Origin of the sequence: Streptosporangium oxazolinicum, from assembly GCF_039537505.1 — a bacterium.
GTDB lineage: Bacteria > Actinomycetota > Actinomycetes > Streptosporangiales > Streptosporangiaceae > Streptosporangium > Streptosporangium oxazolinicum.
Map to the genome: position 1 here is coordinate 736,831 of NZ_BAABAQ010000001.1, position 113,428 is coordinate 850,258.

At 68.7% G+C, this 113,428-nt stretch carries 105 protein-coding genes and 1 tRNA gene (1 of these 106 cut by a window edge); 61 read left to right on the forward strand and 45 right to left on the reverse strand.

Annotation, left to right across the window (positions count from 1 at the left end; all coding sequences use genetic code 11):
* Positions 1 to 86: the start of a nucleotide sugar dehydrogenase gene (locus ABD817_RS03450; RefSeq protein WP_344914841.1), read on the reverse strand. It extends 1,180 nt beyond the left edge of the window; 86 of the gene's 1,266 nt are visible here — the first part of the coding sequence; its start codon is at positions 84 to 86; its stop codon lies off the left edge, out of view.
* Between the two features lie 129 nt (positions 87 to 215).
* The gene (locus ABD817_RS03455; RefSeq protein WP_344914843.1) at positions 216 to 2,147 is read right to left on the reverse strand and encodes a glycosyltransferase family 4 protein; all 1,932 of its coding nucleotides are present in this window, start codon (positions 2,145 to 2,147) and stop codon (positions 216 to 218) included.
* A 209-nt stretch (positions 2,148 to 2,356) separates the two neighbouring features.
* Here ABD817_RS03455 and wecB point away from each other — a divergent pair, with 209 nt between their 5' ends.
* The 5 genes from wecB to ABD817_RS03480 all read left to right on the forward strand — a co-directional run bounded on the left by wecB (position 2,357) and on the right by ABD817_RS03480 (position 9,893).
* Positions 2,357 to 3,526 carry a non-hydrolyzing UDP-N-acetylglucosamine 2-epimerase gene (wecB, locus tag ABD817_RS03460; protein WP_344914845.1) on the forward strand — a complete coding sequence of 390 codons (1,170 nt, stop codon included), beginning with the start codon at positions 2,357 to 2,359 and terminating at the stop codon, positions 3,524 to 3,526.
* A 64-nt stretch (positions 3,527 to 3,590) separates the two neighbouring features.
* Entirely contained in the window at positions 3,591 to 5,648 is a 2,058-nt protein-coding gene (locus tag ABD817_RS03465; protein WP_344914847.1) for a glycosyltransferase family protein, read from the forward strand.
* Between the two features lie 207 nt (positions 5,649 to 5,855).
* Positions 5,856 to 6,305 (forward strand): helix-turn-helix domain-containing protein, encoded by a 450-nt coding sequence (locus ABD817_RS03470; RefSeq protein WP_344914849.1) that lies wholly within the window; start codon positions 5,856 to 5,858, stop codon positions 6,303 to 6,305.
* Positions 6,286 to 6,861 carry a PIN domain-containing protein gene (locus ABD817_RS03475; protein ID WP_344914851.1) on the forward strand — a complete coding sequence of 192 codons (576 nt, stop codon included), beginning with the start codon at positions 6,286 to 6,288 and terminating at the stop codon, positions 6,859 to 6,861. The genes ABD817_RS03470 and ABD817_RS03475 overlap by 20 nt, the downstream gene beginning before the upstream one ends.
* 602 nt (positions 6,862 to 7,463) lie before the next feature.
* Positions 7,464 to 9,893 (forward strand): DUF4132 domain-containing protein, encoded by a 2,430-nt coding sequence (locus tag ABD817_RS03480; RefSeq protein ID WP_344914853.1) that lies wholly within the window; start codon positions 7,464 to 7,466, stop codon positions 9,891 to 9,893.
* A gap of 65 nt (positions 9,894 to 9,958) precedes the next feature.
* Here the strand turns inward: ABD817_RS03480 and ABD817_RS03485 are convergent, their stop codons facing one another.
* From ABD817_RS03485 to ABD817_RS03495, 3 genes are read right to left on the reverse strand one after another with little or no spacing between them, the layout of a single operon-like run.
* Positions 9,959 to 10,138, reverse strand: a complete 180-nt coding sequence (locus tag ABD817_RS03485) for a helix-turn-helix domain-containing protein (RefSeq protein WP_344914855.1) — start codon at positions 10,136 to 10,138, stop codon at positions 9,959 to 9,961.
* Entirely contained in the window at positions 10,135 to 10,653 is a 519-nt protein-coding gene (locus ABD817_RS03490; RefSeq protein ID WP_344914857.1) for a DUF6879 family protein, read from the reverse strand. Before ABD817_RS03490 ends, ABD817_RS03485 begins: the two co-directional genes overlap by 4 nt.
* On the reverse strand, positions 10,637 to 10,891 hold the full coding sequence (locus ABD817_RS03495) for a hypothetical protein (RefSeq protein WP_344914859.1): 255 nt from the start codon (positions 10,889 to 10,891) through the stop codon (positions 10,637 to 10,639). Before ABD817_RS03495 ends, ABD817_RS03490 begins: the two co-directional genes overlap by 17 nt.
* 353 nt (positions 10,892 to 11,244) lie before the next feature.
* On the opposite strand from ABD817_RS03495, the gene ABD817_RS03500 reads away from it, so the two are divergent.
* On the forward strand, positions 11,245 to 12,438 hold the full coding sequence (locus ABD817_RS03500) for a serine hydrolase domain-containing protein (protein ID WP_344914861.1): 1,194 nt from the start codon (positions 11,245 to 11,247) through the stop codon (positions 12,436 to 12,438).
* Between the two features lie 59 nt (positions 12,439 to 12,497).
* Positions 12,498 to 13,391 carry an aldo/keto reductase gene (locus ABD817_RS03505; protein WP_344914863.1) on the forward strand — a complete coding sequence of 298 codons (894 nt, stop codon included), beginning with the start codon at positions 12,498 to 12,500 and terminating at the stop codon, positions 13,389 to 13,391.
* Between the two features lie 4 nt (positions 13,392 to 13,395).
* Here ABD817_RS03505 and ABD817_RS03510 read toward each other — a convergent pair whose 3' ends face one another.
* Both ABD817_RS03510 and ABD817_RS03515 read right to left on the reverse strand, forming a co-directional pair.
* Complete coding sequence (locus ABD817_RS03510) at positions 13,396 to 13,992, reverse strand: dihydrofolate reductase family protein (protein ID WP_344914865.1); 597 nt, start codon at positions 13,990 to 13,992, stop codon at positions 13,396 to 13,398.
* Positions 13,993 to 14,098: 106 nt separating this feature from the next.
* The gene (locus ABD817_RS03515; RefSeq protein WP_344914867.1) at positions 14,099 to 14,686 is read right to left on the reverse strand and encodes an ArsR/SmtB family transcription factor; all 588 of its coding nucleotides are present in this window, start codon (positions 14,684 to 14,686) and stop codon (positions 14,099 to 14,101) included.
* Positions 14,687 to 14,841: 155 nt separating this feature from the next.
* Between ABD817_RS03515 and ABD817_RS03520 the strand changes: the two genes are divergently transcribed.
* Positions 14,842 to 15,498, forward strand: coding sequence for an RNA polymerase sigma factor (locus ABD817_RS03520; protein WP_344914869.1), 657 nt, complete (start codon positions 14,842 to 14,844; stop codon positions 15,496 to 15,498).
* Positions 15,495 to 16,154 carry a hypothetical protein gene (locus ABD817_RS03525; RefSeq protein WP_344914870.1) on the forward strand — a complete coding sequence of 220 codons (660 nt, stop codon included), beginning with the start codon at positions 15,495 to 15,497 and terminating at the stop codon, positions 16,152 to 16,154. Before ABD817_RS03520 ends, ABD817_RS03525 begins: the two co-directional genes overlap by 4 nt.
* Before the next feature lie 271 nt (positions 16,155 to 16,425).
* On the opposite strand, the gene ABD817_RS03530 is transcribed toward ABD817_RS03525, so the two are convergent.
* On the reverse strand, positions 16,426 to 16,698 hold the full coding sequence (locus tag ABD817_RS03530; RefSeq protein WP_344914872.1) for a GlsB/YeaQ/YmgE family stress response membrane protein: 273 nt from the start codon (positions 16,696 to 16,698) through the stop codon (positions 16,426 to 16,428).
* A gap of 880 nt (positions 16,699 to 17,578) precedes the next feature.
* On the opposite strand from ABD817_RS03530, the gene ABD817_RS03535 reads away from it, so the two are divergent.
* A complete protein-coding gene (locus ABD817_RS03535; RefSeq protein WP_344914874.1) occupies positions 17,579 to 19,588 on the forward strand; it encodes a flavin monoamine oxidase family protein in 2,010 nt (669 codons plus the stop codon).
* A 36-nt stretch (positions 19,589 to 19,624) separates the two neighbouring features.
* On the opposite strand, the gene ABD817_RS03540 is transcribed toward ABD817_RS03535, so the two are convergent.
* Together ABD817_RS03540 and ABD817_RS03545 are read right to left on the reverse strand one after the other, a co-directional pair.
* A complete protein-coding gene (locus tag ABD817_RS03540) occupies positions 19,625 to 20,653 on the reverse strand; it encodes an acyltransferase family protein (RefSeq protein ID WP_344914876.1) in 1,029 nt (342 codons plus the stop codon).
* A gap of 266 nt (positions 20,654 to 20,919) precedes the next feature.
* Positions 20,920 to 21,726, reverse strand: a complete 807-nt coding sequence (locus ABD817_RS03545; protein ID WP_344914878.1) for an SDR family NAD(P)-dependent oxidoreductase — start codon at positions 21,724 to 21,726, stop codon at positions 20,920 to 20,922.
* A 159-nt stretch (positions 21,727 to 21,885) separates the two neighbouring features.
* Here ABD817_RS03545 and ABD817_RS03550 point away from each other — a divergent pair, with 159 nt between their 5' ends.
* From ABD817_RS03550 to ABD817_RS03565, 4 genes are all read left to right on the forward strand, one after another.
* Positions 21,886 to 24,417, forward strand: a complete 2,532-nt coding sequence (locus ABD817_RS03550) for a nitrate- and nitrite sensing domain-containing protein (RefSeq protein WP_344914880.1) — start codon at positions 21,886 to 21,888, stop codon at positions 24,415 to 24,417.
* A complete protein-coding gene (locus tag ABD817_RS03555) occupies positions 24,414 to 24,821 on the forward strand; it encodes a roadblock/LC7 domain-containing protein (protein ID WP_344914882.1) in 408 nt (135 codons plus the stop codon). The genes ABD817_RS03550 and ABD817_RS03555 overlap by 4 nt, the downstream gene beginning before the upstream one ends.
* Positions 24,822 to 24,888: 67 nt before the next feature.
* Positions 24,889 to 25,236, forward strand: a complete 348-nt coding sequence (locus ABD817_RS03560; protein WP_344914884.1) for a DUF742 domain-containing protein — start codon at positions 24,889 to 24,891, stop codon at positions 25,234 to 25,236.
* Positions 25,217 to 25,792 (forward strand): GTP-binding protein, encoded by a 576-nt coding sequence (locus ABD817_RS03565; protein WP_344914886.1) that lies wholly within the window; start codon positions 25,217 to 25,219, stop codon positions 25,790 to 25,792. Before ABD817_RS03560 ends, ABD817_RS03565 begins: the two co-directional genes overlap by 20 nt.
* Positions 25,793 to 25,895: 103 nt before the next feature.
* Here ABD817_RS03565 and ABD817_RS03570 read toward each other — a convergent pair whose 3' ends face one another.
* From ABD817_RS03570 to xylA, 6 genes are all read right to left on the reverse strand, one after another.
* Positions 25,896 to 26,267, reverse strand: coding sequence for a DUF742 domain-containing protein (locus tag ABD817_RS03570; protein WP_344914888.1), 372 nt, complete (start codon positions 26,265 to 26,267; stop codon positions 25,896 to 25,898).
* Positions 26,264 to 26,653 (reverse strand): roadblock/LC7 domain-containing protein, encoded by a 390-nt coding sequence (locus tag ABD817_RS03575; protein ID WP_329088682.1) that lies wholly within the window; start codon positions 26,651 to 26,653, stop codon positions 26,264 to 26,266. The genes ABD817_RS03570 and ABD817_RS03575 overlap by 4 nt, the downstream gene beginning before the upstream one ends.
* A gap of 294 nt (positions 26,654 to 26,947) precedes the next feature.
* Entirely contained in the window at positions 26,948 to 29,188 is a 2,241-nt protein-coding gene (locus tag ABD817_RS03580; RefSeq protein WP_344914890.1) for a sensor histidine kinase, read from the reverse strand.
* Positions 29,189 to 29,330: 142 nt separating this feature from the next.
* A complete protein-coding gene (locus tag ABD817_RS03585; RefSeq protein ID WP_344914892.1) occupies positions 29,331 to 29,981 on the reverse strand; it encodes a DUF998 domain-containing protein in 651 nt (216 codons plus the stop codon).
* 313 nt (positions 29,982 to 30,294) lie between these two features.
* The gene (xylB, locus tag ABD817_RS03590; RefSeq protein ID WP_344914894.1) at positions 30,295 to 31,677 is read right to left on the reverse strand and encodes a xylulokinase; all 1,383 of its coding nucleotides are present in this window, start codon (positions 31,675 to 31,677) and stop codon (positions 30,295 to 30,297) included.
* Positions 31,674 to 32,825, reverse strand: coding sequence for a xylose isomerase (gene xylA, locus ABD817_RS03595; RefSeq protein ID WP_344914896.1), 1,152 nt, complete (start codon positions 32,823 to 32,825; stop codon positions 31,674 to 31,676). Before xylA ends, xylB begins: the two co-directional genes overlap by 4 nt.
* A 79-nt stretch (positions 32,826 to 32,904) precedes the next feature.
* Here xylA and ABD817_RS03600 point away from each other — a divergent pair, with 79 nt between their 5' ends.
* On the forward strand, positions 32,905 to 34,059 hold the full coding sequence (locus ABD817_RS03600) for an ROK family protein (RefSeq protein WP_344914898.1): 1,155 nt from the start codon (positions 32,905 to 32,907) through the stop codon (positions 34,057 to 34,059).
* Between the two features lie 777 nt (positions 34,060 to 34,836).
* On the opposite strand, the gene ABD817_RS03605 is transcribed toward ABD817_RS03600, so the two are convergent.
* The 3 genes from ABD817_RS03605 to ABD817_RS03615 form a co-directional block, all read right to left on the reverse strand.
* Positions 34,837 to 35,166 carry a hypothetical protein gene (locus ABD817_RS03605; protein ID WP_344914900.1) on the reverse strand — a complete coding sequence of 110 codons (330 nt, stop codon included), beginning with the start codon at positions 35,164 to 35,166 and terminating at the stop codon, positions 34,837 to 34,839.
* Positions 35,167 to 35,514: 348 nt separating this feature from the next.
* Entirely contained in the window at positions 35,515 to 35,970 is a 456-nt protein-coding gene (locus tag ABD817_RS03610) for a hypothetical protein (protein WP_344914902.1), read from the reverse strand.
* On the reverse strand, positions 35,967 to 36,638 hold the full coding sequence (locus ABD817_RS03615) for a hypothetical protein (protein ID WP_344914904.1): 672 nt from the start codon (positions 36,636 to 36,638) through the stop codon (positions 35,967 to 35,969). The genes ABD817_RS03610 and ABD817_RS03615 overlap by 4 nt, the downstream gene beginning before the upstream one ends.
* 172 nt (positions 36,639 to 36,810) lie before the next feature.
* On the opposite strand from ABD817_RS03615, the gene ABD817_RS03620 reads away from it, so the two are divergent.
* The 5 genes from ABD817_RS03620 to ABD817_RS03640 all read left to right on the forward strand — a co-directional run bounded on the left by ABD817_RS03620 (position 36,811) and on the right by ABD817_RS03640 (position 41,490).
* Complete coding sequence (locus ABD817_RS03620) at positions 36,811 to 38,112, forward strand: helix-turn-helix transcriptional regulator (RefSeq protein WP_344914906.1); 1,302 nt, start codon at positions 36,811 to 36,813, stop codon at positions 38,110 to 38,112.
* A 284-nt stretch (positions 38,113 to 38,396) separates the two neighbouring features.
* Positions 38,397 to 38,960: a UTRA domain-containing protein gene (locus ABD817_RS03625; RefSeq protein ID WP_344914908.1), complete on the forward strand. Its 564-nt coding sequence runs from the start codon at positions 38,397 to 38,399 to the stop codon at positions 38,958 to 38,960.
* Positions 38,961 to 38,964: 4 nt separating this feature from the next.
* Positions 38,965 to 39,696 (forward strand): PP2C family protein-serine/threonine phosphatase, encoded by a 732-nt coding sequence (locus tag ABD817_RS03630; RefSeq protein ID WP_344914910.1) that lies wholly within the window; start codon positions 38,965 to 38,967, stop codon positions 39,694 to 39,696.
* A 28-nt stretch (positions 39,697 to 39,724) separates the two neighbouring features.
* The gene (locus tag ABD817_RS03635) at positions 39,725 to 40,018 is read left to right on the forward strand and encodes a 4a-hydroxytetrahydrobiopterin dehydratase (protein ID WP_344914912.1); all 294 of its coding nucleotides are present in this window, start codon (positions 39,725 to 39,727) and stop codon (positions 40,016 to 40,018) included.
* Positions 40,019 to 40,317: 299 nt separating this feature from the next.
* Complete coding sequence (locus tag ABD817_RS03640) at positions 40,318 to 41,490, forward strand: serine hydrolase domain-containing protein (RefSeq protein WP_344914914.1); 1,173 nt, start codon at positions 40,318 to 40,320, stop codon at positions 41,488 to 41,490.
* 26 nt (positions 41,491 to 41,516) lie between these two features.
* Here ABD817_RS03640 and ABD817_RS03645 read toward each other — a convergent pair whose 3' ends face one another.
* Positions 41,517 to 42,002: a MarR family winged helix-turn-helix transcriptional regulator gene (locus ABD817_RS03645; protein ID WP_344914916.1), complete on the reverse strand. Its 486-nt coding sequence runs from the start codon at positions 42,000 to 42,002 to the stop codon at positions 41,517 to 41,519.
* A gap of 66 nt (positions 42,003 to 42,068) precedes the next feature.
* Here ABD817_RS03645 and ABD817_RS03650 point away from each other — a divergent pair, with 66 nt between their 5' ends.
* Positions 42,069 to 42,578, forward strand: coding sequence for a VOC family protein (locus tag ABD817_RS03650; protein ID WP_344914918.1), 510 nt, complete (start codon positions 42,069 to 42,071; stop codon positions 42,576 to 42,578).
* Positions 42,579 to 42,773: 195 nt separating this feature from the next.
* On the opposite strand, the gene ABD817_RS03655 is transcribed toward ABD817_RS03650, so the two are convergent.
* Positions 42,774 to 43,736, reverse strand: coding sequence for an asparaginase (locus ABD817_RS03655; RefSeq protein WP_344915602.1), 963 nt, complete (start codon positions 43,734 to 43,736; stop codon positions 42,774 to 42,776).
* A 291-nt stretch (positions 43,737 to 44,027) separates the two neighbouring features.
* Positions 44,028 to 44,879, reverse strand: coding sequence for a hypothetical protein (locus ABD817_RS03660; RefSeq protein ID WP_344914920.1), 852 nt, complete (start codon positions 44,877 to 44,879; stop codon positions 44,028 to 44,030).
* Between the two features lie 243 nt (positions 44,880 to 45,122).
* Between ABD817_RS03660 and ABD817_RS03665 the strand changes: the two genes are divergently transcribed.
* From ABD817_RS03665 to ABD817_RS03685, 5 genes are all read left to right on the forward strand, one after another.
* Positions 45,123 to 46,361 carry a sensor histidine kinase gene (locus ABD817_RS03665; RefSeq protein ID WP_344914922.1) on the forward strand — a complete coding sequence of 413 codons (1,239 nt, stop codon included), beginning with the start codon at positions 45,123 to 45,125 and terminating at the stop codon, positions 46,359 to 46,361.
* Positions 46,352 to 46,993, forward strand: a complete 642-nt coding sequence (locus ABD817_RS03670) for a response regulator transcription factor (protein ID WP_344914924.1) — start codon at positions 46,352 to 46,354, stop codon at positions 46,991 to 46,993. Before ABD817_RS03665 ends, ABD817_RS03670 begins: the two co-directional genes overlap by 10 nt.
* Before the next feature lie 4 nt (positions 46,994 to 46,997).
* Positions 46,998 to 48,023 (forward strand): DUF4097 family beta strand repeat-containing protein, encoded by a 1,026-nt coding sequence (locus tag ABD817_RS03675; RefSeq protein ID WP_344914926.1) that lies wholly within the window; start codon positions 46,998 to 47,000, stop codon positions 48,021 to 48,023.
* A gap of 137 nt (positions 48,024 to 48,160) precedes the next feature.
* A complete protein-coding gene (locus ABD817_RS03680; protein ID WP_344914928.1) occupies positions 48,161 to 48,790 on the forward strand; it encodes a TetR/AcrR family transcriptional regulator in 630 nt (209 codons plus the stop codon).
* Between the two features lie 292 nt (positions 48,791 to 49,082).
* Positions 49,083 to 51,494, forward strand: coding sequence for a GH1 family beta-glucosidase (locus ABD817_RS03685; protein ID WP_344914930.1), 2,412 nt, complete (start codon positions 49,083 to 49,085; stop codon positions 51,492 to 51,494).
* Positions 51,495 to 51,576: 82 nt separating this feature from the next.
* Here ABD817_RS03685 and ABD817_RS03690 read toward each other — a convergent pair whose 3' ends face one another.
* Both ABD817_RS03690 and ABD817_RS03695 read right to left on the reverse strand, forming a co-directional pair.
* On the reverse strand, positions 51,577 to 52,113 hold the full coding sequence (locus ABD817_RS03690; protein WP_344914932.1) for a COG4315 family predicted lipoprotein: 537 nt from the start codon (positions 52,111 to 52,113) through the stop codon (positions 51,577 to 51,579).
* Between the two features lie 244 nt (positions 52,114 to 52,357).
* Positions 52,358 to 53,182 (reverse strand): winged helix-turn-helix transcriptional regulator, encoded by an 825-nt coding sequence (locus ABD817_RS03695; RefSeq protein ID WP_344914934.1) that lies wholly within the window; start codon positions 53,180 to 53,182, stop codon positions 52,358 to 52,360.
* A gap of 134 nt (positions 53,183 to 53,316) precedes the next feature.
* Between ABD817_RS03695 and ABD817_RS03700 the strand changes: the two genes are divergently transcribed.
* The gene (locus tag ABD817_RS03700) at positions 53,317 to 54,741 is read left to right on the forward strand and encodes an MFS transporter (protein WP_344914936.1); all 1,425 of its coding nucleotides are present in this window, start codon (positions 53,317 to 53,319) and stop codon (positions 54,739 to 54,741) included.
* 83 nt (positions 54,742 to 54,824) lie between these two features.
* Here the strand turns inward: ABD817_RS03700 and ABD817_RS03705 are convergent, their stop codons facing one another.
* A complete protein-coding gene (locus tag ABD817_RS03705) occupies positions 54,825 to 55,421 on the reverse strand; it encodes an NADPH-dependent FMN reductase (RefSeq protein WP_344914938.1) in 597 nt (198 codons plus the stop codon).
* Between the two features lie 281 nt (positions 55,422 to 55,702).
* On the opposite strand from ABD817_RS03705, the gene ABD817_RS03710 reads away from it, so the two are divergent.
* On the forward strand, positions 55,703 to 59,041 hold the full coding sequence (locus ABD817_RS03710; protein WP_344914940.1) for an AfsR/SARP family transcriptional regulator: 3,339 nt from the start codon (positions 55,703 to 55,705) through the stop codon (positions 59,039 to 59,041).
* Positions 59,042 to 59,208: 167 nt separating this feature from the next.
* On the opposite strand, the gene ABD817_RS03715 is transcribed toward ABD817_RS03710, so the two are convergent.
* The 4 genes from ABD817_RS03715 to ABD817_RS03730 all read right to left on the reverse strand — a co-directional run bounded on the left by ABD817_RS03715 (position 59,209) and on the right by ABD817_RS03730 (position 63,959).
* Positions 59,209 to 59,691, reverse strand: coding sequence for a hypothetical protein (locus ABD817_RS03715; RefSeq protein WP_344914942.1), 483 nt, complete (start codon positions 59,689 to 59,691; stop codon positions 59,209 to 59,211).
* Between the two features lie 145 nt (positions 59,692 to 59,836).
* Positions 59,837 to 60,376 (reverse strand): GNAT family N-acetyltransferase, encoded by a 540-nt coding sequence (locus tag ABD817_RS03720; RefSeq protein ID WP_344914943.1) that lies wholly within the window; start codon positions 60,374 to 60,376, stop codon positions 59,837 to 59,839.
* 85 nt (positions 60,377 to 60,461) lie between these two features.
* Complete coding sequence (locus ABD817_RS03725) at positions 60,462 to 63,059, reverse strand: winged helix-turn-helix domain-containing protein (RefSeq protein WP_344914945.1); 2,598 nt, start codon at positions 63,057 to 63,059, stop codon at positions 60,462 to 60,464.
* A 246-nt stretch (positions 63,060 to 63,305) separates the two neighbouring features.
* Positions 63,306 to 63,959, reverse strand: a complete 654-nt coding sequence (locus ABD817_RS03730; protein WP_344914946.1) for an SDR family NAD(P)-dependent oxidoreductase — start codon at positions 63,957 to 63,959, stop codon at positions 63,306 to 63,308.
* A 451-nt stretch (positions 63,960 to 64,410) separates the two neighbouring features.
* Here ABD817_RS03730 and ABD817_RS03735 point away from each other — a divergent pair, with 451 nt between their 5' ends.
* A complete protein-coding gene (locus ABD817_RS03735) occupies positions 64,411 to 66,651 on the forward strand; it encodes a DEAD/DEAH box helicase (RefSeq protein WP_344914947.1) in 2,241 nt (746 codons plus the stop codon).
* A 103-nt stretch (positions 66,652 to 66,754) separates the two neighbouring features.
* Here ABD817_RS03735 and ABD817_RS03740 read toward each other — a convergent pair whose 3' ends face one another.
* Both ABD817_RS03740 and ABD817_RS03745 read right to left on the reverse strand, forming a co-directional pair.
* A complete protein-coding gene (locus ABD817_RS03740) occupies positions 66,755 to 67,576 on the reverse strand; it encodes an alpha/beta fold hydrolase (RefSeq protein ID WP_344914949.1) in 822 nt (273 codons plus the stop codon).
* Between the two features lie 197 nt (positions 67,577 to 67,773).
* A complete protein-coding gene (locus ABD817_RS03745) occupies positions 67,774 to 68,358 on the reverse strand; it encodes a TetR/AcrR family transcriptional regulator (protein WP_344914951.1) in 585 nt (194 codons plus the stop codon).
* A gap of 80 nt (positions 68,359 to 68,438) precedes the next feature.
* Between ABD817_RS03745 and ABD817_RS03750 the strand changes: the two genes are divergently transcribed.
* Positions 68,439 to 68,855 (forward strand): VOC family protein, encoded by a 417-nt coding sequence (locus tag ABD817_RS03750; RefSeq protein ID WP_344914953.1) that lies wholly within the window; start codon positions 68,439 to 68,441, stop codon positions 68,853 to 68,855.
* A gap of 20 nt (positions 68,856 to 68,875) precedes the next feature.
* On the opposite strand, the gene ABD817_RS03755 is transcribed toward ABD817_RS03750, so the two are convergent.
* The 4 genes from ABD817_RS03755 to ABD817_RS03770 form a co-directional block, all read right to left on the reverse strand.
* Complete coding sequence (locus ABD817_RS03755) at positions 68,876 to 70,015, reverse strand: acyltransferase family protein (RefSeq protein WP_344914954.1); 1,140 nt, start codon at positions 70,013 to 70,015, stop codon at positions 68,876 to 68,878.
* Positions 70,016 to 70,336: 321 nt separating this feature from the next.
* Entirely contained in the window at positions 70,337 to 70,675 is a 339-nt protein-coding gene (locus ABD817_RS03760) for a hypothetical protein (RefSeq protein ID WP_344914956.1), read from the reverse strand.
* Between the two features lie 463 nt (positions 70,676 to 71,138).
* Positions 71,139 to 72,179 (reverse strand): cupin domain-containing protein, encoded by a 1,041-nt coding sequence (locus ABD817_RS03765; RefSeq protein ID WP_344914957.1) that lies wholly within the window; start codon positions 72,177 to 72,179, stop codon positions 71,139 to 71,141.
* A 212-nt stretch (positions 72,180 to 72,391) separates the two neighbouring features.
* Positions 72,392 to 73,450, reverse strand: a complete 1,059-nt coding sequence (locus ABD817_RS03770) for a helix-turn-helix transcriptional regulator (protein ID WP_344914959.1) — start codon at positions 73,448 to 73,450, stop codon at positions 72,392 to 72,394.
* Positions 73,451 to 73,512: 62 nt separating this feature from the next.
* Between ABD817_RS03770 and ABD817_RS03775 the strand changes: the two genes are divergently transcribed.
* Together ABD817_RS03775 and ABD817_RS03780 are read left to right on the forward strand one after the other, a co-directional pair.
* Positions 73,513 to 74,718 carry an epoxide hydrolase family protein gene (locus ABD817_RS03775; RefSeq protein ID WP_344914961.1) on the forward strand — a complete coding sequence of 402 codons (1,206 nt, stop codon included), beginning with the start codon at positions 73,513 to 73,515 and terminating at the stop codon, positions 74,716 to 74,718.
* Between the two features lie 41 nt (positions 74,719 to 74,759).
* Positions 74,760 to 75,341, forward strand: a complete 582-nt coding sequence (locus ABD817_RS03780) for a putative glycolipid-binding domain-containing protein (protein WP_344914962.1) — start codon at positions 74,760 to 74,762, stop codon at positions 75,339 to 75,341.
* Between the two features lie 159 nt (positions 75,342 to 75,500).
* Here the strand turns inward: ABD817_RS03780 and ABD817_RS03785 are convergent, their stop codons facing one another.
* Positions 75,501 to 76,151 carry a TetR/AcrR family transcriptional regulator gene (locus ABD817_RS03785; RefSeq protein ID WP_344914964.1) on the reverse strand — a complete coding sequence of 217 codons (651 nt, stop codon included), beginning with the start codon at positions 76,149 to 76,151 and terminating at the stop codon, positions 75,501 to 75,503.
* Between the two features lie 66 nt (positions 76,152 to 76,217).
* On the opposite strand from ABD817_RS03785, the gene ABD817_RS03790 reads away from it, so the two are divergent.
* The gene (locus tag ABD817_RS03790) at positions 76,218 to 76,982 is read left to right on the forward strand and encodes an SDR family oxidoreductase (RefSeq protein WP_344914966.1); all 765 of its coding nucleotides are present in this window, start codon (positions 76,218 to 76,220) and stop codon (positions 76,980 to 76,982) included.
* Positions 76,983 to 77,015: 33 nt separating this feature from the next.
* On the forward strand, positions 77,016 to 77,594 hold the full coding sequence (locus ABD817_RS03795; RefSeq protein ID WP_344914968.1) for a YdeI/OmpD-associated family protein: 579 nt from the start codon (positions 77,016 to 77,018) through the stop codon (positions 77,592 to 77,594).
* Between the two features lie 258 nt (positions 77,595 to 77,852).
* On the opposite strand, the gene ABD817_RS03800 is transcribed toward ABD817_RS03795, so the two are convergent.
* On the reverse strand, positions 77,853 to 78,818 hold the full coding sequence (locus ABD817_RS03800) for an alpha/beta fold hydrolase (protein WP_344914970.1): 966 nt from the start codon (positions 78,816 to 78,818) through the stop codon (positions 77,853 to 77,855).
* A gap of 574 nt (positions 78,819 to 79,392) precedes the next feature.
* On the opposite strand from ABD817_RS03800, the gene abc-f reads away from it, so the two are divergent.
* Positions 79,393 to 81,027, forward strand: coding sequence for a ribosomal protection-like ABC-F family protein (gene abc-f, locus ABD817_RS03805; RefSeq protein WP_344914972.1), 1,635 nt, complete (start codon positions 79,393 to 79,395; stop codon positions 81,025 to 81,027).
* Positions 81,028 to 81,135: 108 nt separating this feature from the next.
* Here abc-f and ABD817_RS03810 read toward each other — a convergent pair whose 3' ends face one another.
* Positions 81,136 to 82,653, reverse strand: a complete 1,518-nt coding sequence (locus ABD817_RS03810) for an MDR family MFS transporter (protein WP_344914974.1) — start codon at positions 82,651 to 82,653, stop codon at positions 81,136 to 81,138.
* 901 nt (positions 82,654 to 83,554) lie between these two features.
* On the opposite strand from ABD817_RS03810, the gene ABD817_RS03815 reads away from it, so the two are divergent.
* The gene (locus tag ABD817_RS03815) at positions 83,555 to 83,932 is read left to right on the forward strand and encodes a hypothetical protein (RefSeq protein ID WP_344914976.1); all 378 of its coding nucleotides are present in this window, start codon (positions 83,555 to 83,557) and stop codon (positions 83,930 to 83,932) included.
* Between the two features lie 273 nt (positions 83,933 to 84,205).
* On the opposite strand, the gene ABD817_RS03820 is transcribed toward ABD817_RS03815, so the two are convergent.
* The gene (locus ABD817_RS03820; protein ID WP_344914978.1) at positions 84,206 to 84,442 is read right to left on the reverse strand and encodes a hypothetical protein; all 237 of its coding nucleotides are present in this window, start codon (positions 84,440 to 84,442) and stop codon (positions 84,206 to 84,208) included.
* Positions 84,443 to 84,639: 197 nt separating this feature from the next.
* Here ABD817_RS03820 and ABD817_RS03825 point away from each other — a divergent pair, with 197 nt between their 5' ends.
* A complete protein-coding gene (locus tag ABD817_RS03825; protein WP_344914980.1) occupies positions 84,640 to 85,074 on the forward strand; it encodes a hypothetical protein in 435 nt (144 codons plus the stop codon).
* Positions 85,075 to 85,656: 582 nt separating this feature from the next.
* Here ABD817_RS03825 and ABD817_RS03830 read toward each other — a convergent pair.
* Genes ABD817_RS03830 through ABD817_RS03840 form a run of 3 tightly spaced genes read right to left on the reverse strand, consistent with a single transcriptional unit; the run spans position 85,657 to position 86,799 of the window.
* Positions 85,657 to 85,797, reverse strand: coding sequence for a hypothetical protein (locus tag ABD817_RS03830; RefSeq protein WP_344914982.1), 141 nt, complete (start codon positions 85,795 to 85,797; stop codon positions 85,657 to 85,659).
* Positions 85,794 to 86,234 carry a hypothetical protein gene (locus ABD817_RS03835; protein ID WP_344914984.1) on the reverse strand — a complete coding sequence of 147 codons (441 nt, stop codon included), beginning with the start codon at positions 86,232 to 86,234 and terminating at the stop codon, positions 85,794 to 85,796. The genes ABD817_RS03830 and ABD817_RS03835 overlap by 4 nt, the downstream gene beginning before the upstream one ends.
* Positions 86,227 to 86,799 (reverse strand): RNA polymerase sigma factor, encoded by a 573-nt coding sequence (locus tag ABD817_RS03840; RefSeq protein ID WP_344914986.1) that lies wholly within the window; start codon positions 86,797 to 86,799, stop codon positions 86,227 to 86,229. Before ABD817_RS03840 ends, ABD817_RS03835 begins: the two co-directional genes overlap by 8 nt.
* Before the next feature lie 454 nt (positions 86,800 to 87,253).
* On the opposite strand from ABD817_RS03840, the gene ABD817_RS03845 reads away from it, so the two are divergent.
* The 11 genes from ABD817_RS03845 (at position 87,254) to ABD817_RS03890 (ending at position 102,196) form a co-directional block, all read left to right on the forward strand.
* Positions 87,254 to 87,439 carry a hypothetical protein gene (locus ABD817_RS03845; RefSeq protein WP_344914988.1) on the forward strand — a complete coding sequence of 62 codons (186 nt, stop codon included), beginning with the start codon at positions 87,254 to 87,256 and terminating at the stop codon, positions 87,437 to 87,439.
* 1,312 nt (positions 87,440 to 88,751) lie between these two features.
* A complete protein-coding gene (locus ABD817_RS03850; RefSeq protein ID WP_344914990.1) occupies positions 88,752 to 89,990 on the forward strand; it encodes an iron-containing redox enzyme family protein in 1,239 nt (412 codons plus the stop codon).
* A complete protein-coding gene (locus tag ABD817_RS03855; protein WP_344914992.1) occupies positions 89,987 to 90,307 on the forward strand; it encodes a Rieske (2Fe-2S) protein in 321 nt (106 codons plus the stop codon). The genes ABD817_RS03850 and ABD817_RS03855 overlap by 4 nt, the downstream gene beginning before the upstream one ends.
* Positions 90,308 to 90,316: 9 nt before the next feature.
* A complete protein-coding gene (locus tag ABD817_RS03860) occupies positions 90,317 to 91,450 on the forward strand; it encodes a class I SAM-dependent methyltransferase (RefSeq protein WP_344914994.1) in 1,134 nt (377 codons plus the stop codon).
* A gap of 71 nt (positions 91,451 to 91,521) precedes the next feature.
* Positions 91,522 to 92,820, forward strand: a complete 1,299-nt coding sequence (locus tag ABD817_RS03865) for an APC family permease (RefSeq protein ID WP_344914996.1) — start codon at positions 91,522 to 91,524, stop codon at positions 92,818 to 92,820.
* A gap of 778 nt (positions 92,821 to 93,598) precedes the next feature.
* Positions 93,599 to 94,603, forward strand: a complete 1,005-nt coding sequence (locus ABD817_RS03870; RefSeq protein ID WP_344914998.1) for a hypothetical protein — start codon at positions 93,599 to 93,601, stop codon at positions 94,601 to 94,603.
* 680 nt (positions 94,604 to 95,283) lie between these two features.
* Positions 95,284 to 97,230: an ATP-dependent nuclease gene (locus ABD817_RS03875; RefSeq protein WP_344915000.1), complete on the forward strand. Its 1,947-nt coding sequence runs from the start codon at positions 95,284 to 95,286 to the stop codon at positions 97,228 to 97,230.
* A 1,683-nt stretch (positions 97,231 to 98,913) separates the two neighbouring features.
* Positions 98,914 to 99,492 (forward strand): hypothetical protein, encoded by a 579-nt coding sequence (locus ABD817_RS03880; RefSeq protein ID WP_425583241.1) that lies wholly within the window; start codon positions 98,914 to 98,916, stop codon positions 99,490 to 99,492.
* Positions 99,489 to 99,710 (forward strand): ABC-three component system middle component 6, encoded by a 222-nt coding sequence (locus tag ABD817_RS39535; RefSeq protein ID WP_425583242.1) that lies wholly within the window; start codon positions 99,489 to 99,491, stop codon positions 99,708 to 99,710. The genes ABD817_RS03880 and ABD817_RS39535 overlap by 4 nt, the downstream gene beginning before the upstream one ends.
* Complete coding sequence (locus ABD817_RS03885) at positions 99,707 to 101,452, forward strand: DUF2326 domain-containing protein (protein WP_344915606.1); 1,746 nt, start codon at positions 99,707 to 99,709, stop codon at positions 101,450 to 101,452. The genes ABD817_RS39535 and ABD817_RS03885 overlap by 4 nt, the downstream gene beginning before the upstream one ends.
* Positions 101,453 to 101,635: 183 nt before the next feature.
* Positions 101,636 to 102,196 (forward strand): NUDIX hydrolase, encoded by a 561-nt coding sequence (locus ABD817_RS03890; RefSeq protein WP_344915002.1) that lies wholly within the window; start codon positions 101,636 to 101,638, stop codon positions 102,194 to 102,196.
* On the opposite strand, the gene ABD817_RS03895 is transcribed toward ABD817_RS03890, so the two are convergent.
* Positions 102,177 to 103,394 (reverse strand): NsdA family TPR-like regulatory protein, encoded by a 1,218-nt coding sequence (locus ABD817_RS03895; RefSeq protein ID WP_344915004.1) that lies wholly within the window; start codon positions 103,392 to 103,394, stop codon positions 102,177 to 102,179. The two genes, ABD817_RS03890 and ABD817_RS03895, sit on opposite strands and share 20 nt — an antisense overlap.
* Positions 103,395 to 103,514: 120 nt before the next feature.
* On the opposite strand from ABD817_RS03895, the gene ABD817_RS03900 reads away from it, so the two are divergent.
* The 11 genes from ABD817_RS03900 (at position 103,515) to ABD817_RS03950 (ending at position 110,827) form a co-directional block, all read left to right on the forward strand.
* The gene (locus tag ABD817_RS03900) at positions 103,515 to 103,922 is read left to right on the forward strand and encodes a hypothetical protein (RefSeq protein WP_344915006.1); all 408 of its coding nucleotides are present in this window, start codon (positions 103,515 to 103,517) and stop codon (positions 103,920 to 103,922) included.
* A 68-nt stretch (positions 103,923 to 103,990) separates the two neighbouring features.
* Positions 103,991 to 104,221: a hypothetical protein gene (locus ABD817_RS03905; RefSeq protein ID WP_344915008.1), complete on the forward strand. Its 231-nt coding sequence runs from the start codon at positions 103,991 to 103,993 to the stop codon at positions 104,219 to 104,221.
* Positions 104,222 to 104,311: 90 nt separating this feature from the next.
* Positions 104,312 to 105,028, forward strand: coding sequence for a GntR family transcriptional regulator (locus ABD817_RS03910; protein ID WP_344915010.1), 717 nt, complete (start codon positions 104,312 to 104,314; stop codon positions 105,026 to 105,028).
* A gap of 121 nt (positions 105,029 to 105,149) precedes the next feature.
* Entirely contained in the window at positions 105,150 to 105,599 is a 450-nt protein-coding gene (locus ABD817_RS03915; RefSeq protein WP_344915012.1) for a plasmid replication, integration and excision activator, read from the forward strand.
* Positions 105,596 to 105,922 carry a hypothetical protein gene (locus ABD817_RS03920; RefSeq protein WP_344915014.1) on the forward strand — a complete coding sequence of 109 codons (327 nt, stop codon included), beginning with the start codon at positions 105,596 to 105,598 and terminating at the stop codon, positions 105,920 to 105,922. Before ABD817_RS03915 ends, ABD817_RS03920 begins: the two co-directional genes overlap by 4 nt.
* Before the next feature lie 87 nt (positions 105,923 to 106,009).
* Positions 106,010 to 107,422: an FtsK/SpoIIIE domain-containing protein gene (locus ABD817_RS03925; RefSeq protein WP_344915016.1), complete on the forward strand. Its 1,413-nt coding sequence runs from the start codon at positions 106,010 to 106,012 to the stop codon at positions 107,420 to 107,422.
* Positions 107,419 to 107,622, forward strand: coding sequence for a hypothetical protein (locus ABD817_RS03930; RefSeq protein ID WP_344915018.1), 204 nt, complete (start codon positions 107,419 to 107,421; stop codon positions 107,620 to 107,622). The genes ABD817_RS03925 and ABD817_RS03930 overlap by 4 nt, the downstream gene beginning before the upstream one ends.
* Complete coding sequence (locus ABD817_RS03935; RefSeq protein WP_344915020.1) at positions 107,615 to 107,767, forward strand: hypothetical protein; 153 nt, start codon at positions 107,615 to 107,617, stop codon at positions 107,765 to 107,767. Before ABD817_RS03930 ends, ABD817_RS03935 begins: the two co-directional genes overlap by 8 nt.
* Positions 107,764 to 109,428 carry a replication initiator gene (locus tag ABD817_RS03940; protein ID WP_344915022.1) on the forward strand — a complete coding sequence of 555 codons (1,665 nt, stop codon included), beginning with the start codon at positions 107,764 to 107,766 and terminating at the stop codon, positions 109,426 to 109,428. The genes ABD817_RS03935 and ABD817_RS03940 overlap by 4 nt, the downstream gene beginning before the upstream one ends.
* Positions 109,425 to 109,619: a helix-turn-helix domain-containing protein gene (locus ABD817_RS03945; protein WP_344915024.1), complete on the forward strand. Its 195-nt coding sequence runs from the start codon at positions 109,425 to 109,427 to the stop codon at positions 109,617 to 109,619. The genes ABD817_RS03940 and ABD817_RS03945 overlap by 4 nt, the downstream gene beginning before the upstream one ends.
* Positions 109,616 to 110,827 (forward strand): tyrosine-type recombinase/integrase, encoded by a 1,212-nt coding sequence (locus tag ABD817_RS03950; protein ID WP_344915026.1) that lies wholly within the window; start codon positions 109,616 to 109,618, stop codon positions 110,825 to 110,827. Before ABD817_RS03945 ends, ABD817_RS03950 begins: the two co-directional genes overlap by 4 nt.
* A gap of 61 nt (positions 110,828 to 110,888) precedes the next feature.
* Here ABD817_RS03950 and ABD817_RS03955 read toward each other — a convergent pair.
* Positions 110,889 to 110,961 (reverse strand) — tRNA-Arg (locus ABD817_RS03955).
* A 155-nt stretch (positions 110,962 to 111,116) separates the two neighbouring features.
* Complete coding sequence (locus tag ABD817_RS03960) at positions 111,117 to 111,416, reverse strand: ArsR/SmtB family transcription factor (protein ID WP_329426880.1); 300 nt, start codon at positions 111,414 to 111,416, stop codon at positions 111,117 to 111,119.
* A 91-nt stretch (positions 111,417 to 111,507) separates the two neighbouring features.
* Here ABD817_RS03960 and ABD817_RS03965 point away from each other — a divergent pair, with 91 nt between their 5' ends.
* A complete protein-coding gene (locus ABD817_RS03965; RefSeq protein ID WP_344915030.1) occupies positions 111,508 to 112,137 on the forward strand; it encodes a nitroreductase family protein in 630 nt (209 codons plus the stop codon).
* A 152-nt stretch (positions 112,138 to 112,289) separates the two neighbouring features.
* Positions 112,290 to 113,420, forward strand: coding sequence for a sensor histidine kinase (locus tag ABD817_RS03970; RefSeq protein WP_344915031.1), 1,131 nt, complete (start codon positions 112,290 to 112,292; stop codon positions 113,418 to 113,420).
* Positions 113,421 to 113,428: the final 8 nt, after the last annotated feature.

Here is a 113,428-nt window from a genome sequence, read left to right on the forward strand (position 1 = left end):
ACCCGCAGACCGGCCGCCGTGGCCTCCTTGGCCAGGGGCATGCCGACGTAGCCCAGACCGATGATGGCCAGGTCGTAGGCAGTCACTGGATGACCTTGGAACGCCGGAAACAACACTTCATGGTCGCAAAGGCTATCTCAAGTCCGAACGAGCTACGCCTAATGCGATTGAACGCATCACAAACGGCTGGGATCCCCGTTACCAACACGAGACCATCAACCAGCAATCGATCGGTAAATATCACGGTACGTCTCCGCGACGCGGCTCCACGTACGCTTCGCCGCCACCTCCGCCCGTCCGGCCTCCCCCATCGCGGCCCTGCGCACCGGATCGTCACGCAACCCCGCGATCGCCTTGGCCAGCGCCTCCGGGTCCCCCGCGGGCACCAGAAGCCCGGCCCCGTCGGAGCCCACGAGCTCGGAGAGGGCCGGCAGGTCGCTCAGCACGACCGGCTTGCCGAGAGCCATCGCCTCGACGGGTTTCAATGGCGTAACAAGTCGGCAGACGCGCAGGTCCTCGCGGGGGCAGACGAAGATGTCGATGGCCGCCTGCGCCTGCAGGGCCTCGTCGGGGCCGACCCGTCCCGGCAGGATCGCGATGTCGCCCAGCCCGAGCTCCTCGACCTGTTCGAGCAGCGCCGCCCGCTCCACGCCGTCGCCGACGAGCAGCACCCTGACCGGCGCGCCCTCGTCCCGCAGGAGCGCGGCCGCGTTGATCATGGTGGCGAAGCCCTCGTAGGCCACGATGCTCGACACCGAGCCCATCACGATCTCGCCGGGCTCGATACCGTACGCGGCGCGGAACGCCGCACCGTCGTACTCGGCGCTGAGCAGCGCGTCGTCCACCGCGTTCGGCGCGAGATAGATCTTCTCCCTCGGCACCCCGCGTTCGACGATCTCGGTGGCCATGGTCTCCGCGAGGGTGACCACGGCGTCGGCGGAGCGCATGATGAACGCCTCGCGGTCGCGCTGGAGCACGTGCCGCTGGCTGCCGATGCGCTTGGGGTCGCGGGAGGCCCAGGTCTCCTCCAGGAAGCCCCGCACCTCGTAGACCACCGGCGTGCCGGTACGCTCGCGCACCGCCAGCGCCACCGACCCGTTGCGGTGGTCGGTCGCGGCGTGCAGCACCTGCGGGCGCAGCGTCCTGACCAGCTCGGTCACCTCTCCGGCGCCGCGGATCATCCGCCCCTGGCTCTCGAAGGGCACCTCGCCGCTCGGGATCAGCCGGTGGTAGGGGATCCCGTCGATCTCCTCGTACGGCGTCGCGTCGGCGTGCCCCTGCATCATCGGCCAGCCCCAGCTGGTCACGACGTGCGGATCGAGCCCGGCGGCCTTCTGCGAGGTGACGATGCGGTGCGTGCGGACGGTGTACCCGGCCTGCGTGTACGGCAGCGCGTTGGTCACGCAGTGCAGCACCCGGCCCTGGAACCGCTCACCCACGATCACCTTCGCCTTGGGCGGGATCGGGTTCGGCTGGATCGCGGCCAGCTCTCCGGCGTAGTAGGCGTGCCGGCGCTTGATGAAGGGGTAGCGCGTGTGGGCCTGCAGCACCGCGGCGGCCTCGCTCATCCGGCCGGAGTCGAAGTGCTCCTTCGCCTCGCTCCACGGGCCCTTCACCAGGCGCATGCCGAGTTTGCGTACGACGATCTTGGCGCGGCGCGCGACGGGCCAGGCGAACCGGCCCACGACGGGGCGGACACTCGGCGGGAGCGTCTCGGCCGCCGCCTGCGCCACGCGTACCGGGTCGGACTTCACCTTGGTCGCCACGACCCGGGAGACGATCACCGGGTGCTGGACGAACCCCTTGATGAGCCCGCGCAGTCCCGCCCTGGCCGACTTCGCCGACACCAGGGAGGCGGGCGAGCCCGGGGAGGTCGAGTCCGGGGAGCTTGGGGCGACCGAGGACGCGGGGAGAGACGCGGGGACCTTCTCCTCGTCCTCGTCCGAGGGCCTCGCCGTGACGACGGGCATGTCGGAGACCGGGGCCGCGTTCGCGTCCGGTTCCGTGGCGCTGTCTGGGGTGCCGTCCGGGGTGGGGTCCGTGTCGTGGTTCGCGACGGGGTCCGGGGTCACGTCCGCGAGGGGAGGCGTCTCCGCGCTCGGTGGGGGTGGCGGCTCGGTGGGCGTGTCCACCGCGGGTGCCTCCACGACCGGAATCGTCTCCCCGGAGGAAGGGGATTCCGGCTCCGAGGATGTTTCCGGCGTGAGGGGTTTCCTCTCGGAACCCTCGGGGCCCGGGGGCTTCGCCGGAACTTTCGCTGGAACCGAGGGGGAGTCTGGCCTGTTGGCATCGGATACCACGCCGTGACCGTACCATAGGCAACGTTTGCCCCACTGCCGCATGAAAGGCGAGGTCAATGAGGGACTTTGCCCGTCCGGGCGCTGCTCAGGGCCCCGATAATCCCCTCGTCCTGCACGTGCTCGGCGCGCGTCCCAACTTCGTGAAGGCCGCCCCGGTGGTGCGCGCCCTCACCGAGCTCGGGGTGCGGCAGGGCATCGTCCACACCGGTCAGCACTACGACGCGCTCATGTCGGACGTGTTCTTCGCCGACCTCGGTCTCCCCGAGCCGATCGCCAACCTCGGCGTCGGTTCCGGCTCGCACGCCCGCCAGACGGCTGCCCTGCTGGTCGGCCTGGAGGACGTGGTGCTCGAACACCGTCCCACCCTGGTCGTCGTCTACGGCGACGTGAACTCGACGCTCGCCGCGATCCTCGTCTGCGCCAAGCTCAACGTGCCGACCGCGCACGTGGAGGCGGGCCTGCGCTCCTTCGACCGGGAGATGCCCGAGGAGGTCAACCGGATCGTCACCGACGGCCTGTCCGACATCCTCTTCGCCACCTCGCCGGACGCGCTCTCCCACCTGGCCGCCGAGGGCGTCGACCCGGCCCGGGTGCACCTCGTCGGCAACCCGATGATCGACAGCCTGTTCTCCGCGCTCGACCGCCTCGACCCGGCTCCGGTCCGCTCCCGGCTCGGCCTTCCCGGGCGGTACGCGGTGGCCACCCTGCACCGTCCCGGCAACGTCGACGACCCGGCCTCCGCCAAGGAGCTGGTCGAGGCCGTGCTGTCGGTGAGCGGGCGCCTCCCGGTCGTGGTGCCGCTGCACCCGCGCGGCCGGACCCGCCTGGCGGAGGCGGGGCTGGTGAACGGGGAGAACCTTCTCATCGTCGACCCGCTGGGTTACGTGGACTTCCTGTCGCTGGTGCGGGGCGCGACGCTGGTCGTCACCGACTCCGGCGGCGTGCAGGAGGAGACGACCATGCTGGGCGTCCCCTGCCTCACGGTGCGGCCCAACACCGAGCGGCCGATCACCATCACGCACGGCACCAACCGGCTCGTCACCCCCGCGCAGCTGCCCGCCGCCGCCGACCGGGCGCTGGCGGAGGGCGCGGCGACGCCGTCGGGCGAGCTGCCCCCGCTCTGGGACGGCAAGGCCGGTCCCCGGATCGCCCGGGTGATCGAGAGCTGGCTGCGCGGCGGCAACCTCTCACCGGCCGGCCAATCCGTATCGCCCAAATCCCTTTAAAACGACTATTTCGGTACGGCTATGGTCGTACGCTGGCACGACCCCTGACAAAGGCGATGTCCCCATGAGCGATGAGACCCCAGAAGAGCCGAAGTTCCAGCGTCTCGGGCCGATCAACTGGCTGCCCGAGGAGCGCAAGGTCGTCGAGCGCCTGGAGGAACGCGTCCACGACCTGGAACGGCGGCTCGCCATCGCCGAGGCGCGGGCCGACTACGCGCAGTGGAAGCTGGAGTCCACCAAGGTGCAGCGCCCCTACCGGGTGGCCGAGGCACTGACGGCGGCCAAGGGGCCGGGGGTCACCGCGCTGCCGGGCAGGCTGCGCTCGGCGATGCAGGCCCGCAAGGGGCCCAAGCCGCCCCGTCCGGTGGCCGAGGTGGTCGAGGAGCTCGACCAGCGGGGGCCCGTGGTCGACGTCCCGCAGGTCAAGTGGCCCGCCGGTCCGATCGTCCGCCCCGACATGAAGGTCGCGGTCATCCTGGACGACTTCTCCCGGATGGCGTTCAAGTACGAGTGGGACCAGATCGAGTTCGGGCTCCGCGACTGGCCGCAGATCTTCGCCGAGCGCCGTCCCGAGATGCTGTTCGTGGAGTCGGCCTGGCACGGCAACCAGGGCCGCTGGCGCTACCAGATGACCGGCACGAACGCTCCCAAGCCGGAGCTGCTCGCCCTGATCGACTGGTGCCGCGCCGAGGGGATCCCCACGGTCTTCTGGAACAAGGAGGACCCGCCGAACTTCGACTTCTTCATCGACACGGCCAAGCTGTTCGACTACGTCTTCACCTGCGACGGCGACATGGTCCCCCGCTACCGCGAGGTGCTGGGCCACGACCGGGTCGACGTCCTGCAGTTCGCCGCGCAGCCCCGGGTGCACAACCCCATCCAGGACAGGCAGGGCCGCGTGAACGACGTGGTCTTCGCGGGCATGTACTTCCGGGACAAGCACCCCGAGCGCCGCGAGCAGATGGAAACCGTCATCGCCCCGATCCGCGAGCTCGGGCTGCACATCTTCGCCCGCAACGGCACCGTGGACCCCAAGTACGCCTGGCCGAAGGAGTACGTCCCGCACATCGTGGGCGAGCTCCCGTACGACCGGATGCTGGCCGCGTACAAGATGTACAAGGTCTTCCTCAACGTGAACTCGGTGCTCGACTCGCCGACCATGTGCGCCCGCCGCGTCTTCGAGCTGTCTGCCTGCTCGACGTCGGTGGTCTCCGGCTGGTCGCGGGCCATCGAGGAGACCTTCGGGTCGCTGATCCCGATCGCCCGTGACGAGCTGGAGTCGTACAACCAGGTCCTGCACCTGATCAACAGCCCCGAGCTGCGCGCCCGGCAGGGGCACCTGGCCATGCGCGAGGTCTTCGACAAGCACCTGTTCTCGCACCGCGTGGACCAGATCCTGGGAATTCTCGGCAGGCCGGTGCAGCGGCGGACCCGGTCGATCTCCGTGGTCCTGCCCACCAACCGCGCCGCCCAGATCGAGCACGCGATCTCCTCGGTGGCCCGGCAGATCCACCGGCCCGTCCAGCTCGTCATGGTCCTGCACGGCCTCGACATCGACCCCGTCGTCGTCGCCGACAAGGCCAGGATGGCCGGGATCACCGACGTGGTGGTCCTGCCCGCCGACGAGTCGCTGTCGCTGGGCGCCTGCCTCAACATGGGCATCGCCGCCGCCGAGGGCGAACTGATCGCCAAGATGGACGACGACAACCTGTACGGCGAGCACTACCTGTCGGACCTGGCCCGCGCCTTCGACTACTCCGACGCCGAACTGGTCGGCAAGGGCGCCCACTACGCCTACTTCGAGGGCGGCAACACCACCATGCTGCGCCTGCCCGGCCTGGAGCACCGCTACGCCTTCCTCGTCCAGGGCGGCACCTTCCTCGGCAAGGCCGACATGTTCCGCCACTACGGCTTCGAGGACGTCACCCGAGGCGAGGACACCCGCCTGGTCCGCCGCCTCAAGGAAGACCGCGTCAAGATCTACTCCGCCGACCGCTTCAACTTCGTCTACTGGCGCAGCGGCGACAAGACCATGCACACCTGGCAGGCCGACGACATCAAGCTCACCCGCAACGCCCAGTTCTCCTTCGCCGGCCACCCGGAAGCGCACGTGATGATCTGACCTCTTCGGAGACAACTCAGGAGGCGCGGCCGGGCCGGCGGGAAGCAGGATCCCGCCAGGAGCGGCAGCCCACGTCGACATGCCTCCGGTGCGAATCGATGCCTCTCACCTTTCACCTCAAGAGCACCTAAAGCGATCATCCGACCACGGACATCCGTTGCGTTTATTGCGTTTGTGTCGGATACTGCGTTTGAGGAGGTGGGGAAGATGACCGTTGCCCCGATCCAGCCGAACTCGTCGGACGCCCTCGCGGCCCGTGACGCGCTTCGCCGAGTTCGCGGCTACCTTCGACGTCATCCGGATAGTCCCGCGCGAATCCCCGTCGTGGTGGAGGAGACGCGCGAGGAGCTGGTGATGCCGCGCGCGGCTGTGGAACTGCTCGCGGCGATACTCGCTCACATGGCGGCGGGCCGTGGAGTGTCTGTGGTGCCGGCCCACGCGGAGCTGACGACCCAGGAAGCCGCCGACCTTCTCAACGTGTCACGGCCTTACCTCATAGGTCTGCTCGAAGCGGGCGAGATCGAATACCGTCTGGTCGGCACCCATCGAAGGGTGCGGGTGGAATCACTGTTGGACTATCGCCGAAAGGATGATCAGCGACGCCGAGAGGCGGCGGACGAGTTGTCGGCCGCGACGCGTGAGCTGGGACTCGACTGAGATGGCCTTCACGGTTCTCTACGACGCGTGTGTTCTGTACCCGAGTACGCTTCGTGATCTTTTGATCCGGATCGCACAGGCGGGCCTGGTACAGGCGAAGTGGACTCAGCAGATCTTGGATGAGATGTTTGAGGCGATCAGAGAGAACCGGCCGGACATCGCTGCGGAAAAGCTTGATCGTACTCGTGCTTTGATGATCAGAGCTGTGCGGGACTGTCTGATCACCGGCCACGAGCCGCTGATCGAGGGAATCAAACTCCCCGACCTCGATGATCGCCATGTTCTCGCCGCAGCGATCCGGGCACGGGCTCAAGTGATCGTCACCAACAATCTGAAGGACTTCCCGACGGGCTCCTTGTCCGGGTGGGACATCGAGGCCAAGAGCGCGGACGACTTCGTTCTTGATCAGATATATCTGAATGAAAAGGTCGTCTGGGCCTGCGTTCAGCAGATCGCCGACTCCTGGAAGAATCCTCCCGGCGCGGTCGAGGACGTGCTGGCCAGTCTCGAAAGGAACGGCCTCCTCCAGTCGGTCGCCGAACTGAGGGCTGTCTGAGAAAGGCCGACTCCTCACGGACGGGCAACGGTTTTCGAAGCGCGGCGATCACCACGGCATCGGCGTTTCGTACTACGTGTTCGCGCTCCGGCGGGTGGGTGCTCCGGGCGGCCGTCGTTGGTGGCCGTCCGGTGTGTCAGGCCTCCGGCCTGGCGGGCGCGCCGGTCACGGATTTTTACAAGCCGCCCGGAACACCCACCCACCTCCGCACACGGCTCGTCCCGCCGTACGCCGTGCGGACCGTAGTCGCTTCCTTGCGGGCCGCCCATTGGGCTCTGGGACGCTGAAGCGATCCGTACGGGATCGTCGGCGGCCGGGCGTCGTAGCTGAAGCGTCCGTGCGGAAAGGAGCGCAGGGGCGCTCGCCGTAGTTCCCGGCGGGGGGTGCGTGCGATCCGGGATCCCCGTCCGGTGTCCACGACCTCCACCGGAAGCGGGCCGCGCCTGCCGTCGCGGTGAAGTCGGCCGCGTCTTTGTCGGCCCGGGTTGCTATAGATGACGCTGTCACCCCCCGACGATCAAGGGATGTACCGATGGCGTTGCTCACCCACCACTTCGGCGACTCGGTCGTCGTCGAGTTCGTGGCCCGGCAGGGAGGCTGACGTGGCGATCCTGGATGAGATGCCTTCGGCCCAGCGGGCCTGGCTCGACTGCCTGGACGAGGTGACGTTCGACGTCTTCGAGCGGCTGGACGCGGTCTTCGACCCGGCGGAGCACGCGCCCTGGGACGTGAAATTCACCGAGACGCCGATGGGGAGGCCGGCGGAGGAGTTTGGTGGTGCCGAGTGGCGAGCCCTGGGACTGTGGGGCCAGCTCCGCCTGCACATCAGCATGGGAGAGGGCCATTACAACCGGGCGTTGACCAGTGTCTTCACCCCCGTGCTCCGGCGCGACCCCCGATGGACCCCGGCGGAGATCGAACTGCTGTGGCGCGTCGCCGTCACCCCGCTGGACAGGAACCAGCAGCCGGCAGACCTCTACCGGTTGCCTCTCGCCGCGACCAGACGGCTGCCGGTCGCCGAGCGCGAGCCCTACGTGGAGTTCTTACGGCAGGTCAAGGCCCATCTGGCCGAACGGCCGTGGGGAGCGACCGACTCGGTCAAACGCGTCATCGACAACCTGCTGGCCGACCACGCTGGCGATCCCGCGGCCGCCGCCCGCGACCTCGTCAACGAGCTGGACCCGTTCGCCGTGCTCCTGCGTGAGGAGTACGCCGCCCGGTTCGGCGCTCCCGAGGTGCTGCCGTTGCTGCGCCACTGGACCACGGCCACGAACACCCGGCCCAACGCCGCCTGGCTCGACCAGGCCGCGGCGCTGCTCACGCCCGCCGCCGTCGCCCTGGTCAAGGACGTACTGGGCCGCATTCCCGATTACCGCGAGCACGTCGAGTCGCGTTTTCACCGGACCATCGTCACCTACTTCCACGAGCACACGGCGGTCCTGGTGCGCGGCATGGTGTGGACGTGCGAGCTGGTCGACGAGCCGTGGGTGACGAAACTGCTCGGCGACGTGGCCGTGGCGACCGGCATCGGCGTCGGCGGCTCGGGGCCCAACTCGCGCAACGAGCGGACGACCAACGCCGCCCTCGGCGTACTGGCCCGGCGCGGCGGCCTGGAGGTGGTCACCCAGCTCGCCCGGGTGCAGGCGAAGGTCCGCAGGAAGAGCATCCTCGCCCTCGTGGCCAGGACCTTGAACGCGGTGGCCGAGCAGACCGGCCTGTCGCCCGAGCAGCTCCTGGACCGGACCGTCCCGTCCTTCGGACTCGAACCCGACGGCACCCGCACCGAGCACGGCCTGCGCCTCTCCGCCGACGGTGTGGTCACCTTCGTCGACGACGGCGGCAAGGTCCGCAAGACGATCCCCAAGGCCGTGCGCTCCGCCCACGGCGAGTTGCTGGCCGAGCTCAAGGCCACCGCCAAGGAGCTGAGGAAGACGCTCCCCGCCGAGCGCTTCCGGGTCGAACGCGCCCTGGTCACCGAGCGGATCTGGCACTGGCGCGACATCTGCGCCTACTACCTCGACCACCCGGTGACCGGCAGGTACGGCAGGGCGCTGATCTGGGAGATCTCACAGGGCTCCGCCGGCCTCCCCGTCCGGACCGCCGACGGCTGGGAGCTGACGGACCAGCGAGGACGGAGCATCCGGCCCCTCCCGGACACCCCGGTGAAACTGTGGCATCCCATTTCCGCCACCGTGGACGAGGTACGCGCCTGGCGCGACCACGTCCTCACGATCGGCCTGCGACAGCCGTTCAAGCAGGCGTTCCGCGAGATCTACCTGCTCACGCCCGCCGAGGAGGGCACCGGCGACCACTCGCGGCGCTTCGCCGACCACTTCCTCAGGTACGGCCAGGCCAAGGCGCTGCTCACCGAACGCGGCTGGACCGGCCTGTCGCTGGGCCACTGGTGGGCAGAGGGCGGGTACGACCAGGCCGAGGCCGTCAAGGAGCTCCCGGGGCTGACCGTCCATTGGGACTTCCACCTGGACGAGGCGTCGGGCGAGCGCGACGGGTACGGCACCGCCTCGGTCTGCGTCAGCGGGGACATCCATTTCACCGACGAACACGGACACCGGGTCCCGCTGGCAGAGGTGCCGCCGCGAGTGTTGTCAGAGGCGCTGCGCGACGCCGACCTGGCCGTCGGCGTCACCTCCACCGGCCTCGCCCCCGAAGGCCACGACGACTACTGGCACTCCTACAACGTCGGCGACCTCACCGAAACCGCTCAGGTCCGCCGCGACGCCCTGACCAGGCTGATCCCCCGTTTGACCATCGCCGACCGGCTCGAACTCACCGACCGTTTTCTCCGCGTCCGAGGCGACCTTCGCCCCTACAGGATCCACCTCGGCTCCGGCAACATCCTGATGGAGCCCAACGACGCCTACCTGTGCGTCGTTCCCGGTCGTTCCGCCGACCGTGTCTTCCTCCCGTTCGAGGAAGACGGCGGCATGCTGTCGGTCATCCTGTCCAAGGCGTTCCTGCTGGCCGCGGACACCACCATCACCGACCCGTCCATCACCCACCAGCTCCGCTGACCCACCCAGTCTATGGAGTGACCTGTCCGACCGCGCCGCCCCCATCGGTCTTTAAGCGGTGACGGTCACGAGTCCGTCAACGCGGGGGTGAGCTTTCCTGTCTCAATCTTGCTGATCTTACTTTGGGACATGCTGCAGAGCCGCGCGAGCCGATCTCCCGTGAGACCGGCTTGCTTGCGGAGTGTTTTTAGCTTCTCCGCCAGGTCTTGCTTTGATCGCCCCAGCTGTTCAGGATCTAACGTCACTCATGATCTTTCATGTACTGCGCGAATGAAACGGAGTTCTCCACAGCAATCTGTTTCCACCGCCGATATGGTCCGGAGCTTCCTTCGATCAGCTCTCGATTGATCTGGGTTCCGTCTGGCCGGAAGTTCAGATGGACCACGGACGAGTCATCGAACATCCACCAGTCTTGATCGGAGGGAATGTCAATGACTTGATCTGTGAGGTCGAGTATTCGGATGTCCTCCCCGGCCATGATGTTTCCAGGGATTCCCCACGCGAGCTGGTAGCGTTGGTAGTCGGTCAGCGGCCGACGAACGACACGCACTCGGCCGATGCCCTTACCCGCGTCCACGTAGCCGGTGACCCTCCTGTGCCATGCGGCGTTGTGGTTGTCGGGCTTGGGTTCTCCTCGCAGGAAGCGGGCAAGGCTTTCCGCCTCTGCCGGCATGGTGTACTTGGGCTGTGTTTCCAGCCGGAAGGCGTCGCGCTGAAAAGAGTCGAAGAAATCTTTCCATGACTCACCATCCAAGAGCAAGAACGGCCTCCCTGAGAACGCCTTCCGGGATCTCTACGGCGGATTCCCCGTCAGGCACCCTCAAGCCCTTGAACTCGTCGCCCTGGACAACGAACGTCCGCCTGTCGGTCAAATAGACATTGGGACAGTCGTTGTCGTCGCACTCACCGTCCCCATTGCCCGTTATCCGGGTTAGTTTGGGGCTTTGAGTCATTGCGTTTCCCTTCGGATCACCGTGCCGATCGGGTTTCGTGTCCATGACGGTAGAGGGGGGGATCCGGGGTGGTCAATCAATGTCACGGATATTCCTTTCTCGAATAACGGGAGGTGAGACGACCCGCCCGCGCGGGAGCGGCGCATCGTTCTCTCCCTGGAGGTGCCAGGACCCGCACGGAGTTCGGCTCTCCATGCGGAAGGAGGCTTCGAAGCCACAAGGACTGCGGGCGGATGTGCTGGTGGCGGCCCTCTCCTGGTGTGGTGGTAGTGCTGGCCGTACCCGCGTGGGCCGGTGGGCGGCACCTCGTACAGGCCGGTGGGCGGGATCGATCATGATCTGCTCGCACCGGCAGGCTTACTGGCACCGCACCGCGCCATCGAGCAGAGAGTCCCGTGATGCCCCCTTTCACCACCGTCACCTCCCCGTCGACCAGGCCCGCGTCCGCCGGGCGCCGTGGCCTGCTGGCCCTGGCCACCGCGGCCGCCGTCGCGCTGGGTGGCCTCAGCCTGTCCCCCGCCCCGGCCGCCGCCGACACCGCCCCGCGAACCGGTCCCGCCGACAACGTGCAGACGAGCCTGAACGACCTGGTCCGCGGCGGTGGCTTCCCCGCCGCCCTGGCGGCGGTGCGGGGCCGTGACGGGCGTACCCGCGACTACACCGCCGGTGTGGCGGACCTGAAGACGCGGGCGAAGGTTCCGGTCAACGGGCGGGTACGCGTCGGCAGCAACACCAAGATGTTCGTCGCCGTGGTCGTGCTGCAGCTGGCCGGGGAGGGAAAAATCGACCTGGACGCGTCGGTGGAGGAGTATCTTCCCGGCCTGATCCGCGGCAACGGCAACGACGGCCGGAACATCACGGTCCGCCAGCTGCTGCGGCACACCTCCGGCCTGCCGGACTACGCCAAGGACGCGTCGCTCTTCTTCGAGTTCCAGCACCGCTACCTTGAGCCTCGCGAACTGCTCGACAGGGGGCTGGCGCAGAAGCCGGTGGCGGCTCCGGGTGAGAAGTGGAGCTACAGCAACACCAACTATGTCGTGCTCGGCCTGCTCGTGCAGAAGGTCACCGGCCGCCCGATCGGCGAGGAGGTCACCGGCCGGATCATCAAGCCGCTCGGGCTGCGCGACACCTACTGGCCGGGCCTCGGCGAGCAGGGGATCCGGGGCGCCCACCCCCGCGGCTACGCGTCCACGGGACCCGCGTCCATGGTGGACGTCACGCGGATGGACCCGTCCATGGCGTGGGCGGCCGGGCAGCTCATCGCCGCCCCGCGTGACGTCAACGGCTTCCTCGTCGCGCTGCTGGGCGGCGAACTCCTCAAGCCGGCGCAGCTGGAGGAGATGAAGCAGACGGTCGAGATGCCCGCGTCCCCGGCCGGTTGGGGCTACGGGCTCGGCCTGATGAAGGTCAAGCTGAGCTGTGGCGGCCACGCGTGGGGCCACGGCGGCGATATCCCGGGGTACGAGACCCGTAACGCCGTCACCGAGGACGGCCGCTCGGCCACGGTCGCGGTGACCTCGCTGCCCGGCACGCCGGCCGCCGGTCAGCAGGTTGACGCCGCTCTCGACACCGCCCTGTGCCCCGGCAGGTAGCGCCGCGCCTGGATCGGTGTCGGCGTTCCCGGGCGGCTGGGTGATGGCAGACTTCGCCCATGGATTCAGGAAGCATCACGGCGGCGGTGGCGGGCACGTGGGAGCTCGGTGACCTGACGGTCAACCGGATCGGGTTCGGCGCGATGCGGCTGACGGCGAACGCCGACGGCACGCCGAGTGATCGTGACCGGGCGATCGCCGTGCTGCGCCGCGCGGTCGAGCTCGGGGTGAACCACATCGACACCGCCGCGTTCTACTTCTCACCGCTGCGTTCCGCCAACGAGCTGATCAACCGGGCGCTGGCCCCGTACCCCGACGATCTGGTCATCACCACGAAGGTCGGACCGGGCAAGGACCCCTCGGGCGCGTGGCTGCCACTGGCCAGGCCGGAGCAGCTACGCGGCCAGGTCGAGGAGAACCTCCGTCAGCTCGGCCGCGACCACCTCGACGTGGTGAACCTGCGGGTCCACGGACCCGACTCGATCGCCGAGCGCTTCGGCGCGCTGGCCGAACTGCGCGACGCCGGGCTCATCCGCCACCTGGGCATCTCCAACGTCAGGCCCAGGCATCTCGCCGAGGCCCTCGCCATCGCCCCGGTGGTCTGCGTGCAGAACAGGTACGGCCTCGGTGCGAACCCCGAGCGTCACGAGTTCCTGCGCGCCTGCGGCGAACAGGGCATCGCGTTCGTGCCGTTCTTCGCGATCGCCGGGGAGGGGCGCGAGGCGGGCGCGAGCGGCACCGACGACGAGGCGGTCCTCGCCGTCGCGCGCGCCCACGGGGCGACGGCCGCACAGGTCCGGCTGGCGTGGACGCTGCTGCAGGGGCCGCATGTGCTGGCCATCCCGGGCACCGGAAATCCGGACCACCTGGTCGCCAACGTGGCCGCCGGAGCACTGCGGCTCTCGGACGACGAACTCGCCCGCCTCGAAAGGGAGACCCCGGTCGCCTTCTGACCGATCACACCTCGCCGGCCACCCGGTAGGTGCACAGGGACACACCCGCGTCGCTGGTGGCCGTGGAGACCAGTTCGAACGTGCGCAGGGTGCCGTCGGCGGGGAAGATGGTCTTCCCGCCGCCGAGGATCACCGGCATGACCACGAGTCGGAGCTCGTCGACCAGGCCCTCGCCCAGGAGGGTGCGCGCGAGCGTGGAGCTCCCCATGACCAGCAGGTCGCCGCCGTCGGTCTCGCGCAGTTTCCTGATGTGGGCGACGGCCTCGCCACCGGGGATGCGCGTGGTGTTGTTCCACGTCAGCTCGTCGTCGCCCAGCGTCTGGGACACGACGTACTTCGGGAGGGAGTTCATCCGGTCGGCGAACGGGTCACCGGCCTGGTCGGGCCACGTCGCGGCCATGCCCTGCCACGTGCGGCGCCCGAACAGCAGCGCCTCGGTCCCGGTCAGCGCGCCGTCGAAGGCGCCGCCGACCACGTCCGGGTCGAAGAACGGGTGGGACCAGCCGCCGTGGGCGAAGCCGCCGTCGGTGTCCTCGTCGGCTCCGCCCGGCGCCTGCACGACGCCGTCCAGGCTCATGAACTCGATGATCACGATGCGCATGGGATTCGCTCCTATGAGGGGTGTGTGTTCTGAGGTGTGACGTCACCGGTCCGGACGAGCGCGTGCGCGCCCGGACCATCACGGACCGGTCGGGGCCCCGCGCCGCTCAGCCCGTTTCCTTCAGGCTCGGGTGGAGGGCGACGACGATCCGGTGGTCGCGGCCGTTCTCGGCGGACTCGTCGTGGTATTTGGACACCAGCGCCGTGACGGCCCCGGCGAGCTCCCCGGCGAACGCGGCCCGGTCGGCGGCCGAGGCGAAGCGCACCTCGCCGTCGATCGCGAAGGTCGCGACGCGCTTGCGCGCCTTGGTGGCGCCGGTGATGAGCGACCCGACATCGCGGACCAGCCGGGCCGCGACGGCCAGCAGCCAGCTCGCCGACAGCTGGTCGGGGGAACGGGCCGGGTCGGGCTCGACGGACGCCAGCGCGGTCGGGGAGATCACGTAGGAGGCCGCCGTCGCGCGCATGATGCGCTCGTTGACGTTGCCCTTGCGCCGCTCCTCGATCATCTCGACGAGCCCGTGCGCCTCAAGCGTCTTCAGGTGGTAGTTGACCTTCTGCCGGGGCAGGCCGACCTTGGCGGCCAGCATGGTCGCGGATCCGGGCTCGCTCAGCTCGGCCAGCAGCCGGGCCCGGATGGGGTCCAGCGAGACCTCGGCCGCGGCCGGGTCCTCGATCACGGCGATGTCCTGCATGCCCGCAGACTACTTCCGACAAATTATATTGTCAAGAAAGTCGTATTTTCCGGAAGGGCGGGTCACGGCTGACCGCCGCATGGCATATGGGCATGATGTCGGGAATCCAGGAACCGGCGGGTTCGGGCGGACAGTACATGTGTGTGGAAACGACTATGCGTGCCCGGATACGCGCCGGGGATCCGGACGCCTTCAGCCGGCTGTTCGACGACCACGCGCGCTCGGTCTACAACCACGCCTTCCGGCTGACCGGCGACTGGTCGGCCGCCGAGGACGTGGTCTCCCTCACCTTCCTTGAGGCGTGGCGGCTGCGGGGCAGGGTCGACGCGGACGGCGGCTCGCTGCGTCCCTGGCTGCTGGGCGTCGCGACCAACGTGGCCCGCAACGTCAACCGTGCCGCCCGGCGGCACGCGGACGCGCTGGCCAGGCTGCCTCCGGGCGAGGCGGTGCCCGACATCGCCGAGGAGATAGCGGGCCGCGTCGACGACGACGAGCTGCTGGTCTCCGTGCGGGCGGCCCTGGCCGCGCTGCGCAGGCCGGAGCGGGAGGTGCTCGCGCTGTGCGTGTGGGCCGGACTCGGGTACGCCGAGGCGGCGGAGGCCCTCGGCGTACCGGTGGGCACGATCCGCTCCCGGCTCTCACGGGCGCGGAAAAGACTAAGGAGGCTCGCCACGGACACGGCGACATCGACATCGACATCGACATCGGTGGTGGCGGCGGCGGGAGAGACGCGGGAACCTCGGGCGCGGTCCAGACAGGTAAATGGTGACCGCGACACCGCGGTCCGGCTCGTTCGGGAGAAGCACCGGTGAATGTCCCCAGGCCCCAGGCTGGTCACGATCAGATCGAGGAACTGGCCCGGCTGCTGCCGGTCCCGGTGGAGCGGGAGCTTCCGGCGAGCCGTCACCGATCGCTCAAGGAGTTCTTGATGACCGAGATCCACCAGGACGCCCAGCCCGCCGGGCCGAGGCGGCGGCTGCCGCGCCCGGCCCTCCTCGCCCCCCTGCTGGCCGTCGCCGCCGTGGCGGTCGCCGCCCCGCTGGCCCTCGGCGGCGGTGCGGCCTACGCCGTCTCCAAGAATGACGACGGCACCATCTTCATCACCATCAACGAGGCCAAGGACCCCAAGCGTCTCCAGGCGGACCTGCGGGACATGGGCCTCAACGCGGTCGTCGACTACATCCCCAGGGGCAAGAAGTGCAGCCCGCAGCCCCGCAGCCAGAGCTTCCTGTCCAAGGAGGAGGTCCCTCTCACCGTCTGGCCGGGACCGGAGACCCAGGAGTCCGGCTTCACGATCGACCCCAGGGCCGTCGGGGACGGCCAGGTCGCGGTGCTGGAGTTCAGCGTCTCCGAGCAACCGCATCTGGCGGTCGCCGGAATCTGGGCACGCGTTTCCGACGGCCCCGTAGCCGACTGCGTGCTGGTCGACAGCACCGAGGCCCCACTCGGCCCACCCGAGGGTGACTGACCGCGCTCTTCCCGGGGCCCGGGTGCGCGGACCCCGGTTTCCGCCGGTGGCCGCGTCGGCGAGGCGGGCGGGAGGTCCGTCACAGGCAGGTGAGGCGGGCCAAAGGTCCGTCACGGGCAGGTGAGGCGGCGTTTTCGGGGTGATGGTGACGCGCACGACGACGGCCCCGCCCCGGGAAGATCCGGGGCGGGGCCGTCGTGGGTGCCCGAGGGTGGTGGTCTCCGGGTTCTCCGGGATCTTCCCGTGGAATCCGGCCACCCCGGGTCACGGGCTAGCGGACGCCTCGCCTGCCGTACAGGCTCACCGCCAGGATGACGCCGACCGCGGCCAGGGCGACCTGAATGATCAGTTCGATCCAGTCGATGCCGGACGTGGCGGAGACCCCCAGGGCTCCGGCGATCGCGGTGCCGATGAGTGCGGCGACGATACCGATCACGATGGTCAGCCAGATCGGGATGCCCTGCTTGCCGGGCACGACGAGCCGACCCAGGGCACCAATGATGGCGCCGATGACGATGGCGGTAATGATGCCGGTGACTGTCATGTTCCACGCTCCCTATCTGCTCAGCTGCCAGGCGTATGCCCTGGGAAAGAGGAACAACACATAACGGGGTGACCCGAAATTGGTGGCCACTCGCCGGGACGCGCCCTGAGCTCGTACGGGACATGCCGTAAGGGGGTCGCGAATCGGTCCCGGGCGGGGGTCGAGGGCCGGGCGCACCGGTGCCTGGGGTGGGAGATCGGGGGCCGTCCCGGTGTTCCCGACGGCCTACCGGCGCGGGGCGCGACGCCGTCCGGGAGGGATCGGAGGAGCACAGGCCCGGTGGCGCCGGGGACGAGGGCTCCGGCGAGCGGCTCCTCGCCCTGCTGGGAGCCGCTTTACCCGGCTCCTTTTCCAATGCCGCCGCTTCACCCGTCGCTTTCCCCGGGCCTCGTTCCGCACGCCTCTTTCCCGTGTCGCGACCCCGGTTATCCTCCGCGCGACACTTTCCTTACCCGCCGTGAAAAGGGATGTGAATACGGGTCCCGATCCGGTGTGTCCCGCTTAACCACACGTCGTCCGGCGGTACGGGGCGGCCGGACTTCCGGTTCCCCTCACCCGGACGGTCATTGTCGCGGCACGCCTTTCACCAGGCGACCTTCGGGTCCGGGCGGACGGAAGGGGATGGAGCAGCAGGTAAAGGTGGTTGGGTGCGGAGTGGTGCGCATCCGGGCGCTCCCCGCGAGGCCCCCTTCCCCCGGACCGGACGGGTCAGCATATCGCCAATGCCATATCACCCCCTCACCATCGTTGATTCCTCGTGACCATGACATAACTCCTATAAGGGAAATATCATGACAGTGCGGTAATGGCGTGGGTAAAAACTTCCCGAAAACGCAGCGAGGCAGCCCCGCCGATCCATTCACATCGTGATGATCGCCCCATGACAGATCCTCACGAGATCAATCCACGTAAGGCCCTGGAACTCGGCATGGACCGGCCCATCTCCCGCCGGGACTTCTTCGATGGGGTGATCACGGCCACCGGGATCGCGGCGGCGTGCTCGCTGCCCGGGGCCGACAGGGAAGACGCCCCACCCACACTCCCGGAGGATCTGGAGCTTTCGCCGGACATGTCCTATCCGCCGTCCCGTACGGGGCTGCGCGGCGACACCGCGGAGACGCTGAGCGTGCCCCACGCCCTTCGCGACCACCGGTTCTGGCCGTACGCGGGCGCCCCGGAACCCACCGGCGAGCACTACGACCTGGTCGTGGTGGGTGCGGGGATCAGCGGTCTCAGCGCGGCCCACCGCTGGCTGGAGCGCGACCCCGCCGCGCGGATCCTGATCCTCGACAACCACGACGACATCGGCGGGCACGCCCTGCGCAACGAGTTCCGCCCGGCGGCCGGGAAGGGGCCGCTCGTCGCGTACGGCGGCTCGCGGTCGATGGAGCGCCCGTCGGCGTGGACCCCGGAGGGCAAGGACCTGCTCGCCAAGCTGGGCATCCACCCCGAGAGGCTCGCGGAGTCCTCCGGCCGGGGGCTGTACGCGAGCCTGGGGATGCACGACAGCGTCTTCTGCGACCGGGAGACCTTCCCCGAGGAGCGGCTGGTCGTGCTCACGCCCGGCAGGAGCGCCCCCCGGTGGATCGCCGAGCTGCCCGTCGCGGAGCGGGCCAGACGGGACCTGCTCATGCTGTACGGCGATCCGCCCGACTGGTTCCCCGGCCTGTCCGCCGAGGAGAAACAGGCGCGGCTGGCCCGGCTGACCTACTCGGGCTTCCTCGGGGACGTCTGCGGGGTCCACCCGGACGTGCTGGCGTTCGTCAGGACCATGCCGAGCGACGAGTGGGGCTACGGCTCCGACGCCTTCGGCGCGATCGACGCCTGGGCCGGTGCCGACGAGCACCGGTACGCGGGGTTCCAGGGGCTCGGGCTCGACAGGTCCAAGCCGTCCAGGTACAACTCCCCGACCGTGATCAAGGAGTGGGACGCGGGCGAACCGCGCGTCTGCCGCTTCCCCGAGGGCAACCAGGCGATCGTCCGGATGATGGCCGCCCGGATGATCCCCGGCTTCGCCACGAACGCCGACGCACGGGGCGTCACCACCGCGAGCTTCGACTACGGCGTGCTCGACCGGCCGGGCAACCGGGTCCGCGTACGCCTGTCCAGCCCGGTGGTCTCGGCCGCCAACGACGGCCTCCCCGGCACGGCCACCGGCGCCACGGTCGGCTACTTCGACGGCGAGCGGGTGAGGACCGTGCGGGCGAGCGGTGTGATCATGGCCTGCTGGAACTCGATGATCCCCTACCTGATCGACGACCTCCCGCCCGCGCAACATGCGGCCCTGCGGCGAGCGGTCAAGGTACCCCTGCTGTACGCGACCGTCCAGCTCCGCGACTGGCGGGCCTGGCGGAGGATGGGGATCAGGCGCGCCCGGTTCACCGGCGCCCGCTGGTGCGTGGCCGAGCTCGACGACCCCGCCGACACCGGCGGCTACCGGTGCCCGAGGAGGCCCGAGGAGCCGATCACCGCGCACCTGGTCGCCACCCCCGTCACCCCCGGCGTGTCACCCGCGGACGGCTCGATCGCCGGGCGGTACGCCCTGATCGAGACGCCGTACGAGCACCTGGAGTACGGCATCCGCGACCAGCTCACCCGGCTGCTCGGGCCGGGAGGCTTCGACGCGGCCCGCGACATCGAGGCGATCACGGTCAACCGGTGGGGACACGGCTACGCGCCGGAGTACGCCACCCCGTGGGACCTCGACTTCTACCCCGACGGGCGGCCCCCGGCTGCCGTCGCCCGCAGGACGCACGGCCGGATCGCGATCGCCAACTCCGACTCCGTTCCCGCCGCCCGCGCCGACGCGGCCGTCACCGCCGCCTACCGCGCGGTCGACGAGCTCCAGATCGGACCCGCGCGCCCCTCCCTCGGCCCGCTTCTGGCCTGACTCCCCTGGCCGGACGGACCGCCCACGAAGGTTTTCTCAGGCCGGTCTTCTCAGCCGGGTGAAGGCCCAGCTCATGCTGGGCTCGACCGCCCAGCGGGTGACGCGCCGCACCGGCGCCGTGCACAGCAGGGCGGCGAGCCCGACGCCGAAGAGCGCCACGGCCACCACCCCGGGCAGGGTCTGCGACCAGTCGCCGTAGAACCGCTCCGCGACCTTCACCACCAGGCCGTGGAGAAGGTAGGCGTACATGGTCGCCATGCCGAGCCCGGAGTACCAGGTGCGCCTGGACGGGGTGATCGCCAGGAACGCGGCGACGAGCAGCGCCCCCGCGGCCAGCATGCCCAGGCGGATCAGGCTGCCGGTGAGGTCGTCCACCCCGATCACGTCGTTGGCGTGCCGCCAGCGGATCCACTCGGTCTTCACGGAGGTGTGTATGGCGAAGGCGAGGACCGCGCCGGCGGCCAGGGTGACCGCGCCCGCGACCCGGACCCACCGCCTCCTGAGCCACTCGAAGTGCTCGGGCCGCAGCATGAGCCCGAGCACGTAGAACGGGAGCAGTCCGAGGGTGCGGTTCATCGACAGCTCGTCGGGGAGCCTGCTCATCCCCGACAGCAGTGACAGCCCGACCGCGATCACCAGCGGCCACCGCAGCTGTTGCCAGACCGGTGTGGACAGCCGCCACAGGAACAGCGACATCAGGAACCAGGTCAGGTAGTACGGGTCGAGGAGGCTGATGTCGAGCTTGCCGTACAGGATGAGGCGGGGAAGCGAGTAGATCAGCTCGAAGATCACGTACGGGACGGCGAGGGTGCTGATCAGCTTGCGCGCCTTGCCCGACGAGAAGGTGAAATTTCGTGACAGGTAGCCGCTGAGCACGATGAACAGCGGCATGTGGAACGTGTACACGAAGAAGTAGGCGGCGTGCGCGGCCGGAACGTCCCGCAGGTCCTCGATCAGGTGACCGGACACGACCAGGGTGATCGCGAGGAACTTGGCGTTGTCGAAGAACGGGTCCCTGGCCGAGGCGGGCGGCAGGACGGCCCGCAGCGGGGTTGCGACGCTCACAGCCCCGGACGGTAACCGGACCCGCCCAACGCCCGGCGAACGGCCGGTGACGCGCGGGGAAATCCCCCCTGCGAACCGTACGGCCGCCCGTCGCGGGTGAGACCCCCACCAACATGTCCGCGCGCCCGCGCGGACGCGGCCGGTTCGGGTGACGCGGCGTGGAGTACGGGTCGTGGAATGTCCACGCGCCCACGCGTGGGTACCCGCGTACCCGCGTGCCTACACGCGTACCCGCGCGGGAACGCCGCCGTACGGACCGCGAGCGGTTACGCGACGGCGGCGGCGCTGGCGTCCCAGAGGGCGCGGGCCAGCGCGGGGTCGGTCATCCTCCTGGGAACGACCGCGGGGGCGCCCTTGGCGAAGTAGCGGCCCGGGTGGGCGGCGCCGTCCGGATGGGTGGCGAGGTGGACCATGGTGCTCGCCCCCTCCTCGACGGTCTGGCCCATGCCGGGGACGTTCTTCACCATCCACATCATGAGCGTCGACGGGGCGAACTCGGTCCTGATCACGCCCGGATGGAAGCAGGTCGGGGTCACCCCGGTGCCCTGGAGGCGGCGGGCCAGCTCCACCGTGAACAGGGCGTTCGCCTGCTTGGAGTCCCCGTACTGGAGCCAGCCGCTCCAGCGCCGCCGCTCGCGGTCGAGGTCGGACGGGTCGAGGCCCCCGGTCTTGCCCGCCCGGGAGGTGGTGGTGATCACTCGCCCCGCGACCCGTTCGAGCAGCAGGTTCGTCAGCAGGAAGGGGGCCAGGTGGTTGACCTGGATCATCATCTCGTGGCCGTCGCGCGTGAGCGTGCGCCTGGTGGTCATGACGCCCGCGTTGTTGACGAGCACGTCGATCCGGTCGTAGCGGGACAGGAGTTCAGCCGCCAACCTACGCACATCATCCAAAAGGGTGTAATCGCAGGTAAACGTATCCGGAAGTGCCCCGGAGACCTCGCGCACCCTTTCCGCTACCCGAGCCGTCTTGTCGGGATTACGGCCAACCAGAACTACCGTCTGCCCGCGCCTCGCGAGCTCCACCGCCGCCGCTTCACCAATTCCGGCACTAGCCCCGGTAATCACACTAATCATCAGATCCTCCACTGCGCAAAAACCTTATTCGGTGCTAGTCTCCTGTGCGATCTTCCGGAGGCGTATCCATCCCTAAGCCGGCACGAGCCTCCACACGCTCAGAGGTTGGAACGAGTGGACATGGGCTCTAGAAACCGCTCGATTCGGTTCAAGATTTTCTTGCTGTTGCTCCTGCCGCTGCTGTCACTGAGCGCGCTCTGGGGCTTCGTACTCAACCTGACCGTTGGCGACGGCATCGCGCTGCTGAAGGCGAACGCCCTCTACCAGACGGTGGGCGTCACCTCCACGGAGCTGGGACTTCAGCTCCAGGCCGAGCGGACACAGTCGTCGGTGGCGATCAGTTCCAGGGTCCTCACGAGCGGGATGGGCGATCAGCGCGCCCGCACCGACCGCGCGGTCGCGGGGTTCAGGAAGGCCGCCACAACCGACAATTCCGGCAGCCCGGAACTGCGCAACTCGCTGGACGAGCTGCTCCGCCAGCTCGACAGGCTGCCGAGCGTCCGCTCGGGCGTCGACAGCGGGCAGCACACGCGGCTGGGCGTGCTGTCGAACTACAACCAGATCCTCGACGCGGTCTTCCTGGTGTACGACCAGATGGCCGCCGTGCCCGACCTCTCGATCTTCCAGCAGGCCACGGCCATGCAGGGCATGGGCAACGCCCACGACATGGTCGCCAGGGAGAACGCGCTGATCAGCGGGGCGCTGATCGACTACCGGCTGTCCGAGGAGGAGCGCAGGGCCTTCGGCGAGTACGTCGCCACCCGGCGCTTCCTGCACGCCAGGGGCGCGGCCTCGCTGGACCCCGAGCTGGGCGCGCAGTACCGCGACACCTTCGCCTCCGCCGCCTTCGAGAAGTTCACCGACCTGGAGAAGGCCATCATCGGGTCGACCGGCGGCCGGCTGACCCCCGAGGCGAGCAAGTGGAAGACGACCACGAACGCGATCTCGACCTGGCTCGACAAGGTCAATTTCTCCTCCTCCAAGATCCTGGCGGACCGGGCCCAGGAGGTCGCCACCGGCGTCCTGATCCGGATCGTGATAGCGGGTGGCGTCGGCCTGATCGCGGTGGTCGCGTCGATCATCATCTCGGTCCGCTTCGGCCGCCGCCTCGCCGCCGAACTGGCCGGGCTCCGCTCGGCCGCCCTGGATCTGGCGGACGTGCGGCTCCCCCGCGTCGTCGACCGCCTGCGGCGCGGCGAGGAGGTCGACGTACGGGCCGAGGCGCCGCCGATCCAGGCGGGCGGCTCGACCGAGGTGCACGACGTGGCCCACGCGTTCGGCTCGGTGCAGCGCACCGCCGTGGAGGCCGCCGTCGGCCAGGCCAACATGCGGCGCGGTGTCAGCCAGGTCTTCGTGAACCTGGCCCGGCGCAAGCAGAGCCTGCTGCACCGCCAGCTCACCCTGCTCGACAGCATGCAGCGCCGGGCGACCGACCCCGACAGCCTTGAGGACCTGTTCCGGCTGGATCACCTGACCACCCGCATGCGGCGGCACGCGGAGGGCCTGATCATCCTGTCCGGCTCGGCGCCCGGCCGGTCGTGGCGCAAGCCGGTGCCGGTGATCGACGTCCTGCGGGCCGCGATCGCCGAGGTCGAGGACTACACCCGGGTCAACGTGGTGCCGGTGCCCGACGTCTCGCTCGACGGGGCCGCGGTCGCCGACATCACCCACCTGGTGGCCGAACTGATCGAGAACGCCACGATCTTCTCGCCGCCGCAGACCTCGGTCACCGTGCGCGGCGACGTGGTGGCCAACGGGTTCGCCGTCGAGGTCGAGGACCGCGGCCTGGGCCTGAGCACCGAGGAGTACGCGGCGATCAACGAGCGGCTGGCCAGCCCGCCGGAGTTCGACCTGGCGGACAGCGACCGGCTCGGCCTGTTCGTGGTGGGCCAGCTCGCCTCCCGGCACGGCGTCCAGGTCATCCTGCGCGGCTCGCCGTTCGGCGGCACCACGGCCATCGTCCTCATCCCCCGCTCGGTGATCGCCCAGCAGGGCTCGCCGCTCGCCCTCACCGCGGAGCGGCCGTCCCCCGCCGCCGAACGCGTCACCGGGCGTCCGGGAGAGCTGTTCGAGTCCGCCCCGCCCGGCGCGCTCGCTCCCCCGGCCAACGGCACCAACCTCCCGCGCAGGACGAGGCAGGCCTCCTCGAACCAGCCCGCCCAGCCCGCACAGCCCGCCGCGGCCCCGTCCCTCAGCGTGGTGACGGACCTGCCCGCCCGCGCCCCGTTCCCGGATCGGGCCGCGCCCGCGGGCCGGGAGACGGGCTGGGACACGGGCTGGGACGCGGCCTCCCGCGAGGCGCCCCCCAACGCGCCGTTCCCGGCGGCGCCCTCGGAGCCCTCGGGGTCCCAGGGATCGCCTCAGGAGCCCCGTGAGCCCCACGAGACGCCCCCGGAGCCCCGGCCCCGGGAGAAGGGCGGCAACGGCGGTCCGACGCGTCAGAAGGCCACACAGCCCCCCACGGGGCCGGGCGGCCTGCCCCGCAGGGTCCGGCAGGCGAACCTGGCGCCTCAGCTCCGCCAGGAGGCGGAGCCCGCCGGGCCGGGACCGAGGGCGGAACCGAGCGAGGAGCGTTCGCCGGACGAGGTCCGCGCGCTGTTCTCCGCCTTCCAGGCGGGGGCGCGACGCGGGCGCGAGGAGCAGGACAATGACTTCGCGCACCATACGACAGGCGACAAGGGGGACAAGTGACCGGGAAATTGACCAACACCGGCGAGCTGAACTGGCTCCTCGACGACCTGACCACCAGGGTGGGCGCGGTACGCCAGGCGGTGATCCTCTCCACCGACGGGCTGGCCGTCGGATTCTCGAAGGGGCTCCTGCGCGAGGACGCCGAGCATCTGTCCGCGGTCGCCGCCGGTTTCCAGAGCCTGGCGCGCGGGGCGGGACGCCACTTCGGCGGCGGCGACGTGCGCCAGACCATCGTGGAGATGGAGTCGGCGTTCCTGTTCGTCACCGCCGCGGGACAGGGCACCTGCCTGGCCGTGCTGAGCAGTTCCGACGCCGACGTCGGCCACATCGCCTACGAGATGGCGATGCTGGTCAAGCGGGTCGGCCAGCACATCTCCACCAATCCACGTCAAGGTCTCTCGTGAGGAAGGGAGCGGGTGGCCGCGTCGTCGACGGACCGTCGGATCCCCGAGCCCGGTGCCGGAGGTCCGGATGACGCACTGGATGGACGAGGAGGCCGGGCCGGTCGTCCGGCCGTACGCGCTCATCGGGGGTCGTACCCGCTCCTCCGGTGACAAGCTGGACCTGGTCGCGATGGTCACTTCGACACGCGGCGCTCCGTCCGGGGGGTTCGTCCCAAGCCCCGAACAGGAACGCATCCTCGCCATGGTCACCACTCCGACCTCGGTCGCCGACGTCGCCTCGGACCTGAACCTGCCGCTCGGCGTGGTGCGGGTCCTGCTCGGCGACCTGCAGGACCACAAGCTCATCTCGATCGGGCGCGCCTCCGCGAGCGAGCGCATTCTCAAGGAAGTGATCAATGGACTTCGGGCCCTCTGACGAACCCGTCGCCCTCAAGATTCTCATCGCGGGTGGCTTCGGGGTGGGCAAGACCACGCTTGTGGGCGCCATCAGCGAGATCCGGCCGCTCCGCACCGAGGAGGTCCTCTCCGACCGCGGTATCGGCATCGACGACGTCGACGGCGTCGAGGGCAAGACCACCACCACGGTCGCGATGGACTTCGGCCGCATCACGATCAGGGAGGGCCTGGTCGTCTACCTGTTCGGCACGCCGGGCCAGGAGCGCTTCTGGTTCATGTGGGACGAGCTGTCCTACGGCGCGCTGGGCGCCGTGGTGCTCGCCGACACCCGGCGGCTGACCGACTGCTTCCCCTCCATCGACTACTTCGAGCAGCGCGGCACGCCGTTCATCGTGGCCGTCAACTGCTTCGACGGCGCCGACCGGCACGAGGCGGAGGACGTACGCGTCGCCCTGGACCTCGACGTGGACGTGCCGGTGCTGCTCTGCGACGTGCGACGCCGCGTCTCGGCGAAGACGGTGCTCGTGACGCTCGTGGAGCACTCCCTGAGGGTGCTGACGGCCAGCCAGAGCTGAGGAACGGGCCGGGGTGCTCCCCCCGGCCCCAGGCCCCCGGTGCCGGGGGCCGGACACCGGCTCGGGCGCTACCGCCGGAGGCCGGGCGCGCCCGCGAGAGGGATCACAGCGCCCGCAGGCCGCTGATCAGTTCCCTCAGGAGGTTCTCCGGGGGCATGGAGGCCGCGGGAAGCGGCGAGCGCACCAGGATCAGACCCTGGTCCAGCAGATCGCCCAGGAGAACCCTGATCACGCCGACCGGCAGGCCCGCGTCCGAGGCGATCTCTACGATCGGGCGGGCCCGCTTGACCAGGTTGAGCAGCCGCCGGTGCTCGGAGCCAAGGTTCGCCCCGGCGGCGACCGGCGTTCCCGTCGCCACCGCCATCGCGAGCATGTCGAACGAGGAGGACGACGCCCGGGTGCGCCCTCCCGTCATCGCGTAGGGACGGACGACGGGCCCCGCCTCCTCGTCGACCCACTCGACGTCGTCTTTCATTGGCCCGCCATCCGGGGACCGGTGGCCAGATGCTGGCCGACACGGGTGACCAGGCGGGCCATCTCGTAGGCGATCAGGCCCACGTCGGCGGCGCCGGTGGTCAGGACCGACAGGCAGCTTCCCTGGCCCGCGGAGGTGACGAAGAGGAACGCGGAGTCCATCTCCACCATCGTCTGGCGGACGGCACCGCCGCCGAACTGCAGGCTGGTGCCCTTGGCGAGACTCTGGAAGCCGGAGGCGACCGCGGACAGGTGCTCGGCGTCCTCCTTGCTCAGCCCTCGGGACGAGGCCATCATCAGCCCGTCGTTGGACAGGATCAGCGCGTGCGAGACGTCCGCCACACTCGTGACGAAGTCATCCAGAAGCCAATACAGCTCACCCGGCACGTGGTTAAACCCCTTCCCCTCTGACGATCTCGTTGGTCGCCGGCCCCCACCGGCTCGGTGAACCCGTTCTCGCTGCTTCGCTCCCACAGACGCTGCCGGACAGCACCCATCGGCTCGGTGAACCCGTCCCCGACAGTCCGCTCCCACAGACGCCGCCGGACCATACCCACGGGCTCGGTGAACCCGTCCCCGACAGTCCGCTCCCACAGACGCCGCCCGGCCGCGCCGGCGGCCTCCGGCCGAGGCTCGGCGAACCCCGTCCCACTGCTCCGCCCCCGCCCTCACGATCCCGGCTCATCGCTTGGCACCGCCGTCCTCGTCCTCGTCGCGGCCGCGCTGCCAGCCGGACTGCAGGGCGCTCATCAGCGCCCTCGCCTCCTCGGGCGAGCGTCCCTCGACCTCGGCCTCGGGCGGGCGGGACTCCTGGGCCTGGCGCGGCGGCAGGTTCGCCTGCCGCACCCGGCGCGGCAGGCCGTCGGCGGCACCGCGCCGCGTCGGCTTCCACAGGTCCGCGGGGATCGGCACCTCACCGGAGTCGGCAGGCCGCTCCACCCGTTCCACTCGCTCCACGACGGTCTCGGCGCCCTGCCCCGCGGACTCGGGCCGCACGCTGATGACGGTGAGCACCGGCGGCTCCAGCGGCTCCTCGACGGGCTCGGGGTCTCCGAGCAGTTGCTCGGGAAGGAGGACGACCACCCCGGTGCCGCCGTACGGCGAGGCGCGCAGCATCACCTCGACCCCGTACCTGGCGGCCAGCAACCCGACCACGGCGAAGCCCAGCCGGTCGGTGTCGGCCGGGTCGAACTCCGGCGGGCTGGTCAGGCGCTCGTTGATCGCGGCGCGCTTGTCGTCGGTCAGCCCGAGCCCCCTGTCCTCGATCTCGACCGCGAAGCCCCGCCCGACGAGCTCGCCCCTGACCGAGACCTGGCTGCCCGGCGGGGAGAAGACGGTGGCGTTCTCCAGGATCTCGGCGAACAGGTGCATCATGTCCGCGACGGCGTTGCCGACCAGGGTGGTGCCGCCCGTCGGGAAGATCCGTACCCGGGCGTAGTCCTCGACCTGGGCGGCGGCCCCGCGCAGCACGTCCTCCATCGGCACCGACGAGCGCCACTTGCGGCCCGCAGCGCCGCCGGACAGGATCACCAGGCCCTCGGCGTGGCGGCGCATGCGGGTGGTGAGGTGGTCGAGCCTGAAGAGGTTCTCCAGCGCGGCGGGGTCCTCCGCCTGCTTCTGCATGCCGTCGAGCAGCTTGAGCTGGCGCTGCAGCAGCGACTGGCTCCGGCGGGCGAGGTTGCGGAAGGCCTGGGAGACGCCCTCGCGCAGCCTGGCCTGCTCCACGGCGGCGTCCACGGCACTGCGCTGGACGCTGTCGAAGGCGGCGGCGACGTCGTGGATCTCGGTCGTGCTGCCCAGCGGCTCCAGCGGGGGCGCCTCGGTCGCCACGTCCACCCGCTCGCCCCGGCGCAGCTTCGACATGACCCTCGGGAGCCGCTCCTGCGCGAGGTCGGCGGCGGCCCGCCGCACCGCGGCGAGCTCCTTGGTGATCCCGCTGCCGACCCGGTACGAGATCAGCAGCGACGCGACGACCGCGATGAGGCCGAGCACGCCGACGACACCGGCACGGACGAAGACGCCGACGGCGGCGGGCGCGGCCTGCTCGACGAGCGCGGGGGTGGCCGCCGTCAGGGACCGCTGGTAGGCGGCGTCCAGCTCGTCCCCGGCGGCACGCCAGGCGGTGGACGGCACGCCACCGGCGCCGGACAGCAGACGGTTCTCCAGGCTGGTGAAGCGGGCGTACGTCGAGGAGGCGATCATCTCCGAGAAGGGGGCGCGCAGCGCGGGCTCCAGATCCGGGAGCGCCTGGTCCATGAGGAAGACCCGGTTGGCGGCGAGCCGGGTGAACAGCCGCATCTCGCTCGCCGTCATCGGGGTCTCGAGCGCCAGCGCGCCCGCGGCGAGTGCCCGCTCGCGGCTGAGCAGGTCCATGGCCTGGTTGATCATCGTGATGCCGCGCGACTGGCGGTAGAGCGGGAGGTCGTTGGTGAGGCTCAGGGTGTTGAAGAGCCGGCGCAGGGCGTCCGGCAGCCGGGAGAACTCCTCGGAGAGGCCCACCGGGCCGATCCGCCCGGTGTCGATCCTGGCGCGGATCGCGTCGAGCCCGTCCACCTGGCGCATCAGCTCGGCGTGGCGCGTCCGCATCTCGTCGGACATCTCCGCCTGCGCCGACTCCCCTGTCGTCTCGCGCAGCCGGGAACGGGCCTGGTCGGTGACCGAGCGCTGGCCCGCGAGGGTGTCGCGGTCCGCGTCGGAGCGGGTGGCCAGGTACTCGGCCGACAGGATGTGCTCACGCTGGACCGCGGTGCCCAGGTCTCCCGCGGGCTTGCCGACGGAGTCGTACAGCGTGCCGACGGAGAGCAGGCTCACCGAGTCGCCGACCGTGACGACCGTCGCGAAACCCCACAGCGCCACCAGCGAGGCGAGCGGGATGACCAGCAGCACCGAGACCTTGAAGCGGATAGACCTGCTCGCTGCCATGTCACCTCAACGGCTCGCTCTCGGAGCGCCGGGGGGAGGCCCCGGACGATCTCTAGATCGCCGACGAGAATAGCACTGGCGGCTCCTGCTATTTGTAGCCTATTTGTGACATGTCATGAAAGAGTTTTCGGAAGTGAGTGCGTCAGCCGAGAGCGGCGCGTGACGCGGGGGCGGCGCCCCGCGCCCAGGTCAGTCGGACGAGCCGGAAGGCCAGCACTCCGACCAGCGCGACCTCGGCGCCGAGCAGGGTCCACTCGACGAGTCCGACGAGCGCCCCGCCTCCGGGAAGCATCACGTAGGTGAGGGCCAGCAGTCCGAAACCCCCGGCCAGCGTGAGCCACTCCACCGGCCTGGCCACCGGCCGCCACCGCTCGTCCTCGCCGAACCGCGCCACCGTCAGGCCACCCGCCGCGGGCACCGCGGCCAGCACGGCGATCGACACGTAGCGGTACGCCTGGGCGACCAGGTCCGTCCCCGTACCGGGAATGGCCGAGGGCAGCACGGCGAGCACGATGAGTCCCGCGCCCCAGACCAGCATCAGCCGTTCGGCCAGGACACCCACCGGCGCCCCCACGGCCCGCAGCCCCGCGACCACCGCGAAGGCCGCGACCCCCAGCGCCGTCATCGCGAACCCGGTCGCCCCGGTGCGGTCCAGCGCGGCGTACTCGCTGATCGTCAGATCGAGGGGGTTCGGGGAGAGGACCGGGTCGGCCTGTCCCGCGACGGCGGCCACGGCGGCCACGACGATCCCGGCACATGCGATCAGGGGGTAGAGCCTCTTCGACGCGAGCATGCGCTAAGACTGTCCGCCGGAGGACGTTTCAGACATCCGGCGGCACCCCTGATCCAACCCTGAGGCGTCCCTGAGACGGCCCGTCCCCGGATGGTTCGGGGGAGGCGGCCGATCATCCCGGTGAAGCGGCCGGTCATCCCGGTGAAGAACGCGGGCCCCGGCCCGTCCCGCGCCCCGGCGGGAGCGCGTGACGGGCCGGGGCCCATGCCCGGCGAGGGCGTGCCGCGAGAGGGTTCACGCGACCGCGTGCCGGTGTCCCGGTCCCGATGTCTCAGGCCCGATGTCCCGGTGCCGCTTGCTCAGGCCCGGTGTCTCAGCCGAGGCCGCGGACCTCGGCGTAGCGCGCCCTGACCTCCGGCGCGGGATCGGCCTCGTAGTGCTCGGCCTTGCCCGCCTCCCAGGCCGGGGGCTCGTCGCCGCCGAGCAGCCAGGCGGCCTGCCTCGCCGCCCCGTCCGCGACGTACTCCCCCGGCTCGGGGACGACCACCGGCCGTCCGAAGACCGCGGGGGCGATCCGCCGTACGGCCTCCGACCTGGCGCCTCCGCCGATGAGCAGCACCCTGGCCGGGTCGAGCCCGAGGGCGTCGAAGGCGTCGGCGAGATGGCAGAGCAGGCCCTCCACCGCCGCCCTGGCCAGGTGCGCCGGGGTGGAGGTGGCCAGCGTCAGCCCGTGCAGCGAGCCCGTGGCGGTGGGCAGGTTCGGGGTGCGCTCGCCCTCCAGGTAGGGGACGTGCACGAGCCCCCCGGCCCCCGAGGGCGCCTCCAGGGCGAGCCTGCCGAGCTCGTCGAGCCCGACCCCGAGCATCCGCGCGGCGGCGTCGAGCACCCTGGCGGCGTTGAGCGTGGCCACCAGCGGGAGGAACCGCCCCGTGGCGTCCGCGAACCCGGCCACGGAACCGCTCGGGTCGGCGCTCGGGCTCGCGGCGACCGCGAAGGCCGTCCCCGACGTCCCGATCGACACCACCACGTCCCCGGGCAGGGCGCCGACCCCGAGGGCCGCCGCCATGTTGTCGCCCGTGCCCGGCGCGAGCCGCACCGCGCCCGCGCCGGAGACACCGGCTGCGGGCCGCACCTCACCCGCGGGGTCGCGGGGACCCAGAACCTCGGGAAGGCCGGGTACGGCGCCGAAGGCCGTCTGGAGGAGGTCCGTCCGGTAGGTCCCGGTCGCGGGCGACCAGTAGCCGGTGCCCGACGCGTCGCCCCTGTCGGTGACGAACTCCCCGCCCAGCCGCCAGGTGAGCCAGTCGTGCGGCAGGCACACCCTCGCCGTGCGGCGGGCGGAGTCGGGCTCGTGCTCGGCCAGCCAGCGGAGCTTGGTCACCGTGAACGACGCGACCGGCACGCTGCCGACCGCCTCGGCCCAGACCTCCGGGCCGCCCAGCTCCTTCACCAGGTCGGCGGCGGCTCCGGCGGAACGGGTGTCGTTCCACAGCAGCGCCTTCCTGACGACGTCGCCGGACTCGTCCAGGCAGACCATGCCGTGCTGCTGCGCGCCGACGCTCATCGCCTCGACGCCGTCCAGCCCACCGGCCCGCGCGATCGCCTCCTGGAGCGCGTCCCACCAGGCCCCGGGATCGACCTCGGTGCCCTCGGGGTGGGGCGCGCGCCCCTGGCGGACCAGGGCGCCCGTGCGGGCGTCCCTGATCACCACCTTGCAGCTCTGGGTCGACGAGTCGACCCCGGCCACCAGTGTCATCCGCGGACTCCGAAGAGGTGGTCCATGGCGAGCTGGTTGAGGCGGGTGAAGTGGAAGCCGCGCGCGGCCACCGCGTCGAGGTCGAAGTCGTCGCGGTTGAGGTCGGCGATCGTCTCGCCGGGGGCGAGCGTGGGCTCGGAGAGCTCGGCGACCTTGCTCGCGGCGAGCGCCTCGGCGACCTCGGGGTCGGCGCGGAACGCCGCGACCTTCTCCTTCAGGATCAGGTACGTGCGCATGTTGGCCGCGGCGGAGACCCAGACGTCCTCGGAGTCCTCGGTGCGCAGCGGCTTGTAGTCGAAGTGCCTGGGGCCGTCGTAGCCGCCGTTCTCCAGCAGGTCGACCAGGAAGAAGGCGTTCTTCACGTCGCCGTGGCCGAAGATCAGGTCCTGGTCGTAGCGGGGGCCGTGCTGGCCGTTCAGGTCGATGTGGAAGAGCTTGCCGTGCCAGAGCGCCTGCGCGATGCCGTGCGCGAAGTTGAGCCCGGCCATCTCCTCGTGGCCCACCTCGGGGTTGAGGCCGACGCGCTCGGAGTGCTCCAGCTCGTTGATGAACGCGAGCGCGTGGCCGATCGTCGGGAGCAGGATGTCGCCCCGCGGCTCGTTCGGCTTGGGCTCGATGGCGAACCTGATGTCGTAGCCCTGCTCGATCACGTACGAGGTGAGCACGTCCATGCTCTCCTTGTAGCGGCTGAGCGCGGCCCTGATGTCCTTGGCGGCCCCGGACTCGGCGCCCTCGCGCCCGCCCCAGCAGACGTAGGTGGTCGCGCCGAGCTCGGCGGCGAGGTCCACGTTGCGGATGACCTTGCGCAGCGCGTAGCGGCGGACGTCGCGGTCGTTGCTGGTGAAGCCGCCGTCCTTGAAGACGGGGTGGGTGAACAGGTTCGTGGTGGCCATCGGAACCTTGAGCCCGGTCTCGGCCAGTGCCTTCTTGAGGTTCGCGACGGCCCTGTCACGGTCGGGCTCGACGGCGAGCAGGTCGTCGTCGTGGAAGGTGACGCCGTACGCGCCGAGCTCGGCGAGCCGGTGGACGCTCTCAGCCGGGTCCAACGGGGCCCGGGAGGCGTCCCCGAAGGGGTCTCGGGCCTGCCAGCCGACGGTCCACAGCCCGAAGGTGAAGCGGTCTTCGGGCTTGGGGGTGTAGGCGTTCATCTTCGTTCCTCCGATTTAATCCACTTTATGGACTTAATATGGATCGAGGTGGTGGGATCGTCAAGGGGGTGGATGTCTCATGACACAGGCCGTACGCCACGACTCGATGCGCGCCCGCAACCTCGGCGTGGTCCTCGGCGAGGTACGCAGGAGCGGTCCGATCACCCGTGCGGCGCTGGCCGAGATCACCGGGCTGACCAAGACCACGGTGTCGAAGATGGTCGGCGACCTGATCGAGGCGGGCATGGTCGCCGAGTCGGGCGCGCTCAGGGACGGCGAGCGGGGACGGCCCGGCACGGCCGTCGCGCTCAGCGGGCGGCGGGTCGCCGCGCTCGGCCTGGAGATCAACGTCGACTACCTGTCCGCCTGCGTGGTCGACCTCACCCTCGCGGTGCGGCTCAGATATACACAGGCTGTGGACAACCGTAGGGCCTCGCCTGTGGAAACCCTGTCTCACCTGGAAGAACTTGCCCACAGGGCTGTGGAGGAAGCGCGCGGGGAGGGCCTCTCCATCGCCGGATCGACCCTCGCGGTGCCCGGCCCCGTGGACGGAGGACTCGTCCACGCGGCCCCCAACCTCGGCTGGCACGACGTCCGCGTCTCCGACCTGCTGGGCTTCCCCGTCGAGCTGGACAACGAGGCCAACCTCGCGGCCCTGGGCGAGCTCTGGTTCGGCTCCGTACCCGGCGACTTCCTGCACGTGTCGGGGGAGATCGGCGTCGGCGCGGGCCTGGTGGTCGGCGGGACCCTGTTCCGCGGCGCCCGCGGCCTCGCCGGGGAGCTGGGACACGTGGTCGTCTCCCCCGACGGCCCGGCCTGCCGCTGCGGCGGCCGGGGGTGCCTGGAGCAGTACGCCGGGCAGGACGCGCTGCTGAGGGCCGCCGGACTCGCCGGGGTTCCCGAGTTGCTGGCGCACCTCCAGGCGGGCGAGCGGGGCTCCCTGGAAGCCTGTCAGCGCGCCGGACAGGCACTCGGCGTCGCCCTCACCTCGGCGGTGCACCTGATGGACCCGGGGACCATCGTGCTGGGCGGGGTGTTCGCCCCGCTGTTCCCGTGGATCCGGGATCCGGCGCACGAGACGATGACCTCCCGGCTGGGCGTGATGCGCCGCGCCGTCCCCGAACTCACCGTCTCGCGCCTCGGCGGCGACGCCGCCACCCTGGGCGCCGCCGGACAGGTCATCCACCGCGTCATCGCCAACCCCTGGAGCCACCTGGCCACGACACGACCCTGACCGCGCCGCCGCACCTCACTTGTCGCGACGGGAACGCTCTCATCCGGCTCGTACCTCGCGGCCCCTCCCCAGATCTCCTCAGGCAAGTCGTCGGCGCGGCTGGAGGATCGGCGGCGACGGTGTCATTAAGCGCGTGCCCGAGTCGGCCACTACGCACGACAAGCCGACTACGAACAGTGAAGATCGCCATCCACGGCTGAAGCACCAACCGCCGTGATCCTCAAGGCTGGCGACCGTCCACCGATTCCTTCGCCTCAGAGTCGGGCGCGGATGGTCAAAGGCGGGGCACAGAGAGACAAGGATTCGGCACCGTTTCGGAGGATGCTTAATTCAGAATTACCAAAGCAGCCCCAGGACAACGGAGAAGAAAATGAGAAAGAGCATTGCGAGAGCTGCAATAATTGCAACGTTCGCAGGAGCTTCACTCGCCGTCGCGGTAGCACCCGCATCCGCGGGTGCGAAGCCGAGCTGCGTATCGGTCAACGTGAAAAGCTTCAACAACATCACGATGACCAATAACTGCTCGACGAGTCATCGCTTGAAGGTCGTTTGGAACAATGCCCGAGACTCCGGGTGCTTCACCGTCGCCGTCGGCGCCTCGAAAGACGTGAACGCATACAACCAGCCCCTCGCCTCGTACGACAAGGTTGTTACCTGTTAGGACTTTTGAGGAATTCGGATCCTCAGCGGGCCTCGTTGGCGGCGTGGTGAGCGCGACCTTTGGTCGCGCCCGGGGACGGCGGCACGGGAGGTGGGATCGCCGTGCCGCCGCGTCGTTCAGGGAGGGTCTGCCGGTTCGACGTAGTGCCTCCCGAGTCGTCCGGCGAGTTGGCGTGCGACCTGCGGTGCGTCGCTCGCCGGGGCGTGGTCGGCGGGTTCTTCCATGTGGACGGGCCCCCATGCGAAGAACTCGCCCTTGCGGTCGGTCCACACAGTCAGGTCGGCGCTGATCACCAGGCGGGGTTCGCCTTCGTCGTAGGAGATCTCCGGGTAGATCCGGTGGGTGTGTAGCTCGACGCGCAGAAGCTGCAGGGCGGTGACGGCGGCCGACCGCCAGGTGGCCGCGTTGAGCCGTCCGCTCACTGGCGTGCCGTGAGGCGGGAACATGGCTGAGTCCCTTCGTGGGAGAGGCGTGGCCCTGGGACTCCTCCCGGTCGGCCTGGCGGCAGGCCGAGGGCGGGGAGGAGTTCCGGGGCCGCCGGGAGTGGCGGGCCCAGGCGACCGGCCGCACCGGGTGCGGGCGGCTGGTCGCCTGGGGGCCGGGTCCGCCACAGGTCGAGGTCTACCTGTTGCATGTGGTCCCACAGTTCGGCGGCGCTACTGGCGTGGAGGGTGCGGCACTGGGCCGGGTCGGTGCACTCCCATGCCTCGAACCGTCGGAAGCGCAGGCTCCAGATGACCCACCAGGTGGGTGCGTGTTCCTGTACCTGTTTGGCGGCGCGGGCCGCGTCGGCGTCAGCGCGGGACGACATGGTCGGCCGTGAGGGTGTCGGCCAGCAGCGGCAGTTCGCTTTCCAGGATGCTGGCGGCGGGACGGGTACGCAGGATCCGGTAGTGCTCGGCGAGCTGCTCGGCGGCGGCGGGCAGTGTCAGCGCGGAGCTGAGCACGGGTGCGCCGGAGTCGCTGAGTTCGGGGCCGGTCCACCAGAACCTCTCGCCGTCGGTGTAGGCCAGCAGCCCGTAGTAGAGGGACACGATGGCGTTGCCGGAGCGAAGCTCGTGCACGTCAGCCTCGATGCCGTACACCTCGCTGAGCACGAGGGTCAGGTCTCTGGCCCGCGTGACGGCCTGCCCCTCGGGCGGCTGCTCGATGGTCGGCTCGGTGACGGGCTGCGCGGCGGCGTTCGCCTGAAAAGCGTGACTGTCGCCGCGCCTGCTCATGGGGTTGCCCTGCGGCGGGGGCGCGTTCATGCCGCCGCCACCTGCCAGTAGGGCTGGTGCCGTCGGGGCGGAGGGGTGTCCGGGGAGTGGCCCCGGTCGGGGGCGACGGCGGGCCCCGGCCGGAGAGTCTGGTGATTGAGGGGGTTCGGCAGGAGGGTGAGCGGCGGCCAGGCGGCCTGCTGGCTCGTGCTCGGAGGCGTGCCGCCGTGCGCGCGGGCCGTGGTGCGGGCCCGGCGACGGGAGAGCGAATCACGGGCGAGCGTCAGGCGGGCCGCGCGGTTCTCCCGCGGTTCGACCGGGCGGGGCGTCGGGCGTCGGCTGTCGTCACGTCGAGTCGGCGCGGCGGCGGGCCGTACAGCCGGGCGGGGCATCCGCTTGGGCAGCGACTCCGCGGGCGCGGCCGGGGCCGACGCGGGCGACTCGGGGCGGCGCTGTGCGGGCACCAGGGGGATGGCTTCGACGGGTGCCTCGTCGGCGGTCGGCAGGAAGATGCCGAGGCGGCGGGCCTCCAGGCGGACGGCCATCAGCTCGGCCGACGGCTGCGCGTACTCGTGGTCGGCGGCCAGGCCGGGGCAGCCGTGCGCGTAGGGGGCGTGCCCGCAGACGGCGCAACCCATCGGCAGGGGTGGGCTTTCAGCGAAGCAGCCGCAGCCGTTCGCCGTGATCCGGCCGAGAACCGGAGCATTAGGGTTGTTCACGGGTCAGGAGTCCCTTCCTGATCGAGGGACCCGTCCGGCGTTGCGATCGCCTGGCGGGTCCCGCCTTTTCATGGGGACTCCATGAGAACGCTGCGTGATCGCATCACAACAGTGGATACTTTGGATGAGGGCGGATATCCCTCTGCATCCCCTGTGCCCTTGAGGTGCGCGCATGAATGATCTTCCTGTGTGGGCTGTCAGGTTGCGCCATGAGCGGCGGTCGCGGAAATGGTCCCCGAAGTATGTGGCCCGGCAACTGATCGATGCGGCAAGTGGTCGCATCCGGGCACATATGCCGACTCACGAATCGTTGGCCCGCATGGTCCGCACATGGGAGGCCGGTAAGCATCGGCCGAGCGAACCTTACCCGCAGCTGCTTGCGCAGATCTTCGGGGTCACCGAGGAAGAATTGTTCGCCGATCCACCGAATGCCACCGACTCAGGAGAAGCGCCCGAGGGTACTCTCAGCTGGAAGGCGCCGGATGGAGACAACGACATGGAACGCCGACGACTTTTGCAGATTGCCGCAGCCAGTGCCGGGATTGGGATCCTCGGCGTTTCCGGTGAGCCGGTTCGCCAGCTTCTCGACCTGTCCCTCAGCCACGATTTCCGCAGCGGCGAAGAATGGGAGATGTCCTGCGACGATCACCTGCACGCGCTTCGGACCCGGCCTCCCGCGCAGGTGGTGGCCGATCTCGTCATTGATTTGCACCTCCTGCGGCGGCAGATGGAGACATCCTCTCCCGCTGAGGTGACAGGGTTGCAACGGGTCTTGGCCGCACTCTCCGCTGTTCACGGCAACGCACTGACCCGGATGGGCGACCACGGGGCCGCTGTCCGCTGGTGGCACACGGCCCGTCACGCGGCCGACGCCTCCGGGGATCGGGAGGTGCGCCTGCTGGTCCGGGGCGAGGAGGCAGGCACGGGCCTCTACGGACAGCGCACGCCCGAAACGGTCCTCCGTCTTGTCCGAAACGCCGAGCGGATCGCCGGTGGACCCTCCGTCGACCTGCTGACCACACAGGCGAAGGCCCTCTCCATGCTCGGCAAACACGAGGAGGCGCGCGAGACACTGAACGCTCTCGTCGACCTGGCGGCGAAGGGCGCCACCGGAGACTCGATCGGCTTTTGGAAAGAGAACCAGATCTACTTCGCCGAGAGCTGGGTTCACGCCAGCGCGGGTGACGAAGACAAGGCGGCCACAGCTCGGGAGAATGTGCTCAGGCTGACCGGCGACTACCAGTACGGAGCCAACATCATGCTCCATGAGGCGCTCTGCACGGTCGTCAGGGGAGGCATCGACGAGGGGGTACGACGCGCGGCAACGGTGATCGACGCTCTTTCACCCGCCTATCGCAGCCGCTACATCCTGGAAACCGGGCAGATGCTGCTGCGTGCCGTACCTCATGACCAGCAGAACCGCCCGACTATCGGAGAGTTTCGTGAAGTTCTGGCCATCGAGGCCGCGACGTAGTTCCCAGCGGACGACTTCCACCGTACGGGTTCGATGACAAAAGACCTCTGCTTCGAGGGGCTTTGATACGAGCTGTTCGGTTATGCGATGTGCTCGATTCTGATCACCAGGGAGATGCCAAGCGCCCGGCCGAGGCGGCTGACGAGCGAATGCCTGAGCACCTGCCGTCCAGAAGCGTTCGATCAAGGGATGGGAAGAGGGAGACAGAAATCCATGAATGACGTCTTTCCTGTCCAATCGTTCGGCACGGCATGATGCGGCTGCGCAGACCGCGCGGAAACCTGGTGAAACGAAACGTCGCCACCGACGGTCCCGGCTATTCCTTCCCGTCGGCCTCCGCCCAGGAGGTCTGGAAGCACCACATTCCGCCGACCGCGTCCGTCGAGCCTCTGACCGATCCACGGATCGCGAAACTGCTGGGTGTTCCTGCGGGCAGTCCGGTGATGCGCCGGTTCCGGGTCACCGGCCCCGAGTCGGAGCCCCCGTTCCAGATCAACATCTCGTGGATCCACCCGCGCGGTGTCACCGACGCTCCCGAGGTCGATGCCCAGGCTCCCAGCCCAGGTGACTGGCTGTACCGGCTGGAGAGGGCGGGCCACTGGCCCATCAGCTGGATGGAGATCCACAGGGCGCGGATGCCGACCAGGGACGAGGCCGGTCTGCTGGAGATCCCCACCAGCCTGCCCGTACTGGAGATCGTGCGTGTGGGCACCTCCGGAGGCGACGGCCAGCCGATAGAGGTGACCGAGTACATCGTGGCCGGGGATCGCGTCGAAACCGTGCACGTTCTCCACCGCGACGAATCCGCACAGGCCCCATGGCCCGACGACACCGAGACAGGCGGATGAACGAATGCCCCTCACCGTCGAAGCCGCCGCCCGCACCCACATCGGGCTCGTACGCCGACGCAACGAGGACGCCGTCTACGCGGGCCGCCACCTGTTCGCCGTCGCTGACGGTCTCGGCGGCCACACCTCCGGCGATCTCGCCAGCACCACCGTGATCGAAGCCCTGCGGCCCCATGACCGCCAAGTCGACCCGGCGGATCTGTCCGCCGTTTTGGGGCGAGCGGTCTATGAGGCCAATCAGGCCCTACGGCGTAGGACCGAGATCGAACCCGAGCTGGCGGGCATGGGCACCACACTGGTGGCGCTGCTGTGGTCCGGGACGAGGGCGGTCCTGGCGAACGTGGGCGACTCCCGCGCCTACCTGCGACACGACACCGACGGGCCCTCGGAGATCGTCCAGATCACCGAGGACCACACCTACGGGAACCTGGTAGCCGACGCCGACAACGTGCCGAACCTGCCCGGACGCATCTCCCGCTTCCTCGACGGCCGGGCCGACGGCCGCTCCCCAGACCTCACCATCCGGGCACTCCACTCCGGCGACCGGTTCCTGCTGTGCTCAGACGGGCTGAGCTCGGCCGTTCCCAATGAGCTCATCCGAGACACTCTGCGCTCGTCGAACGATCCGGAGGAAGCAGTCGATCGCCTCGTCACACTGGCCATCGACCACGGCGGCCCCGACAACATCAGCGCGATCGTCATCGATGTAGCGGGTATCCGCGACAGCGATTCCTGAAGCGGGGATACCGATGCCTCCTCAGCCGTTGTCCGAAGAGCAGGTCGTCGCCCGTCTGGCCGAGTTACCGGGATGGGAGCGTGAAGGGCAGGTCATAGCCCGGACGTTCAAGCACACCTACCACGAGTGCGTCCACCTGGCCGTGTACGTCGCGGCCAAGGCCCGCGAGGTCGGCCACCACCCTGATATCCACATCACCTGGCAGCGGATCCGGTTCGCGATCACCACTCACGACGCCGGAAACCGCCTCACGGCCAAGGACTTCGAACTCGCCCGCCACATCGACGCGATCGCCACCGGCCACGGCGCCGAAGCGATCTGAACGCACGTCCGGAGCAAGAAAGGTCAGCGCCCCTCCCACGTCCGTCCTGTGAGCGCGTCCCCCAAGGTCACAACGGGTTCGAGGTAGGGAGGAGCGCGGCGCAGATCTCGCGGGTCATCGCCGACCCTTGGAGCCACCTGGCCACGGCACAGGCCTGACCGCGATGGCCGAACGGCCGATGGATGGGGAGAGGCTCTCGTCCGCAGGCATCACACCGGTATCGCCATCGCGGACGATCTTCCTCGCGACCCGCGCTCCTACGCTTCTGAGTGACCTGGAGAACGACGTACGGAGCAGAGATGACCGCAGTACTCGCCGGTGCGATGATCGCCGTGGTGATCGGTTCGGGGGGCGTGCAGCCGGTGGTGGCCGACAGGGCCGGAGCCTCGTTGCAGGCCGGGGTGGACGCCGTCCACCAGGCCGGCGCGGTCGGGGTGCTCGCCGAGACACGGGACGGGCACGGCCGGGCGGCGGCCCGGAACGGGGTCGCCGAACTGGGGAGCCGGACGCCCGTCCCGTGGAGCGGCTACTTCCGCATCGGGAGCACCACCAAGACCTTCACCGCGGTGGTCCTGCTGCAACTGGTCGGCGAGGGCAGGCTCAAGCTGACCGACACGGTGGAGCGCTGGCTGCCCGGTGTGGTCGACGGCAACGGGAACGACGGCCGCGGGATCGCCGTCAAGAACCTGCTGCGCCACACCAGCGGCCTCAACGACTGGAACGGCGAGGTGCCGATCGCCAAGGAGCCCACGCCGCGGAAGTATCTCGAAGAACGGTTCCGTCTCTACCGGCCGGAGCAGCAGGTGAGACTCGCGATGCGCAAACCGCCCATGTGGACCCCCGACCCCGGTGACCCCGCCGGGGAGAGGCGGTGGGCCTACTCCAACACCAACTACACGCTGGCGGGCATGGTCGTCGAGAAGGTGACGGGCAACCCGCTGGAGCACGAGGTGCACGAGCGGATCATCGCGCCCCTGGGGCTGCGGCACACCATGACCGGCGCCACGGCCTACGTGCCGCACCCCCATGCCCACGCCTACCTGCAGTTTCCCGGTCGCACCGACCTGACCGACACCACGGTCATGGCCGACGGCGGCTCCGGGGACGGGGGCATGGTCAGCACGACGGGTGACGTGACGACGTTCTTCCGCGCCCTGCTCTCCGGACGGCTGCTGCGCCCGTCGGAGCTGAACGAGATGAAGGACACCGTCCCGGCCGAGGACTACGACGGGACGCCCGGTACGCGGTACGGGCTCGGGCTGGCCTGGCGCCCGGTCCCGGGCTGCGCGGGCGGTGTCTGGAGCCACCACGGCAACTCTCCCGGCATGGGCTCACGCAACGGCGTGACCGGCGACGGCCGTAGGGCGATCGCGATGTTCATCTCCACGCAGCGGACCGACGAACGACAGCTCCGGCAGGACACGGCCGCTCGCGAGCTGATCGACGGCACGCTGTGCGGTGCGGGCTCCTGACCCGCGGCTCGCCGGGGACCGCGACGTCACGAGGGGATCGAGGGGGTCGAGGGGGTCGAGGGGGTCGAGGCGGGGAGGATGGCGGCGCAGATCTCTCTTAGTTGGCCGAGTTGGTCAGGGGTCAGGCGGTCGAACAGCGTCTGACGTACGGCCTCGACATGGCCGGGGGCGGCGGCGGTGAGGACCGCGAAACCCTGGTCGGTGAGGACGGCCCAGCTCACGCGCCTGTCGACGGCGCACGGCTCGCGCCGCACCCAGCCGCGCTCCTCCAGCCGTTTCACCGCGTGCGACAGGCGGCTCTGCGAGGAGCCGACCTCCGCCGCCAGCTCGCTCATCCGCATCGTGCGACCGGGCGCCTCGGAGAGCTTCACCAGCACGGCGTAGTAGGCGTGCGGCATGCCGGAGTCTCGCTGCAGCTGCCGGTCCAGCTCCTCCTGGACGAGCTGCGAGGCGGCCAGGAACGCGCGCCAGGTGCGCTGCTCGTCGTCGTCCAGCCATCGCGTCACGGCCACAGCTTACTTGAACTCTCAAGAAAGCAGGGGTAATCTACTTGAGAGTTCAAGCTTTTGGGAGGAACCATGCCGGTTCAGCGACTCAACCACGCCGTTCTCTTCGTACGCGACGTGGAGCGCAGCGTCGCGTTCTACCGGGAGGCCCTCGGCTTCAGGATGGTCATGGGCATGCCGCGTGCCGCGTTTCTTCAGGCTTCGGGGTCCAGCAACGACCACGACCTCGGCCTTTTCGAGATCGGCGCGCAGGCGGGCCCCTCGGGGGCCGGGCGCTCGACCGTCGGCCTCTACCACCTGGCCTGGGAGGTCGACACCCTCGCGGAGCTGGAGCGGATCGCCCTCAAGCTCGGCGAGCTCGACGCCCTCGTCGGCGCCTCCGACCACTCCACCACCAAGGCCCTGTACGCCAAGGACCCCGACGGGCTGGAGTTCGAGGTCTCCTGGCTGGTCCCCGCCGACCTTCTCACCGAGGAGGTGCTGAGCGGGCGCTCCGGCATCAAGCCCCTTGACATCGCCAAGGAGAAGGAGCGGTACGGCGCCGAGACCCGCGGTGGCCTCGGGGTCTCGATCCCCGTCTGATCGTTCCAAACGGCGCGGGGACCCGGACGGGGAGGAGGGGGTGATCCGGCGAAGGCCTCCCCAGCCCTCCGCCGGATCACGGACTCCACCGACGTGCCCGCACAGCTCGGGGATACTCCCCTTTTCGCAGTTTTTACCTATCCGTAAATCGTTTCACGAAGCGTCGGAGCCTGACCTCCCGGAGCTCTCGGAGTGTCAGAGCCTGCGGAACCAGTCGCGTACGGCGTCGATCCCGCCGGTCCCCAGGGCGACCATCAGCGCGCACCGCGCCTTCGCGGGCGCCAGGCCACGGGCCCCGATCGCCCCGACGTGCGCGGCGAGCCCCGCGCCGAAGCGCATCTCGTCGAGCGGGACCGCGTGGGTACGGCACCTCGACGCGACGACCACCGGGATCCCCCACTCCGTCAGCTCGGCGATCGTCGTGAAGAGCTCGACCGGCACGTTGCCCAGGCCGGTCCCCTCCAGGACGACGCCCTGGGCCCCGGCGTCCACGACGGCGGTGAGCAGCGCGGGGGCGATCCCCGGATAGGTCTTGATCAGGGCGATGTCCGACGCCGGGTCCCCCACGAACGCGGGCGGCCGGGGCGGCGGGGCGGACAGCGTCTCGACCCGGCCACCGGTCACCCGGCCCAGCACGGGGAAGGGGGCCGACGAGAACGCCGCGACGCTCGTGGCGTCGACCTTGGCGACCCAGCGGGCCGCGTGGATCTCGTCGTTGACGCACACGACGGCCCCGGCACCGCGCGACGAGCCGTCGGCGGCGGCGACGATGGAGGAGACGAGGTTGCGCGGGCCGTCCGGAGACAGCTCGTCCAGGGGGCGTACGGCGCCGGTCAGCACGATGGCGCCGCGCTCCGCCGCCCGGCCCGCGAGCAGGTCCACGAGGTACGCGGTCTCCTCCAGCGTGTCGGTGCCGTGAGTGATCACGACGCCGTCGAATCCACGGTCCAGGATCGCCAAGCGCGCCCTGCGGGCCAGTTCCAGCATGGTCGAGGGCGACATGTCCCAGCTGGGCTCCGCCATCACGTCCTCGACCACCACGTCCGCCGTGATCGCGCCCGGCGGGAGCGCCCGCAGGAGTTCGGTGCCGGACAGGACGCCTGGGCGGCCGGGGGCGTACGAGTGGGCGATGGTGTCACCGGTCGCCAGCAGCAGCACACGCTTCAAGGGGACGATCCCTCCGATGGGCCGCGTTCAGGTCGTCTCCATTTATAACCCAGGACTACCCCCATTGGGGTTATCTTTGGTGTCGCAGGCTGGGTACGGCCCGGCCGATGGGGGCGAGCGTTCCAGAGGTGGCGAAACACGGGTCGTCGAGCGCGTCGTCCCACTGGTTTTTCCGGTGACGGCGAGGTGGTCCTCCATGGCCGCCGATCAGAGGTTTCGGCGCCGCTTCCGGCTCTTCGATCAAAAGCCCCAGCTCTTCGGTCAAAAGCCCTGGCGCTCCGTTCAGGAGTTCCGGTACCGCTCCCGGTCCGGGGAGCGTGTCAGTTCTCCGGCGAGCCCGGCTCCGGGGTCGGCGAGCCCGTCGCTCCGGAAGAGCGCGTGGGCCGCCTCCCGCGTCCCGTCGTCCTGCCTCGCCCTCGTCACGAACTCCTCCGGGGTCTGCCCGAACAGGCGCCGCAGTTTCGCGGAGCGCGCCAGCAGGCGTCCGATCAGCTCCGGCTGGGGAACGAGACGCAGCGGCTCGCCCTCCTCGTCCACCAGGCATCCGTGTCTGCCCGCGTAGACGTGGCACGACGGAAGCGCCTCCCCGGAGGAGAGGGTGACGGGGAAGGAGTGCGGGGGCAACGGGAGCCGGAGGTAGTTCGGCTCGGTCGCGTCCAGCGCGGCGAGCTGGGTGTCGTCCACCCACACCACGAACAGGCGTGACGACCCCGGCGCCCTGATGGGCGCGGCGGGCAGGTAGGCGTTCCTGCTGACGTGCGCCGACACCCCCGGGGCGACGCCGTGCACGGTGGCCGGGGTGAGCGGGACGACGGGCCGGATCCCGGCGGCGGTGAACTTGCGGCGCAGCTGGCCCGGCGCGGCGTTGGACCCCACCGCGACCACCGGGTGGCGCGCCTCCAGCGGCCTCGCGCCGAGGCCCGCCAGGTGGTCGGCGAGCCGCGCGTCCCGGCTCCCGGACCCGACCCGCCAGCCACCGAGGGGACCGGCCTCCTCGGACATCGGCAGGAAGCGGTCGTCGGCCAGCAGGCCCGCCCCCGAGGGGAGACGGCCGGGGTAGGTCAGGGGCTTGGACATCGGGTCGTCGGCGAGAAGCCGGGGAAGATCGACAGTGCCGGGGAAGCCGGGGAGCATGGCCCGACCGGGAGGCGGTCGGCCTGTCGCCCACCCCGCGCCATGCCGTCCGACATGTTCGAGGGGGACCATCCCTCAAGGTTATGTGAAGGGGGCAAATGTCCCCGTACATCGTAAAAAGTGAGGTCGGACAGCCGCGTGGTCACCGCGACGCGGCTCGCGCCGGGGGGTGGGGTTTTCCCCACCTTTTTCCGGGATACCTCGCCCCTGTGTCCGGGCCGCCACGGTCCCTACGGTGGTCCTATGACCGCGATCGAGATGACCACCCCCTGGGAGAGGATCAGTGCCCACTGGTCCGCACGGGCCTGGCTCCGCACCGCGCACCTGGTGACGGGCGTGCCGGTCGCCCTGCTGGGCGCGGGGGTGATCTCGGCGCTGGTGGCGGCGTCGGTGTTGCTGGTGTGGACCGTGGTGGTCCCGGTGATCGCGCTGCTGCTGTTCTTCTGGGTCGTCCGGCTGCTCACCCTGGTGCAGCGGTCCCGGTTCGCCGCCTTCCTCGACGTCGACATCCTCCCGGTCCCGCGCCGTCCCCTGAGCATGAACCCGTTCAGGCGGCTGCTCCAGGAGGCCAGGACGCGGAGCACCTGGCGCCGGCTCGGATACCACCTGCTGGCCCCGCTGGTCAGCGGCGTCGGCGCCCTCTCCGTCGTCGGGGCGTGGGCGGGCGGCCTGGTCACCGCCGGGCTCGCCGTGCGGTACTGGGCGATGGAGGAGAGCTGGCGGAGCGTGGCGTTCGTCCTCGTCTCGGGGGCCCTGCTCGTCGCGGCGCCGTGGGTGGCCCGCGGGTTCGCGGTGCTGGACGTGATCGCCGCCGAGGCCCTGCTCGGCCCCAGCCTGAGCGACCAGCTGGTCCAGCGGGTCGAGACGCTGCGGGAGAGCCGTGCCGAGGTGGTGGACGCCGCGGACGCCGAGCGCCGCCGCATCGAGCGGGATCTGCACGACGGCACCCAGCAGCGGCTGGTGTCATTGGCGATGAACCTGGGCATGGCCCGCGCCACCCTCACCGACCTGCCGGAACCCGCGCGCGAGGTGATCGTCCAGGCGCACGAGGAGGCCAAGCAGGCCCTGAAGGAGCTGCGCGACTTCGTCCGGGGGCTGCACCCGGCCGTACTCAACGACCAGGGCCTGGACGCGGCGCTGTCCGGCCTCGCCGCGTCGGCCCCGTTCCCCGTACGGCTGAGCGTCGACATCTCCGAGCGGGTCTCCCCCACGGTCGAGGCGGTGGCGTTCTTCGTCGTGTCCGAGGCGCTGACCAACATCACCAAGCACGCGGGGGCGTCCGGCGCCGAGGTCACCGTCACCCGTCTCGGCGACCGCCTCCACGTGGCCGTCGGCGACGACGGCCACGGCGGCGCGGACCCGGACCGGGGGACCGGCCTGCGCGGCCTGTCCCGCCGGGTCGGCTCCGTGGACGGCATCCTGTACGTCGACAGCCCGCTCGGCGGGCCGACGACGATCAGAGTGGAGCTACCGTGCGCGTAGTGCTCGCCGAGGACTCCGTACTGCTGAGAGAGGGCCTCGTCCGCCTGCTCGGCTCGGCGGGCATCGAGGTCGTGGCCGCCGTGTCCGACGCGGAGGGACTGCTGCGCGCCGTGGATGAGCACGTCCCCGACCTCGTCGTCACCGACGTGCGAATGCCGCCCTCGCACACCGACGAGGGCCTGCGCGCGGCGCTCGTCCTGCGCCGCCAACGGCCGACGCTCGCGATCCTCGTGCTCTCCCAGTACGTCGAGGAGCGCTACGCCACCCAGCTGCTGTCCACCGCGACCAGCGGGGTCGGCTACCTGCTCAAGGACCGGGTGGCCGACGTCGAGGAGTTTCTCGACGCGCTGCGCCGGGTCGCCGCCGGAGGCACCGCCCTGGATCCCGAGGTCGTCGCCCAGCTGCTGCTGCGCAGGCACAGCGACCCGCTGGACCGGCTGACCCGCAGGGAGCACGAGGTGCTCTCACTGATCGCGGAGGGCCGCTCCAACACCGGGATCGCCGAGGCCCTGGTGGTGTCCGAGAGCGCGGTCGGCAAGCACATCAACAACATCTTCACCAAGCTCGACCTCTCCGGCGCCGACAAGGACCACCGCCGGGTACTCGCCGTCCTGCGATTCCTAAAGGTTTGAGGACATGCCGATACGAAACAACGCCCGGATCGCCTGGTTGATCGCCGGAGGGACGCTCACCGCGCTCGTCGTGGCCTTCACCGCCCTGGCGGTGTGGGTCGAGATCATGACGGTCCGCCGGAGCATGGAGACCACGATGCAGTCCCGGGCGCTCACCGCGCCGGGGATCGTCGTGGAGACCACGGGCTACGTCAACGTCTCGGTGGTGCCGGGCGCTCCGAAGCGGCTGGATCTGGAGCGGACGCTCTTCTGGACCCTGGACCGGCCGGTGGTCACCGAGGAGTGGGACGGGCGGACGCTCAGGCTCGACGTCCGCTGCCTCGGCGGCGACGGTCCCGGCGGTCCCGCCTGCCAGACCGACTACATCCTGCGCGTGCCCGCCGCCACCGACGTCGAGGCGGTGTCCCGCCGCCTCGGGACCGTGTCGGTGAGCGGGATCCAGGGCGACCTGGATCTCTCCACCACCGCCGGTGACGTGATCGTGGACGGCACGGGGGGCGCGCTGCGGGTGCGGGCGCAGACGGGGAACGTGATCGGCACCGGCCTCGGCACCACCGGGGCCGACGTCGAGACCGGCACGGGAGACGTCGAGCTGGGGTTCACGGCCCCGCCGGGCAACGTCAACGCCGTGGTGAGGGCGGCCGGGAACGTGAGGGTGATGGTGCCGGACGGGGAGCAGTACCAGGATGGCTACGACGTGCGGACCGGCACCGGGAATCCGGAGGGTCGCGACGTGCGGACCGGCACCGGGAACGCGATCGTCGAGGTGCGGCGAGACCCGGCCGCCCCACGGCGGATCACCGCCCTGACCGGGATGGGCGAGCTGAGCATTCTCCCGTCCCGAACCGCCGCTTCCCACCCCGCGAGTCCTATGAGTCCCGCGACTCCCGAAAGCCCCGAAAGCCCCGAAAGCCCCGAGAATCCTGCGAGTCCCGCGACTCCCGAGAACCCCGCGAGTCCCGAAAGCCCCGCGAGTCCCGCGCGCCCTGCGAGCTCCGTGAACTCCACGAGTCCCGCGTGGGCCCCGTGAACGCGACGCGGCGAGGAGCGTCCCCCGCCTCCCCGGCAGGGTGGGGTCGGGCAAGCGGAGCATTGCGCACACAGGTTTGACCAGTTCAAAACCAATGCCGGGGCGTCTCCGTCCGCGCGGAGGACTTGAATCGAGTCATGATTCCCGCCGACGACCCACAGAGCCGAGCGGTCATCGACATCGCGACGCGGCTCTTCGCGGCGTTCGGTTACGACGGCACGTCACTGCAGGGGATAGCGGAGGCGGCCGGGGAGGACCCGGCGTGGGTGCAACGGCGGTTCGGGAACAAACACGATCTCTACCTCGCCGTCATCGACCACGCCAGCCGGACGGAACGGGCGGTCGTGGAGGACGCGCTCAGCGCGCTCCCCGCCACCGACCCCGAGGGGGTCGCCGCCGCCATGTACAACCTCTCCGAGCGCTACCTGGAGTTCTGCCTCACCCACCCGCAGATCCCCGCGCTGTGGATGCACCGCTGGCTCGGCGACGCCGCCGACATCCCCGACCTGGAGCGGACCTACTCGGTCCCCCTCATCAACTTCACCCGCGACGCGCTGCGCTCCGCCGCCAGGGCCGGGCTGATCGACGACCAGGTGGACCTGGGTCTGATGGTGCGTACGCTGATCTGGAGCGTGTACGGGTTCCTGCACGGCGAGACGATCGCCGAGGGGGACCGCTCCGTCTCCTCCGACCCGCAGGCGCGGCAGCGCTTCCTGGCCCATCACCGCCAGCTGGTCGACCGCATGCTGAGACTCCCGGGCGGCTGATCCCGGGCGCCTGAGAAAGATCCTCTTCAGTTCCGGAACGAGTCTTCACTGACGGATTTCCTCCGAAATACCGTGACATGTCAACACTGCCGATGACATCGGTTACTGTGTCGCCGATCGTGAATGCGGGCGAGGTGGGAGCGCGCCCACGTACGTGGGGAAATCCCCTCGACGCCGGGCCGTAACCGTCTCATGATGTCGGTGGGATGCTTCCATCGACCGGGACGACGGCGACCCCGCCACCGCCCCGCGTGTCCTGGCAGTCGCGAGAACCAACGGGGGTTGTCGAAGGATGACCGCAACGACCATCTCGGCCAAGGGCGAGACCCTGGCCTTTCCCCAGGACTTCGTCTGGGGGGCGGCCACCGCCGCGTACCAGATCGAGGGCGCCGCGCGAGACGGAGGGCGCGGCCCGTCGATCTGGGACACCTTCTCCCACACGCCGGGAAGGATCGCCGACGGCCACACCGGTGACGTGGCCTGCGATCATTACCACCGCTACGCCGACGACGTCCGGATGATGGCGGAGCTGGGCCTGGGGGCCTACCGGTTCTCGGTGGCGTGGCCCAGGATCCAGCCGTCGGGCGCCGGGCCCGCCGTCGCCGACGGGCTCGACTTCTACGACCGGCTGGTGGACGAGCTGCTCGCGGCCGACATCTCCCCCTACGTGACGCTCTACCACTGGGACCTCCCCCAGGCGCTGGAGGATCGGGGCGGGTGGACCAACCGCGACACGGCCTACCGCTTCGCCGACTTCACGCGCATCGTGCACGACCGGCTCGGCGACCGCGTCGGGACGTGGATGACGATCAACGAGCCGTGGGTGTCCTCGGTGCTGGGGTACGGCATCGGCATCCACGCGCCGGGCCGCGCGTCGGCGGCGGAGGCCTTCCGCGCCGCCCACCACCTCCTGCTGGCCCACGGGCTGAGTGCCCAGGTGCTGCGCGACGCGGGCGCCCGCGAGATCGCCCTCACCCTGAACCTCACGCCGGTGATGACGCCCGGCCAGGTGAGCGACCCCGACCTCGTCCCGTCCGCCGAGGACTCCGAGGCGGTGAACCGGATCGACTGCCTCATCAACCGGCAGTTCCTCGACCCCGCCCTGCGCGGGAAGTATCCCGATCCGGTGCTCGCCATCATGGAGCGCATGGGCGGGGTCGACCACATCCGCGACGGCGACCTCGAAACGATCAACCAGCCCATCGACCTGCTCGGGATCAACTACTACACCCCCTGCGTCGTACGGTCCGAGCCGGGCGAGCCTGCCAACGCCGCCTACCCCGGCAGCGAGGACATCCTGTTCAGCGGCACCCACGCCCCGACGACGGCGATGGGCTGGGCGATCGTGCCCACCGGGCTCTCCCAGCTGCTCACCCGGCTCTCGCGCGACTACCCCGAGGTCGGCCTGCTCGTCACCGAGAACGGCGCCGCGTTCAACGACGTGGTGGCGGGCGACCGCGTGCACGACGCCGACAGGACCGCCTTCTTCGAGGGCCACCTGAGGGCCGCGCACGCCGCGATCGAGGCCGGTGCCGACCTGCGCGGCTTCCTGGTCTGGTCGCTGATGGACAACTTCGAGTGGGCCGAGGGCTACAACAAGCGCTTCGGGATCGTGCACGTCGACTTCGAGACGCAACAGCGGCTGCCCAAGGACAGCGCGCTGTGGTACCGCGAGGTGATCCGGCACAACGGGCTGCACCGCGAGCGCGCCAGGCGCCCCACCCTGGAGGCGGTCGCCGCCCGCGCGGGCGTGTCGAGATCGACCGTCTCCCGGGTGATCAACGGTGAGGGCACGGTCAGCGACGAGTTCCGCGCCATCGTCATGCACGCCGTCAACGAGCTGGGGTACGTCCCCAACTCGGCGGCCCGCAGCCTGGTGACCCGGCGCACCGACTCGATCGCGCTCGTCGTCTCCGGCTCCCCCACCGAGGCGCGCGCCGACGACCCGCTGTTCTCGGTGACCGTCCGCTCGGCCACCCGGGAGCTGGAGGAGTCGGGCAAGCGCGTCACCCTCATGCTCGCCGACTCGGCGGCCGGACGGCTCCGGGTGGAGCAGTACGCCGCCTCGGGACACGTCGACGGAGTGGTGCTCGTGTCGGCGCACGGCACCGACCCGCTGCCCGCCGCGCTGGCCCGTACGGGCATCCCCGTCGTGTCACTGGGCAGGCCCGCGGTGGCGACGCAGACCCCGTACGCCGACGTCGACAACGTGGGCGGCGCCGCCTCGGCGGTCAGGCACCTGCTCGCCCGGGGACGGCGGCGGATCGCCGCGATCGCCGGGCCCCCGGAAGCGGTCACCGCGCAGGAACGGCTCAGGGGATACCGCGAGGCGCTGCGCGACACCGGGCACCGGTCGATCATCGCCGTCGGCGACCTCACCCTCGCCTCGGGCGCGGACGCGATGCGCCAGCTCCTGCACGACGACCCGGTGCTCGACGCGGTCTTCGCGGCGGGCGACCTGATGGCGATCGGCGCCCTGCGGGTGCTGAGCGAGTCGGGGCGGCGGGTGCCCGACGACGTCGCGATCGCGGGGTTCGACGACATCGAGGCCGCCTCCTACGCCGTGCCCGCGCTCACCACGGTACGCGCGCCCAGGGAGGAGCAGGCGCGGGCGGCGGTGCGCCTGCTCCTCCGCCAGATCGACGGCGGCCCCGTGTCGTCGACGATCCTGCCCACGGAGCTGGTCATCCGGGAGTCCAGCTGACGCGTTGACCGCGAGCCGCGCCCGGCGAGGGCGAGGTCGTCCCCGGGTGCCGGGCGCGCGGCGGTTCGCGGGCCGGATCGGCTCAGTCGTGCACCCTCTTCCCGTTGGCGCCGACCGCGTACCACTCGGCGCCGAAGCCCTCGACGTCATTCCCCTTGACATCGCCCGGCTCGGTGTCCTTGGCGAAGTAGTAGAGGGGGTGGTCGTTGTAGGTCACCTGCGTCGTGCCGTCGTCTCGCTCGATGGTGCCGAGCAGCTTCTCCTTGACGCCCTCGCCCGCCTCCGGTTTCCCGTCCGTGACGTACGGCGGCCACGCCTGCGCGCAGTCGTCGGAACACGACGACTTCCCGTCCTTGTCCTTCTTGAAGAGGTAGAGCGTGCGCCCCTCCTCTCCGACCAGAACCTTTCCGATCTTCGTCTCACCCAGTTCGACCTTGGCCCTGGTCGCCGGTGAGGACGAGTCAGAGGGTTCTGGCGAGGCGGGGGTTTCCGGCGAGGTGGGCGACGCTTTGACCTGGTCCGCGACCATCGGCTCGGTCGTGCCCCCGTCGTCGGCGCCGCCGCATCCGGCTGTGAGCACGCCGAGCGCGAGCACACCGGCATGGAGCAACTTCCTCATCTCCGACCCTCCAGGTAACAGGTAAGCAGTGCCATTACTGCTGGACAGCAGACACGTTGCGGCACCGGTTGGAGAGCACGACACGGACCCCTTGGCCATGCCTTTGCCCGTCCTTGCGAGACCCGTCTCACGACCGTCCGTGAGCCGGGGGCCGAGAGCCGGGAGGCCGAGGTCGCGAGTCGGGCCGGGGACGAGGACCGTGCCGGGAGGAGGTCCGGAGGGCGGTGCCTTTTCGGGGAGAAGATCAGTCAGAGGTCCGGAGGGTGGCGCGGGAGCGGCGACGGTGTGCCCTCTGGCGGCACGCCGTGCCGCAGAACCGGGCGGGACGGCCCGTACGCGCGGCACGGATCGGGTCGCCGCACACCTCGCACCGCGAGAGGTCCGCGCCGGGACGGCCCTCCTCCCGCGACGACGCCGCGACCCGAGTTTCGTTACGTAGCGGCACCGAAGGTGGTGTTTCGTTACGTAGCGGTGACGCGAGCGGAGTTTCGTGACCGCGAATCGCCGCCGCCTCGCGTTCCGTGGCGCCCCGTGCCACCGCCCGCGCGCCGTCCCTCGTCACGGCGCCGTCTCTCGTCACGGCGCCCTCCCTCGTCACGGTGGCGGACCCGCCCCTCGCCGAAGGGGCGATCCCCGTCGCGGCCCGCGCGGTCTCCGTACGGGCGTCGTAGCCCGCGCGGGCGGCGGCGATCTCGTTCTGGTGCCGCTCCGTCCAGGTGACGAGCGACTGGATGGTGTCGTGCAGGGTCACGCCGAGGGGGGTGAGCTCGTAGTCCACCCGGGGCGGCACGACGGGGTGCACGGTGCGGCGCACCAGGCCGTCCCGCTCCAGATGGCGCAGGGTGACGGTGAGCATGCGCTGGCTGACGCCGTCGATCTCGCGGCTCAGCTCGGTGAAGCGGAGGGTGCGGCTGTCGAGGAGCGCGATGACGAGCAGGGACCACTTGTCCGCGACCCGGTCGAGAATCTGGCGGACCTCACAGTCCTCCCGGGTGTCCCACTGACGGGCGTCGTAGGCGTCGTCGGTATCGGGGCAGCAACCCGGTGACTTCGAAGTGCCTTCTTCCACGGTCATTGATGGTGCCGCATGATGCGACTACTTACAAGAGGGAACCGTAACGGCGCGAAAGACCCGGCCACGGTTCCCGCCTTTCTCCAAGGAGTCGTCTCGTGTCCACACCACTGTCCCCACCATCGGATCGCATGAGCGGGCGCGCCTGGGGCATGCTGCTCGTGCTGTGCGGTGCGATCTTCCTGGAGGGGATCGACGTGGCGATGCTGAACGTGGCCCTGCCGTCGATCCGCTCCGACCTGGACCTGAGCACGGGCGCGCTGAGCTGGGTGATGAGTTCGTACGTGCTCGGCTACGGCGGTTTCATGCTGCTGGGCGGGCGGGCCGCCGACCTGCTCGGCCGACGGCGGATGTTCCTGGTGTGGCTCGGCGTGTTCATCGTCTTCTCGGGCCTGGGCGGGTTCGCGACCGAGGGATGGATCCTCGTCGTCGCCCGTTTCGTGACGGGGGTGGCCGCCGCGTTCATGGCGCCCGCCGGTCTGTCCATCATCACGACGAACTTCGCCGAGGGCCCGCAGCGCAACAGGGCCCTCCTGGTCTACGCGGGTACGGCGGCGGCCGGTTTCTCCCTCGGCCTCGTCGTCGGCGGCCTGCTGTCCGAGATCAACTGGCGCTGGGTGTTCTTCGCCCCGGTGATCATGGCCTCCGCGATCCTCGTCGCCGCACTCCTCCTCATCCCGAGGGGCGACGATTCGCCCCCTCGGGCACGAGGGGGCTTCGACCTGGCCGGGGCGATCACCGTGACCGGGGCGATGATGGTGCTGGTGTTCGCGGTCGTCCGGCTGGAGGACCCCGCCGCGGGATGGGTCTGGACGGCCGGAGCCCTCGCCGTCGGGCTCGTGCTGCTCGCCGTCTTCACGGCGATCGAGCGGCGGTCGGCCTCGCCGCTGGTGCGCCTGGGCATCCTCCGCTCAAGGCCGCTGGTGCGCGCCAACCTCGGCGCGCTGCTGTTCGCGGGCTCCTTCTTCGGGTTCCAGTTCCTCGTCGTGCTCTACCTTCAGGAACTGCGCGGCTGGTCGTCGTTACAGGCGGCCCTCGCCCTGCTGGTGGTCGGCATCGACGCCATCCTGGCGCCGACCCTCACCCCGCGCCTGGTGAACCGCTTCGGCAACACCCGGGTGATCTTCGGTGGGCTGGGCCTCGCCGCCGTGGCCTACGCGCTGTTCCTGCCGATCGGCCTCGACTGGACGTACGCGGCGATGTTCCCGACCATGATCATTCTCGGGCTCGCCTTCTCCCTGGCGTACGGGCCGCTCACCATCGCCGCGACCGACGGCGTGGCCGAGGAGGAGCAGGGGCTCGCCGGTGGCCTGCTGTACACCTCGTTCCAGTTCGGCGCGGCGCTCGGCCTGTCGGCGGTGACCGCCGTGAACGTCGCCGCCACCGGGGCCGATGCGTCTCTCCTCACCGAACTCGACGGCTTCCGCGCGGCCCTGGTCATCCCGGTCGCGATGGCCGTCGCCGGAGCGGTCGTCATCGCGTTCGGCCTGCGGGGACGCGGCGGGCCCGGCGCGGGACTCCACCGGGGGACTCCGGTGGCCGCCGAGTCGCGGTAAGGCCAATTCCGGGGCGTCCGGGCCGGGAGCGGGGGCTCTGACGGGCCTCGGGAGATGGGTCGCTCCCGGGGCCGTCCTCGCGTTCAGACGCCGTAGGGGTGCCTCGTCCTGGCCTCGCGCAGCGCGCGGGCCCACCACGTCAGCTGGTCCAAGGTGGTCTTGACGGTGGCGTCGCACTCCGCGTTCGCCCTGGGCCAGCTGCCGTCGGGGGCGAACCGCTCCCAGTAGCGGGGCAGCGCGACACCGTCGCGGATGGCCACCGCGTGCAGCTCGGCGAACACCTCGCGCAGCTGCGCGGCGGCGAGCAGGCCGCCCGAGTCGTTACCGTAGGAGACGACCGCGACCGGCTTGGCCTGCCACTCCCCGTGGTACCAGTCGATGGCGTTCTTGAGCGAGGCTGGAAAGCTCCGGTTGTACTCGGGAGTCACCACCACGAACGCGTCGGCGTCCGCCAGGCGCGGCGCCAGCGCCACCACCGGCGCGGGCAGCGCCTCGTCCTGATCCGTGAGCGTCTGCGGCAGGGCGGCGTCGGCGAGATCGATCAGGTCGATCTCCAGATCCGCGCGCCTGCGCGCCCGCGCCGCGAACCAGGCCGCCACCGTGGGACCGAACCGGCCGTTACGAGTGCTGCCGACGATGACCGCCACCCGCAACCGGTCGCTGTCTCGCGTCCTCGGCATCCTCGGCCTCCTTCGCTTCCACGTCCCGCTTGATGTGTTCCACCCTGCCCGAGGGTGTTTACGGCTTGTTTACGCCCGCTCCCACCACCGCCCGGACCCGCCACCAGCTCCCGCCACCGCCCGGACCCGCCACCACTCGGCCCTGGTCTCACCGGCCCGTACCGGGTGGTTCGACCGCTCCGTACGACTTCGTACGACGTGGTTCGGCCCTCGCGCACGGGGCGCCTCGGCTGTCGCGTATGGACCGGCCCCGCGCAGCCGTGCGCGTTATGGTGACGTCCATGCGATTTGGGGTGCTGGGGCCGTTAGCGGTGTGGACGACGGACGGCAGGCCCGTCGCCGTCCCCGGGCTGAAGGTCCGCGCCCTCCTGGCCGACCTGCTCATCCACGAGGGACGCCCGGTGCCCGCCGACCGGCTGGTCGACGACCTGTGGGGCGAGGACCTGCCGGGCAACCCCGCCGGGGCGCTGTCGGCCAAGGTCTCGCAGCTGCGCCGGGCACTGGAGGACGCCGAGCCCGGCGCCAGGAAGCTGGTGGTGTCGCCGCCTCCGGGATACGTGCTGCGCGTCGAGACCGACGCGGTCGACGCGCGGCGATTCCTCTCCCTGACCGCCGAGGCGGCGCGGACCGGTGACCCTCGGGCCAGGGCGACGCTGCTGGCCGACGCGCTCGCCCTGTGGCGCGGCCCCGCGCTGGCCGACTTCGGTGACGAACCCTTCACCCAACCGGTGATCACCCGCCTGCACGAGCAGCGGCTCACCGCCTACGAGGATCACGCCGAGGCCCGCCTCGCGCTCGGTGAGCACACCGGGCTCGCGGCGGAGCTGGGCGATCTACTGGCCCGGCACCCCCTTCGGGAAAGGCTGCGCGCCGCCCACATGCGCGCCCTCTACCGTTCCGGACGGCAGACCGAGGCGCTGCACAGCTACGAGGAGCTCCGCGCCCACCTCGCCGACGAACTCGGCCTCGACCCGGGTGCCGAGCTGATCGCCCTGCACCGGGCGATCCTCGCCCAGGATCCGGCACTCGAATCACCCGCCGTACCGGCCTCTCACCCGGCCAGGCCCGCCACGAACCTGCCCGCGCCCCTCACCGACCTGATCGGCAGGGACGACGCGACCGCCGAGATCGGCGCCCTGCTGCGCGGCGACCGCCTGGTGACCCTCACCGGTCCCGGCGGGGTGGGCAAGACCCGCCTCGCCGTCGAAACCGCGCGGCGGCTGACGGACGCCTTCCCCGACGGCGTGTGGCTGGTCGAGCTGGCCGCGCTCGACCGGCCGAACGCGCCGGAGACGACGGGCTCGCTGATCGACGTGGTCACGACGGCGCTGGACATCCATGACAGCGCCGCTCCCGGGAATCCCCTGGACCGGCTCGTCGGCGCGCTCCGTTCCCGGCGGCTGCTGCTGGTGCTCGACAACTGCGAGCACCTCGTCGAACCCGTCGCCGAGCTGACGGAACTCCTGCTGCGAGCCGTGCCCGGCCTGCGTGTCCTGGCCACCAGCCAGGAACCCCTCGCCCTGACCGGTGAGGTGGTCTGGAACGTCCCGCCCCTGGAGACGCCCGACGCCGCCGCCGACCTGGACGCGCTGGAGCGAACCGGCTCGGTGCGGCTGTTCGTCACCCGCGCCCGCGCGACGACCCGCGGATTCGTCCTCGACGCGGACACCGCCCCGGCGGTCGCCACGCTCTGCCGCCGCCTGGACGGCATCCCGCTCGCCCTGGAACTGGCCGCCACCAGGGTTCGCGCGCTGGGTGTCCACGGCCTCGTGGCCCGCCTGGACGACCGTTTCCGTCTCCTGGCCACCGGGCATCGCGGTGCCCCGCCCCGCCAGCAGACGCTGCACGCGATGATCAGCTGGAGCTGGGATCTCCTGACCGGCCCCGAGCGCCTCACCCTGCGCCGCCTGGCCGTCCACGCCGGTGGCTGTACCCTGCCCGCCGCCGAGGCCGTCTGCGGCGCGGACGACCTTCCGGCCGCCGACGTGCTCGACCTGCTGGTACGCCTGGTCGACCGCTCCCTGGTCACCGTCACCCACACCGCCGACGGCCCGCGGTACCGCCTGCTGGAGTCGGTGGCCGCCTATTGCGTCGAACGCGTCCACGAGGCGGGCGAGTTCGAGTCGCTGCGGCGGCGCCACCGGCGCTACTACACCGATCTCGCCGAGGAGGCCGAGCGACACCTGTACGGGCACGACCAGCGGCTGTGGCTGCGCCGCCTCGACGCGGAGACCGCCAATCTGCGCGCCGCGCTCGACGGCGCGGTCTCCGGCCGGGACCCGGAGGGCGGGCTGCGGCTGGCGAACGCGATGACCTGGTACTGGTTCCTGCGAGGCAGGCTCGCGGAAGCCAGGCGGTCCCTGGCCTCGGTACTCGCCACCGAGGTGCGGGGCGTCACCACCGACGTGCCGGGCGTCGCCGAGGTGCCGAATGTCACCACCGACACGCGGGGCACCGCCGAGACGACGGGCGCCACCGCCGCGACGACCGGCGTCGCCCGGGTTCCCGCGCTCCGCGCCAGAGCCCTGGCCTGGCAGGCGGGCATCGCGTTCCTGCACGGTGACGTGGCCGACCGGGCGGCCATGCGTCTGTACGAGGACATCGACGACCCGGGCGAGCGTGCCAGAGCCCAGTGGTTCCTGCTTCTCACCGGGATGGGCATCGGTGACCTGTCGGCCGGCGAGAAACTGCTGGACGAGGCGCTGACGACCTTCGGCGAGCTCGGTGACCGGTGGGGGACGGCCGCGGCTCTCGTCACCCGGGCCAAGCATGCGCACATCCGGGGTGACCTGGCCGTGCTCGAACACTCCGGCGAGCGGGGAGCGAAGCTGTTCGGCGAACTCGGTGACCGCTGGGGTCAGCTGCAGGCGACGGAGTGGCTCGGCGGGCTGGCGGAGATGACCTGCGACTACGAGCGGGCCGACCGGCTGCACCGGGACGGGGTGCACATGGCCGAGGAACTCGGGCTCTGGCCCGAGGTCGCCATGCGGCTGGCCTGGGTCGGCTGGATCGCCCTCCAGCGCGGCGACCACCCCCGGGCACGGGAGTCCGGCGAGCGGGCGGCACGGCTGGCCGCGGAGCAGGGCCACCGGGCCGGGCAGATCTTCGCCGAGACGGTGCTCGCCTACGTCGCCAGGAGGGAGGGCGGGCTCGACGTCGCGGAGACGCACCTGCGCAACATCCTGGACTGGACCCCGAACCAGGAGGACGGCGCGGCGGACAACCTCGTACACCTGCCGATGGTCCTGGTCGAGCTCGGTTTCGTCTTCGAGGAGCGCGGCGACGCCGCGACGGCGCTGGCCATGCACCGGGAGAGCTTCACCATCGCGCGCGAGCTCGACGCCCTCCGTGACGTGACGCGCTCCCTGGAGGGCCTGGCCGGGGCGCTGTCCCTCGCCGGGGACCACGACCGTGCCGCCCGGCTGCTGGGAGCGGCGGCCTCGGCCCGCCTGTTGACGGCGATGCCCCCGGCACCCGCCGAACGCGACGACGTCGACAGGATCACGGCGAGAACGCGCGACGCGCTGGGCGAGGACGACTTCGCGTCCTGGTTCGAACGCGGTGGCGACCTGACACCCGAGGAGGCCGGATCGCTCGCCGCCCGGACGACCGTGCCCTGACACGGCCCGCTCGGGCGGGCCGATGTCAGTGATCGCGCGGGATGGGCGGGGTGGTTCGGAAAGGCATCGCCTTGAGTGGTGGTGCGGGGTGGGTTAGAAGGCGTCGCCCCGGGTGGTGGTGCGGGGTGGGGTGGAAGGCGTCGCCTTGCGTGGTGGTGTGAGGCGGGTTAGAAGGCGTCGCCCCAGCGGCCGCAGTCGTCGAACTTGTCGGTGCCCTCGCAGACCCGGATCTTGAAGTCGTCGAAGCCGTTGCTCTTCTTGAAGCCGCCGAAGTGGTCGATGTCGCCGTGGCCGAAGGTCTTGAACACCTTGGTGTGCGAGCCGAAGCGGTCGTGCCACTTGAACCACACGTAGCTGTAGGAGCGGTCGCGGTCACGGTCGAACAGGTCGCCGTAGAACCAGTAGCGGCCGTTGTCCTTGGTCCAGTAGCCCTTGAAGTACGAGCGGTGGCCGAAGTCCTCGCCGCGGCCGAAGCCGGAGTAGTAGGGGCCGAAGAAGTGCTTGCTGGAGGTCTGCGCCTGCTGCGTGGCGGCAGCCGAGGCGGTGCCGGAGGTGGCGGCGGAAGCGGAGGCGGCGGGGGCCGCGGCCACGCCGGCCAGCAGGGAGGCGGCCAGGGCCGCTCCGGCGAGGAGGGTGCGCGTCGTGCTCATTGTCATGCTCCTGTGCGGTGTGTGGGGGTGTCGCTGTTCGGACACCACGAACACTAGAAACCGCCGACGCTTCCTTCTGCGCACGAATGCACACTCAGCTCCCAGAGTGCACTATTACGGATTTGAACCCACAGAGCCGACCGCCTCACGCCTCCGCGGTGAGCTCCGTGGTGAGATCCACGCGCCAGTCGTTGCACCGTATGGCGTTTCCCGGCGGATATTCGCCGTCGAACTCGGCGACGAACTGGAACCCGGCCTTCCGGCAGATCGCGTTCGACGCCGGGTTGCCGACGGAGGGATATGCGTGAACATACCGGTGTGTCCGCTCCGCCCTGGCCAGGGCGATGACGGCCACGGCCGCCTCGGCCGCTATGCCCCTGCCCTGGAACTCCGGCAGGACGCCCCAGCCCGTCTCGTACACGGTCTCGTCGTGCCAGACGCGTTCCCAGTATCCGATGCTGCCGACCTGCTGGAGATCGGGGAGCAGGACGATGCTGAACATGCGGCCGGTCCCCTTCCCGACGATATCGACATACCGTCTGTGACGTTCGAGGAGTTTCTCCTCGGTCTCCGGGCCTCCCAGGTGCTCGGTCATCTCCGGCGCGTTGATGCGACGTAGCAGGTCGAAGTCGGTCTCCGCCCACGGATCGAGCCGTACCAGCGGCGCGTTTCCTCGCTCCGGCATCTCTCTCACTTCACTTTCGGCCACTCGCGTTCAGAAGCATGCGGATTCTGCCAGGCACCACCGACAGATCGGCCCCGGCCCGTACTCAACGGGCGGTGGGATCGGGGCTCCGGCGCCCGCGGGTCTGGAGCGACACCGTGGCCGCCTCCCGCCTGCCGTTGACTCCCAGCTTCCGGTAGATGTTCCGCGCGTGCGTCTTGACGGTGTTGACCGAAAGGACGAGATCATCCGCTATCTCCCTGAGGGTCAGCTCACTGCGCAGGTAGTGCAGCACCGCCACCTCGCGCTCGCTGAGCTCGGCGACCGGTACGCCCGGTACGCGTGAGCCGGGGCGGGGTGATCGCCCGAGGTCCGAGGCCACCTGGTCCCGCAGGTCGGTCAGGCCCATGGGGTTGGGGCACCGGGCAAGCAGCTCGTCCGCCGCCGCCAGGCGGTCGGCCGCCCGCCCGGTGTCGGCACGACCCGCGAGCGCGCGGGCGAGGAAGAGGAGAGCGAAGGCGCCCATCGTCGTGTCGGCGCCGAATCCCGGGGGCGCGTCGACCAGCTCCTCCAGCCGCGCCACGGCATCACCCCCGTCCTCCCCGCCCGCCCGCGCCACACCGCCGTCATGGCCCTCCCCACCGGCCTGGACCACTGAGCGTGACCATGGCGGGGAGACGGGTCGGGTCGTGTCATGGCCCTCCTCACCGGCCTGGACCACCCCACCGCGACGATCCTTTCCACCGGCCCGCACCACACCCGTACTCCGGCCCTCCCCGTCGGCGATGACCGCTCGGAGGATCACTCCTTCGGGTGCGACCCTCGGTCTCGGACGTGTCCGGCACTCGGTGAGGGCGATATGGACCCGACCGGCGTGGGCGACGGCCGCCGTACGATCACCGGCGAGATGCGCGGCCAGTCCGGCGATGCCGTGGACGGTCGCGCGCAGCGGCGGCGGCAGCGGTGTCGTGGTCCAGAGGGCCTCGATCTGGTCCAGCAGCCGCCCGCACTCGGCGAGCCGTCCGGCGAGCAGGAGCGTGCGGGCGACGCCGATCCGGGCCTGGGTCCGTACGAGCGGGGAGATCGGTGCCGCCGTCTTCTCCCTCCGGAGAAGGGTCAGGCCCTGGCGGAGGGCCAGGGGGAGGTCACCCCGCTCGCGGGGCAGGCAGAGCCGCCACGCGTCCTCCGGCCGGATCGGCCCGCCGTCGCCGTACCCGGGGGAGACGGCGCGGGACCACCGGTCGCGCTCGTCGAAGCGCCCGAGGGAGCACCACAGGTGAAGCCCTCGCCCGGCCAGCCCGGGGCGCTTCCCGATCTCCTCGTCGGGAAGCGCGCTGAGCCACTGCTCCAGGGCCGTGAGCCGTCCGGCCCGGTAGTAGTCGTCGAACAGCTCCCGCAGCATCTCCGCGGCGGTCCCGTGGTCCCCCGCGAGGAGGGCGTGGTCGACGGCCTCGTCACGGCTCCCGTGGACGGTGTGCCACCGGGCGGCGCTTCGATGCGCCATGCGCGCCCGCCCGGGATCGGTGGACTCCCGCCTGTGCGCCAGTGCCTGCCGGAACAGCCGCTGGTAGCGCACCCACGTGCCGGAGGCGTCCTCGGCGACGAGGAACACCCCGTCCCCACGGAGCCGGTCGAGCAACTCCGCGGAGTCGTCCCGGCCGCGTACGGCGTCCGCGAGCGCCGCGCAGAAGCGACCGAGGACCGCGGTGTCCAGCAGGAACTCGCGAATCTCGGGGTCGAGACCGGCCCATACGTAGTCGAGGAGATAGCCGATCAGCGCTTCCCGCGCATGGACGAGCCCCTCGACGGCCCCGGCCGCCGCCTTCCCCTCAGGGACGAACCCCCCAACAGACCCGGCCACCGCCTCCCGCGCGTGGACGAACCCCCCACCAGACCCTGCCGCCACCTCCCGCGCGTGGACGAGATCACCGGCGCACGCCGTCCCCGCTCCGTCCGGCCGTGGGTGCCCCTCCCGGTCCCGTACGAAGTCCCGTACGAACCGGCTCTCCCCGTCGGTGAGCACCGCCGTCTCCCCGCTCGCCCGCAGGTGCGCCCCCGCGAGCATCAGGCCACCGGCCCATCCTTCGGTGGCCGACACCAGGGCGGTGGCCGTACGCGCGTCGGCGACGACGCCGAAGACCTCGGCCAGCAGGTCGCGTGTCTCCCGCGGGTCGAACCGCAGGTCCGACCAGGTGATGGCCGACAGGCGGCTCGCCAGCAGCAGCCGCTCCAAGCGCAGGGGTGGTCTGACCCGGCCGGCGATCACGGTCGTGAGACCGTCGCCGCACGCCCTGATCAGCAGGTCGAGCCGGTCGTGGATCTCCGGGTCGACCACGTGCTCGTACTCGTCCAGGACGAGCACGGGCCGGTGCCTCCGCTCGAGGATGTGGTCGGCGAGGGCGGACACGTGGACGTCGCTGCCGTGGACGAGCGTCGCGGACGGGTGTGGCGGGGCCTGTTCGCCGGTCGCTCCCGCGAGGGCCCCGGCCACATGGCGCCAGAACCGCTCCGGGTCGTTGTCACGGCCGTCGACGTTGACCCATGCCACGGGCCGCGACTCCACGGCGGACCACTGCACCAGCTCGGCGGTCTTGCCGATCCCGCTCGGCCCCACCAGCAGGACGACGATCGACTCCTCCACCGCCGTACGCAGCCTGTCGCGTATCCGGGGACGCGGGAGAAGAGGGGACAGCGGCCTGGGCACGCGAAGCTTCGCGGCGACGAGACCTTCGCCGCCGCCTTCGGGAGGCGCGGACGCGGACGGAGCCGTTTCCCCACCCGGGACCGCAACCTGCTCCCCCTCGGGGGGCGCGGACGCGGACGGAGCCGATCCCCCACCCGGAACCTCGGCCTGCTCCCCCTCGAAACACCCGGGCACGGGCCGGTCCGGCCCAGCCGTCTGCATGCCCCCATGCTACGCACGCCCTCACGACAGGCCGCCGGGCGGTGGTCAGCCGGAGTGGAGCACCTCGTGGTCCCACGTGCCGGGAGCCTGCGTGTGCAGACGCCAGTAGATCTCGGCGATGTCGTCGGGGTCGAAGGCCGTCCCGGGGGCGACCGCGCCGGCGACCGTCACGGTGGCGACGTGGACCCCCGAGGGCCCGTACTCCCCCGCGAGCAGGGTCGCCAGCGTGCGGATACCGGCCTTGCCCAGGGAGAGGCTCGTCACCTTGGGTTCGGGGTCGGGCATACCACCGGTGAGGATGATCGTGCCGTGTCCCGCCGCCGACATCCTCGGACCCAGGTGGGCCGCCGCGGTGACCGCGCCGACGACGTTGACCGCCAGCGTAGCCAGCAGTTCGGCGGCCGAGAGCTCTCCCGGGGCGTCCCATCGGATGTGCGCGGCGTTGTAGACGAGCACGTCGGGCACGCCGTGACGGTCCACGGCGGTGTCGAGGGCCACGCGAATGCCCGCTTCATCCGTGCTGTCGGCGACGAACCCCTCGACGGCCTTCGCGCCGTCACCCGTCAGGGCGGAGACCGTCGCGTCAACGGTGTCCTTCGTACGGGCGATCGCCACCACCGGCATGCCCGTACGCGCGAAACGGCGTGCGACCGACAGGCCGATTCCGGGTCCGGCACCGATGACGACTGCTCCTGGCATGGTTTCGCATCCTTTGGGAGTGGTTCTTCGAACGGGATCAGCCGCGCGGGCCGTACGCGTACAACAGCTGAACCGTGTCGTTCGCGAGGTCGGAGGACGACCGGCGAACGACGACGCCCCGGCGCGGCGGTCCGGTGTCCGCGAGGAGGATCCGCACGGCTCGTACCCATTCAGCCGTGTCGAACGGGATGGGTGCCAGGACGGTCACGGAGGATCGGGGGGATCGGAGGGGGTGATCGGCCCCTCGCCCGGGGGTGAGTCGCGAGGAGGGCCGACCGGCCCGCTCACCGGGTTCTCCCCGAACACTCATGAACGGCTCGTTACCGGGCAAAGGGCTGTGATGGCGTGTCCGGCCTGGCCGGTCGTTGACAATCGGCCGGGTGGTTGGCGACGGTGAACTACCGCGAACGGTGAAGCACCGCGAACAGGCCGTGACAGGAGGGACGAGAGCTTGGGCGAGGTCGGGCGGGAGGCCACGGCACCCACACCCGGGCAGGTCAGAGCCCTCTTCCCGAGGGCGGCTCGCCTCCTGTCCCACGCGCGCACGCTGCTCGCCGACGACACGCGGGCCCGCGCCGACGCCCAGCGGGCGCTCTCCTCCATGCGTACGCGCCTGGCGCGCGAGGAACTGGGGGCGATTCCCCTGGCGCGCCTGAAGGACGTCACCGTGGGACGGCTGCGCCTCAGGGCCCTCGAAGAGGCCGGCCACCAGACGATCTTGGACATCCTGGACACCACGCCGTACGCGCTCCAGCTTCTCCCCGGCGTCGGAGCGTGGAACGCGAGACAGGCACACGCCGCCGCCGAGCAGATCGCCAAGGCGGTGGAGGAGACGGTGGCGCTGCGGATCGACGTCGACCGGCAGGACGACGAGACCACGGCCCTGCTGATCGCGCTGAACCGGCTGGTGAACGCCGGTCCCGACCTGCCGCGCGCGGGCGCCGCCGCGCGGAGGATCGAGAAGAGGCTGGCCTCGCTCCTGCCCGCCGCGCAACCGGCTCGCGGATGGTTGCGGATGCTCCTCGCGGGCCGGGGAGGCCGTCTCCGCGCGCAGGAGGCCGTCGCGCGGATCGAGGACGTGATCGCGGAGGCGAACGCGTCCGACACGGCACTGCTCTTCAGCCAGGCCTCCGTGGACCTGCTGCGCCCGCCGGTGTCCGGCATCGAGGCGTGGGTCGACTTCGAACTCCGCGCGTCCGAGTACTACAACCTGCTCGCCGAGCTCGCGGCCACGGAACCCGACCGTGTCGCCTCCGAGGGTTTCCTGCCCGACGACATCTCCGCGCGGGTCAAGGCCCAGGACCTCGACGACACCCACCGCAGGGTCTCCCTGCGCGGCTACCAGTCGTTCGGCGCCCGCTTCGCCCTCGCCCAGCGCCGGGTGATCCTGGGGGACGAGATGGGCCTGGGCAAGACCGTCGAGGCCATCGCCGCCCTGGCGCACCTCAGGGCGCGGGGCGAGAGCCACTTCCTGGTGGCCTGCCCGGCCAGCGTTCTGATCAACTGGGTACGCGAGGTCGAGACCCGCAGCACGCTCAAGGCCTACTCCCTGCGCGGCACCGACCGGGCCGCGGCCCTGGCGGAGTGGGTCCGCACCGGCGGCGTCGCCGTGACCACCATCGACACCCTGCACCGGCTGGAGATCCCCGGTGACGTGGCGCTCGGGATGCTCGTGGTCGACGAGGCGCACTACGTGAAGAACCCCGCCGCCCGGCGGTCGCAGGCCGTCGCCCGGTGGTGCGGCCGTACCGACCGGGTGCTGTTCATGACCGGCACCCCGATGGAGAACCGCGTCGAGGAATTCCGCAACCTGATCGGTTACCTCAGGCCGGACCTGGTCCCCGGCCTCCGGAACGGCGACGCGGCGGCGGGAGCCACAGGAGCCGCGGGGGCGCAGTCCTTCCGCAGGGCCGTGGCACCGGTGTACCTGCGCCGCAACCAGGAGGACGTGCTCACCGAACTGCCCGACCTCGTCCACGTGGACGAGTGGGAGGAGTTCAGCCCCGCGGATCTCACCGCCTACCGCAAGGCCGTGTCCGGCGGGAACTTCATGGCGATGCGCCGCGCCGCCTACGCCGTGCCGGAGACGTCGGCCAAACTCCAGCGGCTGCTGGAACTCGTCGACGAGGCGGCGGGCAACGATCTCAAGGTCGTGGTCTTCTCCTACTTCCGCGACGTCATGACCGTCGTGCACGAAGCCCTCGGCGGCCCCGGCAGCCCGGAGTCCGCCGGTGACCCCGGCGGCCGGGTCCACGGGCCGATCTCGGGCGACCTCGGCGCCGCCCGCCGCCAGCAGGTCATCGACGAGTTCACGGCCGCCCCCGGCCACGCCGTCCTGCTCAGCCAGATCCAGGCCGGTGGGATCGGCGTCAACCTTCAGGCCGCCTCCGTAGTGATCATCTGCGAGCCCCAGGTCAAGCCGACCATGGAGAGCCAGGCCGTGGCCCGTGCCCACCGCATGGGACAGGTCCGCAAGGTCCAGGTGCACCGCATCCTGACGGCCGACAGCGTCGACCAGCGCATGCTCGACATCCTCCGCGGCAAGGCCGGGCTCTTCGACACCTACGCCCGCCGCAGCGACCTGGCCGAGTCCACCCCCGACGCGATCGACATCTCCGAGCAGGCCCTGGCCCGCCAGATCGTCGAGGAGGAACAGCGGCGCCTCGCGACGTCACGGCCGCCGAGCGCCTGAGACGGCCGATCGCCGCGGCGTCGCGCTCCCGGTCTTGCACCCTTAAGGCCGTGACGAGGCGGGTGCCGCCCGACCAGGCGAACGCGCGGAAGGTCGAACCGGCTCAGGAGGTGATGAAGGCCAGCAGGTCGGCGTTGAACTCGTCCTTGTAGGCGCCGACCAGGCCGTGCGGCCTGCCCGGGTAGACCTTCAGGGTGGCGTCCTTGACCAGCTCCGCCGACTTCAGGGCGGCGTCGGCGATGGGCACGATCTGGTCGTCGTCGCCGTGCGCGATGAGGGTCGGGATGTCGAAGCGCCGGAGGTCCTCGGTGAAGTCGGTCTCGGAGAAGGCTTTGACGCAGTCGAACGCGCCCTTGAGGCCCACCTGCATGCTCCACAGCCAGAAGGCGTTCCTCGCCCCCTCCGACACCTCCGCGCCGGGACGGTTGAAGCCGTAGAAGGGGAGGCTGAGGTCCTTGTAGAACTGCGAGCGGTCGCCCTTGACCCCCGCGCGGATGCCGTCGAACACCTCGATCGGCAGGCCCTCGGGATTGGCGTCGGTCTTCAGCATGAGCGGCGGGACCGCGCCGAGCAGAACGGCCTTGGCGACGCGGGAGGTGCCGTGCCGGCCGATGTAGCGGGTCACCTCGCCACCGCCGGTGGAGTGGCCGACCAGGATCGCCTCGCGCAGGTCGAGGGTCTCGATCAGCTGGGCCAGGTCGTCGGCGTAGGTGTCCATGTCGTTGCCGTTCCAGGGCTGGCTGGAACGGCCGTGCCCTCGGCGGTCGTGCGCGACGGCCCGGAAGCCGTTGTCCGCGACCAGTGTCATCTGGTCGTCCCAGGCGTCGGCGTTGAGCGGCCAGCCGTGGCTGAAGACGACCGGCTGCCCGCTGCCCCAATCCTTGTAGAAGATCTCAGTACCGTCGGCGGTGGTGATGAAGGCCATGATCAGTTCCCCGAGGTGTCGTGCGGACTGGACATACCCGAAGTTAGGCCAGCGGGCGGCGCCCGCCACCGGTCAGACGACCGCATCCTTCGAACTTCATCCTACATTTACCGAATCATGACTTTATAGGGTGATTTGTTCATGTCTGAGGTTTTCGGTCGAAGGTGACATCTGGTACCGGGGAGCGGCCCGGTCGCCTACCGCTGGTCGCGCAGGGATTCCAGCATGCGCGACAGCGCCTCGGTGACGGCGGGGAGGTCGTCGGGGTCCGTCGAGCGGGCCAGCCACAGGGCCGCCTCGTTCATCGCGCCGGACAGGAGGCGGGCCAGCGGCTCCACGGGCTGGCGGGCGACGACCCCCGCCTCGATCAGCGTGCCGAGCGCCTCGGTGAGGTGCCGCGCCGAGGACGCCTCGTCCATGGCACGCCACTCGTTCCAGCCGAGCACCGCGGGGCCGTCGACGAGCATGATCCGCTGCACCTCGGGATCGCGGCTCACCGCGAGGAAGGCCCGGCATCCCGCGACCAGTTGCTCCCACGGGTCGTCGTACGTGTCCGCCGCAGCGGCGACCCGCTCGCCGACCTCCTGCTGCACCTGCTCGACGACCACGTGGAAGAGGGCGGCCTTGCTCTCGAAGTGGTGGTAGAGCGCGCCCTTCGTGACGGCCGCGGCCCCGACGATCTGCGCCAGGCTCACCGCGGCGTACCCGTGCCGCGCGAACAGTGTCCTGGCCTCGGTCACCAGCGCCCGCCTGGTCTCCAGCCGTTGCCGTGCCCGGTCCACCGTGGCCTCCCTTGTTCGCGTACCGATGGTATGTTAGCTTCACATACCGACGGTATGTGAATTCGCCGAAGGGAGAGAGCATGACCCTCACGAGCTTCTACCCGGTCGTCTGCACCGATCGGATCGCCGAGTCCCACGACTTCTACCGGCGGTTCTTCGGCTTCGAGACGACGTTCGAGGCGGACTGGTACGTGAGCCTGCGACGGCCGGAGCCGCCGCACTACGAGCTGGCGCTCGTCGACAGCGACCATCCGACGGTCCCGGAGAAATACCGGTCGGCGGTACGGGGGCTGATCCTCAACTTCGAGGTGGCCGACGTCGACGCCGAGCACGACAGGCTCGTAGGGCGAGCGGGACTCCCGGTGGAGCTGACGCTGCGCACCGAGGAGTTCGGGCAGCGGCACTTCATCGTGGCCGCGCCCGACGGTGTGCTCATCGACGTGATCACCCCGACCGAGCCGTCCACCGCCTACGCGGAGCAGTACGCGACCCCCTGACCCGCACCACCGGACGGGTCCTAGGATCCGCCCGGCGCGGCCTCCCTCCGGGAGGACCTGGCCAACCGCCTGCCGAGACGTTGAACGGGGGCCTCGAGCAGGCGGTGGGTCAGGTAGCAGAGCGGCACCAGGGTGAGGAAGAACAGCGGAAGGTTCGGGCTCACCCTCAGCAGGAGCGGGTGCAGCAGATAGAGGGAGAAACTGATCACCCCGAGGTGGGCGAGCCACCGGGGAAACGACCTGCGCCGCGCCGCGAACCCGGCCGCGAAGAAGGCGGCGGCCAGCAGGATCGCCGGGGCCCAGCCGGGATCGTCCTTGGCGAGGACCCCACAGGCCAGGACCGTCAGCACGGCGGTGACGGCGGTACGCCACCGGATGGTCCCCCGCTCGGCGCGGTACACGGCCGTACCGGCGAACATCACGGCCAGGATGATCAACCCCTGCCACGCGCCGATCCGGCTGCCCAGGATCACCAGCACGAGGCCGAGGATGCCACCCGCCACCGCGGCGACCGTACGCGTCCCGCCCCCCGCCCGCGCCGACACCACGACGACCGCGACCACCGCGACCCCGAGAAGCGCCGCGACCAGGTCGGCGCGCCCGCCGATGACCGGGCCCGGCAGCAGGAGGCCCAGCAGGACGGCCGACAGCGCCAGGACGATCGCGGCCTCGGCCGACCGGTGCGCCCGTCCCGTGGCGAACAGCCCGACCGCCAGCAGGTAGAACGCCATCTCGTACGAGAGCGTCCACATCACGTCGATGACGGCGGGCACGCCGAGCAACTCCTGCAGCATCGTCACGTTCCCGAGGACGACCAGGGGAAGGGGGCGCGTGCTCAGGCCCGGGTGGAGGACGAGCACCCCGGCGTACGCGAGAAGGAGGGCCAGGCCGAGCGCGGCGAGCAGCAGGGGGAGCAGGCGGAAGGCCCGGCCGATCCAGAAGGCCCGCAGGTCACCGCGCCGTTCCAGGGAGGCGGGGATGATGTAGCCGCTGACCAGGAAGAACACGAAGACGCCCCAGGTGCCGACGTCGATCCTGCGGTCCACCTCGGCCCAGACGCCCGGGATGAAGGTCCAGCCGGAGTGGTGCAGCGCGACGGCCAGCGCGGCCGGTCCACGCAGGGCGTCCAGCCAGGCCAGCCGCGAGGGGATCGGGGCCATTCGCCCGACTTTAGGCGATGTTCAGCGGTTCCCGGCACTCCATGGCCCGTAACCCCGGAGCACGACGGCCATGGCCCCAATCACCTCCGGCGGCCGATACGCCCGTCACCGATCACCTCCGGCAGCCGGTGCGCCCGTCACGACCTGACCCGGGCACGGTGGATTTGCCGGTAGTCCTCGGAGGTGAAGATTTCGTCTGCCCGAGTTGATCCTGTCGAGATCAATTCACTGACACATTTCTCGTCGGCGCCCCTACACCAGCGGCCCCGCCGGGGAATTCTTCCCGGCGGGGCCGTCGGTTTCATCTGCACAAGTGTGCGGTCAGCAGGTGACCGTCTTGTCGTACGTCGAGAACACGCTCATAGCGCCGATGGTCTTAACCTGTCCCGCGGACAGGGTGTGACACGCGCTGTCCGCTCCGGCGTGGAAGATAACCTTCACCTTCATGGTCTGGCCGCAGTTGTTGGTCAGCTTGACAGTCGTGTTGCTCAGGTCGGTGGGGTCATTGTTGGAGACCACGCGCGAAATGCAGGACGGCGCCGTGCCCAGCGCGGCGGACGTCCCGGCGGTAAGACTGCTCGCCTGGGCGGCGGAAGCACCCGCCAGGGAGAAGGCCGCGGCGAGCGTGGCGCCCAGGAGGGGGATGGCTATCTTCTTCATGTGTTGACCTTTTCCTTCTGTTGAGCACCTTCGGTACCGGTTGACAGGGAGGGTCGTTTTCCGGCGGAAGGTATCGCTGCGTTGGGACTGAATTAATGATCACTCAGAAGCGATCCCGTGTCTTTGCCCATCCACGCCAGGATTTTGCCCATCCGCGCCAAGCCGAGGGCGGAGGAACCGATGGACAGCCGTTGCCGCGTTTTCCGTCATTCCTGTGTCCACGGCCAGCGCGCAACCGACAAACCAGGTCTCTTTTCCCTGGTAATTCACGCGATCAATTCATGTCCGTTAAAGGGAAAATTGTGATGAGTCCCGTTACGCAGCGAATATGTCAGAGGTACGCCGATCGGCGGCGTCGCGGGACCGCTGAGGCCCAGCGGTCCCGGAAGGGACGCGACCTCCTCGACGGGAGGGCCGCCGGTCGCAGAACCGAAACCGGGCAGAACGCGGCCGGGCGGCGTCCTCAGCGAATCGGGTCGGAAGGATTGACCCTGGCGACGAAGAGCGGGTCGACCGGCGTGAAGGGGAACCGGGGGAGGTCACGCTCGGGCATGCCGAAGCTCGCGGCGAGAACCTCGCGGGAGAACGCCGACGCGCTGGCCCGGTAGCCGATGTCGGCGGGCATGGCCTGGTCGAAGAAGATGAGGAAGTGGATGTCGTCCTCGCCGAGGACCTCGATGTGGTGCGGGAAGGCGCGGGGCACGAAGTACACGTCACCGGGGTTGAGCACGTACTCGTCGAGGGCGCCGTCGGGGTCCAGGACACGCATGCGGGCGTGCCCCCTCTCGACGTATCCCATCTCGCCGGTGACGGGATGCCAGTGCGGCTCGCGCATGCCGCTCTCCCTGATGCGCAGCGAGTACATGGAGATGTCCTCCAGAGCGGCCCAGTACTGCTTACGGGCGAGGCGGGCGTCGCCGTAGGCGTAGGACAGCGGCGGGTGCTGGCCCTCGACGTCGAACAGGTGGGCGTTGGGCAGTCCGGCCGTGGACGGGACGTCGGCGGCGCCGGTACGGCGGACGATCTGCTGGGCCGGAGACCGGTCGAAGGCGGCGAACGCCGAGGCGGGCAGGTCGTAGGTGTTACCGAGGACCGCGTCGGTCATGGCGCTGAGACTGTCGTGCAGCGAGAAGTGCCGGGGGCGTTCGTCGCGCAGCGCGAGAACGAACTCGGCGCGGTCGTCGCCGACGTTCTCGATGTGGTAAACCGCGCCCGACTCGACGTGGTACATCTGACCTGCGGTGACGACGAACGAGGAGAAGACGTCGAGGTTTCCGAGGATCGACACCAGGGCCGTGCCGGAAAGGCAGTAGCCGAGCTGGTTGGCGTTGACGTTCCACTGCGGCTCGCGGATCGCACCGGGTTCGAGGACCACTCGCTTGATCGAGAGCCCGCTGAGAATGGGCAGCGCCCCGGCGTCGACCAGGGTGACCGATCCGAGCTCGCTCTCGAACGCGGGTGGCGCGGTCGCCAGCGAGGTGACGTGAGGTGAGGTGCCGGTCATGACTTCCCCTTCGTTGTCGCGACCCGCACGGTCGCGATCGAACTCCGGCCTGGGTCACATGGTCACGTCCACACTGATGGTGTACGCCTGTTTCTGCAGGTTAAGCAGCAGGTGACCGTTGTGTCGGGTACTGCTGCGGCGTGTCGCCGTATGACTTCCGGCTGGTACGCAGAGCCCCGTGCGCCGGCCGACACCGCCGGGCGATCTCACGTTCATCGACCGGCTCTCGGAGCACCTCGTCCACGTTCAGGTTCACCGGGCTGGTCGGGCGGCTCGATGCCGGGCACGCTGCGCGGCGATGTACCGCGAGATGCTCCCTCCGGAACCGCCCGCCGGTAGCGGTCGGCCAGCACGCGGATCTCCGCGACGAGTTCGGGCGGCTCGGTGACCTGGAAGTCGGCGTCGAGCATGCTGAGGTACGCGGCCAGCATCCGCGGCGTGTCCGAGCCGACCTCGGCCACGCAGGCGTCATCGCCCAATGCCTCCACCGGAACTCCGGGCGGCAGCCGGTCGCGTACGTATTCGGCCGGTGCGCGCACCGTCACCCGCGCCCGGCACTGCCAGGTCGCGGTGGCCAGGCCACCGGCGACATGGCCGACGAGATCACCGCCGGGATCCTCGCGCGGGGAGAACCGCGGGCCGTTCGGCGTCAGCAACCGCATCCGGTCCACCCGGAACGTGCGCCAGTCGGACCTCGCGACGTCCCACCCGACCAGATACCAGCGGCCTCGGTCGTGCGCGAGCCGGTGCGGCTCGACCTCGCGGCGGCTGGCCGACCCGTCGTGGCCGGCGTAGTCGAACCGAAGCCGTTCGTGATCGCGGGAGGCCGCCGCGATCATGGTGAGCGTGGTGGCGTCCACGCTGGGGCCCGAACGCGGGAGCGGGACGAGGTACGCGCGCAAGCCGTTGACGCGACGGCGCAGCCGCGACGGCAGCACCTGTTCGAGCTTGGTCAGGGCGCGCAGCGCCGCCTCCTCGATGCCGGTGACCGCGCCCTGGGTGGCGCCCACCCGCAGCCCGACCGCGACGGCGACCGCTTCGTCGTCGTCGAGCAGCAGCGGTGGCAGCTCCGCACCGGCCCCGAGCCGGTACCCGCCAGTGACGCCCCTGACCCCGTGCACCGGATAGCCGAGGCCGCGCAGGCGTTCCACATCGTTGCGAACGGTGCGCGCGGTGACGCCGAGACGCTCGGCGAGCTCCGGCCCGGTCCACTCCCGAGGCGACTGCAACAGGGAGAGCAGCCGTAGCAGTCGTTGTGCCGTGTCCAACATGTTCCAAGTCTGTCCCGGATACAGGAACGGAGGTTTCCTGTATCGCTTCTACGTTTACCGACATGGACAACAACACCGACATTCGTCCGTTCCGCATCGACATCGCGCAGGCCGAACTGGACGACCTGCGCGATCGCCTCACCCGCGTCCGCTGGCCACGGCAGGTCCGCGGAACCGGCTGGGAGCGCGGCGTCCCCGTGGACTACCTCAAGGAACTGGCCTTCTACTGGGCGAACGGCTTCGACTGGCGCGCGCAGGAGAAGACGCTGAACGAGCACCCGCAGTTCGTGACGACGATCGACGGCCAGGACATCCACTTCCTGCATGTCCGCTCACCCGAGCCGGACGCCCTGCCGCTGATCCTGTGCCACGGCTGGCCGGGCTCGTTCGTGGACTTCCTGAAGGTGATCGGGCCACTGACCGATCCCCGCGCGCACGGCGGCGACCCGGCGGACGCCTTCCACGTCGTGATCCCGTCACTGCCCGGCTTCGGGTTCTCCAACCCGGTGCGGGAACCGGGCTGGGGCAACCTGTTCCGGGTGGCCGCCGCGTTCGGGGAGCTGATGAACCGGCTCGGCTACCGGCGATTCGCCGCGCAGGGCGGCGACGTCGGCGGCGGGGTGGTCACGCTGCTACCCATGGCCGCCCCCGGCCGCGTGGTCGCCACCCACCTCAACGGTCCGTCGCCGTACCCGTTCGGCCCGCCCATCGAGCTGGACGGCCTGTCCGCCACGGACCGGGCGCGCGCCGAACGATTCAACGCCACCCGCCAGGATGGCCTCGGCTATCTGCACCTGCAGTCCACCCGGCCGCGGACCCTCGCCTACTCGCTGACCGACTCGCCGATCGGACAGCTGGCGTGGATCGCGGAGAAGTTCAAGGAGTGGACCGACCCGGCCGCCGAACTGCCCGAGCACGCGGTGGACCGCGACCAGCTGCTCACCAACGTGAGCCTGTACTGGTTCACCGGCTCCGGCGCGTCCTCGGCCGACATCCTCTACGAGGGGATGCAGGCCTACCGCGAGATGGCCGCCGGCCAGTCCGGCGACGGCGGCGACGGCGGCGACCAGGCCGGGTGGCCGTCGGCACCGGCACCACCGCAGGGGATCGCGGTGTTCGCGGCGGATTCGACGATCCGCGCCCTCACCGACCCGGCGAACACCGTCGGCCACTGGTCGGAGTTCGACCGAGGCGGACACTTCCCCGCGATGGAGACACCCGGCCTACTCGTCGGCGACCTGCGTGAGTTCTTCCGCATCGCGCGATAATCCCGGCAACAGCGCCGCCGTTCGGCGGGCAGAATCGAACGATGACCTTCACGACACCGCCGAAGACCGCCGCGTGGCGGCATCTCGACGCGCGGGACGGTTTCGAGGTGGCCTACTTCCAGCCTTCGGACGACGGCCTGCGCGTCGAGGGGTGCACGACGGCGGTCGAGGAGGGCGAGACCTGGATCGTCGGCTACGCCATCGAACTGGACGCCTCCTGGACCACGCGCGGCGCGCGGATCACGGGGCGTTCGGCCTCGGGGTTCCGGCACCTCGTGCTGGAGGCCGACGGCGCGGGCCACTGGCTCGTCGACGGCGCACCCGCCCCCCACCTGGACGGCTGCCTGGACGTCGACCTGGAGTCCTCGGCGATGACCAACGCCTTCCCCGTGCATCGGATGGGCCTGCGCGTCGGTGACCGGTCGCCCGCCCCCGCCGCCTACGTACGCGCCACCGATCTCTCCGTCGAACGGCTTGAGCAGGACTACGTCCGCGTCGCCGACGAGGACTCCCGGCAGCGCTACGACTACAGCGCCCTGGTCTTCGACTTCGCGTGCCTCCTGGTCTACGACGAGTCCGGCCTCGTGCTCGACTACCCCGAGATCGCCGTACGCGCGGCGTGACCTCCTCCCTCACCAACCGAAGCGGTGGGCGGCCCGGGAGGAGGACGCTCTCGTGCCGCGCCTCGCGCGGCAGCACCCCGGTCAGAAAAGGGCTGGTGAGGTCGTCGACGGGCTTGCCGAACGTGAACTCGGGAAATCCGCACAAAAAGCAGGAATCTGTCAACGCCGGGGCGTCGACACGCCGCCGGTCGGTTCGGTGAAGTCGTCGCCGAAGGCGGCGGTGAGCGCCTTCGCGATCAGGTCGGGCAGCTCGGTCCGCCCGTCGTCCTCGGCCCAGCGCACCAGTGCCGTGTGCATGGCGGCCAGACAGGCACTGGCCGCCACCTGGGCGTGAAACGCCGTGTCGGGATCGGTGGCATCGTCTTCCAGGGCATCGACGATCGCCCGCTGAAGGGCGTACTGGCTGTCCAGGTGCTTGGCCCGTAAGGCCGGCGTCGAGATCATGAGCCGGAGGCGGGCAAGCAGGAACCGCTCATCCGCCGCCGGGTCGTCTCCGTGGTCGCCACGGGTCAACATCGCGGCCGAGGCGATGAGCGCGCCGCCGATGCGGCGGACCAGGGGCTGTGCGACGGACGACGCGGCGATCCGCTCGGCGACGAGCCGGCCGTGCTGGTCGACGAGCACGAGGTCTTCCTTCGTGGGGAAGTGCCGGTACACGGTCATGGGCGACACACCCGCGGCGTCGGCGACGTCGGTCACGGTCGTGGCGTCGTATCCGCGCTCAGTGAACAGCCGTACCGCGTGCGCCTGAATCACGCGCTGCGTCTCGGCTCGTCGTCGCGCTCGCAATGTTGTGTGCTGGTCGGGCATGTGATAGATCCTACCTTGGTGATAGTAACTACCAGATTGGCAGTTACTAACAGAGAGGTGGTCGGCATGAGTGATCTGACCGGCAGGACGGCCCTCGTGACCGGAGCGTCGCGCGGCATCGGACAGGCGATCGCGACCCGGCTGGCGGCGAAGGGAGCGGTGGTCATCGTGCATTTCGGCACGGACGAGGACGGTGCGACGGCGACGGTCGACGAGATCGAGCGTGCCGGTGGAACCGCGCTCGCCGTCGGGGCGAAGCTGGGCGTGGACGACGACGTCGAGACCCTTTTCGCGGGAGTCGAGGCCGGGCTCGCCGGGCGGCCACTCGACATCCTCGTCAACAACGCGGCGGCCGCGCCCGCCGGTCCGCTCGGAACCACGACGCGGACGGAGTTCGACCACCTCTTCGCGGTGAACGTGCGAGCGCCGTACTTCATCATCCAGCGAGCACTGCCGTTGCTGCGCGACGGGGGCCGCATCGTCACGATCTCGTCCGTGGCGACCCGGATGGCCAACCCCACCCAGACGTCCTTCGCCATGACGAAGGGCGCGATCGAGACGATGAGCATGACCCTGGCCAACGAGCTCGGAGTCCGAGGGATCACGGTGAACGCGGTCGCTCCCGGCGCCACCCGGACGGCGACCAACGGATCGGTCTTCGAAGTGCCGGGCCTGGCCGAGCTCATCATCGGAACGACGGCGCTCGATCGCCTGGGCGGGCCCGGCGACGTCGCCGACGTGGTCGCGTTCCTCGCCTCCGACGCGGCGCGCTGGATCACCGGTCAGGTCGTCGACGCGAGTGGCGGCCTGTTCCTCGGACCGCGCGTCTGATCGACCGACCGGCCGGACGCTAGCCTGATCAATATGGATGAGCGCGACGGAGTGGAGATCATCGCCTTCGTGGACGCCGAGGCGTTCGAGAGCTGGCTCGCCGAGCATCACACGCGCCACGAGGGATTGTGGATCAAACTGGCCAAGAAGAAGACCGGTATTCCGACGGTCACCTCCGACGAGCTGGTCGACGTCGGGCTGTGTTACGGCTGGATCTCCGGGCAGCGGTTGCCTCTCGACGAGCGGTACTACCTGCAGAAGTACGTGCCACGCCGCCCCAGGAGCCTGTGGTCGCAGGTGAACGTGGACAAGGTCGCGATGCTGACGGCCGAGGGGCGGATGCGCGAACCCGGGCTGGCCGAGGTGCGCAAGGCGCAGGAGGACGGGCGGTGGGCGGTGGCCTACGAGTCGCAGAAGACGGCGACGGTGCCCCCCGATCTCGCGACGGCGCTCGACGCGACCCCGGAGGCCAAGAAGGCGTTCGAGGCGCTCGACAAGACCGGTCGTTACCTGGTGATCCTGCCGCTGCTCCAGGCGCTCACGCCGGAGAACAGGAAGGCCCGGCTCGACAAAGTCGTAGAAACACTGACAAAAAGCGAAAAATCGAGATAAGTCAGCCTGCACACCAACGCGGCGACCACGGTGGCCGGGCCGACAGCGGTGCTGCTGATGTCGCGGAGTCCCGAGCCGCTGCACACCAACGCGGTGGGCACGGTGGCCGGGCCGGAGATCACCTCCTCGGCTCCGGCCACCGTGCTCAGGACGACGCGGCGACGCGTTGACACCCCGTCCCCGCGGGCCGACGTTCCCGCCGTCGTTCCCGCCGCCGCTCGGCGCGGTCTCCGGTCGGGTATCCGTCCGGCTCCGGCGCTACGGGGCGCAGCCGGCGAGTTCGGGCCGCTGCGGCGTGCCGGTCGAGGGGCCGAGGAAGAGCCTCGCGCAGTCGCTCATGAAGCGCGGGTTCTCCTCGGGGACGTAGTGGCCGGCGTCGGGCGCCACGGCCGTGCGGACGTCGTCGGCGACCTGACGGAACGAGTCGGCGACACCGGGCCCGAACGAGTACTGACCACCGATCGCCAGCACCGGCATGGGCAGCCGCCTCGCCGCGTTGGCCTTGTTGTTCTCAGCGTCCGCGGGGAACGCCCGGTAGTACCCGTACCCCGCGGTGCGCCTGGCCGGGTCCGCGTAGGCCCTGAAGTAGGGCTCGCGCTCTATCGCCTCCGGACGGTAACTGAAGTCGTACATCATGCCGAGGTAGGTGCTGACGTCGTCGTTGTCCATGATCCGCTCGGGGATCGGCGCCGGGGACATGTTGAACCGGAAGTGCCAGCTTATTCCGTAGAGCTCCTCAAGGCCGAAGCCGGCCAGCGGCGTCTCGATCACGGCGATCCGGGCCACCTCGGCCGGGAAGTCACGCGCGTAGGCGTAGGTGACCAGGGCGCCGAGGTCGTGGCCGATGAGCGCCGCCCGCGTGAAGCCCAGCTTCCTGACGGCCTCGTGGATCCGCCGCGCCGTGGTGACCTTGTCGTAGCCGGTGGTCGGCACGCTGGAGTCCCCCAGCCCCGGCAGGTCGAAGGCGATCACGGTGTGGTTGCGGGCGAGGTCGGGCATCACCTTGCGCCACATCAACCAGGTCTCCGGCCAGCCGTGCAGGAGCACGATGGCCGGGCCCGACCCGCCGCGGACGTAGTGGAGGGTGCCGCCGTCCACCGCCACCTTCCCGTGGTTGAACCCGGGGGCGAACCTCGCCGGACCCTCAGAAGGCTCGTGGATCCTCCTGTTCGCGTCCGCGCTGGCGGTCGTGGTGAGCAGGGCCATGACCAGGGCGACGAACACGCTGAGGGCGACCCTCCCCAGCCTCGGTCCTCGCGGTCCCGCTCCCGGCGCTCGCACGGTTCTTGCGTCTAACGGCATATTCGGCTTCCCTTTCACAGATCTTCACGGATCTTCACGGACCCTCACGGATCCTCACCGATCGGAGCGCACCGCTCTCACGAGTCGGCTTCGCCGTACCAGTGCCACACTGTCGAGGTGGATCGTTCCGCGGCGCATCTTCTGGAATGCGGTGTTGCTGCCACACACCGCTCCGTGATCGCCACTCGTCACGTGCGAAGAAACCCCGCCGGAAACGGGCGGAAGAACGATCCCGCAGCCCAGAGGCCCCGCGCCGAGGCCCTTCCCGGCTCGCGCCCACCCACCTCCACATCGAATATGCTGGGCCGTGAGTGACAGGGAATCAGGGAGACCGGACGTGATAGGCGACGACGACATCTCCGGGTGATACCGGAAGTGACCGGCCACCGCGGGCGCATAGGAGCGCCGTCGCCGTGGCCGTCTCGTCATTGTCGTCGTCCCACCGATCCCTGCCGGGCGGCTCCGGCGCGCCCGCATCCCACCCGAGGTCTCTCGCATGTCCGACGCGTTCATCATCTGCTCGAACCTTTCCTTCTCCTGGCCCGACGACACCCCGGTCTTCCAGGACCTCTCCTTCACCGTGGGAGGCGGCCGGACCGGCCTCGTCGCCCCGAACGGCGCCGGTAAGAGCACCCTGCTCAAGCTGATCGCCGGCGAGTACCGGCCCGGCGGCGGAACCGTGTCCGTCAGCGGCCCGCTCGGTTACCTCCCGCAGACCCTGCCGCTCACCGGCGACCTCACCGTGGCCGAGGTCCTGGAGATCGCTCCGGTGATCAGGGCCCTGGACGCCATCGAGTCCGGAGACACCCGCGAGGAGCACTTCACCACGATCGGCAACGACTGGGACATCGAGGAACGCACCCGTGCCCAGTTGGACCGGCTCGGTCTCGGGGAGATCTCCCTCACCCGGCGCCTGCGCACCCTCAGCGGCGGTCAGGTCGTCTCTCTCGGCCTGGCCGCGCAGCTGCTGAAACGGCCCGACGTCCTGCTGCTGGACGAACCGACCAACAACCTCGACCTGGACGCGCGCCGCAAACTCCACGACGTGCTGGAGGACTGGAACGGCTGCCTGCTGCTGGTCAGTCACGACCGGGCGCTGCTGGACCGGATGGACCGCATCGCCGAACTCGACCGGGGCGAGATCCGCTCCTACGGCGGGAACTTCACCGACTACGAGGAGGCCGTACGCGCCGCCCGGGAGGTCGCGGAGAAGAACGTCCGCAACGCCGAGCAGGAGGTCAGGCGGGAGAAGCGGGAGATGCAGCAGGCCCGCGAGCGGGCGGCACGCCGGGCCGGCAACGCCGCCCGCAACCTCAAGGACGCCGGCCTGCCGAAGATCTTCGCCGGGACGATGAAGCGCGACGCCCAGGAGTCGGCGGGAAAGGCGAACGAGACCCACGCCGCGCGGGTCAACGACGCCAAGGCCCGGCTCGACGAGGCGGGCCGCGCCCTGCGCGACGAGCAGAGGATCACCCTGGAACTGCCCGGCACCAACGTCCCCGCCGGACGCACGGTCTTCCTCGGCGAACGGATGCGGGTCCACCACGGTGATCGGGCCCTGTTCGCGGGAGAGGGCGCCGACCTGACGATCCGGGGACCCGAGCGGATCGCGCTGACCGGCCCCAACGGCACCGGCAAGTCCACCCTGCTACGCCTGATCAACGGCGATCTCGAACCGGACGGCGGCCGGCCCAGACGAGCCGACGGCCGGGTCGCCTACCTGTCCCAACGGCTGGACCTGCTCGACCTCGGCCGTACCGTGGCGGAGAACCTGGCCGCGTTCGCGCCCGGAATGCCGCAGGCCCAGCGGATGAACCTGCTCGCCCGCTTCCTGTTCCGCGGTTCCCGCGTCCACCTGCCCGTTGGAGCGCTGTCCGGCGGCGAGCGGCTGCGCGCCACCCTGGCCTGCGTGCTGTACGCGGAACCGGCGCCCCAACTACTGCTGCTGGACGAGCCCACCAACAACCTCGACCTGGTCAGCGTCGGCCGGCTGGAGAGCGCGCTCAGCGCCTACGAGGGCGCGTTCGTGGTGGTCAGCCATGACGAACGCTTCCTCGCGGAGATCAGGATCAACCGCTGGCTACGACTCTCCGAGGGCCGACTGCTGGAAACGGGAGCCCCCGAGGAATGAACAGCACCTGACCGCGTACCGGGAAAACCCCGCGCGCTTGATCCGCTGGTCGCCGGGCAGGCATGGCCTGCCCGGCGAGGGAGGTCGCGGCGTCTCATTCCAGCGTCGTCACACCGATGCCATCGGCTGGGTCCCCTGCCCTTCGATCTCGTCGGCGTTGTCCGCTCGCTCATCAGCGTTGTCCGCTCGCTCGTCGGCTTTGTCCGCTCGGGCGGGGAGGATCACGGCGGTGATGACCACGGCCACGGACAGCACCGCGCTGATGATGAAGGCCAGTCGCATACCGCCGAGGTTGGCGAGCAACTCCGTGGCTCCCGCGGATCTCAGGGAGTCGGCTCGCGCGCTCATCACGGTGATCACGAGCGCGGTGCCGATGGCCGCGGCGACCTGTTGCAGCGTGCTCAGGATCGAGCTGGCGTGGGAGTAGAGCGGCGGGGGAACCGCTCCGAGCCCGAGGGTGAACACCGGGGTGAAGGTCGCGGCCAGCCCCACCATCAGCAGCGCGTGCAGGCCGAGGAGCTGCCAGAACGGCATGCTCATCGTGATCTGGGTGAAACCGGCGAGCGCGAGCGTGATCGCGAGCGCGCCGGGGATGACCAGAACCCGGCCACCGAACCGGTCGAACAGGCGGCCGATGACCGGACCGAGCAGCCCCATCGCGAGGCCGCCCGGCATCACGAGGAGTCCGGTCTCCAGCGCGCTGAGCCCGCGGACGTTCTGCAGGTACAGCGGCAGCAGGATCATCGAGCCGAGCATCGCCATGAAGGCCACCGACATCAGGATCAGCGCGACCGTGTAGGTGCGGTGGCGCAGGGTCCGCAGGTCCAGCAGCGGCACGCCGCGCTTCTGCAGCGACAGCTGGCGGAAGACGAAGACGGCGATGGCGGCCAGGCCGGCCGCCACGATCGCGGCGGCGACGCGGACGTCACCGCCCTCGAACCGGCTGAGCCCGTAGACCAAGCCGCCGAACCCGGCGGCAGCGGTCACCACGCTCAACCAGTCGACGGTGCTGAACTCGGGCTCTCCGACGTTCTTGAGCTGCTTCAGGCCACGCCATGTGATCACGGCGGCGATGGGGAGCACCACGGCGAACAACAGCCGCCAGGAACCGAACTGGAGGATCACCCCCGAGACCGTCGGGCCCATGGCGGGCGCGACCGAGATGGCCAGGGAGACGGTGCCCATCACCCGGCCCCGGTCGGACTCGGGCACCACCTGCATCAGCGTGGTCATCAGCAGCGGCATCATCACCGCCGTCCCGGACGCCTGGATGATGCGGGCGCCCAGCAGCACCTCGAACGACGGCGCGACGGCGGCCAGCGCCGTACCGAGCAGGAACAGGCCCATCGCGGTGCTGTACGCGCTGCGGGTGGACACCCGCTGCAGGAACCATCCGGTGATGGGGATGACAGCGGCCATGGTCAGCATGAAGGCGGTCGAGAGCCACTGCGCGGTCTGCTCGGTGATGTGCAGCGCCTCCATCAGCCGCGGGATGGCGTTGATCATGATCGTCTCGTTGAGGATGACCACGAATGTGGCGAGCACCAGCAGCCGGATCACGGCCGGGGTGCGACCTGGAGCGGCGGCCGCGGGTTTGGCGGGTGAGTCAAGCTGTGGGCTGAGCACGGTACCTCGATCAAGGTTGTCGGATATGACGTGATCACGGCTGGCGGGCCAGCTATGGGGCTCACGAAAAGTTGTGGGCATGCAAAGGATGACCTACACCACTGACAAAACTCATCGCCCACCCCCAGCATTCCGGCAAGTGACATGAGATGTCACTCGGTTTTCACCTGCGGAAGACGATCTTCAGATCACCCGAAGGAGCATCCGAATCGCGCTGTGAGCTGGGCGAACACCGCGCACGCCACCCGCTCCGAGGGCCGGGACACCACTTCACCGGCCCGCGACCGCGCCTTCGGCGGTGGATCCGGCCACCCCACGTCAACGAGCCACCCATCCCACCACCAACCCCCGCCTCCCGCCGCCCGCCACCGACATGCGGCGACCATCAGGCCACCGAGGACTCCTCATCCCGGACGGCGATCGGATTCGACGATCCGCGGGACACGAGTGGCCGCACGATCACGGATGTGCCCCGAGTCTCAAAGCTCTCCGTGGCGGGGCGTCCCTACGCGGGAGCGAGGAGAGGCCGATCCGCGCGCGATTGGCACGCATGGTCAACGGGCTGGCACTCAGATGCAAGGAGAGCAGCCGGACATATGTGATCCTTACCAGTAGATAACCAGAAAGAGGCACATAACAGTCAGTCAGCATTTCACCGCTACACCATTCCCGGTATCACCAAACCTCCTAACGTACGCGTGGATCGCAGGAATGGACGGGCGATGCGCCCCGACCTCTGGCAGTGGAGTGACACGAGCGCCGGTGGCGGCTCCACCGATGACGAAACTTCACCGTCATGGGCGGTGAGGGATATCACAGCCCGTCACCCGCCGGTCAAAGATTACTTTCCCACCCCACTATTTCCACGAATAGTCATTGCATTATTAAACAGGAGCGGGACATGTCTTACATGCTGAAAAAACTGGCCGGATACGCAGCAGGACTGGCACTGGTGGTGAGTGCCAGCATGATCGCGGCCTCACCGGCGGAGGCCGCTACGGCGAGGTGCATCGTCCCCGGGACCGGCTGCACCACGGGCAGCATCCCGGCCAACTCCGGTGGCCATTGGGTCTACTACTACTGGGACTCCGGTCTTTCCGCCGTGGGCTGCAGTATGCGTATCGTCGATGTCGCCAACGGTGCGATCGTCTACTCGGGTCGCGTTGGCGTGGCCAGCCACAGGTACGGATACGTCTACGGCCTTTACGGCTCCTATCGAATGGAGATGTACAACTGCAGCACCGGGGCCGTCGGATACATCAGGAACACCGTGACTTAAGAACATCGGTGCCAGCCGTACGCCCAACCGCAATCGCGGCCGCTCTGTGAGACCGCGACGCGTATCCCGACGGAAAGACCGCCCGCTGACGGCCAGACAAATGCCGGTGGCCCGCTACGGCGAAGAGTCAGGCCTGACCGGCACCGCGCCTTGACACGGAGCGGTTGGTACAGGGCACGATGTTGCGACTCTCGGGCTCGTCCAGCCTCATCTCCGGCCGAGCCCGCCCCGTTTCGAGGGCCCCCGGCCCACACTCCGACCGCGTCCACCCATTCAGAGGTCCAGTACGGCCGGCCCGACCTCGTTGAAGGCGTGGATCACCTCACGCGCGGTGCCGTCGTCGGCGACCACCAGGCGGGCGATCGCCAAGGCGGTGTTACCCGAGGCGGACGCCATGACGGCCATCGCTCGGCGGACCCGGATCGAGCCGTGCTCGCCGCGGCACACGATCCGCAGCGGTTCGGCGCCTTCCTCCGAAGCCAACCGGCGCACTCGCACTCGCTCAGCCATGACAGGACCCTCCCCCGACGGGTGAACCCCGTCGACAACCCACCGCGAGATCGACGTACCTCGGCCGTCGGCCGATCGATCAACCCGGCCAACGTGCGCGGTCGCCGTACCGGTGTGCCGTCGCCCACCGGCATCTGGCGGTACCAGGCCGAATAGGATAAGAATTCCAAGATCGGATCTTGGAGGTTGTTCCTGTGATGTCCACGGACGTGCCGTCCCAGCCGCCGGTGGTGGCTGGACGTCCCCGGCCGTGGCGGCTCCAGTCCCAGGGATACGTGGCCCTCCTCGGCGGGGCCGCCGCCGTCACCGCCATCGCGCTGATGAACGCCGCTCGCCTCGACGTACCGAAGAGGGGCAGAGCACTCATCGTCGGCACCGGTCTTCTCGGGCTGATCGTGGATGTGGCCCTGATCTGGGATACCAGGGTGAGCTCCAGCACCTACACCGTGTTGTCGGTGTTGCTGGTACTGGTCGTTCATGTCACCCAGGTGGCTGTGCAAAGACCACACGACCGGGGAGCCCCTCTGCTGTCCAGGGGGAAAGATCATGCGCCGATGTGGCTCGCCGGCGCGGTCGCCATTCTCGCCGGCGGCGCACTCCACTACCTCGTGGTGGCCACTCTCGAAGGGTGACGAGAGCCCCCTGCCAACCTGTCCAGGGGCCTTCCCGCAGGCGTGCGGCCGAAGCGATTCGAAACCCCGGCTTCCGATCCGCAGGGAGGGGAGGACGCCTCACCAGCGGGATCCCGCCCCGCTCAGGCAGTGATCGCGGGCCGGTGAAGGGTGCTCCTGTAAGGCGGTGTCGCTGTACGGGCTGCTGTGCGGCGCTTCGCTCAACGCGCTCCGACACGGTCGTCACCCTGTTCGCCGCCCGGAAGGATCGGCGTCAGCCTTCCGGCTTCCTCATCGGCGGTGAGGTCTTCGGCCATCGTCCGCTCAGGCGTTACCGAGGAGGCTGGTCCGTCCAGCCGGTGGTCACCCAGATGAATCTTTTGCTCAATGTCACGCTTCCGTCGTTGCCGGAAAGATAGGTGGTGCGCGTCACCTGGGCGGTTTCAGGATCGACGACCAGCTTGATCTCCCACTCGGTATCAGGATAGGGAAACCGCAGTTCCTGCCCACCCTCGACCGCGCCCGTACTCTCGACGCCCGGAGTCGTGGCGAGTGCCCGGAACGCCGCGGAACGGACCTCCGGCTGTGTCGGCAGCTCCGAGATCAGCGTGACAAGTGAGAGGAGAGGGGGTCACCTCGCTGCTCGGATGCGGCCATGGCGCTCTCGCGTCCCTGAAGCCCGGTGAGCCACGCTTTCAACGCCTCGGGATCCGTCGGCAGCCTTTCGAGGTCCTCGATGCTCACTTCGGCTCCCTTGAGCATGAGGGGGCCGGGTCTGACACGACGACGTCTGGAGGGTCGCCCGGATCTCCGATGGACCAACGCCGGCCATCGCGCGTGATCCAGCTCTCCCGACGCGAACTGTCCCCGTCCGGCGTCTCACGTTTGACGTGCCAGTAGGTCCCGGAACTTTGAGGTGTGCGTTCCGCGCTGGCAGCGGCCATGAGCAGGACCTCCCTGCCCGAGATGGGTGCGCCGGCGAGCGTGATCACGCCCGTGGCGAGCACGGCGACGACCGCCGCGACGGCGGTGGCCAGGGTGAGCGCGGGTACGAGCCACCCGATCCGCCGCCGCACGCGGCCTCGCATCCTGTCCTGGAGTCGGCCTCTGCTGCGCGTGATCGCCTCAGCGGGAGGCTCGGGCTTGGCCGGCAGGGTGGCGAGTGCCTTCAGGTCATCCATGAGCCGTCTCCTCGTCGATAAGAGCGTGGATTTTCGCGCGCGCTCGGCTGAGCCTGGAGCCCACCGTGCCGACGGCGATGCCGAGCGCCTGGGCCACTTCGTCGTAGCTGAGCCGGCCCAGGGCCACGAGCAGCAGGACATCGCGCTCGCCACCGGACAGCGCGGCGAGCGCCTTGGCCAGGTGCGGCCGCATACGCTGGGCCGCGACAGAAGTGACGAACCGGTTCTCGTGACCCTCTACGACGGGTTCCGGGCCGAGCCGGGCCAGCGCCCTGTAGTGGCGTTTCTCCTTGCGCCGGTGCCTGGCGATCAGGTTGGTGGCGAAGCCGAACAACCAGGGCCGCAGGCCCCCGCGTTCCGGGTCGAACCGATCACGCTTGTCGAAGGCCAGCAGGAACGTCTCGGCCGTGATGTCCTCGGCGGTCTGCGTGTCCAGCCGACCGGCCACGTACAGGTAGATGTCGCGGTAGTAGCGGTCGTGCACGGCGGTGAACAGGTCAGGGTCCCGCCGATACCGGGCGACGAGTGCGGCGTCGGTCACCTGTTCGCCCACTTCGGCGATCAAGTTCTTGTCTCCGGCATAAGCCTGCCTTCCGGATGATGGTTACGATCACCCATCCTTCGCCGCACGCCAGGATCGTCTTCCCTCGGGTGTCCCACCCCCAGCGCGAGAGACCATCGAGGTCTCGATCGATCAACCCGGCCAATGCACGTGGTCACCGCACCAGGTGCACTGATCCGAGATATTAGGTACGCCCCGATCGATCAAGGTTGGGACGTTCTTCTCATGTGCAGCCCAAAGGAAAACTCCATGGATCGCGCGGTTGCGATCCAAACAGAGCGATATTGGCGGGCATCCGGCTCATGCCCCGCGGGCGGAAGGGCCCGCTGCGATGACTGGCGACCATATAGCGAATCCATGACCATATAGCGAATCCATCACCGGACCGCGACGCGCCAATCACCACCCTCCGATCTTTAAACATCTCTCCCACTCCCGAATGTCCGAAGACCCGAAGGTGGCAAACATCGCCACGTTGACCGGGATGCTTCTGGCTGCTTCGTGGAGCATCATCGATCACCTCACCGGGGACAAGGAAACACCGATCGGCAGTTCACAGTCCGGGGGGCAAGAGGCGCAGCGGAGAAAAAGGAGCCTTCCCTCTTCTTCGCCGGGAGAGCGGATCGCCTGGCCGCTGACCTGAGATCTTCCACAACAGGACCACACCGCGAAACCTCGCGCCAGAACCCAGGCCACCACGTCCAAAGCGGGCGTTTTATCCCTCAAATTCCACCTAATTCTAATTTTGGATATTTCACCACACATGAGAGCTTAGATCAATGTCACGCTTTGTGCCTGTTTCTATAAGCAGCTGATAGTCCAGGGAGAAACATCCGGAGAAGCCGACATCTATGGTGGCCCCCGGGGCGGATGCGACAGCGATCCGCAGCCTTTCCCCCGGAAGCTCCCGCGGCGGGCGGCACCGCTCATCACGGCGTCGAAGTCGCACACCGATTCACACACGGCGGCACCGATTCGTGCATGGCGATTGGGCCGGACGTGGAATCTCCGGCACTGGACGTCCGGGCGGATCTCTTGGATTCTCGGCAGGAACGGCATACGGGCCTGCCTGCCGCGCCCGCCTTGACTCCGCTGAATCCACGCTTGCCGAAGGGGCGCCTCCGCCACGGGCGCCCCGTGGCGAGGAAGCGGCGAGGAAGGCGAGGGGGAGGGTCCACGCGCGATGCCGCCGCGGGCGCCCCCGCCCGCGCGGACACGTGGGCCGGGACGGGGCCGGTCTCGGGCCGTCCTGCCAGGCAGGGCCGAAAACACGTCCCAAATGGAATACGGTCACTACTTTTCCCGACCAGTTGGCGCACATAAGCGGATTATCACTTCCGATTTCCCTGTCGTGCCGTGATGAAAGGGTGCCGGACAGTAAAACCCACAAGTCAACCGCAGGTCAGAAGCGCGAGTTGATAGTTCACCCGGATGTCGTGTTTTCCGGAGGCAGAAGAAGCCGGTGGATTTCTCACGGATCACGGTCTACCGTGAGTGAGGCTTTACGCGCCTCTCCTGCCCTGTAGGCATCTTCTCTGTCCGGACGGCGAAGACCGAGAGAATCCGCGTAAGACCGTCTTGCTCTGGTTGAGGGGCTGTATTAGCATCTTCGATGCAAAAGTAGGGGAATGTAAGCGATAGTGGGTGGGGATGTAAAGCGGGAGAGTACGGGGATGCAAACGGGGATGTGAAATACGAGTTCATCCAGTCCGGTACATCACAATCCGATCTTGACGCAGGCTCAGGCGCGCCTTTTCCATGGGTGCCCTTCGACCTGCTCTCGGCCATGCTCCAGAAACTGTTCTTCTCTTGTGGAAGGTGCTCTTGACATGACACCCATGGGACCGCTAGAAGAGCCCGTTTCCGTTAGGGACTCGGTATCGGAACTGATTACCACGTCGAGCTACCGGCCGACGGGAAATTCTTACATCGACAACACTCCCTATCATCGTCCGTTGGACGCCGATCGGCTTTCCAGAATCAAATGGGATCAGCCGCTCACCGAAGAGGGACTGCTCTCGGACGAGAGCCTGGTGGCCAATAGGCTGCTGATGAACATCTACGAGAGCGATGCGCTCTTCCTGCCCTCCGACGGGCTTTCCGGAAAAGAGAAGCAGTTCACGGAGTTCTACGGCCGGAAGGCGCGGCTCCATTCCGACCTCGTACGGCCGGCCGTGGAGTCCTACGTGTTCGACTCTCTCGGATCGGATGTCCAGATAAACGGGCGCTGGGACTGCGACGCCCTTGAGTCGCACGTCCTGGCGGCGATCGACGAGGCAGTGAACGGCGACCGGCCGGCGCTGCGCGCGATCGAGGAGGCGGCGGACCCGCGGCGCGCGGCCGAGATAATGATCGCTCAAATGGCGCTCGACGGCCTGACCGAGGCGACCGCGATGTCGCAGAACCTTGGGGGCGCGTACGGCCTGGAGCAGAGCGAGGTCTTCAAGATATTCATCGACGAGTTCGGCTACGGCGTCTTCGACGCCAAGCACAGCACCCTGTTCGTCGAGCTCTGCCGCAGCGTGGGGATGAACACCGAACCGCACCACTACTGGTTCTATTACCTGCCGAGCTGGATCGCCGGGAACAACTACTTCTACAAGGTCACCAAGAACCGGGCCCAGTTCTTCCGCTACATCGGCGGCATGGCCTTCCTGGAGGCGACGTTCGCCCCGTCCTTCGCGGCCATGACGAAGACGTTCCGCGCGGTCTACGGCGACCAGATCGACACCCGATACTTCGACGAGCACGCCCACATCGACCAGCACCACGGCAGGATGGCGGTGAACGACCTCCTGCTGCCGCTCGCCCGCAAGCACGGCGACTACGCCATCCGCGAGTTGCTGCGCGGCATCGAGGACGTCCGCGCCCTGGGCCGACTCAACGACGCCGACCTGATCGGGCAACTCGGCTGGCAGCCGGAGGTCACGACCGCGGAGACCGGCCGGGACGGGCAGGACGAACCGCGCGAGATCGACGCCCGCACGCCGTTCGAGACGATGATCAGCGACCACGACATGACCGTCTCGGTGCTGGACGGCACCGCCGAGCTGCACTGGAGTGCCACCGGCGGGCCACTGGAGGTGGCCACGGGCCAGGCGGTGCGCGTCCCCAAGGGGCGGCTCTACGGTCTGCGGGCCGGAGCGAGCGCCACGATCGCCTTCACCCGGTCGTCACCGCGGGCCGATTCGTGAGCGCTCGCATCCGGGTGGAACTGGAATGGCCCCGGCACAACGCCGTGCGCGCCGGTGACGAGACCTACTTCTGCCTGGAGCGGGCCGGGTCCGTGCATCTGATCCACAGCCGCTGCCCGCATCGCGGTGGCCCGCTCCATCTCGGCGAGATCGAAGCCGAACGGCTACGTTGCCCCTGGCACGGCAACACCTTTCGCGTCGACCGCCTCTGTGACCGTGCTGTCCCCACGATCCAACGAGGTTCCAGCGTTGTCGCCTACCTGCCCGCCGACTTCGGCGAGGCGGTTCCGGTACAGCAAATCGTGTTCGCGAGCTAAGGGCGTTTCATGACATCCATCATCAAAAACGTCGAGGGCTCATCGAACGACTCGGAGCCCGATGTCGAGTCACTCTTCTGGACCGAGGTCATCGGTTCCGAGACCATGCTGAAGCACGGCATGGACGCGATGAACCGACGAGACTACGCCACCGCCGCCAACCTTTTCGCGGGGGCGGGCGGAGCGCGGCCCGGATACGGCCCGGCCAACCTCCTCTTCAATCGCGCGGTACGCCAGCTCGTGCCGCGCTGGCACTTCGCGATGCTCAACGACCAGGCCCGCAACGAGGCCTACCGCAAGGCCATCTCCGCCGTCGTGCGCCCCGGTGACCTCGTCCTGGACATCGGGACCGGAGCCGGGCTGCTGTCCCTGCTCGCCATCGAGGCCGGCGCCGACATGGTGGTCACCTGTGAGATGGAGCCGGTCATCGCCGCGATCGCCCGCCGGACCATGGTCGTGAACGGCGTGGACTCGCGGGTGAAGGTGGTGGAGGCGAAGTCGACGGATCTGCGGGTCGGCATCGACCTTCCCCGCCCGGCGGACGTGCTGGTCACCGAGATCTTCGACTGCGCGCTGCTCGGCGAGGGCGCCCTGCCGAGCATCGAGCACGCCCGTCGGGAACTGCTGCAGCCGGACGCCGTCATCGTGCCGCAGGGCGCCCGGCTGTGGGGACAGCTGGTCGAGAGCGACGACCTGTTCGCCCATAACCACGTGGACACCGTCTACAACTTCGACATGACGCTCTTCCAGCAGTTCAGGTCGATGGAGTACTTCTCCACCTATCTCACCAGCTACCGGCACCGGCTGCTCGGCGAGCCGTTCCCGCTGTTCGACTTCGACTTCCGCACCGGCAAGGGCGAGCAGGAACGCGTCATCCCGGCGCCGGTGTCGGTCGACGGGACCTGCCACGCGATCGTCATGTGGTTCGAACTCGACCTGGCCGAGGACATCACCCTGTCCAATAGCCCCGAGGACCACGGGACACACTGGCGGCAGGCGGTGCAGACCTTCGAGCGGCCCCTGTCCTGCCGTGCCGACGAGCCACTGCGGCTGTTCGTGTCCCATGACAACGACCGGGTGCTGGTGCGGCCCGAACCCCTCGGTGCCATCGCGGCTGAAGAGTCCGCTTCCGGACACAGATAGCCGACAACCACCGAGGATGGGCGGGCGTCCACCACCGTCGTCCCCGTACCTCCGCCCATTTTGAGGAGAAGATGAGTACCACGGCTGATTCATCCAAGGAACTACGCAAGACCCTGACCATCAGCCGTGGCGTCGGCCTGGCGGTCAGCATGATCGTCGGCAGTGGGCTGCTGGTGTTGCCGGGGCTCGCATACGCCTCCGTCGGATCCGCGGCGGTCTTCGCCTGGGTCGCGGCGGCGATCATGGTGATTCCCCTGCTGCTGGTCTTCTCGAAGCTCGGTTCGCGCTACCCCAGCGCGGGCGGAGTGATCGGCTTCATGCAGGCCGCCTTCGGAAGGAGCGTCGCCTCGCCCGTCGCCTACGTGCTGCTCGGCGCCACGGCGTGCGGCGGGGCGGCGATGGCGATCACCGGGGGCAACTACACGGCGGTGCTGCTCGGCATGCCCGACGCCGTCTTCCCGGCGACGCTCGCCTACCTGGCGGTGGTGGCCGTGCTGAACGCCCTGGGGTCGCGCCTGGCGGGCGGGGTCCAGACGGTCGTCACCGCGCTGCTGGTGCTGCTCATCGCGGTCGTCGCGGCAGTGCCGTTCTTCACCCCCGGTTTCGAGATGCGGGGCGCGGTGACGCTGCCGACGAACTGGCTCGACCTGCTCCCCGCGGTCGGCCTGGTCTTCTTCGCCTTCACCGGCTGGGAACTCGTCGCCTCGACGACCGAGGAGTACCACAACCCCCGGCGCGACCTGCCGCTGGTGCTGGCCGCCTCCTTCGTCGTCATCGTGGTCCTGTACGTGGGCATCGCCACCGCCGTCCAGGTGTCCCTGGACCCGAACGACCCGATGGTGCGGCAGGCACCGGTGGCGGCGGTCCTGCGGCAGGTCTTCGGCGCCGCGGCCGGAACCGCGGCCGCGGTGCTCGGCGCCCTGATCGTCTTCGCGACGCTGATGGGCGGCACCTGGGCGACCTCGCGGATCGTGTTCGCCACCGCGCGGGAGCGCCTGCTGCCCGCGCGGCTGACCGTCTGCAACAAGGTCAACGGGGCCCCCATCGCCGCCATCGTGGTCGCCGTCCTGATGTTCGGCACGGTCGTGGTCCTGTACGGCGCCGAGGTGCTCACGCTGGACCAGGTCTTCCAGCTGTCGGCGGTGAACTTCATCATCGGCTACGCCATGTCGGCCCTGGCATACGGCACCCTATTTAAGGGGCCGAAGAACTGGCTGCTGGTGGTGCTGGCGTGCGTCCCGGTGGTGGTGCTCCTGATCGGTTTCGGCTGGATGCTGCTCTACCCCCTCGCACTGCTGATCGCCGGCACGGTGGTGCACGTGCTGACCGCCGAGAAGGACCCGGTACCGGTGGCACCCCCGGCCGACTGAGACCGACCGAGACCGACGGGGCGGGCCGACCTCGGCGAAACCGGGACCGGCCCGCCCCATCGCGTTCGGCCACGGTGCTCTTTTCGAACCCCCACACCGGCGGCGGAATCCCCTGGAAGATCCTGCGGCGTATCGATCCGATGCCTACTCCACCCACCACCAGCCGTCAAAAGCGTCCGGCGCCTGCGGAGCGAGAAGGACGAGACGATTCGCCGAGGGGGCCGACACCAGGACGATCAAGGGCGTGCTGCGGCACACCCGGCAGGCGACGACGTCCAACGTCTATGTGCACCTGCTGGAGGAGGTGAAGCTAGGTGCGGCCGACAGCGTGGACGGAGTCCTGTCCGACCTGACCGCGCGACGCGCAGAACGAGGGAAGAGACGTCGTGAGCGCGTTGCCACACCCGTTGCTACAAAATGATCAAGGCGCCCCTTGAGGATCAAGGAACGCCCTGGTCAAACATGTGCGGCCGGAGGTACTCGAAACCCCAACCTTCTGATCCGCAGGGAAGGGCAGATGCCTCGTCAGCGGCGACTTACCCTGCTCAGATGGTGGTTACGGGTCGGTGGAGGGCGATCTGGTAAGGCGGTGCTGCTGTATCAACTGCTGTACAGCATTCCTCATCCCTCGCGAGATGCGGCGTGGCCTTTCGCCGAATCAGCGTCGAGCGATTCCCTCAAGACCGGCTCTGAGCCAAGATGATCCAAGCACCGTGACGTGGGAGGGCGCATGATCGTGTTCACGTGTGCGGACTGTGACGCATCGCTGACCCTACCCATGTCGCAGGTCGCGCTCCCCGCCCACGCCCATCGGAAGTACGGCCACGAACTCCTTCCCGTGCTCATGGAGCCCGGGACCTACGCGGTGGATCCGGAACCCTTTGGACCGCCGTGGCGGCGGTGGGAGGAGATCGGCGCGAAGGAGGCGGAAGCCCGCGGTGTGTACGCGCCGGTCTTCGCCCTGTCGTACGGGCCACCGGGAGCGGTCGCGGTCGCGCTGGGCGACGTCCGCGGGACCGTTCTGATTCCGGAGCGATGCGACGGCCTCTGCTGTGGTCTGGACAGCAGGAACGGCCTCAACATGGCGTGCGCGCAGTGCGGGCACGCTGTGGCCACCCTCATCGACGACTGCGGGCACTGGCAGGTGGTGTGGCTGGACCCACGCGCCGTACGTCTCCCCGACACCAACGCGCCCGCCCGCCGAGTGCTCAGCTGGGAGGAAGTACGAGAGCAGCCGGAGAGGCCACCGGTTGATCCGATCGGGGCGTGGAGCCCGGTGTGGGAGGCGGCGGTCTCGGTGGCGCTGGCCCACCTGCTGGCCGCGTCGGGCGGTGCGCGGGTCGTGGTTCCCGACGGCCCTGTCGCCCATGCGTTCCGTCCAGCGCTCGACGCCCTGCTCCCGGCCGAGCCGCCGACGAGGAGCCTGGCCCTGGTCGGGCCTGGCCTACCCGCCACGGTCACGGACATCGCCTTGGTCCCACGGCACCCGCAGACCGGGGAGACATGGTCGTCCAGCACGGAGGCAGCGGTGCCGCTGGATGCCGATGTGTGGACGTACATGGCCTTCAGCCGCAATCGGCGGCTCCGCCCCGCGTCGGGCGGGCTACCCGACGGCGTCTACCGCGATGACCCTCCACCGCCGCCGCCTCGCAGCCCGTTCCGGCTCGACCGGGAAATGTTCCTGGACGCGCTGGCACGACTGCCGGAGGTTCGCCAGCCATGGCTGCGTGCGGTTTACGACGACGTACAGGACCGTCGATCCAACCTCCCGTTCTGGTGGTAGGAAGACGCGCTCCTCGCTGGCGTCCCGATCCACGTCGTCGCCGCTCGACCCGGCCATGCCGATCTGTTCATCACGCTGCGGGTCTACGCCCACATGATCCGAGCGGTGGAAGCCTCCGCGGCTGATGTCTTCGCGGATGCCGTCGGCGAATAGGGAAGATGCTCTGTCAGCAAGAAGCCAGATCGATCAAGAAACCAAGAAGGCCCCTGATGGCTAATGCCTGTTCAGGGGCCTTCTCGCATGTGTGCGGCCGGAGGTACTCGAAACCCCAACCTTCTGATCCGTAGATCCCCAAACGACTTCCGTACCTGTTCATAGCCGTTCGTCATGCAGCAGATGAGAGTCCGGCCGTTCAGATCAGTCCGGTTTGATCCAATGTCGCACGTCCCGTTGGCTCCCAAGATGGCTCCCAGCATCGAAGCACCGATGGTTTTACAGCGGACCGGTGTTCCTGGCCGCGCTAAGCCCCTGACCTGCGTATACGGCTTTCACTGCTCTTCTATCAGAGAAGATCCTCCCCCGCATACCTCACGAGAGCGGCCGATCGACCTCGGCGTGCTTAGCGCGTTCTCGCAGTCCACGTAGGCGGGTCGTACCGACCCCCGTATGTCCTTTCGCCCGTCGGGGGCATCGGTGTCCGAAAACCCGCAGAACCCACCGGTGATGTGCTTGGCGGACAGATGCGTCAGACCTATTTCCGTATTTCGGTTGCTAGATGCTGCTGTGACCGCTGTGCTGTGAGCGTGCGTATTCGACGGGTGAGAATCCAGGGGTACCGGTGTCTAAGGGATGTGGACATCCGGTTCGACGACATCACGACGTTCATCGGTCCAAATGGTGTTGGCAAGTCTGCGGTGCTGCGCGCCCTGGACTGGTTCTTCAACGGTCCTAGCGGTCCTGGACTCACCGATGAGGACGTGTGGGCGGGGCACCAGGAAAAGCGAATCAGCGTCGAGGTGGAGTTCGGCGAGCTCACCGATCTGGACCGAACCGCGCTCGGCAAGTATGCCGCCGGTGGCGCGGAGACCGTACGGCTCTGGCGGCGGTGGGAGAACGACACCGACAAACTGTCGGGGCGAGCAATGGGCTATCCGGCGTTCGACGACGTCCGCGAGCCTGATCGAGCCAGTGAACGGAACGCACGTTACAAAGCACTGCGAGAGGCACATCCCGAGCTCGGACTACCGGCGGCGCGCAGTTCACAGGCGGTCGAGGAGGCGATGTCAGAGTGGGAACGTAAGCACCCCAACGAACTGGTGGCAACTGAGCTGGCGGCTGACACTCACTTTTTCGGGTTCGCTGGACAGGCAAAGATGACGGGACTGTTCGACTACGTCTTTGTCAGCGCCGACCTGCGGGCGGGTGAAGAGGGTCGCGACTCCAAAGGCTCGGTTATCGGTCGGATTCTCGACCAGGCCGTCGACCGCACTCAAGCCGAGAAGGATCTGCTCGATCTGCAGACGCTCTTCAACAACGATCGTCAGGAGATCCACCGCCAGCACTTCGAGGAGCAGCTTGACACACTGTCGGTGCAGCTGACCGACGAGGTAGAGAAGCTGAGCAGCGGACGTCGGGTGCGGGTCAGCTCGCACGTTCCCGAACTGCGGTTGCCGCAGGCGCAGTTCCAGATCACCGTTCAGGACGGCACCGCCAGCACCCGACTCGACCAGCAAGGGCATGGATTCCAGCGGGCATTGCTCATCACCGCACTGCGACTGCTCGCGGAGAGCAAATCCAGCGAGAACCGCCGGACGGTCTTTCTCGCTATCGAGGAGCCGGAGCTGTTCCAACACCCCGTACAGGCCCGCGTGTTCGCAGCTGTGCTGCGCGCACTCGCAGGTAACGCCGACCGTGGCATGCAGATCGCCTATGCCACGCACAGTCCGTATTTCTTGGAGCCGGAAGGTTTTACCGAGATCCGTCGGCTGACCCGCGCGATCCAGGGCGGTGCGCCGACAGTCATGGTCGACTCAACCACGCGGAGCGAGATCACTACACGGCTAGATGGAATTCTCCCGGCAAACAAGATTCACCGTCAGCTGATGAAAGTGTGTCTGAGGGAGATCCCGGAAGCCTTGTTCGCCCGGGCAGTCATCCTCGTAGAGGGGCCTACAGACAAGGGTGTGCTAGAAGGGTGCGGGCTCCGACTGGACCCGCTCAATAAACACGGCATCGTAGTGGTTGACGTTGTCGGCAAAAGCAAAATTCCACTGGCGCACGCGATCCTCACCGAACTGAGCGTCCCGACCATGGCGATCTTCGACGGCGACGCACGCCACGCTGAGCGCAACACCGGGGCGACCCAGGAGAAGATCGACAAGGACACCGAGCAGCACAAGGGCGAGAACCGCAAGCTGCTCGCCTATCTGGGTGGGACGCTGGCGGACTTCCCGAAGACACATATGTGGAAGGGATACGCAGTTTTCCATGACTCCTTGGAGACCTACCTCGAAGAGGAGTGGCCTGAGTGGGCGATGGCGAAGAAGCAACTCATCGCTGACGGCGACGGAGTAGACGGGAAGAACGAGGACACCTACCGTCAGGCCGCCGTAGAGGCAGAGACTGACCCGCCGACTTTGCTATCTCAGATACTGGTCCAAGCGCTGGCGTTGGCGGCGGACAGTTGACCCTCTACCCAAGGGACGAACAGTAGGACGGCGTCAGGTCGCACTGACGTTACTATCCGAGCGTTGGAACTACTGATTGTTCTCAGTGCGCTTCTGCAGAGCTAACACGGCCTGAGCAGTCAACGGTCAGTGACCTTCAGACTGCAGTCCGACTGCCTGAACCAGGCCTGACTGCTGCCGCCTTCGGCAATTTTCGGTGTTCCCGCACCGCCATAATGAACCGTGGCCAGCCACGTTGTCCGGTGGGCCGAGGCTGAGGGACGAAGCCTCGGCCCGTCGATCGCCCCCGACCACGCATAGAGATCAGCCGCAGTCAGGCGATCGTGAGGGTAGCGCTGACCATGACACGAGCTTGAATGATTACGAGCCTAAGCGCCTGATGAGCTGTCGAATCTTCCGCTCGGATACTCCAGCTGACCGGGCTGCATTGATGAGTTGCTGACGCTTCTTCTCGTCAGCATTGGTCCAGCGGTCTGGGCTCTTCTTAGGCACATCACGCTTACCAGCACCCACCTTCAGAGCGCTGGACGCCCCTACCTGAGCATGAACGACGCGCTGTCCCATGTATCTCCCCGTTCCAGAGGGTCCTTATACCTGATGTGAATCATCCTCGGTGGAGTACAGAGCTACAAGCCTGTTTGAACTGCAATCCAAAGACTGTCGACTATCGTCAGGCGATCATGGGAGTTGCATTCGCGGCGGTGCGGCCCCGCTGCGGTGGGTGATGGTCAGGTACGGCGGCTTCGCGGTGCGTTGGGCGGCCCACAGTCCCGCCGCCGCCCGAGACCGGCGCCCACGCCGCACGCTCGGGCGGCGTTCGGGCGGTGGGCCGTGCGGCGGCGCGCTGCGCCGCCGCCTTGATACTTATAAGAACAATTCGGCAACGCCCTAAGGACGCTCAGACTAGAAGAGTGGTGCCGTGCAGCTGGCTTGTGTGGTGTGAGCTGCGCGAATATTTCGCATACCGATGCTGCCCGAGGGGCTATCTCGCGCGCACCTCGCTCTTGTTGCCCTGGCCATCATTGCGCTCGGAGGCAAGCCGAGCTGAAGCGCAGGGCTGCAGGACCATGCAACCAGGTTGAGATGCGGCACTCCCCTACCAGGGCTGCTCTACCAGGAGTTCCTAGTCAGCAATCGCTCCAGCCGACGACCCAGCGATCCTCCGCCCCTGCTAACCGAAGTGCTCATTCAACAAAACCTCATGGCGTCCCGAGTGGATCATCGCTGGCTAAGCAGGGCTACGAGGTGGCGCTTGCTACTGACATGGAGCCTCTCCCCCACCCGAGCTTTTAACTCACCATCTTGCGCACCTCGGTGTCGGGTGCAAAGCTCTGGCTAGCAACATATATGAGGATACATGGACAAATCGCCCATATCTTGACAAAAAGATCTACATGGCTCATAGCGGACCGAATCAATTAAGTCTGTAATGCGCGGGTACTGCGGAGAGATGTCTAATAGTACTCTTCATGGGAGTGCTCTTAGATAACGAGGAGAGCTGTGGCTACCAGATCGTATTCTGAGCAGACCATTAAGCAGCTATTCGGATCAACTGCTGGACGATGCTGCTTTCCTGGTTGCGGGAAAAACGTGATACACGCGCAAACCAGGCGAAGTAGCACAGCGATTACAGGTGATATCGCCCACATCAAAGCATTCTCCGCAAATGGACCTAGAGCCGACGTGGACCTAGACATCAAAACTAGGAACAGCTTTGAAAACCTTCTGTTATTATGTGCAGCCTGCCATCGGCTAGTTGATGGTCAGCCAGAAGAATACACGGACGATGTTCTTCTTGCGATAAAGAACAAACATCTGGATTGGATAGCAAGCAGGCTAGAGCGAGAAATGAACGATATTAGCTTCGCCGAACTAGACCTTATATGCAAGAGGATCATATCCAGCTCTATAGCAGAATCAACTGCTCTCCTTGCGACTCCGCCAGCAGAAAAACTTGCTTTAAACGGTTTAGGAATGCGAACGGAGAAAAAGATTCGGCTAGGCCTCATGCAGGCACCACAAGTATCACTTTTCCTGACAAATATGGCTACACATGTGGACGCAGACTTTCCAGCTCGGCTAGTTGCTGGCTTCAGAATGGAGTACCAGAGGTGGTGGGAAGAGGGATTGAGAGGCGACGATCTTTTCTTACTCATAGAAATGTTCGCCACAGGAGGCGCGCAAGATTTCGAAAAACAGGCCGCTGGCTTGGCTGTCATCGCGCATCTGTTTCAAGTTTGCGACCTATTCGAGGCAGCATGATTCTCCCCAATAAGTACATCCAAACATCCCACTCTCTTCTCGGACAAGCCTCAGAAATATTAGTGCTTCGCCGTCAAGGGTTGAGTGTTTCATCATTGTGGGATGAAGTTCGTAACGCAACATCAATTTCATACGAGCAGTTCATTCTCGCTCTAGATCTTTTGTATGCCATCAATCTCCTTGACATAAACGAAGGGACTCTTCGTTGGCCTTCATGAAGATATTGAAAATATACGCAAACAAGCCAACTTTTCGCGAGATTCATCTACAAGATGGATTGAATTTGATCGTAGCTGAACGCGCAGATACATCGAGTGAGCACGACAGTCGAAATGGGGTGGGAAAGAGCACCCTCTTGGAGATAATTCACTTCTGCCTAGGATCATCCGTTAGCAACAAGAGCGTTATAAGCCACTTAAAGGAAACCGACTGGCAGTTCAGCCTTGAGCTTCGAATCGACGATGCAGTTGTTCATGTAACAAGGGGTTTTTTGACTCCTAGCCAAGTAATATTGCGTGGCGATATTCATTCTTTGGGGGTAATCGATGAAGCGGAACTATTCCCGCGAACAGAGGCTATTTGCACGCTAAAGAGATGGAAAGACTTACTCGGAGCTTTAGTTTTTGGCCTAGATGATCAGGTTCTCACAGAGAGCGCTGCTCCTAGTTTTCGAGCTCTCATCTCATACTTTGCCCGGTCGGGTCGCGATGCATACATCGATTCTTTTACTACATCCAGGCAGATCAGAACATGGCAAAAGCAAGTCTACAACGCGTATTTAGTGGGCCTAAATTGGCATCACGCCTCTAAATGGGAAATGCTTCGAGAGAATGAGAAGCTTGTACGTACATTGACAGCAGCGTCCTCCAAGCGGAGTCAGTCCGAGATGGCTGATTTGGAAAACGAACGAGTCCGTTTGTCTTCTGAGCGCGAACGGCTTGAAGCGCAGGTCGCCAATTTTAAAGTTGTCCCGGAGTATCGAGCTGTTGAAACCGCAGCACGAAATCTAACAAGAAGAATGCGCGAGTTAGCGAACGAGTCATCGATCCTGTCGCAAATGATCGAAAAGTATGAGCTACAGATGGAGACAGAGTCTGCAGAGGACCTCAATAAGGTACGACAGATATACGCTGACGTTGGTTTGCTCTTCCCCGATAGGCTCAATCGAGAGCTAGAACAGGTGTTGGAATTTCACACAACAGTTACTCGGCATAGACGAGAGTATCTCAGTAACGAGATTATTCGCTTAAGGTCGCAGGTAGATCAGATACAACTGCAGCTAAGCAGGCTGGACACTGAGCGATCTGAGCAAATGCAGTTACTAAGTGATGGTGGAGCAGTTGAAGAGCTTGGAAATCTCCAGTTTCGCCTCGGCCGAACTCTAGAGCGGCTTCATGAAACAGACAAGAAGCTCGCGGGTCTAGAAACCGTGGCTATAGATGAAGCCACTATTGCTTCAGACCGGCAAGCGCTCTTGAGTAGGGCTGTTATTGATCGTGCTGAACGTCGCCCGCGATGGAGCGCGGTTATTGCGAAGTTTGTGGAAGCTACAGATCATTTATACGAAGAATCGGGAGCTTTAAATTTCGGACTCAATGAGAATGGATTCACATTTGAAACAAAAATGCCCCGTCAACGCTCTGGCGGCGTTGAAAATATGGCTATATTTGCATACGATTTAGCTCTTACGCAAGTATGGTCAACTCGCGAAAATCATCCCGCATTCCTCATTCACGATAGCATCCTCTATGAGGGCGTAGACGAACGACAGATTGCACTTGCTCTGCAATACGCAATGACGAAGGGTGAGGCATGCGGTTTTCAGTATCTTGCACTTATTAACAGCGACAACATACCGCGCGCCGACCTTGCCGAATTAGGCTTGAATTGGCGCAACCACGTTCGACTTGAGCTAAAGGATGATGATCCAGCACACACTCTGCTTGGATACAGGTTTTGATGGCTAGAACAGAACAAAACCTCGCACTGCTAAGATGCGTAATCATCCACTATCGGGACCAGCTCGTCATAGACCTGAAGACGTGATGAAGACTCTCATCAGGACAAGCTAGCCTTCGTGATGACATGCGGCTCTATGCTCATGCCCGTGTACGTCAGCGATGTGGGGCGGTAACTTCGCTGTGTGGCTACCAACGAAGAGCGGTCGCGGTGGATCGTGCACGGGGAACGGCTCATCTATGACAACCGGTGGATCCGGCTGGGGCTCGTTGACGTGGCGATCCCGGACGGGGAGCGGTTCGAGCATCACGCGGTGCATCTGGATCGGGCGGCGATCGCCGTGGTGGTCGACGAGCAGAACCGGGTGCTGATGATGTGGCGGCACCGGTTCCTGTTCGACCGGTGGGGCTGGGAGCTTCCCGGCGGCCTTATCGACGCCGGCGAGGAGGCCATCACGACGGCGGCTCGGGAGGTAGAGGAGGAGACGGGGTATCGGCCCAAGGAGATCGAGCCTCTGATCACCTATCAGCCGATGGCGGGCATGGTCGACTCCGAGCACAGCCTGTTCCTGGTGCGGGGTGCCGATCTGGTCGGGAGTCCAACCGGAGAGATTGAAGCCGATCTCATCGAGTGGGTGCCAATGACGGAGATCCCGGCGATGATCGCACGTGGCGACATCTGGACCTCGGGGACGCTGATCGGATTGTTCGCGGCGCGGGATCGGCTCAGCGCAACGAGCGGCTGACGGCTCGGGCGAGTTCCTCGACGCGTCGGCGTTGCCGGCTGGATCCGGTCATCGTGGCGAGGTGCTGGGCGCGTTGGATGTGGGGTTGGGCGGCGTCGGGCTCTCCGCGGGCGAGGAGGGCATGGCCCAGGTCGCAGCGGACGCCGGATTCGGCGCGGTTGTAGGTGCCGTCCATCCCGGCCAGTGCGGAACGCAGGTCCTCGACGGTTCCCGGATCGCCGAAGCGCACCAGGCAACTCCCCCGCCAGCGGGCCAGGTGGTGAGCGTTGACCGACAGGTAAGGCATGTCGGGGTCGGCGTCGCCATCGGGCAGGAGCGCGGCGGCCTGTTCCAGGGCGGTGCGGCAGGTCGTCTCGTCACCGAGGATGGCGGCGCCTTCGGCTTCGGCCGCGGACATCCAGGTGCGGAGCCGGGCGGGGATGCGGTCGCGGTAGGTGGCGTGGATGTACTGGAGGAGTTCGGTGCCTTCGGCTGGGCGGCCGAGTTCCATCAGGACGTATGCCTGTTCGCCGGAGACGTAGGCGATGAGGGCGGGGTCGTCGGCTTCGCGGGCGGCGGCTTTGGCGTGCTCGTAATGATTCCAGGCGTCGTTGAGCGCTCCGGTGTGGATGGCCTGCCATCCGGCCAGTGAGGCGGTCTCGGCCAGGACGTGGGCGAGCTGGGCGCGGATGCCGGGGCGTACGGCGTGGCGGTGGGCGTCTTCGACGTGGGAGATCTGGGCACGCATCTTGTCGGCGATAGCAATGCCGCCGAGTCGGCGATCCATGAGGCGCAGGTTGTTGGTGTCGGTGGTGAGGATCATGACCATGGTGGGGTCGATGGCGGCGGCTGCCTCGATCCGGGCCGTCAGTTCCTCGCTCTGCTCCTGGTGGTGGTCGTCTTGGTTCCCGGTGGGGGATGCGGTGTCGAGGGGTGCCAGGCCGAAGAGCATCCGGGCGTGGTCGGGCAGGCCGAGACCGGTGGCGATGCGCTCGTAGACGTCCAACTCGGTGATGTGGGACTGATGCCGGCTGATCCGGCTGACGCGTCCCTGGGACATGCCGGTTGCCGCGCCGATGTCCACTTGACTGGCGCCGGCGTACTTGGCGGCGAGTTTGAAAAGACCGGCTACGTCACGATTTTTGAGGATTTCTCTGCTGTCTTCGCGGCCCCATACTTCGGCCGGGATCTTGATCGGCGCGAAAGCGCTCCCGTGCATTCCGCCCTCCGGTCATCGGTTCCCGAGGTGGTGCGTCGCTACATGTCAAGACCCTATATGCCTTGGTGGAATATACGCGTGGGATAGGTGTGAGAAGTTCTTCCATCGATCCTTTCCGGTATGACAACGCCGGTTAAGTGCGAGGAATGCGATGGGCGCGGCTGGAAGATCGTCACGCGGCGCGGACATGTCGCGACCTCGTTTCTAGGAGGTGCGGTCTCCTCACAGGAGGACTGCCTGTACTGCGATGGTCCCGAGCCCATTGTCGAGATGTTCGAGTGGGAGGTCTTCACCTCCGAGGGCGTCGAGCGGCTCGGGCCGTGCGGTACCAGTTCGGGGCAGGCGACCGCGATGGACGAGCTGCGCAAGGCGCTGCGCAGGATGGAGCCGCAACCGGCTCTGTGGGGACGGGTCACGCGACGGGTCTACGACTTCGGCTTGGCGCCAGGCGACTGGTCGCGAGAGGTGATCTTTCACGCCACCGTGGATCTGGCCGGGTCGGTGCGTTTCGAACGGCAGGAACCATGAGTGGGAATCCTCCTCGGCGGGGAACGTCGTGCCTCGCTGAACATCTCGTACCGGCCGCTCCCGGATGCATGCCGTTGACGTGGCACAAGGCGCGGCGCTTCGGGCGGGTCCGGGTGGCGGCCTGGACCTGTCACGAGCATCGGGTGACGTTTTACGAACTGTGCGACGCGGGTGGACTGTCGTTCATCCGCAAGACGGTTCAGGGTAAAGAGCAGACGACGGTGCTTCACAGCGATCCGTGGCCGCCTGCTCAGGCACGGGTGATGTGGATCAGGGTTCTGGCGGGGCTGGCCCGGTAGCTGTTTCCTACTGGTGTGGGTCCTGACAGGACTACCCTCAGCCGATAGTCTGCTTATGCAGACAAGTGGAAGAGCGATCAGGCGGTCAAGATGAGCAAGGATTTCGCCCCTCCGAAGTACGCCCAGGTGATGAGCACGATTCAGGAGCGCATCGAGGCCGGGCAGTACGCGGCGGGTGACATGCTGCCCTCGGAGACGCAGCTCGTTCGGGAGTTCGGGGTAGGCCGTACGACAGTGGTGCGGGCGCTTCAGACGTTGGCCATGCAAGGCTGGATCGAGCGTGAGCACGGCCGCGGTTCGTTCGTGAAGGGCCGCCCGGAGAGCGCCGCTGATCGCATCCGACCGGGGCTGGCCGTGACCGAGCAGGCCGAGAGCGGCGACACGGTCACCGACGTCGCCCGTGTTCCGGCTCCTCGCCACATCGCCCGTCTTCTCGGTGTCGAGGACAAGACGCCGGTGATCTCGCGTCGACGGGTGGCCAAGCAGGGGGGGCGGCTGTCGGCGGTGGAAACCCTGTGGTTCCCGCTGGAGATCGCGCTGGGCACCGACATTGACAAGCCCGAACCGCTGCCCCGAGGGGTGCGCCATCATCTCCAGGCGGTCAAGCACCTGCGCTTCGATCACGTCACCGAGCGGCTGACCGCGCGCAACCCCACCAAGGAAGAGGCCGAGTTGCTCGCCTCCCCCAAGCCTGTCCTTGGGGTTTTGGCCACCGTGCATGACGCTGCGGGGACCGTGCTCCTGGTGATGAGTGTGGCGCTGCCTGGTGACCTGCACGAACTCCAGGACGTCTACCCGGTGAACTGAGGTTCTTCTCGGCCTACTCCACTCATTCACTTGTGCGGACAAGTGGGTGTAGGCTACTCTCGACTTAAGCGGACAAGTGAACAACCGGACATCTGGTTGCCGCTGAATGAGAGGAACCGACATGGCCATCCAAGGCCCTATCCCCGTCCACTTCGGACAGGTCTTCCCGCACGGCTGCTTCATCGTCGGCGAGGTCGAGCAGGTCAAGGACTTCGACGCCTCGTCCAAGGGCCGCACCGTCTACGCCAAGGACAAGAACACCGGAGAGCTGGTGTGGCAGGTCGCCGTCATGGACGCCGACCCGACCGTCAAGGCCGGCCAGAAGACCGTCTCGGTCAAGATCCTGTCCCCGATCCAACCGACCGTTCCGGCCGCGCTGCCGGGCCTGCCGTTCGTGCCGGTGGAGTTCGACGGGATGACCGCCACCGCCTACGTCGCCCAGAACACCGGACGCCTGGCCTGGTCCATTCGAGCCACCGCGATGCGTCCTCCCCGCACCGCGGCGGCTCCCGCTCGGCAGAGCGCTCAGGCGCCGGTCAAGGAGACGGTCGGCAAGGACGTGGCCACATGAGCGAGCACAAGCCCTACACCTACGTCACCGCGTCGATCCACGAGGGCGTCACCCGATTCAACGTCTCCTTCTACACCTCGGACATGTCAGCCAAGGCACTCGGAGGCGACGGTGGGCGACCGTTCCTGACCCTGTCCAGCGCCGAGGCACAGATGACGGTCACCACCACGGGCGGCGGACCGGTCACCGAGCAGGACGTGACCCTCGCGCGGGAGATCTTCACCGCTTCCGCGCGCTACCTGGCCAGCTGCGAGCGCCTCCACGCGGAACAGCCGACCAACCTCACCAACCAGACCACACCGCCCGGTGAGGTCGCGGCCTGACACGTAAGCGGGGCCGCCAGAAGCGCCAACTTCCGGCGGCCCCTCGGTTCTCCCTCTCACGCGAATTCAAGGAAGGCCTCCAGCCTAATGTTCAAAAAACTGCCCGGAGACGAGGCGCAGAACCTCGTCTCCACCACCCCCGATACCGCTGTCGTCTTTCGCCCGGCCGTCCTCCGTACCCCGGCGATCGTCACCATTGTGATCTTCGCGTGGCGGCTGCTGGCCGGTGCCCTGCGGCTGTTGTGGCGCCACCCCATCGCCTCGGCCTTCGTGCTCACCCCCGTTGCAGTCACCTACTGGTACGGCTGGCGTTGGGGCCTCGGCCTGGTCACCGCAACTCCTCTCGGCCTCACCGCCTGGTTCTTCCTCGCTCGTCCCTCGTTCCTTCGCCTGCTGGGCTGGCGTCTGCTGGCCTGGTGGCGGCTGGTGTGGGTCTACCGGCGGCACTGGCAACCAGTGATGATCATCTCTGGACTCGGACGTCACTTACGCGGCCGGGACTACCTGCCTCGCGTCGTCCGCGTCAGCTGCACCTCGTGGGCCGACGTGGTCACGGTGCGGATGCTCACCGGGCAGGCGGTCAAGGACTGGTCCGACCGCACCGAGCACCTCGCCCACGGGTTCGGCGCTCGCTCCTGCCGGGTCTCCATCGCGCGCTCGGGCCGGCTGCTGCTCGTCTTCCCCCGCCGTGATCCCCTCGCCACTCCGCTCCCGGCCGTACCGGTCCCGGATGAGGCGTCGGTGGGGCCGGTGGAGGTCGGCAAGTGCGAGGACGGCAAGCCCTGGCTCCTGAAGGTCCATGGCACTCACGTCCTGGTCGCCGGGGCCACCGGGGCGGGCAAGGGCTCGGTCATCTGGTCGGCGATCCGAGGCCTGCTGCCCGCCACGCGTGCGGGCCTGGCACAGGTGTGGGCGCTGGACCCCAAACGGATGGAGCTGTCCTACGGGCGTGACCTGTTCGGCGACCGCTACGCCGCGAGCCCGGCTGACTGCGCCGATCTGTTGGAAGCTGCGGTGAAGATCATGCAGGAGCGGGCCGACCGCTACGCCGGACTCCAGCGCTCCCACACTCCCACCGTCGATGACCCGTTCGTCCTGGTGGTGGTCGACGAGGTGGCGTTCCTCACCGCCTACCAATCCGACAAGGGCCTCAAGCTCCGCATCTCCGCCGCTCTGGCGACGCTCACCACGCAGGGCCGCGCGGTCGGCTTCGGTGTCCTGGCAGCTCTCCAGGACCCGCGCAAGGAGGTCATGAACATCCGCAACCTGTTCCCCGACAAGATCGCACTCCGCCTCGATGAATCCGAGCAGGTCGACATGGTCCTCGGCGACGGAGCACGCGACCGCGGGGCACTGGCCGATCACATCTCCCCGATCCCTGAGCAGGGCGCCGGTATCGGTTACGTCCGGCTGGAGACCTCACCCGACCCGATCCGGGTCCGTGCCGCCTACGTCTCCGACAGCGACATCCGCGCGATGGCCATGGAGGTGACCGCGTGAAGGTCTGCTTCTACGGCACCGACGAGGAGATCACCCGCATCTGTGAGCGGCCCATCCTCGCCGTCCTGGGACGGCATCACGCTCAGCCCGTCCTGGCCTTTGAGCTGTTCAACGTCCGCGTCACCACCGACCCGTACCAGACCACGTTCCGGCTGGTGGCCGACCTGTCCGAAGTACGGGAGAGGGGCGAGCGTGACTGAGCTGGCCTACATCCTTGACGGCCTGCGCTGCGCGGCCTGCCACGCGGTCAACACTCTGTGGCTGGACCTGCTCCGCGGCCTGGTCGAGTGCCGCGAATGCGGACAGGGCGCGCTCCTCGACCACGACCAGGAGGCGGACGCGTGAGCAACCCCAACGACCGCAGCCTGTCGCGCGCCGAGCGTCAGAGGATGCCGCTCGCGCTGGATGTGGCGGTGGAGATCGCCAAGCACAACGGGGTGTGCATCCGGCCGGTGGTCCTGCGTCGGCTGGACACCCGCACCGGGCTCACCGAGGACGTCAACGTGCCCTGCGGGGCCACCATGGACGCCAAGTGCTCGTCGTGCGCCCGACGTAACCGCTACCTGCGGATGGCCCAGTGCCGGGAAGGCTGGCACCTGGAAGCCGAACCCTCGACCACCCCGGATGAGCCCAACGAGGAACAGCTCTGGCTGGTGGAGTTCCGCGCCGACACGCAGGCCCAGCGCGATGCCGCAGAGAAGGCCAGCGATGACACCACCGACCTGGACGCGATCCTCAGCGGACTGGATGCCGAGATCACCGCAGCCGGGATGCGCGGCACTCTGCTCGGCCGTACTACCGCCAAGCGCAACCGTTCGACCAGGCGACGCCAGGACGCCCCCGACCTGCCCAGGAAGGTCCGGCAGAACACCACCCTGGGACGGACATTCACCAATTCTGACGGGATGGTCTACCGGCCGTCGCTGTTCGTCACGCTCACGCTTCCCTCATACGGCAAGGTGCGCAACGGCGTGCCCGTCGATCCGGACGGCTACGACTACCGACGGGCGGTCCGGGACGCGCTGCACTTCTCCAAGCTCGTCGATCGCTTCGTGCAGAACCTGCGCCGCGTCGCGGGCTATGACCTGCAGTACTTCTCCTCCGTCGAACCACAGAAGCGGCTCGCGCCGCACCTGCACATGGCCATCCGGGGCACCATGCCGCGCACCGAGGTCAAGGCGATCGTGGCGGCCACCTACCACCAGGTGTGGTGGCCCTCGGTCGACGAGGTGCGTTTCGAGGGCGATCACCTGCCGGTGTGGGTCGAGCGTCCCGCGCGGGAAGACGGCACGCCTTACCCAGACGGACAGGACGGCGACTACCTCGATCCGGTTACCGGGGAAGTGCTGCCCACCTGGCGCGAGGCGCTCGACCGGCTCGACGCCGACGAGGAGGCCGAACCGCTGCATGCGGTCCGCTTTGGTGACCAGGTCGACGTTCAGGGTGTCCTCGGTGGCACCCCGGATGCCGACCAGTGCATCCGCTACCTGAGCAAGTACCTGACCAAGAGCCTCGGCGACACCCTCGACGCCGACAACCCGGCCCAACGTGACCACGCGGCCCGCATGGTCGAGGCGCTGCGTTACGAACCCTGCTCTCCGGCCTGCTCGAACTGGCTGCGCTACGGAGTCCAGCCCAAGAGTCCCAAGGCGGGCATGGCGCCGGGTCGGTGCCGGAGCAAGGCGCACAAGCCCGAACACCTCGGCTACGCGGGACGGCGCGTCCTGGTCTCCCGCAAGTGGTCCAACAAGACCCTGTCCGAGCACAAGCGCGACCGTCGCACCTGGGTTATGGAAGCCCTCGGCCTGGCCGACGAGCCCGTCGACCCACACCGCTACGTCTGGAAGCCCGTCCCGGCCGGCGACGGCAACATCCCCTCCCTGGCCCTGCGACTGCTGCGCATGGTCGCCGAACGCCAGCGCTGGCGAGCAAGCCTGGTCGCTCTCCAGGTGAAAGCCACCGGCCAACTCACACCCGACCTTTCGGCAACGAAGGAGGCGGCATGACGAATGACCTCGATCACCTGCTCCTCCGGCCGGAGAGGGCGGCGGAGCTTCTCAGCATCGGCCGGACCACGGTCTACGCACTGATGCGGTCGGGCGCTCTCCGCTCGGTCCGTGTCGGCACCCTCCGCAGGATTCCCCCGACCGCGCTCGTCGAGTTCGTCGCGCATCTGGAAGAGGAGCAAGCAGCATGAGCACCAAGAAGCGTGGCCACAACGAGGACTCGATCTACAAGGACGGCGACCGGTGGCGCGGGGCGATCTCCATCGGATACGGGCCGAACGGGGAGCGCCTCCGCAAGAAGGTCTCCGGCAAGACCCGACCCGAGGTCGTCGAGAAGATTCGGAAGATCCGTGAGGGCATCGCCAAGGGTCTGCCGGTCCCCGACGACAAGATCACCGTTGGTGCTTTCCTCGACCGCTGGCTGTCGACGCTCCCCGGTCACATCGCGGATTCGACCTTGGACGACTACGAGGACACGGTGCGGCTCCACCTCAAGCCGGGGCTCGGGCGGCACAAGCTCACCGCGCTGACCGTCGCCCACGTCGATGCCCTGTGGCAGGCCAAGCGGGCGAAGTACAAGCCCAACAGTGTCCGAATCATGCGGGCCGTCCTGCGCAAGGCGCTCGGGCAGGCTGAGCGTGAGGGCCTGGTGGCGCGGAATGTCGCGGCGCTGTCGATGCCTCCCCGGCTCAACACCGACGAGGGTCGTACGCTCACGATCGACCAGTCGCACAAGCTTCTCGACGAGGTCACGGAGCATCGAATGGGGGCGCTCGTCCTCCTGGCGCTCGTCTTCGGCCTTCGCCGCGGTGAGGCTCTCGGGCTGATGTGGAGCGGCTTCGACCAGGAGGCCAGGACCCTGCGTGTGGCACACGCGGTGAAACGGATCAAGAACCGCACCCCCGGCGCGGAACGTAAGACCAAGCTCGTGATCACCGAACTCAAGACCAGGAAGTCACGCCGTACGCTCTGCCTGACGCCCGAATTGGTCGACGCGCTCAAGCAGCATCGGGCCACGCACAACGCGGAACGTCTTCAGGCCGGAGAGGAATGGACCGAGCACGGGCTGATCTTCCCTTCGATGCTCGGCAATCCGTCCGACCCCGACACCTTCTCCCACCTGTTCTCGAAGCTGGCGCAGAAGGCTGGCCTCGGTCACTGGCATCCGCACGAGCTGCGGCATTCCGGGGCCTCGCTCATGCTCGCCCAGGGCACGCCGCTGCACGTCGTCTCCGACGTCCTCGGGCACGCGAGCATCGCGATCACCAAGGATGTCTACGGGCATCTGATGGAGGGGGACAAGCGGGCGGCGTCGGCGACGATCTCCGGGGCTCTGCTGGGCAGGTCCGCGCCTTTGGCTCCCAGGTTGGCTCCCACAGACGCCGAAGAGACCGGCTGAGCGACACAACGAAAAAGGCCCCTGACGGCGTAATGCCTGTTCAGGGGCCTTCTTGCATGTGTGCGGCCGGAGGTACTCGAAACCCCAACCTTCTGATCCGTAGTCAGATGCTCTATCCATTGAGCTACGGCCGCTCGCTGCGTAAGCAAGCATAGCGGGTTTTGGGCGATGCCTCGAACCGGTTAAACGATCGCCCCTGGATCCGCCGGTCGGCGCCGGGTTCTTCGGCGGGGGCGGGGATCCGGCAAGGGGGCGGGGATCCGGCAGGGGGCGGAAGCGGTGGGCGGGGTCAGGCGGCCTGGAGGATCGAGGTGAGGACGCCGGGGAAACGGGTCTCCATCTCGGCGAGGCGGAGTTCGTGGCGGCGGAAGCTGCCTTCCGGGGTGACGCGGAGGAGACCGGCCTCGCGGAGGACTTTCAGGTGGTGGGAGAGGGTCGACATGCTCACGGGGACGTCGAACTGGCCGCAGACCACCCCTCCGGCCTCGGCGAGCTGGCGGACGACCGAGAGGCGGACCTCGTCGGCGAGGGCGTTCAGCATGCCGGGAAGTGTGACGGAGGCCACGTCCGGGTGGTGGAGGGCTCGCATGGGCCGATCCTAACCGAGGATTTCGAGACTTTGACAACCATCGAAGTCAGCCACACAATTCGATGCATGTCGAAATCCCACAGGAGGCAGGATGACCCCCGATGACGTGCTCTCCACGACGAGGGCCGTGCGCAGGCGCCTGGATCTCACCCGGCCCGTCCCTCGCGAGCTCGTCGAGGAGTGTCTCAAGCTCGCCGTACAGGCTCCGACCGGGCGAAACCGCCAGCGCTGGCACTTCGTCGTGGTCACCGGGCGGGAGCGGCGGGAGCGGATCGCGGAGCTGTGGCGGGAGGGAATGAACCGCCCCGGGACCCCGATGCCGGAGGAGGACGCGCGGCGGGCGTACGCGTTCCCCGGCTCGATGGAGCGGGTGTGGGAGGGGGCGGAGCACCTGTACAGGCACATCCACGAGGTCCCGGTGTTCCTCATCCCGTGCATCACGGGGCGGACCGAGGGAGCGAGCGTGCACGAGCAGGCCAACACCTTCGGCTCGATCATGCCCGCCGTCTGGAGCTTCATGCTGGCCGCGCGGGCCAGGTCGCTGGGCACGGCATGGCTGGGGCCGCTCCGCCTGGAGCGGGAGGCGGCCGGGGTGCTCGGCATACCGTACGAGAAGGTGATGCAGGTGGCGTTCGTCCCGTTGGCCTACACGATCGGGACCGATTTCAAGCCCGCGCGCCGGGTGCCGATGGAGGAGGTCACGCACTGGGATCACTGGTGATCCCAGTGCGGGCGTCGACGGCCCTTCCCGCGGTGCCCGGGGCGTCCGTCGGCGCTGACGAGGTGCCGGTGCGCCGGATACATCCTTGTGTGTACGGGTGACCCGTCCTGCGCCGGACCCGCGGACCACGTCGGGGTGATGAGATGGGAGGCATGAGACGAGACGACGCGCTGTGGGCCGTGGCGTGCCTCGTCGGTGGTCTCCTCCTGCTCGCCGCGGACGCCTACCAGCACCGGTGGGCCTCCGCCCCGCTGTTCGTCGGGCCGCTGGCGCTCGCGTGCGCGGGGGTCGCGGTACGGCGGAGCAGGCCGCTGCTCTCGCTGGGACTGGGGGTCGTGGCCTTCCTCGGTGACTTCGCCATGGGCCCGTCCCTGGGTACGGTCCTGATCGTCACGGACAACCTCTACGCGGGGGTCAGGTACGGTCCGCGGGTGCTGGGCAGGTGGATGCTCGGCGTCACCTCGGTGATCGCCGTCGTGGCGGGCGTGGTCGCGGGGGCCCTCTACCAGCACTGGTCGGCCGCCGCCATCTTCCTCGTCCAGGGGGGCCTGGTCGGGGTGACCCCCGTCTTCACCGCCATGCTCATAAGGCAGTTGCAGGACCAGGCGTTGTCCGAGCGCGCGCGGGCCGAGCAGGTGGCGCGGCTGGCGGAGCTCGACCGGGCGGCGGCGGTGCAGGCCGAGCGGACCCGGATGGCGCGAGAGCTGCACGACATGATCGCCAACCACTTCAGCGCGATCGCCATCCAGTCCACCGCCGTCCTCTCCCGCAAGGACCTGGACGCGCGGGCCGTACGGGAGGTGCTGGCGTCCATCAGGGAGAACAGCGTCGAGGGCATGGGGGAGATGCGTGCCATGATCGGGCTGCTCCGGCAGGACGGCGAGGAGCCGGAGGCGACCAGGCGGCGGGTCGCCGAGGCCGGAGAGCTGGCCGAGAGGGCGCGGGAGGCGGGACTCGACGTCCGGATGCGCGTGGACGGCGACGCCAGGGAGCTACCCGCCTCGGTCGACCTGGCCGCCTACCGGATCGTCCAGGAATCGCTGACCAACGCGCTCAAGCACGGCGGCAAGGCCGCCGATGTGGTGATCGGCTATCGGCCGGGGCTGGTCACGCTGACCGTGGACAACCCGATCGACGGCGCGGAGCGGGGGCTTCCCGGCGCGGGTGCGGGGATCATCGGCATGCGGGAGCGTACGGCCCTCGTCGGCGGGGTTTTCGAGGCCGGCCCGTACGACGACGGCTGGCGCGTCCGCGTCGAACTGCCCACCCGGGAGATCGCGTGACGGGCCGG

Bases quoted from the DNA above. Each gene is read 5' to 3' on its own strand.
- wecB (WP_344914845.1), top strand. From the start codon at position 2,357: ATGAGGGACTTTGCCCGTCCGGGCGCTGCTCAGGGCCCCGATAATCCC.
- ABD817_RS03465 (WP_344914847.1), top strand. From the start codon at position 3,591: ATGAGCGATGAGACCCCAGAAGAGCCGAAGTTCCAGCGTCTCGGGCCG.
- ABD817_RS03470 (WP_344914849.1), top strand. From the start codon at position 5,856: ATGACCGTTGCCCCGATCCAGCCGAACTCGTCGGACGCCCTCGCGGCC.
- ABD817_RS03495 (WP_344914859.1), bottom strand. From the start codon at position 10,891: ATGGACACGAAACCCGATCGGCACGGTGATCCGAAGGGAAACGCAATG.
- ABD817_RS03500 (WP_344914861.1), top strand. From the start codon at position 11,245: ATGCCCCCTTTCACCACCGTCACCTCCCCGTCGACCAGGCCCGCGTCC.
- ABD817_RS03505 (WP_344914863.1), top strand. From the start codon at position 12,498: ATGGATTCAGGAAGCATCACGGCGGCGGTGGCGGGCACGTGGGAGCTC.
- ABD817_RS03510 (WP_344914865.1), bottom strand. From the start codon at position 13,992: ATGCGCATCGTGATCATCGAGTTCATGAGCCTGGACGGCGTCGTGCAG.
- ABD817_RS03515 (WP_344914867.1), bottom strand. From the start codon at position 14,686: ATGCAGGACATCGCCGTGATCGAGGACCCGGCCGCGGCCGAGGTCTCG.
- ABD817_RS03520 (WP_344914869.1), top strand. From the start codon at position 14,842: ATGCGTGCCCGGATACGCGCCGGGGATCCGGACGCCTTCAGCCGGCTG.
- ABD817_RS03530 (WP_344914872.1), bottom strand. From the start codon at position 16,698: ATGACAGTCACCGGCATCATTACCGCCATCGTCATCGGCGCCATCATT.
- ABD817_RS03535 (WP_344914874.1), top strand. From the start codon at position 17,579: ATGACAGATCCTCACGAGATCAATCCACGTAAGGCCCTGGAACTCGGC.
- ABD817_RS03545 (WP_344914878.1), bottom strand. From the start codon at position 21,726: ATGATTAGTGTGATTACCGGGGCTAGTGCCGGAATTGGTGAAGCGGCG.
- ABD817_RS03560 (WP_344914884.1), top strand. From the start codon at position 24,889: ATGACGCACTGGATGGACGAGGAGGCCGGGCCGGTCGTCCGGCCGTAC.
- ABD817_RS03565 (WP_344914886.1), top strand. From the start codon at position 25,217: ATGGACTTCGGGCCCTCTGACGAACCCGTCGCCCTCAAGATTCTCATC.
- ABD817_RS03570 (WP_344914888.1), bottom strand. From the start codon at position 26,267: ATGAAAGACGACGTCGAGTGGGTCGACGAGGAGGCGGGGCCCGTCGTC.
- ABD817_RS03580 (WP_344914890.1), bottom strand. From the start codon at position 29,188: ATGGCAGCGAGCAGGTCTATCCGCTTCAAGGTCTCGGTGCTGCTGGTC.
- ABD817_RS03585 (WP_344914892.1), bottom strand. From the start codon at position 29,981: ATGCTCGCGTCGAAGAGGCTCTACCCCCTGATCGCATGTGCCGGGATC.
- xylB (WP_344914894.1), bottom strand. From the start codon at position 31,677: ATGACACTGGTGGCCGGGGTCGACTCGTCGACCCAGAGCTGCAAGGTG.
- xylA (WP_344914896.1), bottom strand. From the start codon at position 32,825: ATGAACGCCTACACCCCCAAGCCCGAAGACCGCTTCACCTTCGGGCTG.
- ABD817_RS03600 (WP_344914898.1), top strand. From the start codon at position 32,905: ATGACACAGGCCGTACGCCACGACTCGATGCGCGCCCGCAACCTCGGC.
- ABD817_RS03605 (WP_344914900.1), bottom strand. From the start codon at position 35,166: ATGTTCCCGCCTCACGGCACGCCAGTGAGCGGACGGCTCAACGCGGCC.
- ABD817_RS03610 (WP_344914902.1), bottom strand. From the start codon at position 35,970: ATGAACGCGCCCCCGCCGCAGGGCAACCCCATGAGCAGGCGCGGCGAC.
- ABD817_RS03620 (WP_344914906.1), top strand. From the start codon at position 36,811: ATGAATGATCTTCCTGTGTGGGCTGTCAGGTTGCGCCATGAGCGGCGG.
- ABD817_RS03630 (WP_344914910.1), top strand. From the start codon at position 38,965: ATGCCCCTCACCGTCGAAGCCGCCGCCCGCACCCACATCGGGCTCGTA.
- ABD817_RS03640 (WP_344914914.1), top strand. From the start codon at position 40,318: ATGACCGCAGTACTCGCCGGTGCGATGATCGCCGTGGTGATCGGTTCG.
- ABD817_RS03650 (WP_344914918.1), top strand. From the start codon at position 42,069: ATGCCGGTTCAGCGACTCAACCACGCCGTTCTCTTCGTACGCGACGTG.
- ABD817_RS03660 (WP_344914920.1), bottom strand. From the start codon at position 44,879: ATGCTCCCCGGCTTCCCCGGCACTGTCGATCTTCCCCGGCTTCTCGCC.
- ABD817_RS03665 (WP_344914922.1), top strand. From the start codon at position 45,123: ATGACCGCGATCGAGATGACCACCCCCTGGGAGAGGATCAGTGCCCAC.
- ABD817_RS03675 (WP_344914926.1), top strand. From the start codon at position 46,998: ATGCCGATACGAAACAACGCCCGGATCGCCTGGTTGATCGCCGGAGGG.
- ABD817_RS03680 (WP_344914928.1), top strand. From the start codon at position 48,161: ATGATTCCCGCCGACGACCCACAGAGCCGAGCGGTCATCGACATCGCG.
- ABD817_RS03685 (WP_344914930.1), top strand. From the start codon at position 49,083: ATGACCGCAACGACCATCTCGGCCAAGGGCGAGACCCTGGCCTTTCCC.
- ABD817_RS03690 (WP_344914932.1), bottom strand. From the start codon at position 52,113: ATGAGGAAGTTGCTCCATGCCGGTGTGCTCGCGCTCGGCGTGCTCACA.
- ABD817_RS03700 (WP_344914936.1), top strand. From the start codon at position 53,317: ATGAGCGGGCGCGCCTGGGGCATGCTGCTCGTGCTGTGCGGTGCGATC.
- ABD817_RS03705 (WP_344914938.1), bottom strand. From the start codon at position 55,421: ATGCCGAGGACGCGAGACAGCGACCGGTTGCGGGTGGCGGTCATCGTC.
- ABD817_RS03710 (WP_344914940.1), top strand. From the start codon at position 55,703: ATGCGATTTGGGGTGCTGGGGCCGTTAGCGGTGTGGACGACGGACGGC.
- ABD817_RS03715 (WP_344914942.1), bottom strand. From the start codon at position 59,691: ATGAGCACGACGCGCACCCTCCTCGCCGGAGCGGCCCTGGCCGCCTCC.
- ABD817_RS03720 (WP_344914943.1), bottom strand. From the start codon at position 60,376: ATGCCGGAGCGAGGAAACGCGCCGCTGGTACGGCTCGATCCGTGGGCG.
- ABD817_RS03730 (WP_344914946.1), bottom strand. From the start codon at position 63,959: ATGCCAGGAGCAGTCGTCATCGGTGCCGGACCCGGAATCGGCCTGTCG.
- ABD817_RS03740 (WP_344914949.1), bottom strand. From the start codon at position 67,576: ATGGCCTTCATCACCACCGCCGACGGTACTGAGATCTTCTACAAGGAT.
- ABD817_RS03750 (WP_344914953.1), top strand. From the start codon at position 68,439: ATGACCCTCACGAGCTTCTACCCGGTCGTCTGCACCGATCGGATCGCC.
- ABD817_RS03755 (WP_344914954.1), bottom strand. From the start codon at position 70,015: ATGGCCCCGATCCCCTCGCGGCTGGCCTGGCTGGACGCCCTGCGTGGA.
- ABD817_RS03760 (WP_344914956.1), bottom strand. From the start codon at position 70,675: ATGAAGAAGATAGCCATCCCCCTCCTGGGCGCCACGCTCGCCGCGGCC.
- ABD817_RS03765 (WP_344914957.1), bottom strand. From the start codon at position 72,179: ATGACCGGCACCTCACCTCACGTCACCTCGCTGGCGACCGCGCCACCC.
- ABD817_RS03770 (WP_344914959.1), bottom strand. From the start codon at position 73,450: ATGTTGGACACGGCACAACGACTGCTACGGCTGCTCTCCCTGTTGCAG.
- ABD817_RS03775 (WP_344914961.1), top strand. From the start codon at position 73,513: ATGGACAACAACACCGACATTCGTCCGTTCCGCATCGACATCGCGCAG.
- ABD817_RS03780 (WP_344914962.1), top strand. From the start codon at position 74,760: ATGACCTTCACGACACCGCCGAAGACCGCCGCGTGGCGGCATCTCGAC.
- ABD817_RS03785 (WP_344914964.1), bottom strand. From the start codon at position 76,151: ATGCCCGACCAGCACACAACATTGCGAGCGCGACGACGAGCCGAGACG.
- ABD817_RS03790 (WP_344914966.1), top strand. From the start codon at position 76,218: ATGAGTGATCTGACCGGCAGGACGGCCCTCGTGACCGGAGCGTCGCGC.
- ABD817_RS03795 (WP_344914968.1), top strand. From the start codon at position 77,016: ATGGATGAGCGCGACGGAGTGGAGATCATCGCCTTCGTGGACGCCGAG.
- abc-f (WP_344914972.1), top strand. From the start codon at position 79,393: ATGTCCGACGCGTTCATCATCTGCTCGAACCTTTCCTTCTCCTGGCCC.
- ABD817_RS03815 (WP_344914976.1), top strand. From the start codon at position 83,555: ATGTCTTACATGCTGAAAAAACTGGCCGGATACGCAGCAGGACTGGCA.
- ABD817_RS03820 (WP_344914978.1), bottom strand. From the start codon at position 84,442: ATGGCTGAGCGAGTGCGAGTGCGCCGGTTGGCTTCGGAGGAAGGCGCC.
- ABD817_RS03825 (WP_344914980.1), top strand. From the start codon at position 84,640: ATGTCCACGGACGTGCCGTCCCAGCCGCCGGTGGTGGCTGGACGTCCC.
- ABD817_RS03835 (WP_344914984.1), bottom strand. From the start codon at position 86,234: ATGGATGACCTGAAGGCACTCGCCACCCTGCCGGCCAAGCCCGAGCCT.
- ABD817_RS03860 (WP_344914994.1), top strand. From the start codon at position 90,317: ATGACATCCATCATCAAAAACGTCGAGGGCTCATCGAACGACTCGGAG.
- ABD817_RS03865 (WP_344914996.1), top strand. From the start codon at position 91,522: ATGAGTACCACGGCTGATTCATCCAAGGAACTACGCAAGACCCTGACC.
- ABD817_RS03870 (WP_344914998.1), top strand. From the start codon at position 93,599: ATGTCGCAGGTCGCGCTCCCCGCCCACGCCCATCGGAAGTACGGCCAC.
- ABD817_RS03875 (WP_344915000.1), top strand. From the start codon at position 95,284: ATGCGTCAGACCTATTTCCGTATTTCGGTTGCTAGATGCTGCTGTGAC.
- ABD817_RS39535 (WP_425583242.1), top strand. From the start codon at position 99,489: ATGATTCTCCCCAATAAGTACATCCAAACATCCCACTCTCTTCTCGGA.
- ABD817_RS03885 (WP_344915606.1), top strand. From the start codon at position 99,707: ATGAAGATATTGAAAATATACGCAAACAAGCCAACTTTTCGCGAGATT.
- ABD817_RS03895 (WP_344915004.1), bottom strand. From the start codon at position 103,394: ATGCACGGGAGCGCTTTCGCGCCGATCAAGATCCCGGCCGAAGTATGG.
- ABD817_RS03900 (WP_344915006.1), top strand. From the start codon at position 103,515: ATGACAACGCCGGTTAAGTGCGAGGAATGCGATGGGCGCGGCTGGAAG.
- ABD817_RS03905 (WP_344915008.1), top strand. From the start codon at position 103,991: ATGCCGTTGACGTGGCACAAGGCGCGGCGCTTCGGGCGGGTCCGGGTG.
- ABD817_RS03910 (WP_344915010.1), top strand. From the start codon at position 104,312: ATGAGCAAGGATTTCGCCCCTCCGAAGTACGCCCAGGTGATGAGCACG.
- ABD817_RS03915 (WP_344915012.1), top strand. From the start codon at position 105,150: ATGGCCATCCAAGGCCCTATCCCCGTCCACTTCGGACAGGTCTTCCCG.
- ABD817_RS03920 (WP_344915014.1), top strand. From the start codon at position 105,596: ATGAGCGAGCACAAGCCCTACACCTACGTCACCGCGTCGATCCACGAG.
- ABD817_RS03925 (WP_344915016.1), top strand. From the start codon at position 106,010: ATGTTCAAAAAACTGCCCGGAGACGAGGCGCAGAACCTCGTCTCCACC.
- ABD817_RS03945 (WP_344915024.1), top strand. From the start codon at position 109,425: ATGACGAATGACCTCGATCACCTGCTCCTCCGGCCGGAGAGGGCGGCG.
- ABD817_RS03950 (WP_344915026.1), top strand. From the start codon at position 109,616: ATGAGCACCAAGAAGCGTGGCCACAACGAGGACTCGATCTACAAGGAC.
- ABD817_RS03960 (WP_329426880.1), bottom strand. From the start codon at position 111,416: ATGCGAGCCCTCCACCACCCGGACGTGGCCTCCGTCACACTTCCCGGC.
- ABD817_RS03965 (WP_344915030.1), top strand. From the start codon at position 111,508: ATGACCCCCGATGACGTGCTCTCCACGACGAGGGCCGTGCGCAGGCGC.
- ABD817_RS03970 (WP_344915031.1), top strand. From the start codon at position 112,290: ATGAGACGAGACGACGCGCTGTGGGCCGTGGCGTGCCTCGTCGGTGGT.